The organism is Pseudoalteromonas sp. 3D05 (assembly GCF_002723455.1).
GTDB lineage: Bacteria > Pseudomonadota > Gammaproteobacteria > Enterobacterales > Alteromonadaceae > Pseudoalteromonas.
On sequence record NZ_PDUS01000002.1, the window covers coordinates 144,766 to 260,108 of the forward strand.

At 39.3% G+C, this 115,343-nt stretch carries 102 protein-coding genes, 2 tRNA genes and 1 pseudogene (2 of these 105 only partly in view); 32 read left to right on the forward strand and 73 right to left on the reverse strand.

Features of this window, described 5'->3' with window-relative positions:
- Positions 1–877: the 5' portion of an efflux RND transporter permease subunit gene (locus tag CSC79_RS02995; protein WP_099293865.1), read on the reverse strand. It extends 2,201 nt beyond the left edge of the window; 877 of the gene's 3,078 nt are visible here — the first part of the coding sequence; the start codon lies at positions 875–877; its stop codon lies beyond the left edge, outside the window.
- 2 nt (positions 878–879) lie between these two features.
- Positions 880–1,896, reverse strand: a complete 1,017-nt coding sequence (locus CSC79_RS03000; RefSeq protein WP_237113946.1) for an efflux RND transporter periplasmic adaptor subunit — start codon at positions 1,894–1,896, stop codon at positions 880–882.
- A gap of 219 nt (positions 1,897–2,115) precedes the next feature.
- Between CSC79_RS03000 and CSC79_RS03005 the strand changes: the two genes are divergently transcribed.
- Positions 2,116–2,931, forward strand: a complete 816-nt coding sequence (locus CSC79_RS03005; RefSeq protein ID WP_099293867.1) for a UDP-2,3-diacylglucosamine diphosphatase — start codon at positions 2,116–2,118, stop codon at positions 2,929–2,931.
- Between the two features lie 336 nt (positions 2,932–3,267).
- Here the strand turns inward: CSC79_RS03005 and CSC79_RS03010 are convergent, their stop codons facing one another.
- The 3 genes from CSC79_RS03010 to CSC79_RS03020 are packed head-to-tail and all read right to left on the reverse strand — an operon-like array spanning position 3,268 to position 6,066.
- Positions 3,268–4,476, reverse strand: coding sequence for an ABC transporter permease (locus tag CSC79_RS03010; protein ID WP_099293869.1), 1,209 nt, complete (start codon positions 4,474–4,476; stop codon positions 3,268–3,270).
- Positions 4,469–5,257 (reverse strand): ATP-binding cassette domain-containing protein, encoded by a 789-nt coding sequence (locus CSC79_RS03015; protein ID WP_099293871.1) that lies wholly within the window; start codon positions 5,255–5,257, stop codon positions 4,469–4,471. The genes CSC79_RS03010 and CSC79_RS03015 overlap by 8 nt, the downstream gene beginning before the upstream one ends.
- Positions 5,257–6,066 (reverse strand): DUF3025 domain-containing protein, encoded by an 810-nt coding sequence (locus CSC79_RS03020; protein WP_099293873.1) that lies wholly within the window; start codon positions 6,064–6,066, stop codon positions 5,257–5,259. Before CSC79_RS03020 ends, CSC79_RS03015 begins: the two co-directional genes overlap by 1 nt.
- Positions 6,067–6,173: 107 nt before the next feature.
- On the opposite strand from CSC79_RS03020, the gene CSC79_RS03025 reads away from it, so the two are divergent.
- Entirely contained in the window at positions 6,174–7,802 is a 1,629-nt protein-coding gene (locus CSC79_RS03025) for a M28 family metallopeptidase (RefSeq protein WP_099293875.1), read from the forward strand.
- Between the two features lie 60 nt (positions 7,803–7,862).
- Positions 7,863–9,035, forward strand: coding sequence for a putative manganese transporter (locus tag CSC79_RS03030; protein ID WP_099293877.1), 1,173 nt, complete (start codon positions 7,863–7,865; stop codon positions 9,033–9,035).
- A gap of 36 nt (positions 9,036–9,071) precedes the next feature.
- Here the strand turns inward: CSC79_RS03030 and CSC79_RS03035 are convergent, their stop codons facing one another.
- The 3 genes from CSC79_RS03035 to CSC79_RS03045 are packed head-to-tail and all read right to left on the reverse strand — an operon-like array spanning position 9,072 to position 12,211.
- On the reverse strand, positions 9,072–10,316 hold the full coding sequence (locus CSC79_RS03035) for a lipoprotein-releasing ABC transporter permease subunit (protein ID WP_099293879.1): 1,245 nt from the start codon (positions 10,314–10,316) through the stop codon (positions 9,072–9,074).
- Entirely contained in the window at positions 10,306–11,004 is a 699-nt protein-coding gene (gene lolD, locus CSC79_RS03040; RefSeq protein ID WP_099293881.1) for a lipoprotein-releasing ABC transporter ATP-binding protein LolD, read from the reverse strand. The genes CSC79_RS03035 and lolD overlap by 11 nt, the downstream gene beginning before the upstream one ends.
- A complete protein-coding gene (locus CSC79_RS03045; RefSeq protein ID WP_099293883.1) occupies positions 10,997–12,211 on the reverse strand; it encodes a lipoprotein-releasing ABC transporter permease subunit in 1,215 nt (404 codons plus the stop codon). Before CSC79_RS03045 ends, lolD begins: the two co-directional genes overlap by 8 nt.
- A 155-nt stretch (positions 12,212–12,366) precedes the next feature.
- On the opposite strand from CSC79_RS03045, the gene CSC79_RS03050 reads away from it, so the two are divergent.
- Complete coding sequence (locus CSC79_RS03050; RefSeq protein ID WP_201796676.1) at positions 12,367–14,034, forward strand: SulP family inorganic anion transporter; 1,668 nt, start codon at positions 12,367–12,369, stop codon at positions 14,032–14,034.
- On the opposite strand, the gene CSC79_RS03055 is transcribed toward CSC79_RS03050, so the two are convergent.
- A complete protein-coding gene (locus CSC79_RS03055) occupies positions 14,031–14,900 on the reverse strand; it encodes a LysR substrate-binding domain-containing protein (protein WP_180270380.1) in 870 nt (289 codons plus the stop codon). The two genes, CSC79_RS03050 and CSC79_RS03055, sit on opposite strands and share 4 nt — an antisense overlap.
- 114 nt (positions 14,901–15,014) lie before the next feature.
- On the opposite strand from CSC79_RS03055, the gene CSC79_RS03060 reads away from it, so the two are divergent.
- Together CSC79_RS03060 and fghA are read left to right on the forward strand one after the other, a co-directional pair.
- Positions 15,015–16,136 carry an S-(hydroxymethyl)glutathione dehydrogenase/class III alcohol dehydrogenase gene (locus CSC79_RS03060; RefSeq protein ID WP_099293889.1) on the forward strand — a complete coding sequence of 374 codons (1,122 nt, stop codon included), beginning with the start codon at positions 15,015–15,017 and terminating at the stop codon, positions 16,134–16,136.
- A 56-nt stretch (positions 16,137–16,192) separates the two neighbouring features.
- On the forward strand, positions 16,193–17,035 hold the full coding sequence (fghA, locus tag CSC79_RS03065) for an S-formylglutathione hydrolase (RefSeq protein WP_099293904.1): 843 nt from the start codon (positions 16,193–16,195) through the stop codon (positions 17,033–17,035).
- On the opposite strand, the gene CSC79_RS03070 is transcribed toward fghA, so the two are convergent.
- Entirely contained in the window at positions 16,989–17,369 is a 381-nt protein-coding gene (locus CSC79_RS03070; protein WP_099293906.1) for a hypothetical protein, read from the reverse strand. The genes fghA and CSC79_RS03070 overlap by 47 nt on opposite strands.
- Before the next feature lie 257 nt (positions 17,370–17,626).
- On the opposite strand from CSC79_RS03070, the gene CSC79_RS03075 reads away from it, so the two are divergent.
- A complete protein-coding gene (locus tag CSC79_RS03075; protein ID WP_099293908.1) occupies positions 17,627–18,058 on the forward strand; it encodes an MgtC/SapB family protein in 432 nt (143 codons plus the stop codon).
- Between the two features lie 32 nt (positions 18,059–18,090).
- On the opposite strand, the gene CSC79_RS03080 is transcribed toward CSC79_RS03075, so the two are convergent.
- From CSC79_RS03080 to CSC79_RS03105, 6 genes are all read right to left on the reverse strand, one after another.
- Complete coding sequence (locus CSC79_RS03080; RefSeq protein WP_099293910.1) at positions 18,091–19,689, reverse strand: ABC-F family ATPase; 1,599 nt, start codon at positions 19,687–19,689, stop codon at positions 18,091–18,093.
- Positions 19,690–20,182: 493 nt separating this feature from the next.
- A complete protein-coding gene (locus CSC79_RS03085) occupies positions 20,183–21,739 on the reverse strand; it encodes a SulP family inorganic anion transporter (protein WP_099293912.1) in 1,557 nt (518 codons plus the stop codon).
- Between the two features lie 153 nt (positions 21,740–21,892).
- On the reverse strand, positions 21,893–22,351 hold the full coding sequence (locus tag CSC79_RS03090; protein ID WP_058558840.1) for an Lrp/AsnC family transcriptional regulator: 459 nt from the start codon (positions 22,349–22,351) through the stop codon (positions 21,893–21,895).
- Between the two features lie 89 nt (positions 22,352–22,440).
- Positions 22,441–23,082: an MBL fold metallo-hydrolase gene (locus CSC79_RS03095; RefSeq protein WP_099293914.1), complete on the reverse strand. Its 642-nt coding sequence runs from the start codon at positions 23,080–23,082 to the stop codon at positions 22,441–22,443.
- Positions 23,082–24,887 carry a M14 family metallopeptidase gene (locus CSC79_RS03100; RefSeq protein WP_099293916.1) on the reverse strand — a complete coding sequence of 602 codons (1,806 nt, stop codon included), beginning with the start codon at positions 24,885–24,887 and terminating at the stop codon, positions 23,082–23,084. The genes CSC79_RS03095 and CSC79_RS03100 overlap by 1 nt, the downstream gene beginning before the upstream one ends.
- 170 nt (positions 24,888–25,057) lie before the next feature.
- The gene (locus tag CSC79_RS03105; protein ID WP_099293918.1) at positions 25,058–26,956 is read right to left on the reverse strand and encodes a beta-ketoacyl synthase; all 1,899 of its coding nucleotides are present in this window, start codon (positions 26,954–26,956) and stop codon (positions 25,058–25,060) included.
- Positions 26,957–27,083: 127 nt separating this feature from the next.
- Between CSC79_RS03105 and CSC79_RS03110 the strand changes: the two genes are divergently transcribed.
- On the forward strand, positions 27,084–28,094 hold the full coding sequence (locus tag CSC79_RS03110) for a helix-turn-helix domain-containing protein (protein ID WP_099293920.1): 1,011 nt from the start codon (positions 27,084–27,086) through the stop codon (positions 28,092–28,094).
- 17 nt (positions 28,095–28,111) lie between these two features.
- Positions 28,112–28,882, forward strand: coding sequence for an alpha/beta hydrolase (locus CSC79_RS03115; protein ID WP_099293922.1), 771 nt, complete (start codon positions 28,112–28,114; stop codon positions 28,880–28,882).
- A gap of 7 nt (positions 28,883–28,889) precedes the next feature.
- Here the strand turns inward: CSC79_RS03115 and CSC79_RS03120 are convergent, their stop codons facing one another.
- The 6 genes from CSC79_RS03120 to CSC79_RS03145 all read right to left on the reverse strand — a co-directional run bounded on the left by CSC79_RS03120 (position 28,890) and on the right by CSC79_RS03145 (position 34,153).
- Positions 28,890–29,405 (reverse strand): MgtC/SapB family protein, encoded by a 516-nt coding sequence (locus CSC79_RS03120; protein ID WP_099293924.1) that lies wholly within the window; start codon positions 29,403–29,405, stop codon positions 28,890–28,892.
- Complete coding sequence (locus CSC79_RS03125; protein ID WP_099293926.1) at positions 29,392–30,510, reverse strand: GNAT family N-acetyltransferase/peptidase C39 family protein; 1,119 nt, start codon at positions 30,508–30,510, stop codon at positions 29,392–29,394. The genes CSC79_RS03120 and CSC79_RS03125 overlap by 14 nt, the downstream gene beginning before the upstream one ends.
- Entirely contained in the window at positions 30,510–31,904 is a 1,395-nt protein-coding gene (locus CSC79_RS03130) for a RimK family protein (RefSeq protein ID WP_099293928.1), read from the reverse strand. The genes CSC79_RS03125 and CSC79_RS03130 overlap by 1 nt, the downstream gene beginning before the upstream one ends.
- Positions 31,905–32,097: 193 nt before the next feature.
- Complete coding sequence (locus tag CSC79_RS03135; protein WP_099293930.1) at positions 32,098–32,574, reverse strand: transcription elongation factor GreAB; 477 nt, start codon at positions 32,572–32,574, stop codon at positions 32,098–32,100.
- 114 nt (positions 32,575–32,688) lie between these two features.
- Entirely contained in the window at positions 32,689–33,351 is a 663-nt protein-coding gene (locus CSC79_RS03140) for a DUF2987 domain-containing protein (protein ID WP_099293944.1), read from the reverse strand.
- Positions 33,344–34,153 carry a glucosaminidase domain-containing protein gene (locus CSC79_RS03145; RefSeq protein WP_099293946.1) on the reverse strand — a complete coding sequence of 270 codons (810 nt, stop codon included), beginning with the start codon at positions 34,151–34,153 and terminating at the stop codon, positions 33,344–33,346. Before CSC79_RS03145 ends, CSC79_RS03140 begins: the two co-directional genes overlap by 8 nt.
- Before the next feature lie 206 nt (positions 34,154–34,359).
- On the opposite strand from CSC79_RS03145, the gene CSC79_RS03150 reads away from it, so the two are divergent.
- Positions 34,360–35,649 carry an anti-phage deoxyguanosine triphosphatase gene (locus CSC79_RS03150; RefSeq protein ID WP_099293949.1) on the forward strand — a complete coding sequence of 430 codons (1,290 nt, stop codon included), beginning with the start codon at positions 34,360–34,362 and terminating at the stop codon, positions 35,647–35,649.
- A 101-nt stretch (positions 35,650–35,750) separates the two neighbouring features.
- Here CSC79_RS03150 and CSC79_RS03155 read toward each other — a convergent pair whose 3' ends face one another.
- Positions 35,751–37,907 (reverse strand): prolyl oligopeptidase family serine peptidase, encoded by a 2,157-nt coding sequence (locus CSC79_RS03155; protein WP_099293952.1) that lies wholly within the window; start codon positions 37,905–37,907, stop codon positions 35,751–35,753.
- A gap of 158 nt (positions 37,908–38,065) precedes the next feature.
- On the opposite strand from CSC79_RS03155, the gene CSC79_RS03160 reads away from it, so the two are divergent.
- Complete coding sequence (locus CSC79_RS03160; RefSeq protein WP_099293955.1) at positions 38,066–38,386, forward strand: DUF962 domain-containing protein; 321 nt, start codon at positions 38,066–38,068, stop codon at positions 38,384–38,386.
- A 65-nt stretch (positions 38,387–38,451) separates the two neighbouring features.
- The gene (locus CSC79_RS03165) at positions 38,452–40,299 is read left to right on the forward strand and encodes an ABC transporter ATP-binding protein (RefSeq protein ID WP_099293958.1); all 1,848 of its coding nucleotides are present in this window, start codon (positions 38,452–38,454) and stop codon (positions 40,297–40,299) included.
- A gap of 167 nt (positions 40,300–40,466) precedes the next feature.
- Here the strand turns inward: CSC79_RS03165 and CSC79_RS03170 are convergent, their stop codons facing one another.
- Both CSC79_RS03170 and CSC79_RS03175 read right to left on the reverse strand, forming a co-directional pair.
- Positions 40,467–41,153, reverse strand: coding sequence for a DoxX family protein (locus CSC79_RS03170; RefSeq protein ID WP_099293961.1), 687 nt, complete (start codon positions 41,151–41,153; stop codon positions 40,467–40,469).
- Positions 41,154–41,215: 62 nt separating this feature from the next.
- The gene (locus CSC79_RS03175; RefSeq protein WP_099293964.1) at positions 41,216–43,177 is read right to left on the reverse strand and encodes an NADPH-dependent 2,4-dienoyl-CoA reductase; all 1,962 of its coding nucleotides are present in this window, start codon (positions 43,175–43,177) and stop codon (positions 41,216–41,218) included.
- A 218-nt stretch (positions 43,178–43,395) separates the two neighbouring features.
- Here CSC79_RS03175 and sppA point away from each other — a divergent pair, with 218 nt between their 5' ends.
- Positions 43,396–45,258, forward strand: a complete 1,863-nt coding sequence (sppA, locus tag CSC79_RS03180; protein ID WP_099293967.1) for a signal peptide peptidase SppA — start codon at positions 43,396–43,398, stop codon at positions 45,256–45,258.
- Positions 45,259–45,330: 72 nt separating this feature from the next.
- Positions 45,331–46,341 carry an asparaginase gene (ansA, locus tag CSC79_RS03185; RefSeq protein ID WP_099293969.1) on the forward strand — a complete coding sequence of 337 codons (1,011 nt, stop codon included), beginning with the start codon at positions 45,331–45,333 and terminating at the stop codon, positions 46,339–46,341.
- A 72-nt stretch (positions 46,342–46,413) separates the two neighbouring features.
- On the opposite strand, the gene CSC79_RS03190 is transcribed toward ansA, so the two are convergent.
- From CSC79_RS03190 to CSC79_RS03290, 21 genes are all read right to left on the reverse strand, one after another.
- On the reverse strand, positions 46,414–48,159 hold the full coding sequence (locus CSC79_RS03190) for a DUF3466 family protein (protein WP_099293972.1): 1,746 nt from the start codon (positions 48,157–48,159) through the stop codon (positions 46,414–46,416).
- An 11-nt stretch (positions 48,160–48,170) separates the two neighbouring features.
- Positions 48,171–50,087: an ABC transporter ATP-binding protein gene (locus CSC79_RS03195; RefSeq protein ID WP_099293976.1), complete on the reverse strand. Its 1,917-nt coding sequence runs from the start codon at positions 50,085–50,087 to the stop codon at positions 48,171–48,173.
- A 15-nt stretch (positions 50,088–50,102) separates the two neighbouring features.
- Entirely contained in the window at positions 50,103–50,342 is a 240-nt protein-coding gene (locus tag CSC79_RS03200) for a glutaredoxin family protein (protein ID WP_099293978.1), read from the reverse strand.
- Positions 50,335–52,452 (reverse strand): bifunctional 23S rRNA (guanine(2069)-N(7))-methyltransferase RlmK/23S rRNA (guanine(2445)-N(2))-methyltransferase RlmL, encoded by a 2,118-nt coding sequence (gene rlmKL / locus CSC79_RS03205; RefSeq protein ID WP_099293982.1) that lies wholly within the window; start codon positions 52,450–52,452, stop codon positions 50,335–50,337. Before rlmKL ends, CSC79_RS03200 begins: the two co-directional genes overlap by 8 nt.
- A gap of 89 nt (positions 52,453–52,541) precedes the next feature.
- Positions 52,542–53,072, reverse strand: coding sequence for a cell division protein ZapC domain-containing protein (locus tag CSC79_RS03210; RefSeq protein ID WP_099293984.1), 531 nt, complete (start codon positions 53,070–53,072; stop codon positions 52,542–52,544).
- Positions 53,073–53,187: 115 nt separating this feature from the next.
- Complete coding sequence (gene pyrD / locus CSC79_RS03215; protein ID WP_099293987.1) at positions 53,188–54,198, reverse strand: quinone-dependent dihydroorotate dehydrogenase; 1,011 nt, start codon at positions 54,196–54,198, stop codon at positions 53,188–53,190.
- 103 nt (positions 54,199–54,301) lie between these two features.
- On the reverse strand, positions 54,302–59,143 hold the full coding sequence (locus tag CSC79_RS03220; protein ID WP_099293990.1) for an NAD-glutamate dehydrogenase: 4,842 nt from the start codon (positions 59,141–59,143) through the stop codon (positions 54,302–54,304).
- Between the two features lie 212 nt (positions 59,144–59,355).
- A complete protein-coding gene (locus CSC79_RS03225) occupies positions 59,356–61,677 on the reverse strand; it encodes an MMPL family transporter (protein WP_099293993.1) in 2,322 nt (773 codons plus the stop codon).
- Positions 61,677–62,678, reverse strand: coding sequence for a YCF48-related protein (locus CSC79_RS03230; protein ID WP_099293995.1), 1,002 nt, complete (start codon positions 62,676–62,678; stop codon positions 61,677–61,679). The genes CSC79_RS03225 and CSC79_RS03230 overlap by 1 nt, the downstream gene beginning before the upstream one ends.
- A 128-nt stretch (positions 62,679–62,806) precedes the next feature.
- The gene (locus CSC79_RS03235; RefSeq protein WP_099293997.1) at positions 62,807–64,171 is read right to left on the reverse strand and encodes a DUF1329 domain-containing protein; all 1,365 of its coding nucleotides are present in this window, start codon (positions 64,169–64,171) and stop codon (positions 62,807–62,809) included.
- Between the two features lie 10 nt (positions 64,172–64,181).
- Positions 64,182–66,296, reverse strand: coding sequence for a DUF1302 domain-containing protein (locus CSC79_RS03240; RefSeq protein ID WP_099293999.1), 2,115 nt, complete (start codon positions 66,294–66,296; stop codon positions 64,182–64,184).
- Positions 66,297–66,539: 243 nt separating this feature from the next.
- On the reverse strand, positions 66,540–66,761 hold the full coding sequence (locus tag CSC79_RS03245; protein WP_099294002.1) for a DUF2835 family protein: 222 nt from the start codon (positions 66,759–66,761) through the stop codon (positions 66,540–66,542).
- 3 nt (positions 66,762–66,764) lie between these two features.
- A complete protein-coding gene (gene pepN, locus CSC79_RS03250) occupies positions 66,765–69,359 on the reverse strand; it encodes an aminopeptidase N (protein WP_099294004.1) in 2,595 nt (864 codons plus the stop codon).
- A 45-nt stretch (positions 69,360–69,404) separates the two neighbouring features.
- Entirely contained in the window at positions 69,405–70,868 is a 1,464-nt protein-coding gene (nhaC, locus tag CSC79_RS03255) for a Na+/H+ antiporter NhaC (RefSeq protein ID WP_099294006.1), read from the reverse strand.
- 173 nt (positions 70,869–71,041) lie between these two features.
- On the reverse strand, positions 71,042–73,075 hold the full coding sequence (gene prc, locus CSC79_RS03260) for a carboxy terminal-processing peptidase (protein WP_099294008.1): 2,034 nt from the start codon (positions 73,073–73,075) through the stop codon (positions 71,042–71,044).
- Positions 73,076–73,101: 26 nt separating this feature from the next.
- Positions 73,102–73,752 (reverse strand): RNA chaperone ProQ, encoded by a 651-nt coding sequence (proQ, locus tag CSC79_RS03265; RefSeq protein WP_099294010.1) that lies wholly within the window; start codon positions 73,750–73,752, stop codon positions 73,102–73,104.
- 14 nt (positions 73,753–73,766) lie between these two features.
- The gene (locus CSC79_RS03270) at positions 73,767–74,045 is read right to left on the reverse strand and encodes a hypothetical protein (protein ID WP_099294012.1); all 279 of its coding nucleotides are present in this window, start codon (positions 74,043–74,045) and stop codon (positions 73,767–73,769) included.
- Positions 74,042–74,503 carry a GAF domain-containing protein gene (locus CSC79_RS03275; RefSeq protein WP_099294014.1) on the reverse strand — a complete coding sequence of 154 codons (462 nt, stop codon included), beginning with the start codon at positions 74,501–74,503 and terminating at the stop codon, positions 74,042–74,044. The genes CSC79_RS03270 and CSC79_RS03275 overlap by 4 nt, the downstream gene beginning before the upstream one ends.
- A gap of 125 nt (positions 74,504–74,628) precedes the next feature.
- Positions 74,629–75,024 (reverse strand): hypothetical protein, encoded by a 396-nt coding sequence (locus CSC79_RS03280; protein ID WP_099294016.1) that lies wholly within the window; start codon positions 75,022–75,024, stop codon positions 74,629–74,631.
- A gap of 130 nt (positions 75,025–75,154) precedes the next feature.
- Positions 75,155–75,245 (reverse strand) — tRNA-Ser (locus tag CSC79_RS03285).
- Positions 75,246–75,298: 53 nt separating this feature from the next.
- A tRNA-Ser gene (locus CSC79_RS03290) sits at positions 75,299–75,389 on the reverse strand.
- 252 nt (positions 75,390–75,641) lie between these two features.
- Between CSC79_RS03290 and CSC79_RS03295 the strand changes: the two genes are divergently transcribed.
- The 11 genes from CSC79_RS03295 to CSC79_RS03345 all read left to right on the forward strand — a co-directional run bounded on the left by CSC79_RS03295 (position 75,642) and on the right by CSC79_RS03345 (position 83,391).
- Entirely contained in the window at positions 75,642–76,307 is a 666-nt protein-coding gene (locus CSC79_RS03295) for a Bax inhibitor-1/YccA family protein (RefSeq protein WP_099294018.1), read from the forward strand.
- A gap of 55 nt (positions 76,308–76,362) precedes the next feature.
- Positions 76,363–76,716, forward strand: coding sequence for a sulfurtransferase complex subunit TusD (tusD, locus tag CSC79_RS03300; protein WP_099294020.1), 354 nt, complete (start codon positions 76,363–76,365; stop codon positions 76,714–76,716).
- The gene (gene tusC, locus CSC79_RS03305; protein ID WP_099294022.1) at positions 76,713–77,069 is read left to right on the forward strand and encodes a sulfurtransferase complex subunit TusC; all 357 of its coding nucleotides are present in this window, start codon (positions 76,713–76,715) and stop codon (positions 77,067–77,069) included. The genes tusD and tusC overlap by 4 nt, the downstream gene beginning before the upstream one ends.
- Complete coding sequence (locus tag CSC79_RS03310; protein WP_099294024.1) at positions 77,066–77,332, forward strand: DsrH/TusB family sulfur metabolism protein; 267 nt, start codon at positions 77,066–77,068, stop codon at positions 77,330–77,332. Before tusC ends, CSC79_RS03310 begins: the two co-directional genes overlap by 4 nt.
- A gap of 3 nt (positions 77,333–77,335) precedes the next feature.
- Positions 77,336–77,665, forward strand: a complete 330-nt coding sequence (locus CSC79_RS03315; RefSeq protein ID WP_099294026.1) for a TusE/DsrC/DsvC family sulfur relay protein — start codon at positions 77,336–77,338, stop codon at positions 77,663–77,665.
- The gene (locus CSC79_RS03320) at positions 77,665–78,339 is read left to right on the forward strand and encodes a pseudouridine synthase (RefSeq protein WP_099294028.1); all 675 of its coding nucleotides are present in this window, start codon (positions 77,665–77,667) and stop codon (positions 78,337–78,339) included. The genes CSC79_RS03315 and CSC79_RS03320 overlap by 1 nt, the downstream gene beginning before the upstream one ends.
- A gap of 248 nt (positions 78,340–78,587) precedes the next feature.
- Positions 78,588–79,688 carry a tRNA 2-thiouridine(34) synthase MnmA gene (gene mnmA, locus CSC79_RS03325; protein ID WP_099294030.1) on the forward strand — a complete coding sequence of 367 codons (1,101 nt, stop codon included), beginning with the start codon at positions 78,588–78,590 and terminating at the stop codon, positions 79,686–79,688.
- On the forward strand, positions 79,688–80,290 hold the full coding sequence (gene hflD / locus CSC79_RS03330) for a high frequency lysogenization protein HflD (RefSeq protein WP_099294032.1): 603 nt from the start codon (positions 79,688–79,690) through the stop codon (positions 80,288–80,290). The genes mnmA and hflD overlap by 1 nt, the downstream gene beginning before the upstream one ends.
- Positions 80,291–80,322: 32 nt before the next feature.
- Positions 80,323–81,693: an adenylosuccinate lyase gene (gene purB / locus CSC79_RS03335; RefSeq protein WP_099294034.1), complete on the forward strand. Its 1,371-nt coding sequence runs from the start codon at positions 80,323–80,325 to the stop codon at positions 81,691–81,693.
- 81 nt (positions 81,694–81,774) lie between these two features.
- Positions 81,775–82,920 (forward strand): cupin domain-containing protein, encoded by a 1,146-nt coding sequence (locus CSC79_RS03340; RefSeq protein WP_099294036.1) that lies wholly within the window; start codon positions 81,775–81,777, stop codon positions 82,918–82,920.
- Between the two features lie 12 nt (positions 82,921–82,932).
- Positions 82,933–83,391 carry a GNAT family N-acetyltransferase gene (locus CSC79_RS03345; RefSeq protein ID WP_099294038.1) on the forward strand — a complete coding sequence of 153 codons (459 nt, stop codon included), beginning with the start codon at positions 82,933–82,935 and terminating at the stop codon, positions 83,389–83,391.
- Positions 83,392–83,639: 248 nt separating this feature from the next.
- On the opposite strand, the gene CSC79_RS03350 is transcribed toward CSC79_RS03345, so the two are convergent.
- From CSC79_RS03350 to CSC79_RS03370, 5 genes are all read right to left on the reverse strand, one after another.
- On the reverse strand, positions 83,640–84,101 hold the full coding sequence (locus tag CSC79_RS03350; RefSeq protein ID WP_099294040.1) for a DUF4826 family protein: 462 nt from the start codon (positions 84,099–84,101) through the stop codon (positions 83,640–83,642).
- A gap of 400 nt (positions 84,102–84,501) precedes the next feature.
- Positions 84,502–85,293 carry an SDR family oxidoreductase gene (locus tag CSC79_RS03355; protein WP_099294042.1) on the reverse strand — a complete coding sequence of 264 codons (792 nt, stop codon included), beginning with the start codon at positions 85,291–85,293 and terminating at the stop codon, positions 84,502–84,504.
- An 11-nt stretch (positions 85,294–85,304) separates the two neighbouring features.
- Positions 85,305–85,808, reverse strand: a complete 504-nt coding sequence (locus CSC79_RS03360; protein ID WP_099294044.1) for an Mpo1-like protein — start codon at positions 85,806–85,808, stop codon at positions 85,305–85,307.
- 528 nt (positions 85,809–86,336) lie between these two features.
- Positions 86,337–86,750: a hypothetical protein gene (locus CSC79_RS03365; protein ID WP_099294046.1), complete on the reverse strand. Its 414-nt coding sequence runs from the start codon at positions 86,748–86,750 to the stop codon at positions 86,337–86,339.
- 65 nt (positions 86,751–86,815) lie between these two features.
- Positions 86,816–87,496 (reverse strand): Crp/Fnr family transcriptional regulator, encoded by a 681-nt coding sequence (locus CSC79_RS03370; protein ID WP_237113947.1) that lies wholly within the window; start codon positions 87,494–87,496, stop codon positions 86,816–86,818.
- Positions 87,497–87,544: 48 nt separating this feature from the next.
- On the opposite strand from CSC79_RS03370, the gene CSC79_RS03375 reads away from it, so the two are divergent.
- Complete coding sequence (locus CSC79_RS03375) at positions 87,545–88,834, forward strand: amidohydrolase (RefSeq protein ID WP_099294049.1); 1,290 nt, start codon at positions 87,545–87,547, stop codon at positions 88,832–88,834.
- Between the two features lie 181 nt (positions 88,835–89,015).
- Positions 89,016–89,678, forward strand: a complete 663-nt coding sequence (locus CSC79_RS03380; RefSeq protein WP_099294051.1) for a cupin domain-containing protein — start codon at positions 89,016–89,018, stop codon at positions 89,676–89,678.
- A 91-nt stretch (positions 89,679–89,769) separates the two neighbouring features.
- Here the strand turns inward: CSC79_RS03380 and CSC79_RS03385 are convergent, their stop codons facing one another.
- Entirely contained in the window at positions 89,770–90,579 is an 810-nt protein-coding gene (locus CSC79_RS03385; protein WP_099294053.1) for a sulfite exporter TauE/SafE family protein, read from the reverse strand.
- Positions 90,580–90,960: 381 nt separating this feature from the next.
- On the opposite strand from CSC79_RS03385, the gene CSC79_RS03390 reads away from it, so the two are divergent.
- Together CSC79_RS03390 and CSC79_RS03395 are read left to right on the forward strand one after the other, a co-directional pair.
- A complete protein-coding gene (locus CSC79_RS03390) occupies positions 90,961–91,941 on the forward strand; it encodes a DUF1852 domain-containing protein (protein WP_099294055.1) in 981 nt (326 codons plus the stop codon).
- Positions 91,942–91,983: 42 nt separating this feature from the next.
- Complete coding sequence (locus CSC79_RS03395) at positions 91,984–93,012, forward strand: methionine synthase (protein ID WP_099294057.1); 1,029 nt, start codon at positions 91,984–91,986, stop codon at positions 93,010–93,012.
- Between the two features lie 161 nt (positions 93,013–93,173).
- Here CSC79_RS03395 and CSC79_RS03400 read toward each other — a convergent pair whose 3' ends face one another.
- The 8 genes from CSC79_RS03400 to CSC79_RS03435 form a co-directional block, all read right to left on the reverse strand.
- Positions 93,174–94,418, reverse strand: coding sequence for an erythromycin esterase family protein (locus CSC79_RS03400; RefSeq protein ID WP_099294059.1), 1,245 nt, complete (start codon positions 94,416–94,418; stop codon positions 93,174–93,176).
- Between the two features lie 18 nt (positions 94,419–94,436).
- The gene (locus tag CSC79_RS03405; RefSeq protein ID WP_099294061.1) at positions 94,437–94,979 is read right to left on the reverse strand and encodes a cytochrome b; all 543 of its coding nucleotides are present in this window, start codon (positions 94,977–94,979) and stop codon (positions 94,437–94,439) included.
- Between the two features lie 146 nt (positions 94,980–95,125).
- On the reverse strand, positions 95,126–95,947 hold the full coding sequence (locus CSC79_RS03410; RefSeq protein WP_099294063.1) for a LytTR family DNA-binding domain-containing protein: 822 nt from the start codon (positions 95,945–95,947) through the stop codon (positions 95,126–95,128).
- 262 nt (positions 95,948–96,209) lie between these two features.
- Positions 96,210–96,554, reverse strand: coding sequence for a lactoylglutathione lyase (locus CSC79_RS03415; RefSeq protein WP_099294065.1), 345 nt, complete (start codon positions 96,552–96,554; stop codon positions 96,210–96,212).
- A gap of 39 nt (positions 96,555–96,593) precedes the next feature.
- A complete protein-coding gene (locus CSC79_RS03420) occupies positions 96,594–97,037 on the reverse strand; it encodes a hypothetical protein (RefSeq protein ID WP_099294067.1) in 444 nt (147 codons plus the stop codon).
- A 174-nt stretch (positions 97,038–97,211) separates the two neighbouring features.
- Complete coding sequence (locus CSC79_RS03425; protein WP_180270381.1) at positions 97,212–99,029, reverse strand: GGDEF domain-containing protein; 1,818 nt, start codon at positions 99,027–99,029, stop codon at positions 97,212–97,214.
- A gap of 38 nt (positions 99,030–99,067) precedes the next feature.
- Entirely contained in the window at positions 99,068–99,949 is an 882-nt protein-coding gene (locus tag CSC79_RS03430; RefSeq protein WP_099294071.1) for a hypothetical protein, read from the reverse strand.
- 340 nt (positions 99,950–100,289) lie between these two features.
- Positions 100,290–100,817, reverse strand: coding sequence for an outer membrane beta-barrel protein (locus tag CSC79_RS03435; RefSeq protein ID WP_099294073.1), 528 nt, complete (start codon positions 100,815–100,817; stop codon positions 100,290–100,292).
- Positions 100,818–101,298: 481 nt separating this feature from the next.
- Here CSC79_RS03435 and CSC79_RS03440 point away from each other — a divergent pair, with 481 nt between their 5' ends.
- The gene (locus tag CSC79_RS03440; protein WP_099294075.1) at positions 101,299–104,661 is read left to right on the forward strand and encodes a methyl-accepting chemotaxis protein; all 3,363 of its coding nucleotides are present in this window, start codon (positions 101,299–101,301) and stop codon (positions 104,659–104,661) included.
- A gap of 274 nt (positions 104,662–104,935) precedes the next feature.
- Here CSC79_RS03440 and CSC79_RS03445 read toward each other — a convergent pair whose 3' ends face one another.
- From CSC79_RS03445 to CSC79_RS03455, 3 genes are all read right to left on the reverse strand, one after another.
- Positions 104,936–105,754: an alpha/beta hydrolase gene (locus CSC79_RS03445; protein ID WP_099294077.1), complete on the reverse strand. Its 819-nt coding sequence runs from the start codon at positions 105,752–105,754 to the stop codon at positions 104,936–104,938.
- A 174-nt stretch (positions 105,755–105,928) separates the two neighbouring features.
- Complete coding sequence (locus CSC79_RS03450) at positions 105,929–106,822, reverse strand: amidohydrolase family protein (protein WP_099294079.1); 894 nt, start codon at positions 106,820–106,822, stop codon at positions 105,929–105,931.
- A gap of 214 nt (positions 106,823–107,036) precedes the next feature.
- Positions 107,037–108,011 (reverse strand): transposase, encoded by a 975-nt coding sequence (locus CSC79_RS03455; protein ID WP_099294081.1) that lies wholly within the window; start codon positions 108,009–108,011, stop codon positions 107,037–107,039.
- 111 nt (positions 108,012–108,122) lie between these two features.
- On the opposite strand from CSC79_RS03455, the pseudogene CSC79_RS03460 reads away from it, so the two are divergent.
- Positions 108,123–108,449, forward strand: a pseudogene (locus tag CSC79_RS03460) (transposase); the annotation flags it as partial.
- A 38-nt stretch (positions 108,450–108,487) separates the two neighbouring features.
- On the opposite strand, the gene CSC79_RS03465 reads toward CSC79_RS03460, so the two are convergent.
- The 6 genes from CSC79_RS03465 to CSC79_RS03490 all read right to left on the reverse strand — a co-directional run bounded on the left by CSC79_RS03465 (position 108,488) and on the right by CSC79_RS03490 (position 111,450).
- The gene (locus CSC79_RS03465; protein ID WP_099294083.1) at positions 108,488–109,066 is read right to left on the reverse strand and encodes a hypothetical protein; all 579 of its coding nucleotides are present in this window, start codon (positions 109,064–109,066) and stop codon (positions 108,488–108,490) included.
- Between the two features lie 114 nt (positions 109,067–109,180).
- On the reverse strand, positions 109,181–109,543 hold the full coding sequence (locus CSC79_RS03470) for a hypothetical protein (RefSeq protein ID WP_099294085.1): 363 nt from the start codon (positions 109,541–109,543) through the stop codon (positions 109,181–109,183).
- 108 nt (positions 109,544–109,651) lie between these two features.
- Positions 109,652–109,966 (reverse strand): hypothetical protein, encoded by a 315-nt coding sequence (locus CSC79_RS03475; RefSeq protein ID WP_099294087.1) that lies wholly within the window; start codon positions 109,964–109,966, stop codon positions 109,652–109,654.
- 111 nt (positions 109,967–110,077) lie between these two features.
- Positions 110,078–110,509 carry a hypothetical protein gene (locus tag CSC79_RS03480; protein ID WP_099294089.1) on the reverse strand — a complete coding sequence of 144 codons (432 nt, stop codon included), beginning with the start codon at positions 110,507–110,509 and terminating at the stop codon, positions 110,078–110,080.
- A 129-nt stretch (positions 110,510–110,638) separates the two neighbouring features.
- Positions 110,639–111,124, reverse strand: coding sequence for a signal peptidase I (gene lepB, locus CSC79_RS03485; protein WP_099294091.1), 486 nt, complete (start codon positions 111,122–111,124; stop codon positions 110,639–110,641).
- A gap of 116 nt (positions 111,125–111,240) precedes the next feature.
- Positions 111,241–111,450, reverse strand: a complete 210-nt coding sequence (locus CSC79_RS03490) for a hypothetical protein (protein ID WP_004586969.1) — start codon at positions 111,448–111,450, stop codon at positions 111,241–111,243.
- 268 nt (positions 111,451–111,718) lie between these two features.
- Between CSC79_RS03490 and CSC79_RS03495 the strand changes: the two genes are divergently transcribed.
- The gene (locus CSC79_RS03495; RefSeq protein ID WP_272897218.1) at positions 111,719–111,913 is read left to right on the forward strand and encodes a site-specific integrase; all 195 of its coding nucleotides are present in this window, start codon (positions 111,719–111,721) and stop codon (positions 111,911–111,913) included.
- A 265-nt stretch (positions 111,914–112,178) separates the two neighbouring features.
- On the opposite strand, the gene serS is transcribed toward CSC79_RS03495, so the two are convergent.
- The 4 genes in view from serS to lolA are tightly spaced (at most 9 nt apart) and all read right to left on the reverse strand, a layout consistent with a single transcriptional unit that may run on beyond the window.
- Entirely contained in the window at positions 112,179–113,477 is a 1,299-nt protein-coding gene (gene serS / locus CSC79_RS03500; protein ID WP_099294095.1) for a serine--tRNA ligase, read from the reverse strand.
- 9 nt (positions 113,478–113,486) lie between these two features.
- A complete protein-coding gene (gene crcB / locus CSC79_RS03505) occupies positions 113,487–113,873 on the reverse strand; it encodes a fluoride efflux transporter CrcB (RefSeq protein ID WP_099294097.1) in 387 nt (128 codons plus the stop codon).
- The gene (locus CSC79_RS03510; protein WP_099294099.1) at positions 113,860–115,203 is read right to left on the reverse strand and encodes a replication-associated recombination protein A; all 1,344 of its coding nucleotides are present in this window, start codon (positions 115,201–115,203) and stop codon (positions 113,860–113,862) included. The genes crcB and CSC79_RS03510 overlap by 14 nt, the downstream gene beginning before the upstream one ends.
- 5 nt (positions 115,204–115,208) lie before the next feature.
- A protein-coding gene (gene lolA, locus CSC79_RS03515; RefSeq protein WP_099294101.1) for an outer membrane lipoprotein chaperone LolA crosses the window boundary here: on the reverse strand, positions 115,209–115,343 show its 3' end. Its footprint extends 492 nt past the window's final position; only the last 135 of its 627 coding nucleotides appear in the window; its start codon lies off the right edge, out of view; it ends in the stop codon at positions 115,209–115,211.

Here is a 115,343-nt window from a genome sequence, read left to right on the forward strand (position 1 = left end):
ATTGTGCTTGGCGAATAACTTCCATACCAATCACAGGTTGGCCATTTAAGCGTACCATCGAACGCGGATCTGCAGGACCGAAGTATACTGCAGCAATATCACCTATACGTGTGTTATCACGTATTATCATATCGCTCACTTGCTCCGCTGTAATAGATGTTGCATCAGCACGCACAATAACTTGCTGATCTGTTGACTTTAAACTCCCTGCCGGCACATCAAACGGAGCTTGACGAAGTACTTGTGCAACATCAGGGACTGTTAGGTTAAAGCTGGCTAATTTAAGAGGATCTAATCTTACCCGCAATACACGTTGACGATCACCATTTAAGCGTACATCAGCAACACCTGGAATGGTTAAAAATTGCGGCGCTAAATCAACTTCAACCAGTTCAGTTAATTCCTCAAGTGCAATGCTATTACTTGATACTGTTAACGAGACAACAGCTTCAGCATCATTATCTGCTTTAATGATTGATACTCGTTCAACTTCTTCTGGTAATTCGCGCTGCACACGCGCTACAGATTCACGCGTTTCGTTAGCTGCATCATCTAAATTAATACCGGGTCTAAATTGCACAACTATTCGCGCGTTGCCCTCTTCACTTTGAGCACGAATTGTTTTAACGCCACTTACGCGAGCAACAGCACCTTCTAGTTTACTGGTCACTTCAGTGTCGACAGTTTCTGGTGAACCACCTGGGAAAGACGCTGAAACAGTAATTCGGGGTTGATCCACGTCAGGTAGTTCTCGCACTTCGACACCTGCGATTGCTGCAATACCCGCGATAATGATTAATAGATTCAGAACAACAATAAGGATAGGTCTACGGATTGCCATCGATGGCAAATCTTGCATCAGCGGTTGCTGTTTCATACCTACTCCTTAGAACTAGCTATAGGTGATAAAAAAGTGAGCTCTTGCTGTGGACGGAGTCTTTGCACACCTTCTACAACCAAGGTGTCATTTTCATCCAGACCACCTGACACTAACAACCTACCTGCAAGGCGTTGCTGTATTTTAACATCGACTCGGGTTGCTTTATTGTCCTTACTAACCCATACATAAGGACCGGTCGCGCCCCAGAGTAATGCAGCTTCAGGTACTGCTGCATAATTATTACCTAAAACTTCAATGTAAACTCTAAAACTCATTCCTGGAATGTAAGCATTATTTTCGTTATTTAACTTAGCTTTTACCCGCATGGTACGTGTTTGCGGGTTTATTCTTGAATCTAGGTACGCAATTTCAGCATTGACCTTTTTACTACCTTGCCACGGGATAACCGATACACTGGCGTCATTGCGTAACATTTGAATTGCAGATTCAGGGGCATCAAAATTAATATATAGAGATTGTGTGTCATCAATACTTGCAATAGCGGTTTGTGACGTGATTCTATCTCCCACTTCAATATCAGTCAGTCCCATCACACCGTCAAATGGCGCTCGAACTTGCCGATCTTCATACTCTGTCTCAGCTTGAGTTAAGGTAACTTTAGCAAGCTGTGTCACTGTTTTAGCATCATCTAAATCGCTTTGCGGAACAGCGCCTTTAGCGTGGCTTTGCATTAAGCGCTTTTGAATTCTCTGGCTGTCAGCTAATTTGATTTTAGCCTCTTCAAGTGCCGCTTTTTGTCTGCGAGAATCAAGCTCCAACAATACTTGGCCTGCTGTTACTTTATCACCCGGCTTAAAATGCACCGCAGTCACACGGTCCCCTACGGCCGGGTATAAAATGACAGAGCGGATTGCTTCTGTATTACCCACAGCCTGAACCTGTTCTTTTGCACGTTCCATTTCAACCGCTTTAACGATGACATTGGCAGCTACAGCGTGCTTGCTCAGGCTACTTAAAATACCAATAAGAATGAATAAAAGAACACGATGTTTCAAAGTAATACCTAATTAATAATTATTTTCATTATGGTACGCAGTGTAACAGCTAATTGATCAATAAAAAGGCGAGTACGATTAACTGGCTAAACAATAAGATGAATGTGTTTTGATTTTGAGTAAATTAGTTATTTTATGTCATGCATAGTTATTAAAAGTGTCGTTTTAACGTCATGATATTTATTTAACGTGGTAATTATTACACCGCGAGTAACTGAAATGGATAAAAAAGAAAATACGTCAAATGTGTATTACCCTGCAGTATGGATATCGGATGTACACCTAGGTTATAAAGATTGCCAAGCCAATTACTTATTAGACTTTTTAAACCGAATCGATTGTGGCACGCTTTATTTAGTCGGTGATATTGTTGATTTATGGTCAATGAAACGACAGTTTTATTGGCATCAAAGTCACTATGAAGTATTAGCGTGCATTCAACGTAAAGCCCAATCGGGTACACGCGTGATTTATATACCCGGTAATCATGATGAAACTTTTCGTTATTATGTCAACAACACATTATTTGGTGTAGAAGTTCATCAGCAATTTATTCACACCACAGCGGCAAACAAACGCTTTTTACTGCTCCATGGCGATGATTTTGACTCTGCTACACGGTATAACAAATTTATTAGTCTAGTTGGTGATGCAGGCTATGACTTACTGTTATTTTTAAACCGTTGGACTAATCGAACTCGTCGGCTATTTGGTGGACACTATTGGTCACTCGCCTCATGGATAAAGGCACGTGTCCATAAAGCTAGAGAAGCAATAGAGGCTTTTGAAAAAGCAGCGGTTCATGAAGCTAAGCGCCAAGGAGTGGATGGCATAATTTGTGGTCATATACATCACCCACAACTGAAAGTTGTTGATGGTATTGTCTACTGTAATGATGGTGATTGGATAGAGAACTGCACCGCCCTAGTCGAAAATGATAATGGCCGAATAGAATTAATTCATTGGTCAGAAAAACAAACTGTGCTCGAATCCGCAGACATTACTGATCTACAAGATACTAAATCAGCGGCTTAAGCTCATTGTTTACTCAATTTTAAGTGGTGAGCTTACCCCACCACTTAAAATCAAATTAGAATAGGGTCTGTTTAATCACGGCGCGAGGTTTGTAACCTAATGGACTAAGTCAAAACCGAGCAAAGCTTGTGCGTCCTGCTCACGCCCCTTACCACACCATCCATGTAGGCAACAAAGCGTAAATCGACCTTAGGCAGAACCCGAAGGGCAGCACCTGTTTAAGGGTAATAACCACACCAAACAGACTGCTGCAAATTTAACCTTGAAAAGTAAACAAACCCTAAACTTCACATATCATCTTCGTTAGCACATAGCGATATTCGCGTTCAGCCACGGTTACCTAAACAGTACTTCTTCTTTGTTAAACCACTTAACACAAAAAGCAAGTAGCGCACCTGCCACAATAACGGTTGCTAAGAATATTAAACCCAATAATGTATAATCTATCGTTCCTTTAATTATTTCTTTTATTGCTAGCGCAACGTTAGTCACAGGCACAAATGCTGTTTTTGCTGTAAGTTCTACATTTGGTAACAATGCAATAATAATTGGGAATATGACTCCCATTGTTAATGGTGTCATGTAGTTCTGCGCTTCTTTGAACGATCTGGCATAAATTGAAATTGCTAACGCTAGCGATGAGAAAATAGCGGCGATAGGTAAAAGGAGTATAAATATTAATGCCAAATCAATCACTTTGAGTGAACTAAACGCCGTTTTAATGACAGCCAAATCAATAAAGGTAATTGCGATACTTATCCAAACTCCCATACTAAGTACGGTTATTGTGGTGGTCGCTATAGATGCAGCCAATAAAGTAACAAACTTACCTAGCACAAGCTGAGTACGTGTAATTGGGGTAAGTAACAGAGTTTCTAATGTACCCCGCTCCTTTTCGCCTGCACCTAAATCAATAGCCGGATACGTCGCCCCCATTAATACTAATGGAATGAGTAAATAAGGAATAAATCCGCCTATCTTTTCACCTAGATTCTCACGTTTATCTGCGGTATCAACTTTAACAACTTCAATGGGGTTTAAAACCGCAGCCTGTTGTTCTTCAGTAATACCAAATGATAAAAGCTTTTGTTGTTGAAGCTTATTGCCAAAATCATTTGCCAGTTCTGACACTCTATCAAACAAAAAGTTGATGGCTTTTGCATCATTGTAAACGACTTCCCATTTACTTTGCTTAGCCTCATCCAAGGCTTTCTTAGCGTCAGTGGGAAGGTATATACCCATGTCAATAGTACCCGCTTTTACAGCTGCTGTTAGGTCTTCAACGCTAGTAAATGTTTGTTCGCCTTTATAAAGCTCAAAGCTTTTATGGTAAAACACTTTATCTGTGAATTCTTGTGCGTAATGACCGTTTATAATTGCGTAGGTGTGAACTTTTTGTTCAGCCTCAAGCGCAGCTTGTGAGCTCATAAACGCCATAACACCAAACAAAAGCGGGAAAATAAGCACCGGGAGTGCCACGATAAATATAAGTGTTTTTTTATCGCGTAAAAGCTCTCTAAGTTCCTTTTTAAATACTTCAAACATCTGCTTTCTCCATTAAAATATTCATAAATGCTTGATTAAGTTCATCGCTATTACCTGCCTGCTTGAATTCTTCTAAGCTACCATCAAAGCAACTTACACCTTCATTAATTACAGCGACACGATCACAAAGCAGTGCAACTTCATCTAAGTGGTGAGTAGAGAAAATAACTGGCGTGCCTTGCTCTTTAAGTCCCTTTATAAATTTGATAACCGTTTGGGTTGTCATAATATCAAGACCAGTTGTTGGCTCATCAAGCACCACAACCTCGGGGTGATGAACAACAGCCCGAGCAATATTTGCTTTTTGTTTCATGCCTGTTGATAGGTTTTCAGCGCGCTTATCAATAAAACTGTGCATATCCAGTAAATCAAACAGTTCCTCACAGCGCTCTTTAATATCAGCTTTATTCATGCCATGTAATTTAGCAAAATATTCAATATTTTCTTTAACGGTTAAACGGCCATAAAGACCTGTACTACCAGACAAAAAACCTATTGATTTACGCCCTAGTAAAGGTTTTTTCACTATATCTGCATCCGCAATATGAATACTTCCTTCATCTGGCTTTAGTGCAGTTGAAATCATTCGTAAAGTGGTCGTTTTACCTGCCCCATTGGGACCTAAAAGACCGAGCACTTCACCTTTTGAACAGCTAAAACTAACGTCACGTACAGAATGAAAAAAGTCTTTATCTTCACGCGGGTCGACTTTATCCACTTTATTTTTTTTGTGATCCTTAGTTAGCTTAAATTTTTTCTTAAGCCCTATGACTTCAATCATTAGCGTATCCTTCGTTTAGGTCTAAAGTAGTCAGTGTTACTGTAGAATTCACTGTTTTTATTATCCTCGTGCCAACCTGGCACACCCAGTAATGGTAGAGGTGATAACAGGCTGTTATCTTGGAGACAATCGTTATTTTCAATCATCTCACAAAGCACAGTATCTAGGTACGCATATTGTGCAACTAAATCTTTACAAAATGTGTCACTTGGCACTTTTACGAATAAGGCTTTTCCTGTTAGTCCTATATACGGTTTAGTTAGCATTTCATAATTTGCGTGACCAAACATAAAGGGCGAAATACTTTTACCCCACTCACCTCGTAAATCCACAAATGCTTCATGCCACTGATGATTACGCAAACGTGTAGGCCACATATCATCTGTAACTGCCAGAATAACGCCACATTCATCAAAAAGCGTTAAAGCGTTACGGTGCTTACTTCTTTGTTTTGTACCATGCAAGTTTATCTCTTGCACATGACGTTTATTTAACAATGATTTCGTTTTAGGGAATAAACACCAGATAAAACCACCGAATAAGTCATGCCAATTTTTTTGTCGTGTGGGGACTAAACCGGTGTCAAAAATTATTTGCTCGTAATACCGCTCTTCTGCACTAAAGTAATCATCTTCTTTAAAAACGATCGGTCTATTATTGGCATTTGTTGCATTCAAAAAACCATCAAACCAACTACAACTAGGCCAATCTGATTGTTCATTTAATTTAAACAACTTATTGAGATGATCAAATGCACCTGAGCTTACTAATTCACAATGCCATTGCTCATAAGGGGTAAACCGCTTCATGAGTACCTTTTGCTTTACAACTATGTTTATTCAGTTTACCGCAAAAACTGGTTCTCTTTAATAGTTCTTCATATACTGGTTGTACTTAAAACAAAAAAAGAGTGACTATGAATCGTTATTTTTCTCTTACATTGCTTGCAAGTGCTGTGCTTGCAGGATGTGCAACAACAAGTCTCACTTCTGAAGATGTTGAAAAAGGCTACCAATCAATTAATGCTGAGCAATTAGCTGAGCATGTTAAAGTATTGGCATCAGATGAGTTTGGTGGCAGAGCCCCTTCTTCTAAAGGTGAAGAACTGACGCTTGCTTATTTAACCGACCAATTCAAAAAAGTGGGTTTTGAACCGGGTAACGGCGATAGCTTTTTACAAGAAGTACCGCTAGTTTCACTTGAAGCTGACTCTGACATGGTTTTAACCATTGGTGGGAAAGACTACCAGTATAAGAAAGACATGGTAATGGGCAGTAGCCGTATCAGCGAAAGCGAAGGAATCAAAGATTCTGAACTTGTGTTCGTAGGTTATGGTGTAAATGCACCAGAATACAACTGGAATGACTATGAAGGCCTTGATGTAAAAGGTAAAACAGTTGTAATGCTGGTTAATGATCCTGGTTTTGCTACTAAAGACCCTGCTTTGTTCACCGGTGATGCAATGACCTATTATGGTCGTTGGACATACAAATATGAAGAAGCGAGCCGTCAAGGTGCTGCTGGTGCAATTATAATCCATGAAACTGCGCCAGCCTCTTACCCTTGGTCTGTTGTTGAAAATTCTTGGAGTGGTGAACAGTTTGGGTTCCAAAAAGAAAATAACAACATGGACCGTGTTGCTGTTGAAGGTTGGGTCACGACTGACGTAGCAAAAGAGCTGTTTACAAAGGCCGGCCTTGATTTTGATAGTGCTAAAGCGAATGCAGCTAAAGGGGCTTATCACGTAGACATGGGTGATTTAACAGCTTCTGTTGCGGTTAAAAACACCATTAAAACTTCGATTTCATATAATTTTATCGCTACTTTACCAGGCAGCGAAAAACCGGATGAGCATATTATCTATTCTGCTCACTGGGATCACCTTGGCACAGATAAAAACCGTAAAGGCGATCAAATTTATAACGGCGCTCACGATAATGCAACCGGAACAGGTGGCATGATTGAAGTAGCTGAAGCATTTTCAATGTTACCGCAAAATCCTAGCCGTTCAATTACCTTTTTAGCCGTTACGGCTGAGGAACAAGGTCTTTTAGGCTCAAAGTATTACGCAGCTAACCCTGTAATACCAGCTACAAAAACAGTGGCTAATATCAATATGGATAGCTTAAATTTATTAGGAAAAGTAAAAGATATCAGTGTTGTTGGTATCGGAAAATCTGAAATGGATGTGCTTTTAGAGAACGCAGCTAAAAAACAAGGCCGTGTTGTATCGGGCGATCCTAAACCATCATCTGGTGGATATTACCGTTCTGATCACTTTGCTTTTGCAAACATGGGTGTACCTGCCATGTATGCTGGTGGAGGAAGCGAAGCGTTTGATGAAGAAACAGCAAATTATCGTAAACGTATGAGCTTGGTTTTACGTGGTTGTTACCATCAACCTTGTGATAGGTACCGCGATGAGTGGGATTTATCGGGTGCAGTTCAAGACTTACAATTGTTCTATCAAGTAGGCTTTGATATCTCTGAACAGCCTCAATGGCCTAAATGGAATGAAACGTCTGAGTTCCAAAGAACTAAATGATATTGATTTTTATTTAGATTAATTATAAAGTGCAACCTACAGAATTTTTAGGTTGCACTTATGATTACTTACACATTACCAAAGATTTTTACTTCTCTTAATAGACAGCCTATCTTTTCAAACAAACGTTTTTTACTGCCGATCATTTTATTGATTTGTTTGCTTTACCCTCCTCTGCGCCAGATATCAATGGCGGCAATGAGCGATGCTTTTTTCCAAGTAAGTGTATTTGTTGCGGCAACTTTGTTTATTTATTATTTTGCAATCGAAAAACTACCACAACTGGAACTTGCTTACTTAAACGCAAAATCACCCGTGTTAGAGCTTAGCTTTGCAGCTTTCCTAGGCGCATTACCTGGGTGTGGAGGTGCAATTATAGTGGTGACACAGTTTACTAAAGGACAAGCCAGTTTTGGCTCCGTAGTCGCAGTTTTGACTGCTACTATGGGAGATGCGGCATTTTTATTAATAGCCACACACCCATTGGATGGACTCAAAATGATGTGTATCGGCTTGATTGTTGGTGTAATAAGTGGCTATTTAGTCAACATTATACACAACCGTGATTTTTTAGTGCCGCCAGTAAAAAAGACTCAGCAGACGTGTAATTTACAGTACAACAAGGCAATTGTATTTAGTAAGTCTATCTGGAAAGTTACTTTGCTGCCCAGCATTATTATTGCGCTGCTTATGGCGTTCAATATCGATTTGAATCAATTTGGTATAACAGCTAACGACGCAATAACCGCTTTTGGAGCTGGCATGGCTTTATTTGCAGTAGTCACTTGGGCTTTGTCATCCAAAGGAAAAAGTTATCAACAAATAACCAGCGAAGAAGACTCTCCAAAGCCTCCTTCTAAGCTCTACAAAGTATTGCAAGATACTCACTTTGTCACAGCGTGGGTTGTTGCCTCATTTATGCTATTTGAAATACTGTTAGCGTTTACAGGGATTGAATTAAAAGTATGGTTTTCACACTTTGCCTATTTAGCCCCTTTGATTGCAGTATTCATTGGTTTTTTACCTGGTTGTGGACCGCAAATAATCGTAACGACGTTGTATATACAAGGTATTATTCCCTTTAGTGCACTTGCAGCTAATGCCATATCAAATGATGGGGATGCGCTTTTTCCGGCGATCGCAATGGCCCCCAAGGCTGCATTAATAGCGACACTATACTCGGCAATACCCGCATTACTTGTCGGGTATGGGCTGTATTTTTATGGAACATAACGCCAAAAAACATAAAGGGCGCCCAGTCTCGGTGTATTAATTGCCCAAGACTTTTGCCGGATCAACTCTAGTGGCTTGCCATGCAGGATAAATAGTGGCTAAAACAGCCAACGTGAAGGTCACTATAATTGTAACTATAATATCTTGCCACACTAACTTACTCGGTAAAAACTCTATAAAATACACACCTTGTAATGGATTAGCCCCAGCTAGTTGGCTTAGCCAATTAAATAAGCTGCTAATATTCAGTGCCACCAGTATGCCAATAACACTGCCTAAAACAACCCCAACAAAGGCTTGCGTAAGCCCCTGCATCACAAAGGTAGCTAGAATAGTGCTGTCTTTAGCGCCCATGGTTTTAAGTATCGCTATGTTAGATTGCTTTTCGCGTACTTCCATGACTAAAGAAGACACTATATTGAAGCTGGCCACTGCAATAATAAGAAATACAACAATGTAGACAATGGTACGCACCATTTGAATATCTTGATACAAGCTTCCTTGCGTTCTAAACCAGCTAGAAATATACACATAATCCGGAATGGTTTGCCCTACTCGCAAGGCTATTTGGTGGGCATAAAATACATCATTGACTTGCAGTCTCAATCCAGTGACCTGTTGTTCATCGTAACCTAGTAAAGACTGCGCTTTTTTAAGGTGAATAAATGCTGCCGAGCTGTCAATTGGACCACCCATTTTAACAATACCAACCAGCGTTAAAGTTACACGTTTAGGGGCTAAAATATCATTACTTGTTTGATTTACTTGTGGGATCAACAAAGTGACAGAATCACCACGCTGTAACGCCAGTTGCTCGACAATTTGCGAACCTAGTATGACCTCTTCGGTGTTTATTTGGTCAATTAGTTTACCTTGAATGAACTGGTTTATTGATGAAACGTTTTTTTCAAGCTCAGGACTTACTCCCCGTACCTCGACCGCTTTCAAATCACTTTTGTACTGCGCCATTCCATTCACACTAATGAAAGGAGCGGCGCCGGTAACACTGGCTTGTTTTTGTAAGTTTTCAACTTTACTTGTCCACTGCTCGATAGGTCGACTCGGCGCAACATATTCAACTTGCGGCACTACACTCAATAAGCGGTGCACTAACTGTTGCTCAAAGCCATTTATGACAGACAGCGCAACGATTAACACTGCCACACCTAATAAAATACCAATGGTAGAAGCTTTAGCAATAAATGTGACAAACCCATTTTGTCGTTCGCCAGCACCTGCTTGCGTTCGAAATCGTTTACTCAAATAAGCACTAAGCAACATGGCTGCTCTCTTTTATTGCAATTTTACCTTCGTCTAAATAGGCAATCTTGCCAAGTTTGTCAGCTAGTTCTAAATCGTGTGTGACTACAACAAAGCTTGTATTGAGCGTGCTATTAAGCTCTTTAATTAAATCGTAAATCTTAATCGCATTTTGTTTATCAAGGTTCCCCGTAGGCTCATCGGCTAATACCAGTGCAGGGTTGGTTACAAGAGCACGCGCAATTGCTACGCGTTGTCTTTCTCCGCCTGAAAGCGCGGAAGGTTTGTGTAAACTACGATGAGATAAGCCAACTTTTTCTAACATGGCGAGTGCTTGAGTATTGGCTTTTTTAGCACTATGGCCTTTGATTAACAGCGGCATTGCAACATTTTCTACCGCATTAAATTCCATTAACAGATGATGAAATTGATAAATGAAACCTAAATTTTCGTTTCTAAACTTAGCCTGCTCCTTTCGTGAAAGATCAGCAACGCGTTGTCCTTTAATTTTTGCAATACCATCAGTTTGGCTATCCAAAGTACCAAGGATATGCAGTAAGGTACTTTTCCCGGAGCCTGAGCTACCTACTATTGCAAGCATTTCACCTTGAGTAAGCCTTAGGTTAACGCCTTTTAACACTTCAACTTGGTTCTCACCATCTTGATAAGATTTACTTAATTTTTCACACTCAATAACAAAATCATTCATAACGCAGTACCTCTGCAGGGCTAACTTTGGCGGCCTTTATTGCCGGGTATAAGGTCGCTAAAAAACTCATAACAATACTTCCCAGTGCAATCAATATTAAACTTGAAACATCAAATATCACGGGTAATCGAATACCTGTAAGTACATTTAATCCAATAGCAGATAATACCTCGTTTATATTTGCACTGAGTAATATCCCCAGTACGGCTCCTATGCTGGTCCCTATCAGCCCGTTGTATAATCCTTGAATCATAAATACATGTTGAACTTGGTTCGGTGTTAAACCTAAGGTCTGTAAAATCGCAACTTCACTTTGCTTTTCACTCACCATCATAGTTAAGGCAGAGACGATATTAAACACAGCCACCAACACAATAAGCGCCAACAACATCGACATAATTCGCTTTTCCATTGCAACGGCAGCAAATAGTGTGCCTTGAGATTGACGCCAATCGGTTATTTCAAAGTTTTTAAATAAGTGTGTACTTTCAGTAAAATCATCAATTAAAAAAGGGTCTTTCAATGAAATACTTAAATTAGGAGCAACTGAATTTGCTTGTTTAAGAACACGCTGTAAAGATTCGCCGCTGGTAAATGCAAGGCCCATATCAATTTCAGACCCTGTCTCGTATATGGCAGCCACCGTAAATAGTCGTTGGCTTGGTACACGTCCAAGTGGTGTGTATGTGCTAGCATTAGGCATAATCACACGCAACTTGTTACCTAAAGAAATATTTAATTTTCGAGCTAAATATCGACTAATAGCAATATTGTAGCGAACAGATAAAACTTGTTCCCATTGCCCCTGTACAATTTTGTCGCTGATTTTGTAAAGCGAGGCATTATCGTCGTAAAGACCCTGTAATAAAACACCATGTAAATCTTTGTTGGTTTGCAATATTGCTTCACCGTGGCGATATAAACTGACGTTTTTAACAAATTTAGATGACAAAATGTCAGCCTGTAAGCGTTGCATTTGGTCGTGTGTTTTGTCTTCTGATGACACTTCAACATGAGGTATGAGGCCCAACATATTTGATTTTAAATTATTTTCAAAACCATTCATAACAGAGCTAACGGTATAAAGCGCCATCAAACCAATCGCAATGCCGGCAATAGAAAAAAACGAGATAAATGAGATAAACGCGTTCCCTTTGGAGGAGCGACTATATCTGAGCCCAATAAATAGGCTAACAGGTTGAAACATAAGTTATAGAGACACACGTAATGCTAATAGAGCGGCCATACTAGCAAATTCAATTTTATTTGGGTATGAACAAAAGTGTAAAAAATAATTAAAAATCTGATACTTGATTAAGTCGTTTTGGGTTAAAATGCGCCAAATATCTAGATGAGGGCCCAATTTTGTCTTTACAGCGATTTAAACATGTCAATTTAAAGGGTGATTTATTCGGGGGTGTTACAACCGCGATTATATCATTGCCACTTGCACTTGCGTTTGGCGTTGCATCGGGTGCGGGTGCTGAAGCAGGTATGTGGGGCGCTATTTTAGTTGGTTTGTTTGCCGCATTGTTTGGCGGTTCTACTTCATTAATATCTGAGCCCACAGGGCCTATGACTGTCATCATGACAGCTATTCTCACAACCATGTTAGCAAGCTACCCTGAACAAGGTTTAGCAATGGGCTTTACCGTCGTCATGATGGCGGGCGCGTTTCAAATAATGCTAGGTACTCTTAAGCTAGGCAAATACATCACGTTAATGCCCTATAGCGTTATATCAGGCTTTATGTCTGGTATTGGTGTTATTTTGATCATATTACAACTTGCTCCATTACTTGGTCATTCATCACCTGGCGGCGGCGTAATTGGTACATTATCAGCTTTACCCGAATTAATTACGTCATTACATTTTTCTGAATTATTTTTAGGCATCTGTACATTAGCAATTTTGTTTTACCTGCCACAAAAATACCGACAATATGTACCAGCGCAACTCGTTGCCCTTGTTGCTGTAACACTGGTATCAATAATATTCTTTTCCAGCGACGGTATTCGTCGTATTGGCGAAATCCCAAGCGGTTTACCCAGTTTCATTTTCCCAACCTTTTCTGCAGATTTATTCACTGAAATGGTTATTGATGCATTAGTATTAGGTACTTTAGGCTGCATAGATACGTTGCTTACTGCTGTTATTGGCGACAGTTTGACGCGAACAGAACATGACTCTGATAAAGAGCTACGAGGCCAAGGCATCGCAAATATGATAGCCGGATTGTTTGGCGCATTACCTGGTGCAGGTGCAACAATGGGTACAGTCGTAAACGTACAGGTCGGTGCTCGTTCGCCATTAGCTGGCATTTTGCGGGCATTTATCTTAATGGCTGTCGTATTTGTAGCAGGTAGCCTAACAGAACCCATTCCCATGGCAGTTTTAGCCGGTATTGCTGTGTACGTTGGTATAAATATTCTAGATTGGAGTTTTATACAGCGCGCGCACAAACTCAGTATTTTACAAATGTCGATTATGTATGGCGTGATGATGCTAACTGTCTTCGTCGATTTAATTGTTGCGGTGGGATTAGGTGTTTTTATATCAAACATCATTGTTATAGAACGATTAAGCCGAGAACAAGCAAAGCATGTTAAAGCAATCAGTGATGCTGATGACGATGACGTGCCGCTAACAGATGATGAAAGAGCCCTGTTAGATCAAGCACAGGGCAAGTTATTATTCTTTTATTTATCTGGCCCGATGATTTTCAGTGTCTCTAAAGCGATAGCGCGACAACATCGCCATATTGGTGAATACCAATCAATGCTGCTTGATTTATCTGGGGTGCAAATGCTCGACGTGACAGTATCTTTAGCGATTGAAAATGCAATTACAGATGCACTAGAAGCTAATTGTGACGTGTTTATCTATTCACCAAATAGTGAAACAAGCGATCAATTAAAGCGCCTTAGAATAAAAGATAAGTTGCCTACTGATTCTTTCTGCGAGAGCAGAGTTGAAGCACTTAATAAAGCACTTAAAAGAATGGATGAAAATACCGCTGAAACAATTTAATTGAGAGCATTTACTAAATGATCGAGTAATGCTTTTACATTCGTTGCTACAAATTGCCGAGGTGGGTATACACCCCATACCCCCTCGGGTTTTGGCTGATAATGAGTCAGTATGGGCACTAAACTACCCGCCTCTAGATCTTTCTCAATATAATAGTTAGGTAATTGTACGATACCTAACCCCTTCTTTGCCGCATCAGCAAGTGCCCAGCCACTATTACATTGCAGTCGCCCTGCAATTTTAATATGTTTGTCTCGTCCTTGCTCGCATACTCGCCAGTAACTACTGTTACCTATTAAGCATTGGTGATTATTTAATTCAGTTACTGTATGTGGCTCACCAAAGGTATTTAAGTAATCCGGCGAGCAACAAATAACAAAATGTCGCGCACTTAAACGCCGTGCTTTTAAGCTTGAATCTTTTAGATGACCAAGGCGAATCGCTAAATCAAAACCACCTTCGACTAAATTTTCTTGTTGATTACTCAGGGACATAACAACTTCTACATCGGGGTATTGCTGCATAAATGTATGCACTACAGGCATAATGAATGTTTCACCATACATCACCGGGGCAGTTAATTTAACTTTACCCTTTGGCGTACTTTGCTGCTGTGCCAGTAAAGCGGTTGCATCATCCATAGCATGTTGTAATTGTTTGGTTTGATGTAAAAATGCCTCGCCTTCTTTTGTTAGTACTACACTACGTGTTGTCCGTGTTAATAGTTGCGAATTAAGCCTATGCTCAAGCTGCGTTACTTGGCGGCTTATATGCGCAACTGATACATTTAAACTAACGGCAGCTTTAGTGAAGCTTCCCTCTTCACCCACTGCAATAAATTCATCTATTCCTGCCCAACGATTCATTATTACCATACTGTAAAAGTGTTTTATTAAATTGGAGATTAACATTGTTTGAGAAACAAATAAAATAAAGCTATTGTTTATATCGTTTTGTATTTATCAGGAAGAGAACACACTATGTCAGAATTTATCAAATCAAAAGCCGCGGTTGCCTGGGGCCCTAAACAACCACTCTCTATTGAAGAAGTGGACGTAATGATGCCTAAAAAAGGCGAAGTAATGGTAAAAATAACAGCTACTGGTGTTTGTCACACAGATGCTTTCACTCTATCAGGTGAAGATCCAGAAGGTATTTTCCCCGCTATTTTGGGACACGAAGGCGCAGGTGTTGTTTATGCTGTTGGCGATGACGTTACAAGCGTTGCGGTTGGCGATCATGTTATACCACTTTACACTGCAGAGTGTGGCGTATGTAAAATGTGTACTTCAGGTAAAACAAATTTGTGCTCCGCTGTGCGCGAAACTCAAGGCAAAGGCCTTATGCCTGATGGCACGACTCGCTTCTACAAAGATGGCCAACCAATTTATCATTACATGGGCACATCCACTTTCTCTGAATACACTGTGCTACCAGAAATATCCCTAGCTAAAGTAAATAAAGAAGCACCACTTGAAGAAGTCTGTTTATTAGGCTGTGGCGTAACAACAGGTATGGGAGCCGTTACGAAAACAGCAAAAGTACAAGCTGGAGACACCGTTGCTATATTTGGTTTAGGCGGGATTGGCTTGTCAGCAATTATTGGCGCAAAAATGGCAGGTGCGAGCAGAATTATTGGTATTGATATTAATACCTCAAAATTTGATCTTGCCACTAAACTTGGTGCAACAGATCTAATAAATCCAAAAGACTTTGATAAGCCTATTCAAGAAGTTATTGTAGAGATGACAGACGGCGGTGTTGATTTCTCATTTGAATGTATCGGTAATGTTGATGTTATGCGCTCTGCCCTTGAATGTTGTCATAAGGGCTGGGGTGAATCTGTGATCATTGGTGTTGCAGGCGCTGGTCAAGAAATATCAACTCGTCCGTTCCAATTAGTTACAGGCCGAGTATGGCGCGGTAGCGCATTTGGTGGTGTGAAAGGCCGCTCTGAGTTACCTGAAATTGTTGAGCGTTACATGGCTGGTGAGTTTGCTTTAAATGACTTCATCACGCATACCATGGAACTTGACGGTATCAACGAAGCTTTTGATTTAATGCACGAAGGTAAAAGTATTCGTACAGTAATTCACTACTAATAACTTTATCATAAGATGCCATGAACTTTAGTTCATGGCATCTTAGTGAGGACAACATGCTAGATAATATATCAACAGCTAAAGTCAGTGGTGGCTGGCATAAGCAATACAGCCATGACTCAACTAGTACCCATTGCAAAATGCGTTTCGCAGTATTTTTACCTCCCGGTGCTAGTCAAACGAATAAAGTACCCGTACTTTATTGGTTATCAGGTTTAACCTGTACTGATGAGAACTTTATGCAAAAAGCAGGGGCCTTTAAAAAAGCAGCTGAGCTGGGCATTGCTATTGTAGCACCTGACACCAGTCCTCGAGGGGATAATGTACCTGATGAAGACAGCTATGATTTTGGTCAGGGTGCAGGGTTTTATGTTAATGCAACACAAGCACCCTACAATACTCACTACAACATGTACGATTACATTGTAGAAGAGCTCCCAGCATTAATTGAGCAACACTTCCCTGTATCAGATAAAAAAGCAATCAGTGGCCATTCAATGGGTGGACATGGTGCGTTAATGATTGCACTTCGCAATCCTGATCGTTACATCAGTGCATCTGCATTTAGCCCTATAACTAACCCGATTAATTGCCCTTGGGGCCAGAAAGCATTTAGTCAGTACCTCGGTGATGATAAACGAACATGGGCTAAATATGACACTTGCGAACTAATGAATAACGCAGAATCTGCGCATTTTGTGCCTATGCTAATTGATCAAGGTGAAGCAGATAACTTTTTAGTTGAACAACTAAAAATTGAAGCCTTATTTAAAATTGTGAATGAAAAGGACTACCCTGCTGAAATCAACATGTACCCAGGGTATGATCACAGTTATTACTTTATTAGTAGCTTTATTGACGAACACCTATTATTTCATCAACAGTTTTTTGAACGTTAATGTTTTTATCTTCTGTGGGGAGGTTGGGATCAACTTCCTCGCAGACTTTCAGTGACTTAGAGACTTGCTTACACACGAGTTCTGGTTCATTGTGCTCTATTAGAAGACCAACTAAGTAGCTATCGACTTCAAAGCCTAAATTACTAAACGAAACCGTATCTTCGCCTTTTATTACATGTGAACTTTTTGGAGGTTTACTTGGGTGAGATAATGCTAAATCCGCATCATAGTTTTCATCTGCTTTACTGTAAATGCTGCTATCAAGAACTACACCAGCAAAAGTACAACCAGATAGAATGAAACTAATGAATAATATTATATATAATTTGACCATCACCTATTGTTCCTGTTTTCATACATAAAATCCCAATAGCTAGCATTATATGTGCCCCCTGAATCATTGTAATCAAAAAAACTGTAATAAACTGTAGTCGCTACATTTAGGTATTTACCCCTGTAAAATATTCATACCCCCTAAAAAACCTCTCATCTAAACCAGCTTAAGACATTGAAAATAAAACATATTAATTCTTACTAGTTTGGTTTGATTTTTGCTATTCATAGTTTAAATAATTATTTGGAATCGCTAAGATGGAATTAGATTTACAGTGGAATGAAATAGTAAAAAATTTAATGCACCTGGGGATTGCTTATATTCTCTCGCTCCCGATGGCATTTGATCGTGAAAGCTCCAACCATGGCGCGGGGCTGAGGACATTCCCATTAGTCGCTGTAGCATCTTGTGGTTATGCATTAGTGGGAATGTCTGTGCTGACATCATCTGAAGCTGAATCAAAGGTGTTAGAAGGCATTATTACCGGAATTGGCTTTATTGGGGGTGGCGCAATCTTAAAAAATAAAAGTTCAATTTATGGTACAGCTACGGCAGCAAGTATATGGAATATGGGTTTGATAGGTATTGCAGTTGCATTTAGCCGTTATGAAATTGCAATTTTAATGGCCATAATAAACTTTGTCACTTTACGCTATGTTAAACGTCTAAAACCATCAGGCAATAATTAAAGAACTGGCTGACGCCAGTTCTTATGCTCAGGCTAGTTTACAGCTTCAGCTTGACTGGCCATAAACTCATTAAAGGTTCCGTGAAAATTAACTACTTTTTTATCACGAATATCGATAATACGCGTCGCCAATGATGACACAAACTCACGGTCATGACTGACAAAAATGAGCGTGCCTTCAAAATCTTTTAATGCATTATTTAGCGCTTCAATGGCTTCCATATCCATATGGTTAGTAGGTTCATCCATAACCAGTACATTGACATCTTGCATCATTAACTTACCAAACAATAAACGGTTCTTCTCACCACCTGAGCAATTTTTAGCTTTTTTGTTTGCATCATCTGCGGTAAATAACAAACGCCCTAGCATTCCTCGTACCATCAAATCATTGTGCTTTGCTGTACGCCATTGTGACATCCAATCAAACAAGGTTAAGTCATTGTCAAAGTCCTTGCTGCTATCTTGTGGGCAGTAGCCTACTGATGCATTTTCAGACCATTTAATAACACCATGATTTGGCTCAAGTTGATTGACTAAACAGCGGATAAACGTTGATTTCCCCACCCCGTTTTCACCAATGATAGCCAATTTAGAGCCAGCTTCTAAAATAAGCTCCCCTCCTTCAAACAATACGGCACCATCAAACCCATGACCAAAGTTCTCAAGAATTAATGCTTGGCGATGCATTCTTTTGCCTTCATCAAAATATAATGAAGGAGCCATACGGCTAGACGATTTAACTTCGTCCAAGCTAATTTTATCCATGCGTTTAGCCCGTGAACTTGCCTGTTTTGCTTTTGAGGCATTTGCACCAAAGCGATTCACGAAATCTTGTAACTCATCAATCTCTGATTGTTTTTTTGCATTTCCAGCAAGTAATTGTTCACGAATAAGTGATGAAGCTTCAATGTATTTCTCATAGTTACCTGGATAGATTCGAAGCTCACCATAATCAATGTCAGCCATATGCGTACATACCGCGTTAAGAAAATAGCGGTCATGCGAAATGATAATCATGGTGCACTTACGTTGATTAAGTTCATGCTCTAGCCAATTAATCGTGTGAATGTCCAAGTTATTGGTTGGTTCGTCCAATAGGAGAATATCTGGGTTGGCAAATAATGCCTGTGCAAGAAGAACACGTAACTTCCAACCTGGTGCAACTTGTGACATCAAACCAAAGTGAAATTCTTCTTCAATACCCGCTTTTAACAAAATATCGCCAGCACGGCTTTCTGCACTGTAACCATCCATTTCTGCAAAAATACTCTCAAGTTCAGCAACTTTCATCCCTTCTGCTTCACTCATTTCTGGCAATGAATAGATACGATCACGCTCTTGCTTAATTTCCCAAAGAGCAACATCACCCATGATCACTGTATCAACGACAGAGAATTGCTCAAAAGCAAATTGATCTTGGCTTAAGTTACCTACTTTTAAACCTGGGGTGATTGAAACATTCCCCGATGTAGGTGTTAGCGCACCGCTAAGGATTTTCATAAACGTTGATTTACCGCAGCCGTTAGCCCCTATTAGGCCATAACGATTTCCGTTACCAAATTTAGCAGAAATGTTTTCAAATAAAGGTTCTGCACCAAACTGCATGGTGATGTTAGCGGTAGAGATCAAGATGAATTCCTAAGCAATTAAGAGCACGCAAACTCATCGGCAAGTGAAGAGTAATACAAGCAATATACAATATATAAAGAGGGCGCGAATTATACAGCTGTGGTGAGTAACAGTCGAGCTTTGTCGTAGTTAGTTAAGCATTTAAGATTTAAAATCACTTTGTGCTAAACCCGAACAGATAAGTACTATTGGCAATAACAGTTATTAAAACTGCTGTGGGTGAAGAAACTAATTAACCTGAACTCAGGTTAAGAGATGTACTAATGTATTGATATTAAATCACAAATATATTTATTAGTCTCCAGCCGGAGACTTTTAGCGATAACAAGGCGAATTCACGCGTCAATAGCTAGCCTATTGCAAGTAAATTCAACGCAGTTAGCGTTGAAAGTAGCCGCTGGAGATAGATTTATTATCCAGAGTTCAGGTTAATTAAATACAAATAAAAAAGCGAAGGTTAACCACCTTCGCTTTTTTAGGATAAATACTTAAGTTAAGCTAATTTATCAGATGCAACTTTATACGTTGGATCTTCGATTACATTCACTTCAACTAAATCACGCGCTTTATGTAATAGCTGCGTACAATCTTTACTTAAGTGACGTAAATGCAGTTGTTTACCCGCCTTTGTATATTTATCTGCAAGTGTGTCGATTGCTTCTATAGCACTGTGATCAGCTACGCGGCTGTATTTAAATTCGATAATGACGTCTTTTGGATCATTTTTTACATCAAATAATTCTGCAAAACCTTTAACTGAGCCAAAGAATAATGGACCATGCAATTCATACACTTTAGCACCGGCTTCATCAATATAGTTTGTAGTATAAATCTGTTTAGCGTGTTGCCATGCAAATACCAGAGCAGATACGATAACACCAACACAAACTGCGATTGCAAGATCTGTAATTACAGTAACACCGGATACTAATACAATTACAAATGCATCAGACTTTGGTACGCGTTTCATCATTTTAAATGAGGCCCATTCAAATGTACCTAACACCACCATAAACATCACACCAACAAGCGCAGCAAGTGGAATCATTTCAATCAAGCCAGCGGCAAAGATAATAAAACCAAGCAGCATAAGCGCAGCGGTAATACCTGATAGGCGAGAACGACCACCTGAATTAATATTGATCATAGATTGACCAATCATTGCACAGCCACCCATTGCACCAAAGAAGCCACACGTTACATTTGCAGCACCTTGGCCAATACACTCTTTGTTTGAATGGCCACGTGTTTCAGTAATTTCATCAATTAAGCTTAGTGTTAACAATGATTCAATCAAACCTATCGCAGCCAGAATTAAGGCATATGGAAAGATAATCTGGAAAGTTTCAAGAGTAAACGGCACCATAGGAACATGAAACTCTGGTAATCCACCAGCAATGGTAGCCGCACTATCACCGGTCATATCTTTTAGAAAATCAAGTACTGTACGTGCTTCTAAATCTAATCCAATGACAATTAGCGTCACAGTAACAATAGCAACCAAGGTAGAAGGCACAGCGGTGGTTAACTTTGGTAAAAAATGAATTATGGCCATAGTCAATGCAACTAAGCCAAGCATAATCATCATTGGCTCACCTGTCATCCATTGCATTGTGCCGTCTTCACCAGGTGACTTAAACTGACCAAGTTGTGCGAGAAAGATTACTATGGCTAACCCGTTTACAAAGCCTAGCATAACGGGGTGCGGTACCATTCGTATAAATTTACCAAGCTTGAAAACCCCTGCCAATATCTGCAGTATTCCCATCAACAATACTGTTGCAAACAGGTATTCAACACCGTGGTCAAGTACTAAACTTACCATTACAACAGCAAGTGCACCTGTTGCGCCTGAGATCATGCCAGGGCGACCACCAAATATAGCGGTGATCAAGCCAACAATAAATGCTGCATATAAACCAACTAAAGGCTCTACGTTTGCAACAAAAGCAAAGGCAACAGCTTCAGGTACGAGGGCAAGCGCTACCGTCAAACCTGATAATATATCGTTTTTAGCAGAGCTTGGGGCTTTGCTGAGTAAGTTAAACATTGAGTTCCTCATGGATGTAGGGATCAAAAAAAGCGCTGAATTCTATCAAATTAAGCAAAAGTTAACAATTGGTTATTCTAAATGCACTATTGAGTATAGTGCATTTAATGGGTTTGCAGCGAAACCCTAAATCAAATTTTGGAGGGAGTTAACTCACAAAGGTAATGAGGTGCTACGTTTAACGCATGTCATCGTTACGTTTGAATGAACTTCTTGAACAAACTCTAAGTTCAACAGGTTGTCACGAACAAACTGCTCATAACCTTCAATGCCTTTTGAGATAATACGTAACATAAAGTCCATAGTGCCCGCCATACTGTAGCACTCTGTAACTTCATCATAACTTAGTATTAAGCGCTCAAACTCAGCAAGGTTAGTTCTTCCGTGGTTTGAAAGACGCACATGCGCGTAAACGAGCATATCAAAACCCAGTTTTTTCTCATCGAGTAAAGCGACTTTCCCCTTAATGTAGCCATCTTGTTCTAGTTTGGCTATTCTGCGCCAGCAAGGCGATTGCGAAAGTCCTACTTTGTCTGCGATATCTGCAGTTGAAAGGCTTGCGTCTTGTTGTAATAGTGCCAAAATTTGGCGGTCAACTTGATTTAGAGACATTTTATTTCTTTATTTTTTTACTAAATTGTTTAAATTATACATCGCTTTTATAGCTGCGTCTTGTGTTTTTATGCATCTTTTATGCGTGTTTAGCCAAACTTACCGCTAATAAATGGATTCGATATGCGTTCTTGAGCTACTTTAGTGTCTGGTCCGTGCCCAGATAAAATTAGTGTTTCATCTGGTAAAGTTAATACTTGGCTTTTAATAGAATCAATTAATTGTGCAGCATCACCTTTAGGAAAGTCTGTGCGCCCTACAGAGCCTTTAAAAATAACATCCCCGACCAATACTAATTGGTGTGTTTGTTCATAAAAAATAATATGGCCGGGAGTATGGCCTGGGCAATGACGGACAGCAAAATTCAAATTACCGACTTTGCACACTTCCCCATGCTTAAGCCACACATCCGGATAAAAGGGCTTAATAACCTGTAAACCAAACATTTGAGCCTGCATAGGTAATGCATCAAACCAAAAACGTTCATCTTCATGGGGACCTATAATATTTACCTCAAAGTGCTGTGCTAATTGTTTTGCAGCACCCACATGATCAAGATGACCATGCGTTAGTAATACACTTTTTAATTCTATATTATGGCTTTGTATTTCTACGATTAATTTATCTACATCTCCACCTGGATCAACTATCGCAGCGTGGCGTGTTGCCTGGCAGATTACAATACGGCAATTTTGAGAAAATGCAGTAACGGGTAAAGTAATGATATCCATTATTGTGCACTTTCGACTTTCTGAGTATTAAACGACATTAGAATCGGATACTTTAAATAGGCTTGATCGTAAAATGGAGTGCGTTGATATAACCAATCAAGACGCGCCTGAGCATCATTAGCAAACGCATCGTCTTCTCTAATTTTCTTATCAAATTCAAGCGCTAATGCAGGTTTGTCTTTTAACATTTTTCTAGCGTACGGGGCTAGTGCATAGTTTTCCATATACTCAGTTCGCTGGAATATGGTATTGAATTCACCCCACGCGAAAAAAGAGTCTGGCGCTTCAGGATGAAGTAAATGAGTTGCAAGCTCACCCAGAGATTGCGTTGTTTCAACTTTAGACCAACCGGTCATTAATTGATTATCTAGGTTAAGATATTCAAATTCAGCCGTCACTCTAAACCGTCCTTCAAATGGCGCATTATCAAATTTGTGGTGCTTTACTTTGGCAACATATAAATCAGTCACGGCTTCACTCTGAGCTACTGTATCAACTTCAACACCATGCAACTTCAGCTTTTCGATAATATGCGGATATGCCGGGGGTATATAAAATACAGCTGGAACCTTTACTGTTTTCTCAACGTCTTTTTGCCAAAATATTGGTAATGCATCGTAATATTGTTTTTCACCAATGTATTTAACTTCAGCTTGACCACTAAGCGCACTTTTATTCTTAGTGTACTTTATGCCTTTAAACTTTAACGTATCTGGCTCTTTTGCATAAGCACGTTTCACGATAAGTTGAGTTGGGAGAAATGCGCGTTCCTTATTCACAGCTTCAGAGAGTTGCTGGCTATGCTTTGATAAAGCGGTTATAGCTCCATCTAAAAACACATACGTACCTAAAACACGTTGCTTGTAAGGTTTTAATGAATGATTTTCAACTAGGATTGTAGGCAAAGAGCGTAAATCTCCCCAACCGTTAGAATAACGTGGCGTCGCAACCCAACCAGCTAACCCAGTTTTAAATTCACGTTTATCCATAACAAAGACAAGAGGACCTGGTATGTGTCCTTGATTAGCTAATGTTTCATCAATCACTGGTTTAAAGTAATGGTCGAGTGCTTGTGAAACACTCGGCGATTCACTCGCAAAAACAGGGTTATAGCCATAGGTCACATCATATTGGTAATCTGCACCGTCGGTAACATGCACATCAACATAAAGGTCTGGAGAATATTGATTTATTATCCTCATTACACCTCGCACTTCAGGTGTATCGAGTTTAGTGTAATCACGGTTTAGGTTTAAGTTATTTGCATTAGTTCTAAACCCCATTTCAACTGGGCCACGTTGATTAATGCGGTTAAATTGACTTCGGCGTTCATGACCATCTACATTTAAAATAGGGATAAATAGGATATTTACCTTATTTAAAATGTCACGACGTTTGCCTGTAGCTATGTCCCTGAGCAACATAAATGTTGCATCTTTACCATCGATTTCACCAGCATGAATACCCGCTTGAATAAAAATAGTGGGTTTGGAATTGTTATTTAGCTGCTTAGCTGAAAACGAACCATCCTCGCTTGCAACAAGCATTTTGATTTCTCGACCAGCATTACTTTTAGCAATAGTTTGAACTTGAAACTGAGTAGGATTAGCAGCAACTAAACGATCAACAAAGGCCATTGTTTGTTCGTAATTAGGAGAATTAAACCCTTCACTGAGTTCAAAATCTGTTGTTAAAGGACCATCAGTTTGCATTAATTGGATGCTTTTACCTTGCCATGGCAAAAGCGGTGGAAGATGACTATCTAAGGTAACAGTGGCACTGAGCAATAATAAGCTGGCGATCATAGGATTCTCTAACATTAGCCTTTGTAATAGCGTGAAATTATAACAAGGAAATTGTACCGGTCGCGTAAAGTGCGGTGATTCAACAAAAAAATGCAGCCAACGACAAAGTTCTATTATCTACACGCATTAAAAAAGGCGCTATAAAAGCGCCTTGCCACTCAAGAATGTGCTTAAAACATATCTCGATAAGGATTAGATTTACTGAATGCAATCGCTTTTTCAAAGCCAGGAATTTGCATATCTTCGTCGGTAATAACAATTTCGTTTTCATCGATCATGCCATCACCAAAGCGGTAGATAAGCTCATACTTCCCTAAATCAGCTTGCTGCTGGTACTCTGCTTGAGCACTTTGAACAGACTTATTCGCTTTGGCATAATCACTCATAATTTGCTCACCATGACGTTTTGAGAGCATCTGCATAGTGACTGAGGGCGCAATCACTGTGGCTGTTGCATTATTTCCGCCAAAGCCTTTGGAGTTTATAAATGCAATATCCATGTCATCACATTTATAATGTTCAGTACGAATATCGAGTCGTTCAGCGTGCACATCATCAGCAACTTTATCAATTGTGCTGATCCCTGGCATGATATTATGGCTGAATACACCTAAAGCCATAGCCAGTTGGTCACCACTTGCAGGTGCAATAGTGTGGCCTACATATGCTTTAGGCGCTGCTACCTTCCAATTATCAATAGCGAATGTTTGCGCTAAACGATGGTAAATTAAAGATTCTGTCACCCGATTTTGCGGTGTACTTGAACCATGTGCCAAAATAAAACTGCGTTTTTGTACTGACTCTTGTCCTAATATACTTGACGCAAGTGCGACAGATTTGGCCATCGTAATGTAATTACCCGGGCCAGGCGCAGTAATTGACTTTTTAACACCGTCAGCATTAACAAAAACGTCCGGCACTGCACCCATGATATCAGCGCCAAGTGATAATGCTAATTCGTCATCCATTAAAATGGCGACTTGAGCACCCTCTCCTATTGTAAAACCGCAGTTTTCACCAAACGGGCGGCTTGTGCGGCGATGATCAACAACGTCAGTATTATCTAAGCGCTTTAAACCTTCTTCATTAGCTAATGCACTCATATTACCAAACCCTTCGATTATCTCGGGGGTTAGCGCACACTCAGATGAAGCCACAACAGCAACACGCGTGCGCCCTGCTTGAATATCGTTAACGGCAGCACGTAGGTTATATAAAAATGTGGCACACGCACCAGACGTGGTAAAAGTCGTTCCGACATTTCCTGTGACATATGCATTAATGAAATCTGTCGACATAGTATTTAAGCCCAATGCCAACTGTTTTGTGCTAACTCGTTCACCCTGCTGACGAGATCGAATTAAGCCGCCAAAACCTTCATCATTAACTTGTCCTGCAACAGAAGCTGAGTAGGTACCAATTTGATCGGGTTGCACGCTATTCATAATATGCTGCCAATCAAGCCCTGTTGAACGAATGGCATCAGTAGCTGCAAAGATCGTTGCTTGTAAACCTCGTGGCTGATAACGGCTATTGTACATTGTCGCAGGATCAAAACCTGTTGGTAGTTGACCCGCAGCCTTTATCGGATTGTCACGTGTACTGTTATGTTTAACTTCTAAATCAGCGGCAATAGTTACTTTTACTTTTTTACCTTCAAGCTGCTCTACCTGCCAAGATGCAGGAACAGGCTGTGGTAAATCACGTGCGCGAGTTTCAAATACAATTTTTTCATCATTTGACACACTGAGGGTCATTTTTTGTTGCCAAGGTGTGGCATCTACATCAAAGTGATTTTTCTCAATTTTTCTGATCAATGTACCTGCGATTATTTGCTCGCCAAACGTTGACTCAATCTGGTTTTGTTCAATTACTTGCCCATGTTGATCGACTAGTTGCCCTTGTTCTAATTTAACAAGACACATTAAAGTGGCAAGGCCTAAAAATGTTTCTTGGCGTGCTTTTGCATCTAAACTGTCTAACACGATACGGCGATAACCTTGATGAAATGAGGTGCGGCCTGCGGCATTGATTCCGCCCATACCGACAATAACGGGTAATGCTGTCATATTTTACCTTGAAGAAAACGTGTTAATGGATATGCCTTCAGTTTAGTTGGATACCCACATTAAAATTGTGCTTTAATAGCCAAATATCAGGCTTAAAATGCCAAAACAAACTGGTCGGAGCAATTAAGTGGACAAAAAAATAACAACCACCCCATTAAAAATTAGTTTATTGGTTTATCAGCACTTATTAATCACTAGTTTAACACTGCCAATTGAAATGCTTAGAGCGGGTGAGGCATTTGCAAAGAGCCATTTAAATAAAGGTGAATTTCGACCATTGGAAATTTACTTGGTAGCAGAAGACCCCCAGCCAATTAAAAATCGCACCGGTTTATCAATCGTACCTGATTGTACTTATGACAAAGCCCCTAACAGTGATCTCATTATTGTTCCGGGAATTTGGCGAAACCCACGCCCTGTTGTCAAAAAAAATAATGGTTTAGTAAATTGGCTTGATCAAAGCTGGCAAGACAGCAGTCAAGTTATCGGGGTTGGTACCGGTAACTGCTTGCTAGCACAGGCAGGATTACTTGATGGTCATCCTGCAACCACTCACTGGCACTATGCTGAGCAATTCAAACGAGACTACCCTAAAGTGTTGCTAAAGCCCGATTTCTTCATTACACAGTCTGAGCGCTTATACAGTGTAGCGAGCTTAAATGCGCTTGCAGATGTTATTGTTCATATTATAAATCAATATTACGGACAACAGGCTGCACAACACGTGGAGCGTAACTTTTCTCATGAAATTAGGAAGCCTTATGAAGATCAACGTTACCTTGAAGGGGCTGTTGATAAACACCCTGATGAATTGATTGCGCAAATACAATTTTGGCTAAAAAATAATTTGGCTGGTGAGCATACATTAGCACAAGTGGCAGAATTATTTGGTTTGAGTTACCGTACATTTACTCGCCGTTTTCGAAATGCAACAAATCAAAATCCGGTTGAGTATTGGCAGCAATTACGAGTACAAACGGCTAAAGAGCTGTTGGCTTCATCTAATCTTACAATCCAAGAAGTTGCTTTAGAGGTTGGTTATAACGATCAAGGGCATTTAACTCGAGTTTTTAGGAAATATTTATCGCAAACCCCTACTGACTATCGTGCCATAGTAAGACGTAAGTTATTTGGCTAAATAAATTAAGGATACATATGATAATTCAAGGAACAGGTAAACCAATTGTTTTACTTCATGGGGTCACTTCGTCTTGTTTCGCTTGGCAAGATGTTATTCCTTATTTAAGTACTGATTATAAAGTATACGCGTTCACTGCATTAGGCCACAATGGTGGAAACAAACCCACTGGTAAAATTGAGATTGACGATCTTGTGGATGACATAGAACAATTACTTGATCAGCACAATTTAACATCCCCCTATATTGTTGGTAACTCTATGGGTGGCTGGGTAGCCATTGAACTTGCTAAACGTGGTCGAGCGTGCGGTGTTTGTGCCATATCACCTGCTGGGGTATGGCAAGTACACGGCAGTGAGCAAAGACATGCACTTAAACAAATTAAATACTTATCTCGGTTATCTGCTCTTTGCCTGCCTTTTGTATCCATTTTGTCTAAAAGTGCAATATTACGCCATTTATCGTTAAAGAAAGTAGCCGTAAAAGGTGAAAAACTTACACCAAAACAGTTCAAGCAAGCGGTAAAAGATATGTGTGCATGTAGCGTTAAACACGACTTTCTCACTTCCCAAAAAGCTTTATCTGCAGCAAAACTAGGTTGCCCTATGACATTGCTTTGGCCCGCTCAAGATAAATTATTCCCAATTGATACAACGGCTAAGTCAGCGCAAAAAATGTTCCCAACTGCGAAATTTGTCACTTTGCCAAATTTAGGTCATGTTCCCATGATTGATGACCCTGAACTAGTAGCTCAAGAAATTATTTCAGCCATGGGAGATTATAAATAGATATACGTTATCTTTTCGGCGGCTTCGGTGGTTCAGCGTGTCTGTAATATCGCTTGGTATAAATTTTAACATGACGGTGCACGCCTTTACTCAAGCTTTTAAACTGAGCCTCAAGCACATCAACACCATACAAAATACCAACAACGAGCACAGATAATTTAATAGCAGAACCAGTATGCTCTGTTGCTATCATTACGCCGATAGCAGCAAGTACCCAAATGGTTGCAGCCGAGGTTACGCCAACAACAGCGCCATCTTTCGCTAACATAACACCCGCACCTAAAAAGCCAATTCCTGTAATTATTTGCCCAACAACGCGTGAATGATCAATTACATCACCCTGTAACATAAATGCAGATGCAAGAAACAAATAGGTGCCTAAAATAATCAGTACGGAAGTACGTATACCAACAGGCTTACCCCGAAGCTGACGTTCAGCACCAATAAGAGCACCACAAAAAGCAGCTGTGCCGATTGCAGTCCATGAATAAGGAGTTATATCTACAAGTTCATAAATTGTCATTATAGCTAATTGCCAATGCTGTTTTTAATCTACTTACACCAAATGCTGCCATTTTACTGAAGTCGGCTCTTGAAACTGGAACATGCTGACAATCAATGGCAAATTGTTTCTGTGTTTCGCAATACGGGTCATGAACATATAAACAGTGTTCATCGAGATGGGTTACACAGACCCAGTGTGGTGACTTTTTACCATCAAAACGATAAGTACTGATCAAAAGTAACACGGCCATCCCCTGACTAAGCCACAGTTCAATATCAGTAAGCTCAACATCTTGATAGCTAACATCAATATTTTGCTGTGCTATTTGCTGCGAAAATTGATTGTGGACAGTGTGCAAAATAGCTTTTTTACTTTCACTTCGTACTCCATCAACGAACAAAGCGTTTTGGGTATTTAACATTACAGATACAGTATATCCGCGCTTATTAGCAGCTAATGCCAACCCCAATGGGTGGCATCCACCATGCCCAGAGGTCATAAAAATGGTGGTCGCCTCTCGCCATAAATCTAGTTCTAACTGCTGAGATTGCTGTTGTGTCTGATTAACGCGTGCCATAGCCATTAATAATGCCGCCGGACCACACGTAAATTCAGTGGTTTGCTGATACCAAGGTGTTGGCGCCAACAACACTTGCGACCGAGTATCTCTAATATTTTTTTGCATTCGCAGTGCATCACTATGATCATCATAGTAATCGCTGTATTGGCCAAATACTCGGTAACCTTCACATTCATATAGAGCAATTGCTGCTTTATTATTAACAGCAACTTCTAGGCGCATATATATCCGTCCACGCATAGCTGCACTTTTCTCAAGTTCAGTTAGAAGATGCTTAGCAACGCCTTTACCTCGGGCACTAGGTTTAACCGCCAGTGAGTACAAACGAGCCAAGCGCGTGCCTTTATGGCACCAAACCAAGCCATAACCTATTATTTCTTTGTTGTGCTCAACCACCAGCATTATGCCATGCTTTGCTATAATCCAACGTTTTAAGCTTCTCGCACTCAGTCTATCTAAATAAAAACACTGTTGCTCTATATTAATTAATTCAGCCAAATCACTCTCAATTGCTACTCGCGCTGACATTGAAATATCGGCCATTAACCGCGACCTCTTGACTCTAAGCGTTGTCTAAATTCATCCATAATGATCATATAAAGCTCATCACCGAGGTAAGCATCTTCTACTTTGTGATCAATGCTTGGGTTGTCGTTTACCTCAAGAACATAAGCACGTCCTTGTTGTTCTTTAACATCAACACCGTAGAGGCCTTTACCCACGGTTTTACAAGCTTTCAATGCAGCATCTAAAACCACTTTAGGTAATTCAAATGTTGGTAATGTTTCAAAACCACCAGAGAAAAAGCGCTTAGCATCATGATTGTAAATTTGCCAATGATTACGAGCCATTAAGTAACGGCATGCATAAATTGCACGTCCATTTAACACGCCTACTCGCCAATCATATTCGGTATACATGTATTCCTGTGCCAAAACTAATGCACTAAATGCAAATAACTCAGACAATTTGGACTCAAGCTCTAGCCTATTACTTACTTTATAAACACCCTTTGAAAATGATCCTTCAGGCATTTTTAAGACCAACGGATAAGTAAAGTTTTGCTCAAGTTGTTCAATCGTCTCTTTAGTTTGTTCTGCCACTACAAGAGTTTTCAAGCTCGGTACTTTTTGATAGTTAAAGGCATCATGTAAATATACTTTGTTACAACAGCGTAAAATTGAATCAGCATCATCCATTACAACTAAACCTAAGGTTTGTGCTTTGGAGGCTAGCCGATAGGTAGGGTGATCTATAGCTGTTGTTTGACGGATAAATAACGCGTCAAATTGAGCGATGTTGCTAATTTCTTCAAGGCTTAATGCCTGTGCATAAATACCATGTTTTGCGGCTGCTTTTATAAAGCGGGCAATCGCATCTTTATCACTTGGCGGTACCTTTTCATTATGATCAACCAAGATGGCCATATCCCACCTGTAACGACGTTTAGAACCACTCATTCGCCATTGAGTTTGGGTAAATTGAGTTAGCTTGTTAACAAATACAGTTTGTTGTTCTGTCGTTAATGATGAGAGCGCTCCCTGATTGAGCTTACCCAATTCGTTAATGAATAGAATAGGCACAGGAAACAAATTAAATAGTGCTTTTACAGATTTTGCTTGATACTCATCATCCGTTTGACCGAAATATATAACGTCTTTTACATTTCTATGTTCAATAGGTGCAGAATGTCCATTGCGCAATGCATTTATCGTTTTTACACTTGGCAATACTTGATGTTTGCGTGCTTCTGCTAGCAAAGAACAATAATAGCCTTTGCTTAAATATTGGCTCGAATCACACAAGTTGATGATACGTGTTTTGGGTTCGTTATGTTTTGGGTATTCACGTAAATATGTATTAAAAGAGATGACATTTTCAAATGAGTGAGCTAAAAATTGCTCATTGTTATCAACCACAATTAAGGTTTTAAACACGACTTTTCCTAAAAGTAAGTCAAAATAATAAGTTATAAATAGAAACACCCATCATGTTAAGTTTAGGTTAGATAACACTATCACTTAACAAGATGGGTGCTTTAGCTGTTGCTATTGGCTATTTATAAATGGTTTTAAATCAACTGACCAGCAAGATATTTTTCACGTTAGGATAAGTAAAATTAATCGACGACTACAGTATTTCATCAATCACTAATAGCTGAGACTCATCTGCCATAGTGAAACTAACCTCATCGTATTTTTGTTTATTTATCAGAACATTACCTAGGGGAGATTGCGGTGTCAGAACATAGACTAACTCCCCTTTAACAGTAACCGATAAACCACCAGACATCGGGCCTAAGAAATACCATTTTCGATGCTCATTTTCATCACACACAGCCACAAGCGAGCCTAGAGACACTTTATCTTTGATAGGTTCTTTAAATACCTTTTCAAACTCAACAAGGCTTAAATGACAATCATTCACTCGCTGAGCTTGACCTTCTGCCAAATAAGCTGCTTCAAGTCCTAGCGTATCGTACTTGTTCTCGGCAATGTTCTCTTCATGAGTAGCTGCATCATGAGCCGTTTTGGCTGCAACTTGGGCAGTTGTAAGCTGCGCCTGAAGGGCAAAACGCAAATGCTCAATAATATGTGATTTATTCATTAATATTAGTAATTCGATATGTTTAATGTGGGAGTAAATTAGACAATGCTAGTAAATTGACTATTTTTAAAAGTAATGCATTGATAATCAATGCATTACTTGTCAGCTCATTTTTTACTTAGTGATCCAGGGAGTCACTTTCAGCAAAGGAGATGTCGTAGTAAACGCAGTACTATCATCCTCCCAGTCATCTGGTATAGCAACATGGCAAACAGCGTCTTTACAATTAAATGCTTTGTCATCTATGTTTACTGTTTGTGCAAAAGTGAGAACAAGACCCTTTTGATCTGGTAATAAAAAGCTCATTAATTTACTAATAAAAAAACCTGACAAATCTGATAGTAAATCATCAAACTCTGCATTTAATTGAAACATTTGGTGCTTATTCAAGTCGCCATTAGCAAACTCTCGTGCCTCTATTTGTAGTTTCAATTGACAGTCATGTTGTTCATTAATTGGTTCAATAACAATAACAGCTTTATCTTTATCTAATTGTTGATCGTAAGGTAACAACAACTGTGCTTGATCTGTATAATTAAGTGCAAATTCCTGTCGCTCCGTAATAATTCGCCCTGTTTTGATCAAACACGCATCGCCAGTTGCAATATCAGTGATATAAAAATTCACTTGGGCAAATTGGAAATCTCCTTTGTTAACCACTTTTAATCGATCATAAAATCCGTCGTATGAAACAACAAACTCCTTAGAGTGAGCGCCAGTGCTAAGCAGCGTGAAAATAACAGTGAAGGCGAAAAATATTGCCTTAAAATTATTCATTAAAATATGCCTTATTATGTTTAATCATTTGGTTTAATTCTTTTATATACTCTTCGCCTCGCTCTGAATAAGACATCAAACCATAGGTTAGTTTATTAGCGTCGAGCGGCTTTTGCTGACGACGTAAATCAGCACGTATAGTACGAAGACCTTTGTAGGCTGCATGTGTATTGAGGTTTTTAAAATATGAAGCAACACCTTGACGCACAGACTGAAAAGCAGCAACTTCATGAGCAGCGCCTGTGTTGCGCCTACTCGGTACCATGCCACAACCTTTTTTATAGCACCACTGGCCAAAAAAGTTTAAACCTATACGTGCAAAACGCGATGTTCCCCACGCAGATTCATTCGCAGCTTGCATTAGTGCCATTTCTTTTGGAATGATATCAACCCGTCTTAGTGCCTGTGTTAATGAAATTGTATTAATTAGGTCGGGTAACTTATATTGATTAAGAATTGCTTTGACTTGCTTAGTCTGCTTTTTATTAATCGGTTCATCATACTGTAGCATCATCAAAGCAATTTCCAGCGTTGCGCGTTGCTGTAATATTTTCTTATTTTCCGCTTCTACATGTGGACGAATGAAATCAAAGAAGGCTTGCTTCTTTTCTTTTACATCAGTAAAAGCACTAAATATTGGTAAATCGACGTTGTGCAGAGGTTTTTCTTTTTTCTTCACTGAAGGTTTGGTTTGTGCTTCTACCTCGGGCTCAGAAACTGGCCCCGTTGTCTGAATAAATGGGTAAAGTAACGCCCAAATAAAAAACAAACATAGTAAAAAACTAATTATGTGCTTTAGCATGTATTCTCCAAGAGATCTGACTCCGATGCATGGTTTATCCCCATGCATGCATTCTCTCTATTATACCTAAGGCACTAAATAAAGGCTAATTTGTAAAATTTGTTTTTCTTTCTATATGAAAAATATAACCTACAGGGGGATTTTTAATTTGAATAAATCCGCTACAATCGATATATAAAAACCAACGCGGTAAGTGGAATGTATTAATGGAATTAGAGTGGCAAAGCAGGATCATTAATCAGAATAAATCGAGACCAAATGACAACCGTTCACCTTGGCAAGTTGACCGCTCCCGTATAATACATGCCGCAGCATTTAGACGCCTACAAGCTAAAACCCAAATAATGGGGATAGGGCTAAATGACTTTCATCGTACACGTTTAACTCACTCCTTAGAAGTATCGCAAATTGGCAGTGGTTTGTTACGCCATTTAGAAAAACAGCACCCTGATTTTAAATACTTTCCTGATCAAAGCTTACTCGAAACATTATGTTTGGCACATGATATTGGCCATCCGCCTTATGGTCATGGCGGTGAAATAGCACTTAATTATATGATGAGAGAGCATGGTGGGTTTGAAGGTAACGCACAAACGCTTCGGATTGTATCGCGCTTAGAGCCATATAGTGACGGTCATGGCATGAATTTAACACGGCGAACATTATTGGGCTTTATTAAATACCCTGCGTTTATCGACGATTTATGGCACACCATACCAGAGCATAATCCTAATAGAGCGTTTATAAAGGCGGATGATTGGCGCCCAGCTAAAGGGCTATATCAAGATGACAAAGAAACATTTGATTGGATAGTTGCCCCATTGTCAGCAAAAGATAAAAGCAACTTAAGCCAATTTAGTAAGCTTGACTCGTTTAGATCAAAAACACGCTTTAAATCACTTGATGCTGCTATTATGGAATTAGCTGATGATATTGCTTATGCCGTACATGATTTAGAAGATGCGATTGCAACAGAACAAATTACATTAAAAGAATGGGAAAGTTATGCATTGCCTGCTCTTAAAGAAGTAAATTGCCCATGGCTAGAAACCAGTCAATTAACCGAGCGATTATTTTTAAACTCTGAAGCACAACGAAAAGATGTAATTGGTGAGTTAGTTAATTTATTTATTACACAATCATGTATTACCCCAACAGAGATTACATTCGACTGCCCTATTCTAAATTTTACTGTTGAGTTATCAAGTGAATATCAAAGCCTATTAAACACACTAAAATCATTTATTTACCAGCGTTTAATACGTGCTTCTCACATGCAACAGATAGAGTTCAAAGGGCAGAAATTGATTATTGAGTTATTTGAAGCTTTCTCATGTGATCCTCTTCGGTTATTACCAGAGACAACAGCAAATGCCTATCAGCATGCCCTTGATCATGGAATGAATACACACCGAGTTATTTGTGATTACCTAAGTGGCATGACGGATGAATATGCATTTAAAACACATCAACGTCTTTTTTCAAGCAGTAACTAAGGGAATAAGGTATGAGCGCCGTTTATTCGGTGTTATCGAATCTAAAACAGGCTTAAAATAGTTTAATAAACGCCGAAGGTATTACTCCGGCGTTTGATAACTTACAGTGACTTTATACCCATGTTATATAAGGTAAAGCCATAAATATCAGCATACTGATCAATGATCTTGCTTGTTGGTGTTCCAGCGCCATGACCCGCATTTGTTTCAATACGAATAAGGTAAGGATTACTACCCGCTCCTTTGGTTTGTAACTCTGCAGCAAACTTATATGAATGCGCAGGAACAACTCGGTCATCATGATCACCTGTTGTTACTAATGTTGCAGGGTAAGATACACCTTCTTTTACATTGTGTACTGGTGAATAACCCTTAAGATAGTTGAACATCTCTTGGCTTTGTTCACTGGTACCATAATCATACGCCCAGCCTGCACCAGCAGTAAACGTATGATAACGTAGCATATCAAGGACTCCTACCGCAGGAAGCGCGACTTTGAATAGCTCTGGGCGTTGTGTCATCACAGCGCCAACCAATAAACCACCGTTTGAGCCACCACGCAGTGCTAAGTAGTCACTAGATGTATACTTTTTCTCATTTAAGTATTCAGCTGCAGCGATGAAGTCATCAAATACGTTTTGTTTTTTCAGCTGTGTACCAGCATCATGCCACGCTTTACCGTATTCACCACCGCCACGTATATTTGCCACTGCATAGACACCACCTTGTTCAAGCCATGCAGCAATCGCAGAGCTAAACCCAGGTGTCATGCTGGCGTTAAAACCACCGTAGCCATATAAAATTGTCGGATTTTTACCGTTGAGTTTAGTGTCTTTTTTATACGAGATAATCATCGGTACTTTGGTACCGTCTTTTGATGTATAAAATACTTGCTCAGATGTATAAGCATCAGATTCAAATTTAGCACCTGATTTGCGATACACGTCAGACTCACCTGTGTTTACATCAAAAGCAAAGGTGGTGCCAGGAGTGATATAATTTGCAAACGAATAATACAGCGTTTCACTTTCTTTTTTACCACTAAAACCACGTGCAGTGCCTACGCCTGGCAAGCTAATCTCACGCACTAACTTACCGGACTTATCAAATTGCTGAACTTTAGAAATTGCATCAACCATATATTTAGCAAAGAAATAGTTGCCACCTTTTGACATGCTTAACACATTATCAGTTTGTGCAATTAAATCTTGCCATTGGTCCGGTGTTGGATTTGCTGCATCAACAGTGACCACTTTTTTGTTTGGTGCGTTTAAATTGGTAACAAGGAATAATTTACTTCCTTCATTATCAAGCAAGTAGGTATCTGACTCAGTGTGTCCTACAATTGTTTTAAGCTCACTATCAGGTTTAGTGAGGTCTTTTATAAACAGTTTATTTCCTGAAGTAGACACGCTAGCTGAAATAATTAAATAACGATTGTCAGAGGTTACAGATGCACCAATGTAGCGATGTTTCTCAGCGTCAGAGCCACCAAAGACTAACTCATCCTCACTCTGCGCTGTGCCCAGTTTATGGAAGTAAACCTTGTGCTGATCTGTTTTAGCGGATAACTCGCTGCCTTTAGGTTTGTCATAACTAGAGTAGTAAAACCCTTCATTTGCAAGCCATGAAATGCCACTGAATTTAACATCCACGAGATCTTCTTCGATTGGTTGTTTGGTTTCTGTATCAATAATAATGATTTTACGCCAATCACTTCCACCTTCTGAAATTTGATACGCAGCTAACGAACCATCTTCAGAAAATGTAAGGCCTGACATTGAAGTGGTACCATCTTCACTAAACGTATTTGGGTCTAAGAAAACCTCAGCCTCAGCGTCGCCTAACTTACGATACAGCACATATTGATTTTGCAAACCATCGTTTTTGTAAAAGTACGTGTATTTACCTTCGACGAAAGGTGCAGTGACCTTTTCATAATTCATTAATTTTTCAAGGCTTGCTTTCAATTTGTCACGATAAGGGATGTTTTCAAGGTATGAAAAAGTCAGCTCGTTTTGAGTTTTAACCCATTGAGCGGTTTCTTCACTCATATCATCTTCTAACCAGCGATATGGATCAGCTACTTTCTCATCAAAATAAACGTCTACAACGCTCCCTTTTTTAGTTTCAGGGTATTTTAATGACTGTTCAGCAGGTGTTTCAGTTTTGGCATTATTTTCAGTTGAAGTAGTAGGTGCATCAGTACACCCTCCAAGCGCTACAATGACTGCGCAAGCTAAGACGTTTTTTAACATGGTATCTTCTTTTTTGATTATTAACTTAATCATGCACGTTATTTAGTAACCGAGGTGTTGTCTAGTCTAATGCGACAAGTGCACCTGTATACTGTAAAAATATGTAAACCTTTACAAATAAAACGTTACACTGTTATTTTAAAAATTAAGGAATAAATATGGATAACAACAATAAGTCCACTTCTTTTACTTCATTTAAAGAGTTTTATCCTTATTACTTATCTGAACATACAAATAAAACATGTAAGCGACTTCATTTTATTGGCAGTGTACTTGTTCTGTGTTTACTTGGTTATTCAATTTTAACTGAGCAGTTTTATTTACTCTGGTTCATCCCTGTTATTGGTTATGGTTTTGCGTGGATTGGCCACCTTTTCTTTGAAAAAAACCGACCTGCTACATTTAAACACCCCTTTTATAGTTTATTGGGTGACTGGGTTATGTTTAAAGATATACTTGTCGGAAGAATCCCATGGTAGAGTTCCTTTAATTAATTACCCACAGTGCTATAGTAGCGGTAATTTTTGCTATTTAAGATATTAAAATGTATCGATTATTTGAGCGGATGACCAAGCCGTTTCCAGATCATAAGCCGACTCAACCTCCTGCAAGCTTATTTGCATTTTGCCGACATTACACGAAAGGGATGGAGATATCCCTTTTCTTCATGTCCATCAGTGCAGCAATGCTCGCTATTTTAGAAGTTTCATTATTTAGCTATATGGGCCAACTTGTTGATTGGCTAGCTATATACACGCCACAAACATTATTTACAGAACAAAAGCCTGAACTCATTAAAATGGCCCTGGTGCTACTAGTGGTTCTACCTTTGGTCGTATTTTTTCACTCCGCTATTTTACACCAAGCACTTTTGGGGAATTACCCGATGTCGATACGTTGGCTTGCCCATCGTTATTTACTTCGCCAAAGCGTTAGTTTTTACCAAAATGAATTCGCTGGACGCATAGCAACCAAAGTAATGCAAACGTCTCTTGCTGTTCGAGAGTCAGTAATGAAACTACTAGATGTGTTAATGTACATAGTGGTTTACTTTGGTGCGATGGTATTTTTAGTAGCCGAAGCTGACTGGCGATTGATGATACCGCTGCTTACGTGGCTTGCACTTTATAGTGCTATTCAGTGGTACTTTGTTCCTAAATTAAAACGTATTGCCAGCTCTCAAGCTGATGCTCGCTCAGAGATGACAGGCAGAATAGTCGACAGTTACACAAACATTTCTACGATTAAGCTTTTCTCATATACGCAGCGCGAAGAGCACTATGCCAAAGAAAGTATGGATGTATTCTTGCAGCCTGTATATAAGCAGATGCGATTGGTTACCAGTTTGAATTTATGCATCAATAGCCTGAATTACCTTTTAGTTTTCAGTGTGGCTGCGCTTTCTCTGTATTTGTGGTCTTTGAGCGCAATCAGTGCTGGTGCGATAGCAATCGCAGTCAGCTTATCTTTACGTTTAAACGGTATGGCACAATGGATCATGTGGGAGATAAGTAGCCTGTTTGAAAATATTGGCACTGTCAGTGATGGCATGAAAACACTCTCAACGCCTATTGATGTTGATGATAAACCTGATGCCACATCTCTAAAAATAAATACAGGTCAAATTTGTTTCACGGATGTCCATTTTAATTATGGTAAAGCAGCTAACGAGACCAACCGTGGGCCTGTAATCAATGGTCTTAATTTAACAATTAAACCGGGTGAAAAAATAGGTTTAGTTGGTCGTTCTGGTGCGGGTAAATCAACATTAGTTAATCTTTTATTACGGTTCTATGATGTTGATAAAGGAGCAATTCATATTGACGGACAAGATATCTCCACGGTGACACAAGAAAGCTTGCGACAGCATATAGCCATGGTTACGCAAGACACCTCTTTGTTACATCGCTCTGTTAAAGAAAATATTCTGTATGGTCGACCAGATGCAACCGATGAAGAAATGCTTAACGTAACAAAGCAAGCCAAAGCGCTCGAGTTTATTGAGGATTTAGAAGACAGTAAAGGCAATAAAGGCTTTGCCGCTCAAGTTGGCGAACGTGGTGTAAAACTCTCAGGTGGCCAACGACAACGTATTGCTATTGCTCGTGTGTTATTAAAAAATGCCCCAATTCTCATCTTAGATGAAGCAACGAGTGCACTTGATTCGGAAGTTGAAGCGGCAATACAGGCCAGTTTAGATGATTTAATGACGGGGAAAACCGTTATCGCCATTGCTCATAGGCTTTCTACAATTGCGCAAATGGACAGATTAATTGTTCTAGATGAAGGCGGCATTGTTGAGCAAGGTAGTCATCAGGAATTATTATCTCAAAATGGTATTTATGCTGCACTTTGGGCACATCAAACGGGTGGCTTTATCGGTGTTGAGTGATTTATCCAAATCACCTCAAAATGCTAAAAGGGTTGGTTTAAAAGTGATGTTCCTGCATTATTGATTTTAATAATAGAACCACTTAACACAACCTATATTTATTGAACTAACATGCTCTTACAATTGCAATTCTGCTGTAAGAGCATGTGAAATAGTTTAATCCTGCACTATTTTAACTTTATCCGCTTTTTTAACCAATAATCTGTACTCACTACACGCCCGCCACCGCTGAAAAATAAACTGAGTAACATTGCAAAATATATCGCTGAAAACTCGACACCATTGTTTAAAATAACTGGTTTGCCTTTTTCGTATAAGTAATCGGGGTATCCATGGTTTTCTACCAGTTCACGTATTGTATCAATACGCACTTTGGTCTCAACTGAGTTCTCTAAGCTTGCATTTGCACCCGGTATAGCTAACCAATCTAGCACTTTTGCAGCACTAGTACTGGGGTCTGTTGGTGTAATCGCGAACCAGCCATTATCCCAATGCACCGTAGTAGCAGCCACAACCATGGTAAACATTAATGGGATTGTAACTAGCCTTGTTAACAACCCAATAAGTAATAACCAACCGCCTATAAACTCCGTCCAACCCGCTAAAAAGGCGAGTAAATCAGGAAACGGTAAGCCTAGACCCCACTGTGCATTGCCAAACCAATTGACAACATCGCTTGATGCTAAAAAAAACTCAGGGAAATTTGACACCTCTTGGCTAATATTAAGCTTGTTATACCCTGCAATGATCATAACTGGGGCAAGTATTAACCTAAAGATAAGCGCGGGTATACCATCAGCAATTGATAGGCGTTTTATAATGAGAGAGTAAGTATTAAAAAGAGATGAAATCATAGCAGTCCTGTAATTTTGCTGTTCTAAATTACAAGACCGCTTTTGCTAGGAACTTATTTCAGTTAAATTTTACGTGCAACTTGCAAAGCTTCAAAAATAGCACGTTTAGCATCTATTGCTGCAGCTAATTTTGCGCCGCCTATTACATGCACTTTAGGGTTTTGTTCTAATGTACTAATTACTTCATTATTTGACACTTGCCCGATACATGCAATTACCGTATCAACAGGTAAAACTTGCTCCTCTCCTGCCACATTGATTGTTAGGCCTTGATTATCAAACTTTATATATTCACAACCTGCAACTTGTTTTACGCCATGTTGTTTTGCTACTTGACGATGGATCCAACCTGTTGTTTTGCCTAAATCACTGCCAAAACGTCCAGCACTTCGCTTAAGCATATACAACTGACGACTATCTTTGTGTGGTGTGGCATCACACTCAATTCCCCACTGGGATTTAAAATCCTTTATTGATTGTTTTGGACTTTCACTTAAAAAAGCAACCATATCAAAACCAATGCCACCTGCACCTAAAATTGCAATTGAGTTGCCAAGCTCAACTTCGCCTCTTATTACTTCATCATAAGCAAATACACGTTTTCCATCTTCACACTTGAAGGACGCCTCTCTTGGTCTAACGCCTGTCGCAAATACAATATCATCATAGCTATCAAGCATAGATTCAACATAACTTTTGCCAAGCTCTATTGTTACATTTAATCGGGCTAGTTCGTTGATAAAATACGTTAGTGTGTAGTTAAAATCTTCTTTGCCGGGTATCCGCATTGCCAAATTAAATTGCCCACCCATATCTTGCTTTTTGTCAATTAGAGTAACCTTATGGCCTTTCTGTGCTAAATAACAACTGGCAGAAAGCCCAGCAGGGCCTGCTCCAACAACCAATACATTTTTAGCCTTTTGTGCTTGCGCTAAGGGATAATCTAATTCAAAACCGGCCTGAGGATTCACCAAACATGTAGCACGCTTACCTTTGAACACGTGATCTAAACATCCTTGGTTACAGCCAATACACACATTGATATGTTTACTTTGCTCTGCTTGATATTTATTAAATAACTCAGGGTCAGCCAATAAAGGTCGAGCCATTGATATAAGGTCCGCTTCGCCAGCATTTAAAATATCGTTGGCAATTTGCGGTGTATTGATTCGGTTTACAGCGATTACAGGTACTGATACTACGTCTTTTAATCGTTTTGATGCTTCTTTAAATGCACCAGGTGGAACCATACTTGCAATCGTAGGCACTCTTGCTTCGTGCCAACCTATGCCTGTATTGAAAATATCCACTCCCGCTTTTTCAAGTGCTTTGGCTTGAATCGTCACTTCATCGGGCGTAGAACCATTTGGAATTAAATCCATCACAGACAATCTAAAAATAATGATAAAGCTGTCACTGACATTCGCACGCACAGCTTCAACAATTTCAATCGCTAAACGCATTCGATTTTCTGTGCTACCACCGTACTGATCATCACGTTTATTCGTGTGCTCAGCCATAAATTCATTAATAAGATAACCCTCAGAACCCATTATTTCAACGCCATCATAACCCGCTTTTTGAGCAAGTTTTGCTGAGTGGGCAAAATCTTTAATGGTCTTTTTAATCGAGCCAATTGACATTGATTTAGGTTTGTAAGGATTGATAGGTGCTTGAATAGCGCTCGGGGCTTGATTGAATGGATGATAAGCATAGCGGCCAGCATGCAACAATTGTAAGCAAATTTTACCGCCATTTTCATGCACGACATCAGTGTAAGCTCGGTGTTTTATCACATCATAAAAATTATTAAACGATGATGAAATAGGTGTTAACTTACCACGTATATTTGGGCTGTAACCTCCTGTAATAATCATACCCGTGCCGCCTTTGGCACGCGCTTGATAAAATGCTTTTAAGCGCTTTCTATTATGCCAGCCCTCTTCAAGCCCGGTATGCATTGATCCCATTACTAAGCGGTTACGTAAATGTGTGTGTTTTAGTTGTAATTGTTGTTCTAACATTTTGTGCCCCATTCAACTGGTCTAACCTCTAACATTAGCTAATTCTGCTGGATTGGCAAGCATTAAGCAATAAGTGAATAACAAAAACATAAAATAAGCCAGTTAAGCTAAGGATTTATTTAAATATAAACACTTAGTTACGATTTAACAGTTAAGTTTATTTTCGTTCTGGGCTACTATAAGCTGAGTAATAAGGTGTACCAAATTAAGGATTTATTTTGATAGCAAAGATATTTAAAGGTCTTTGGGCAGGGTTAAATTTCTCTCGCCGCTTAGTTCTAAACTTTTTATTCGTGTTACTTGTAATTGTATTTTTTCTTTCAATTACCAGTGACGAAGATGAAATAACGGTGGCTGACAAATCTGTGCTTAGGCTTAACCTTAACGGTCCAATAGTTGAGGAAAAAACCTACGTAGACCCTGTTGAGGCTGCGATAAATGACGCAACTATGGGTAATGAGGTTCCAGCTGAAATTTTGCTTGATGATATCATCACCGTCATTGATGAAGCCTCTAATGACGAGCGTATCAGCATTATCTTACTCGATCTTCAAAAAATGCCTAACGCGCATCTTAATAAGCTTAAACAAATAACACAGGCTATTGAGCGTTTTAAAGCTACCGGCAAAAAAGTAATCTCAACGGGTTATTACTATACCCAAGCTCAATACTACATTGCTGCACATGCTGATGAAGTCACAATGCACCCATATGGTGGTGTAGCAATCGAAGGCTATGGCATGTTCCCATTGTACTTTAAAGATGCCTTAGAGAAACTCGCCGTTACACAGCATATCTTTAGAGTGGGCACATTCAAGTCAGCCGTTGAGCCTTTTATTCGTAATGACATGTCTGATGCAGCGAAAGAAGCAAACAGAGTATGGTTAGGTGCTTTATGGCAAGAATATAAACAAGATGTGGCTGCTGTTCGCCCATTTGATGAGTCAAATTTTGATGAAACGATGGATGAATTATTAGTTAAAATGCAAGCCGTCAATGGTGACTCTGGTAAGTACTCTTTAGAAAATCAATGGGTAGATTCACTCAAATCTAATCAACAAATAAGACAGCAGTTAATTGATTTAGTTGGCGCTGAAGAAACAGGGAAAACATTTAATCAAGTTTCTTTTTACGATTATCTGACTCTTGTTAAGCCCCCTGTTCAATTTGATAACCCAATCACTGAAAAAGTGGCGGTGGTTGTGGCAAGAGGTACTATTGTTGATGGCGAACGACGTGCTGGAGAGATCGGTGGTGATTCAACCGCTGCGTTATTACGTAAAGCTCGTTTAGATGACAAAGTAAAAGCGGTTGTATTACGCATCGACTCAGGTGGCGGCAGTATGTTCGCATCAGAAGTAATTCGTGCCGAAGTACTTGCAATTAAAGCCGCTGGTAAACCTGTTATTGCATCAATGAGTTCGGTTGCAGCATCTGGTGGTTATTGGATTGCCTCTGCCGCTAATGAAATATGGGCTGCACCTAGTACAATTACAGGTTCTATTGGTGTATTTGGTAGTTTTATGACTTTTGAAAACACCATGGCTAAGCTAGGTATATACTCTGACGGCATTGCTACCACTGAAATGGCTGGCTTATCAATCACGCGTCCACTTAATGAAAAGATGGCGCAGGTGATCCAACTGAGTGTTGAAGATGCATACAGACGCTTTTTATATGTTGTTGCTGATGCCCGTGATATGACACCAGAGCAAGTAGACAAAATCGCACAAGGGCGTGTTTGGATAGCTTCACAAGCACTTGAACTGGGTTTAGTAGATAAGCTAGGCAACAAACAAGATGCAATTGAAGCAGCAGCTGCTTTAGCTAAATTAGACTTTTACGAGGTTAAAACAGTTAAACAAAGCCTTTCTCCTCAAGAGCAAATGCTGCAAGATATCTTTGGCAGCGCGATGGTTAAATCGTTTATCGGTAATAGCACTACCGGCAGTCTTATTGCAGATAAGGTAGGCGTTAACTCACTTATCAATCAATTTAACACTGAGGTAAATAACCTTAAAGATTACAATGACCCACAGAATATATATTCTCGTTGTATTGTGTGTGATGTGATCAAGTAATTTAACCAACAACACCTGTATTCTTTAACCTCACAGGTTATACTAAGCCCAGTTTTTTTACTGGGCTTTTTTATGAAACGCAAACGCATATACATCGCATATACTGGTGGTACCATCGGTATGAAAAAATCAAGTCGCGGCTATATCCCTGCGGAAGGTTTTTTAACTCAAACAGTGGTCAACAACGCAGAATTTAACCGTGATGAAATGCCGCTATTTGATATTCACGAATATTCTCCACTAATCGATTCGTCAGATATGTCACCTACCCATTGGCAGCTAATCGCAGATGATATTAAAACTAAATACCACGATTACGATGGCTTTGTTGTCCTTCATGGCACAGATACAATGGCTTATACAGCGTCTGCACTTTCTTTTATGTTTGAAAACCTTACCAAGCCAGTAATAGTAACGGGATCACAAATTCCTTTATCGCAATTACGTTCTGACGGCCAAGTAAACTTATTGAATGCTATGTACCTAGCTGCAAACTACCCAATCGCAGAAGTTAGTTTATTTTTTAATAATCAATTATTCAGAGGTAATCGAGCGACAAAAGCGCATGCAGATGGTTTCGATGCATTTGCTTCACCAAACCTTGATCCACTGGCTCTCTCAGGGATCAATATTCAATTATTGAAAGGCCAACTAAGTCCATATGTTGAACACGCGCTACAAGTGACTAATATTACACCACAACCTATCGGTGTCCTTTATTTATACCCAGGAATTAGCCACGCAGTGGTAAAGAGTCTGGTTAACGACAACATAAAAGCATTAGTTTTGTTAAGCTTTGGGGTGGGCAATGCACCTCAAGATCCCGTATTTTTAGAAATCTTATCAACCGCGAGTAAACGCGGTATTATCATTGTTAATCTCACACAGTGCTTAAAAGGCCATGTAAACATGGGTGGGTATGCAACGGGCAATGCGCTATTAAACAGTGGTGTCATTAGTGGTTATGATATGACACTTGAAGCCTGTCTAACCAAGTTACATTATTTATTAAGTCAGAGTCTTGAAGTGGAAACTATTCGCCATCTTATGCAAGACAACCTGCGTGGTGAGCTAAGTCGTTAAACAGATACAGTACTCAATATAAATAAAAAAGGCACGCTTTCATGCGTGCCTTTAATTTATTTAACGTGTTTACTACTTTAATAAGCGGCGTAAACCAACAAGTGGTAATAATAATAAGCTGTACCATGGGAAGCTGGCAGATTGACGCTCATACGTTTCAGTCTCTTCGTCCGAACATTTGTCAATCTCACCTTCAATTGGGGTTAGCTTAACTGCAACCACAACGCTTTCATACTCAATATCACCATTAGTGTCTGTAACGACTCCACCTAGGCTATCTGTTTTTTCAACTGTTTTAGTTGCAACACCAAATATTTCATTATCGTTATTAATGGCTTTGGCTTCAGACATTAGGTATTTGTAACGCGTTTCACCATCACTTTCATAACATGGCAGTAAATCGTTGATATTTGTTATCTTATCATCACCAACTTGGTACATAAACGCTTCACGGCGGCGAGAACCAACATTAAATACGTCTGTTTCACCTTCACCAACAATAATACCATTATCATTTATATCGTTTGCATATGAACTTGAGCTGCCAAAAAAATCAGTTGGAAAAACCGTAGAGCCAGTAGCAATATCGTGATAGAAAAACTTATAGCGATTAGCCCCTTCAATTGGTCTAAGTGCATAACCCGTGACTATATTATTATTGTTAATAGCCGTTGACTTGCCATCAAACCAATCATCATCTTGATCCACTATTTCTTCAACTTTACCGTCTTTATAGTACACCGGAAGTGATCTAATTGTGCTAGAGCGGCTATTGTCACGGATGTCTGATGTGCCTGCAGCAATACCGTTACTATTAATAGCTAATGCATTACTTACGAAAGCAAAGTTTTCATCGTCTTCTGGTGTAACACCAACACCTAATTTCTCAGTACTTGTAATGTTAAAGCTTGTGTCTAACGTCCATTTTACAGCTCGAAGGTCGAAAAGGCGTGTGGATGAAGAGCGATATAAGTTTTCAATACACGCGCTGACAGGTATATTTAAACCATCACAGTCATCATCGATATCTTCTTGCCTATCACTAGGAATACCCACTGAGGTTTGTCCAACAACAACGTATCCATCATCCGTTTTAACAATATCATTAGCTGCGCTGATACCACCAAACTCATCAAATTCAGGGGGGATTTCAAATACGACACCTGAGTCAGATATGATTGCCGCACGATTTATAAAATCACGAACAAAGTGAGTTTCCTCTTCTGTTTCATCATCTGGTGTAAATTTCAGTTTATCAAAGGGTGCACTTCCCCAACCTACAGAGGTGCCGTCTTCAGCAATGCCATTATAAAATGCATTTACAGAGCGGGTGACTCCATCATAATCAACGGATGCAATATCAAAAAATAATTGTTCCTGAGCAGGTTGTTGATTACCTGGGTATCTAAGTGCTGCTAAATTGCCGACATTTTGGTATTGGCTGTTATTAACTACCCTTTCGCTTCTCAAAAACGAATGCATAAACGCATGCGCATCTGGGTTTGTAGCTACTGCGTTATTGTTTTCGATATCATCTAATGTAAATGTAATTTCTTTATCAATGAGCTCAAAGTTGGCTTCCGCTGCATCATAGAAATCTGTAATTATACTATCTGTGAAATCTATATAACTGATATCAATTGGAAGATTGTATAAACCATTTGCTAGTCCAATTACATGACCACTTTCACTTACATCTGTCACGTAGGTATGTTTAGCTTCGTCAAATGAACCCAGCTCAGTCAACTTATAGGTAGCACTTAATGCTGTCGTGCTCATCGTCGCTAATATACTAGCAGCGAGTAATTTATATTTCATTTTAGTCCTTACTACTGATTCTTTAAATCTTCTAATTCTTCCCAGCGCTCTAACGCAGCTTCAAGGTCTGACTCTAGTTGCGCTAAATGGTTCAATGCTTGTGAAGTGATTGCAGCATCTTGTTTGAAAAAATCAGCGTCGTTTACAAGTACTTGCTGATCTTCAATTGCATTTTCAATTTGCTCAAGCTTACTGGGTAATTGTTCTAATTCAAGTTTTAATTTGTAAGAGAGTTTATTCGCTTTGCTCTCTGTTTTACTTTGTGATTTTGTAACTTGTTTTTCAACTGCTTTTACAGGGGCAGCAGTTTGTTTTTTTTGTTCATCAGCAAGGTAGCGTATATAAGCTTCATAATCACTATAACCGCCTACAATATCGGTGATTTTGCCATTACCTTCAAATGCCCAAACACTGGTACACGTATTATCAATAAACTCACGGTCATGGCTTACAATTAGCACTGTGCCCTGGTATTGATTAATTATATCTTCCAGTAATTCAAGTGTTTCGATATCCAAGTCATTCGTCGGCTCATCCAGTACTAAAATGTTTGATGGTTTTAAGAATAACTTAGCAAGCAACAACCGATTTTTTTCACCACCTGACAATGCTTTAACGGGGGTACGAGCACGTGCAGGTGGGAATAAAAAGTCTTGCAGGTAGCCAAGTACATGACGTGAACGGCCACCCATCATCACTTCTTGCTTACCTTCAGCAACGTTATCTTGCACGGTTGCTTCTTCATCAAGCTTTTGACGGTACTGGTCAAAATAGGCAAACTCTAAGTTTACGCCTTGTTTAATATCACCACTATCCGCAGCTAAATCACCAAACAATAATTTGAGCAATGTAGTTTTACCAATACCATTTGGACCAACCAGTCCAATTCTATCCCCACGCATTACTAATGTAGAAAAGTCATCAGCAATTACTTTATCTTTAAAGGCATGGTGAATATGTTTTGCTTCAAATACAAGCTTGCCTGATCTATCAGCAGTTTCGATGTTAAAGTCAGTCTTGCCTACCTGCTCTACTCGCTGCTTACGCTCAACGCGAAGTTGTTTGAGTTCACGCACTCGTCCTTCATTACGTGTACGACGTGCTTTTACCCCTTGGCGGATCCACGCCTCTTCTTCAGCTAACCGCTTATCAAAAAGGGCATTTTGTGTTTCTTCAACTTTTAAATCATGCGCTTTTTGTTCTAAATATGTCGCATAATCACCAGGGTATGAGATTAATTTACCACGATCTAAATCTAGGATGCGTGTCGCAACAGCGCGAATAAATGCACGGTCATGAGAAATGAAAACAATGCCGCCTTTAAACTCTTTTAAAAATTGCTCTAACCACATAACACTGTCCATGTCTAAGTGGTTGGTAGGCTCATCAAGTAATAATAAGTCAGGCTCACTAACAAGCGCACGCGCTAACGCAACTTTACGTAACCAACCGCCAGAAAGCGATTCAAGTTTTGCTTCAGGAGAAAGCTCTAGACGAGTGAGAACAAGCTGAATGCGGCTATCAAAACGCCAACCATCCGCCGCCTCTAATTGATTTGATAAACGCTCTAGTTGATTGAGTAGTTTATCAGTGCAATCAGTTTGCAGTTGCGTGCTTACATGGTGATAATCAATCAGTAAGTTTGCAATATCTGGCATACCTTGAGCAACATAATCGAAAACAGTGCCACTCGCACCCTTTGGCGGATCTTGCTCTAAACGAGAAATCTTGATGCCACCAAGCTGGTTAATTTCGCCATCATCTAAAATGACTTGACCATCAAGTACCTTTAAAAGTGTTGATTTACCCGCGCCATTTCGACCAACGATACACACTCGCTCACCCGTTTCGATGACTGCATCTGCATCATCTAGTAAAGGGTGTGTGCCGTAAGCTAACTGCGCTTTTGAAATTCTAATTAAATCCATGTTGTCTCTTTACTCTTATTCTGATTGCGAAAAACACTGCTGCACTTGTAACGCAGTAAACGGCCAATTTAACTGTTGACCGCGTTCGCTTTTTAAAACGGGGATTGTTAGTTGGAATTCAGCAATAAGCTGTTCACTACTCATAATGTCAACACGTTGCAATGAGACTGAATCGGTTGTCAGTGGCTCAATAAGTTCAAACGCTTCTTCGCACAAGTGACAGCCATCGGTATGGTAGAGCGTCCAATTAACCATGGGTTATTAACCAACTATTATGGATTTGTTTGTTACGTTTGAAATCTGGCGATAGTGTCTTCTCAGATATATTAACCGCTTTTAAGCCAAGGCCAATTAAACCAACTTCATCCATTGCAAAACCACGTTTGTTGTTAGAAAAGATGAGAGTACCAGAAGGACTTAAGATCTTTTTAACCCACGTTAATAATTTAATATGGTCACGTTGCACATCAAACGCGTCTTTCATACGCTTTGAGTTTGAAAAAGTCGGTGGATCTAAAAATATCAAATCATATTGGCTTGTTGCATATTCTAACCATTTTAAACAATCAGCTTGCTCAAAACGGTAGCGCGTATTACTAATATTGTTAAGTTCAAAATTATCCTGGCCCCACTTTAAGTAGGTTTTAGATAAATCAACAGTCGTAATTGCTTTAGCTCCACCTAGGGCTGCATGCACGGATGCCGTGCCAGTATAGGCAAATAAATTTAAAAAGCGTTTGTCTTTTGCATTTTGTTGAATGTAGCGACGAGCTAAGCGGTGATCTAAAAACAAACCCGTATCTAAGTAATCAAACAGATTCACTTTAAATTTTGCACCAAACTCTTCGATCACTTGAGTCCGATTTTGCTTAGCCATTGGGGTATATTGCTCTTCCCCTTTTTGCTTTTTACGTACTTTTACGGCTATATTTTCTGGTGCAATTTTAAGCTGTTGTGCAGTTAAAGTGATCACATCTTGTAGACGTTTATGTGCTGTTGCATCATCTATTTCTTTTGGTGCTGCATACTCAAAAATAACCGCTGAGTCACCATATACATCAACAGCCACGTTATATTCTGGGATATCTGCATCATAAACTCGATATGCTTGCACATCATTTTGCTTGAGCCAATTTTTTAAACCTTGCTTGTTCTTTTTAACACGGTTTGCAAAAGACATTGAACCTTCAAAATTAAGAGCAGGCTTATCTTCTGTGGTTTGGCTTACTTGTTTGTCATCTAGCTGATATAAATTTAATACCACATCAAGCGGGCCATTTTTAAATTTATAGCGTTTAAGCTTAACGAGCTTTAACAGCTTAAATAAGCTTTCATCCATGCCAAGCAGCGCAAGCTTCCAATTATTAAAATGCTTTTTAAAACCCGTGCCTAAACTACGATGTAAATCAACTAGCTCTGCCATTGAACCTATACGTTCACCGTACGGTAAGTTCGATATAACTACCCCTGGCAGTTTCGCAACGGATGTCAGCTTTGTGGCATCATTTTGCTTAAATTTAATAATATCGCCCAGTTCTGCACGCTTCGCGTTATCAACCGCTTTACTTAACACTTGAGCGTCATAATCATGACCAATTAGCCACAATTTAGGGTCTGTTATTTGAGCAATAAGCTCTTCTCTTAATGCGTTGAATTTCGCAACACGAAAGCTTGGTAACCTTTCAAAAGCGAACCCTTCTCGGAATAAACCAGGCGCTTCATTACGTGCCATACCAGCCGCTTCAATTAAAATGGTACCAGCACCACAACATGGGTCAAATAAAGGCTGTTGTACGTTCTCGAGCCAACCACTGCGCTTAATAAGTGCCGCGGCTAAATGCTCTTTAATAGGTGCTTTACCTTGCCCTTCACGGTAACCGCGTTCAGACAAGCGAGGTCCTGAGTAATCTATATACATGGCAACACCTTGGCGAGATAAACGCGCGACAACACGTACGTTAGCATCTTGCTTGTCTACGTTAGGCCGTTGCTCATATAAATCATTGAAATAATCAACAATCGCATCCTTGATCACAAGACCAGAGAATTGTGTGTTTTTTAATGAATCATTAGTCCCGTTAAAATCAACAGCAAATGTTTGAGTTGGACCGAACCACTCTTGCCAAGGTTGGAAGCGGGCAAATTTATAAAGGCTATCTTTGTCGTTCACGCCTTCTTTTTCTTCAATCAACATCATGACACGAGTGGCAAAACGACTCATTAAGCACACTTTTTGTGCTAGTGTTGTATCCGCGTCAAAACGCACAGAACCCACTGTTTGTTTGGTGACTGTAGCCCCAATCTCAGTAAGTTCATCAACCAATAAATTTTCGATTCCGATAGAAGTAAGCGCGATAAATTGCAAAGTAAAAACCCTTAGTAGCTAATTGCGCGGGATTATAACATAGGTTGGCAGACAAACACGTGATTATGGGTTGAAGGCGTAAAATTTACTTAAGCAGTTATACTGCTTTGGGCTTGTGTGTAAATAGGGTGGACACGATTGTTGAGCACCTTGATCACCTCAAATTGATTCAAACTAAGGTTTTCATCTAATTGGAAGTGCTCAGATAAACAAATACACAAAGAGGCATCTTTATTATGTTCAATAATTAAAAACTCACCGCATTGTTGGCGAGACTGTAACTTAATTATTGCCTCTACGCTTGGTTCACTGCCTGTGTATGTATCAAAAAACCAACTTTTGGCTAGTATTGGCTTTAAATGGTATTTTGCTGCAGTTGCATTAAGCGCTATTTGACAGATTTCTGCGGGTTGCCACAGATTAAAAGAGTCAAGATATTGGTAAACTTGTTGATAAAAGGCAGCATCTTCAAGGCTAAATTCTGAATGCTGTAAAATAGAATCTGTTAGTTGACGGAGTTTATAAGGCGTGCACAATTGCATCTCTTGGTTTAAGTCAACCAACAAACGATTTCGTTTCGGACAAGCTATCCATTTCCATTGTTTTGATGCTTGTAACATGCGCTCCTAATGACTCCTTTTATGCTTTAGCCATTAATTATAGTTGCTTTTGACCATTTAATCCAAATTCTATTAGAACATTTATCGAATGATCAAAAGCTTACATAACTGATCCTTATAAGCCTGAAAGGATCGTTTTTACCAATGGTGGACCTTTGTATATAAAACCAGTGTATACTTGAATTAAATCTGCACCACTTTCTAACTTTTCTTTGGCACTTGCTGCATCATCAATACCACCCACACCAATGATTGGCAATTTACCTTGCGTAAGGCGTTTAAGCTCTTTGACAACATGAGTTGAACGCTCTCGTACAGGAAGCCCTGATAACCCCCCTGCTTCATCCGCATATTGCTGACCTTGAACAGCAGCACGCTCTAACGTAGTGTTCGTTGCGATAACACCATCAATATTATTGTTAATTAATGACTCACTCACCTGAGCAATTTGAACCTCATCCAAATCTGGTGCAATTTTAACTAGCATGGGGACTTGCTTGTTGTGTTTAGCAATTAGATCTAGCTGCTCGTTTTTTAGACTTTGCAAAAGATCGTCCAATGCTTCGCCATATTGTAAATCTCGAAGCCCTGGTGTGTTAGGAGATGAAATATTAACTGTTATGTAAGATGCATGTTCGAACACTTTGCGCATACAATGAATGTAATCGTCTTTACCTTGCTCATTTGGGGTATCTTTATTCTTACCGATATTAATCCCCAAAATGCCATCGTACTTTGCTGCTTTTACATTATTAACTAAATTATCAACGCCTTTGTTGTTAAAGCCCATGCGATTAATTATTGCATTCGATTCAGGTAAACGAAATATACGAGGCTTGTCGTTACCTGCTTGCGGCCTAGGTGTAACAGTTCCCACCTCGATAAAGCCAAAGCCCATTTGAGCAAAAGCGTCTATACACTCAGCATTTTTATCTAAACCAGCTGCTAAACCGACTGGATTTTTAAATTTTAAACCTAAGAACTCTACAGGGTGATCTGCCACTGATTGTGACCATGCTGCACTAAATGGTGTGTTTGAAAAGCGACGCAAATTATGTAATGCAAATTCATGGGCCCATTCCGCATCACGGGTGAACATAAAACGGCGAGCAAGATCATAAAACATTAAAAAATCCTCTATATAAAAAAATACCCCAGACTAGGCTGGGGTATTGTAAGCTATTAACTTATTATTTTCACGCTAGAAACTACTAAGCGTGCAAAAAGGGTTATTTAGCTGACGTATCACAGTTATGGCTAAGTAGCATTAACTCACGTAAAGCCACAGAGAACTTAGCAAAGTCATGACTCTGCGATGTTTTAAACTCTGCAAGCATATGCTTCCAACGTTGAAGTAGTAATTCTTGACTATCCATCCATTGGTCAATTTGACTATCAACATTTTTATCATCGCCTTCAAAGCAGTTAAGCACAACTTCCGATAATGTACGTTGTTGCCAATCAAGCTCTTCGCGATAAGAAGCTCTTGCAAGAGCTTGCCAATGATTAGCAACAGGTTGATTAGTAATTTGGTCAAGGAACCAATGAAGACCCATGCGAGCACCAAGCTTAAAGTACGTATTAGATACCATGTCGATACTGCGGCCAGAATTATTAGCCACTTCAGCTAAGTCCATTACTGAGAATAGACTTGAAAGAGCAACAATTCGTTTAGCCAAGTCAGCCGGCGCGCCGCTTTCAATCAGCTTGTCTGCCGCTTTAACTAAACGCTCGCCTTCTTTCTCAACCATGTAGCCATTTAAATTAGTACTGAGGTCACTAAATGTAGGCGCGAAGAACGCAATTGTTTGTTCAATGTTTTGTGACTTATTACGATGGCGTAAGAACCATCGCGTTGCACGACGAACAGTCCTGCGAAGTTGATACAACATTTCTGTTTGTACTGCCGCAGGGATCTTATTATCAAGCGCAACGATTGCTTCCCACGTCTCATCCATTTCAAACACTTCGTTTGCAACAGAATAACAAAGTGCAACTTCTGCTTCATTGGCACCTGTTTCTTCTTGCATACGAATCATAAAGTTCAAGCCCATATCATTAACAATATTATTCGCTAATTTAGTGGCAATAATTTCTTTACGCAGTGGATGATTATCCATTGCATCGTTAAACTTCTCGCGTAATGGAACTGGGAATGAGTTAACTAACAATTGACGGTAGTAAGGGTTCTCAGTAATTTCTTCTGATACTAATGATTCCTTAAGAACCATTTTTGAATAAGACACTAAAACTGAAAGTTCAGGACGCGTCAAATCTTTACCCGCAGCTGCACGCTCTGCTAGCTCTTCGTCTGTTGGGATAAATTCGATAGCACGATTAAGCTTGCCTTCTTTTTCGAGTGCATGAATAAAACGTACTTTTTCTTTCAGTGTCGAAGAACCCTTAGACTGAGTGATAGAGAGTGTATGTGTTTGGCGATAACAGTCATCAAGAACTAATTCAGATACTTCATCCGTCATTGAATATAATAGCTCATCGCGTTGTTTGCGCGTCAAATCACCCGCAGTTACTAAGCCATTTAATAGAATCTTGATATTTACTTCGTTATCAGAACACGCAACACCACCTACGTTATCGATAAAGTCAGTATTTACACGACCGCCTTTAGCAGCAAACTCGATACGACCTAATTGAGTTGCACCTAAATTACCACCTTCACCTAATACTTTAGCGCCTAAGTCAGCACCATTGATGCGTAATGCGTCGTTCGCGCGGTCACCAACATCAGCATCGCTCTCATCACTACTCTTAATGTATGTGCCGATACCACCATTCCAAAGTAAATCAAATTCCATCATTAGTGATGCTTTGATCAATTCATTTGGCGTCATGCTCGCTTTTTTAGTACCCAACATTTTCTTCATTTCAGGGCTTAAGCTAATTGATTTAGCTGCGCGAGAGAAAATGCCACCACCGGCAGAAATTAAGTCTTTGTTATAATCTTCCCATGATGAGCGAGGTAAATTAAATAAACGCTCGCGCTCTGGGTATGAAGTAGCAGAATCTGGTGTAGGGTCAACAAATATGTGCATATGGTTAAAAGCTACTTGTAAACGAATATGCTTTGATAAAAGCATACCATTACCAAATACATCACCTGCCATATCACCTACAGCAACCACTGTGAAATCGGTTGATTGACAATCTATGTCCATTTCACGGAAGTGACGTTTAACTGACTCCCATGCACCCTTTGCGGTGATACCCATTTTCTTATGGTCATAACCGACTGAACCACCTGATGCAAACGCATCTCCTAACCAGAAGTTATACTCATTGGCAATGCCATTGGCGATATCTGAGAAGGTTGCAGTTCCTTTATCGGCAGCTACAACAAGGTAGGCATCATCTTCGTCATGACGAGTAACATCTTTAGGAGGAACAATCTCACCCTGAATAATGTTATCTGTAATATCTAATAAACCGCGAATGAAAATTTTGTAACACTCTTGGCCTTCTTTAAAGAACGCATCGCGCTCAGTCGGTAGTTGTTTACAAACAAAACCACCTTTAGAACCAACCGGCACAATAACAGTATTTTTTACTTGTTGTGCTTTAACTAAACCCAGTACTTCAGTACGGAAATCTTCACGACGGTCAGACCAACGTAAACCACCACGCGCTACTTTACCACCACGTAAATGAACACCTTCTACACGTGGCGAGTAAACAAATATTTCGAATGCCGGTAGAGGTAAAGGCATATCTGGAATTAAGCTTGGCTGTACTTTAAATGATACGTAAGACTTAAACGTGCCAGTATCATCTTTTTGGAAGTAGTTAGTACGAAGCGTTGCAATTATCATGTCAACGTATAGTCGAATGATACGGTCATCATCCAAATTAGCAACGTTTTCAAGTTCAAGATAAATTTGCGAGATTAGTTTATCCAGTGTCTTGCTACTTGCAGGGCTTTTAACTGAGAATTTTTTCGCAAACAAATTAACGATCTGCGTTGCTATGTGTGGGTAATTCGAAAAAGTGCTTTCGATATAAGTTTGTGAGAATGTTACACCGATTTGGCGCATATACTTAGCATAAGCACGTAAAATTGATGCTTCACGGCCTGTCAGCCCACCCATTAGAACCAAGCGGTTGAAACCATCGTTTTCAAGGCGGTTAGCCCATACATTAGTTAATGCTGCACGAAAACGCGCCGACACCTTGTCAAAATCAGCAACGCCTTGGCTATCAAGGAGCATTGAGAAGTCCATGATCCAATTGATACGACCATCGTTAGTCTTAACAGAATAAGGAGTTTCACCAATAACGCGTAAGCCAAAGTTCTCAAGCATTGGCATAACATCTGATAAATGAATTGGCTCGTCTTTATGGAATAAACTCAGGCGTACAATATTTGTGTTAGCTTCTTCTTGAGGACGGTAAAACAACATTTCGAGCTTGTTTTCGTCATTAAGCATTTCAAGCTTTTCAATATCAACAACCGCTGCGCTTGGTAAAACTTCATCTTTGTATGAACGGGCAAAAGAGTTGCTGTATTTACGGTTAAGGTCATTACCTCGAGACTCACCTGCTGACTCAAGAAGAGCAGACTGGAGTTTGTCTTCCCATGTGCGGGCCGCTTCGATTAAATTATTTTCTATGTCTTTCACTTTAAATTCGATATCGTTGTTATTTACACGCACAGTGTAATGAGTACGGGCTAAGGTAGACTCTGAGAAGAAAGTAGTAAATTCAACTTTTTCATCAGAATTAAATGCATTAGCTAAGATAGTTTGTGTTTCACGGCGAAGTGCGGTGTTATATCGTTCACGAGGAACATAAACCATGCATGAGAAAAAGCGGCCATAGGCATCTTTACGCACAAAAAGGCGACACATATCGCGCTCTTGTACTTGAAGTACACCCATTGCGACTTCAAGAAGTTCACTCTCGCGTGCTTGTACTAATTCATCACGTGGATAAGTTTCTAAAATATTTAATACTGCTTTATATGCATGAGTGCCTTGGGCAAAATCACACATTTCCATTATGCGGTTTATTTTACTTTTTAAAACAGGAACATCAGCGGCACTGTTATTATAAAAACTAGATGAGAATAATCCGATAAAACGGTCTTCACCTATTACATTACCTTCGTCGTCAAAACGCTTCACACCCACATAGTCAATATAGGCTGGGCGGTGTACACGAGAAAGAGAATTCGTTTTAGTTAGAATCAGTAAATTACTACTACGTGCTTCTTGGCGTGCAACTTCAGGTAACTCTGACAATAAACGAGTGTGATCGTCTGTTACGTTTTTCATCAAGCCTAGGCTTGTTTCCATTTTACCTTTTAACTGGTAATCACCTTGAACGGGTTGTAAGTCGTATTGACGGTATCCCATTAAAGTAAAGTTATCTTTTACCAGCCAATCTAAAAACTCAACAGTTTCTGCAACTTCAATTTCGTTGGTGTGCTGTTTTCTGTCTGGTAACTCTTTACTTACAGCAATAAGTTTCTCGCGTATTGGTTGCCAATCTTCTACAGCGGTAGACACATCAACCAAAACTGATTCTAGCTCTCGTTTGAACGAATCAATAACATCAGAGTCTGTTTGGCGGTCAATCTCAATAAAGAAAACAGTTTTTGTAGAAGTTGATTCTTGATCTGCTTTTAGGTTTGAGATTGCAGCAATTTGACCTTCATTATTGCGTTTAACTTTTAATGGAGAATGCAGAAGTAAGTGAGATGCAATGTTTGCGCGGCTCATAGCCATACGAACAGAATCAACTAAAAACGGCATGTCTTTAGCAATAATTTCAACGATTGTATGCGATGACTGCCAACCATCTTTAGCTACTTCAGGATTGAAAACACGGATGACCGCATTATCAGAGGTATTTTTTTCTAGCGAATTCCATAGGCTTAGTGCAGCGCCATATAAGTCACTATCATTGCGATTTGCCAAATCCTCTTTAGACATATTGCTGTACAAGGCTTTGGCGAATTTCTCAACGAGTAACACATTATCAGCGTGAACTTTTTTCTGGATCAGCTTGCAGACATTATCTAAGATAACCGAGGCTTGCCCTTCATTTCGTGTCATTGTATGTTCCTTAATCTATTACTACCCTTACTGGATAGAATATGTGTACAGCAATTTAATTGTGTGGAGTCAGGTAAATTCTAACCCTTTTACAGCTAATAAACAGCCCTTTCGATGAAAACATTTTAAGCATTTCAGCTATTTGGTCATCTATTCACAAAATATAGATATAAATGGCCTATTACGGCCATTTAGGAGCAAAAATATTCACATTATTTTTTCTGGTCGGTCCAGAGCAGGCTGCCTATCGCTGGTAATAACAGCACAGCACCGAGCATATTCACCAAGAACATAAAGGTTAGAAGAATACCCATATCAACTTGGAACTTAAGATCAGAGAAAATCCATGTACTTACACCAATCGCTAAGGTAATACCTGTGAACAATACGGCACTGCCCCTTTCTACCAATGCATTACGGTAAGCTGTAGGTAGAGAAACACCTTGCTTAAGTTGCCCCATCATTGATGACAAAATATAAATTCCATAATCGACACCTATACCCACACCTAACGCTATTACCGGTAATGTAGATACCGTTAACCCAATTTGCAGTTGTACCATTAAGGCCTGTGCAAGAGTAGATACGATATAAAGCGGTAACACAACAGCAATAGTCGCTTTAACACTTTTAAAACTAATCAGACATAAAATAATTACAGCACCATATACATATATCATCATAGGTAATTGCGCAGCTGCGACTGATTCATTGGTTGCCGCCATAACACCCACAGGACCTGATGCTAACTTAAACTGTAGTTTATCGGTTTGCTCTTGCACAGCAAACTCCTTCACCCTGCTAATAACATTGTCGATAGTTTCAGCTTTATGATCATCTAAGAATATAATCACAGGCATCACCGAACAGTCACCATTGAGCAGGCCAGTGCTTGTTTCAACTCGTGCACTTGCTTGAACCAAACTTGCCGTATTACGCGGTAATGTTTGCCACTTCAAATTACCCTCGTTGTATCCGGCATTAACAGACTGCGCGACTGAACTTAAGCTAACCGCAGATTGTACGCCTGCTAAATTTTCAACCTTATATTGAAAACGACTGATCCGTTGCATCACATCATGATCTGTACATGCGGCAGGATAAGCTTCAACCAACACCTTCAAAATATCTGAAGAAATTGTGTATTTGTCCGATATCAAAAAGGTATCTTGGTTATAGCGAGCATCTTGGTGCAATGAAGGTGCACCTGCATGTAAATCACCAATTCGCATTTTATCTGCTTGCCAGTAACCCAATGCAAAAAGTACTAAAGTAAATGCTATGATGATTTTAGCAATTTTAGGATCTGTTGCCTTAACCAGTAACTCACGTAGTTTATCTAACGTATTGGGTTTATCAGTGTTGCCTGATTGAATGTGCACTGTGTTTTCAAAGCGCATGTATGACGCCCACACAGGAAGCAATATTAAATTTGTAAAAATGATAACCGCGACACCTAAGCTAGCAGTAATCGCAAGCTCTCGGATGATACCAATATCAATCGTCAACAAGGTTAGGAAACCGACTGTATCTGAAAGTAATGCAATACCTCCAGGTACAAGTAATGCCCTGAAGCTTGACTGACAGCAAACGCGCGTTGCTTTACCCTGCGCCACTTTCTTGCCAATTGCATTAATCATTTGCACACCATGACTCACGCCAATGGCAAAGACTAAGAACGGCACCAGAATTGACATTGGGTCCAGACCAAAACCAAGACTTGACAATAACCCTAACTGCCAAACAACCGCAATGATCGAGCAAGCAATAGGTAATACAGTCAGTTTAAGGCTGCCACAAAATAACCAAACCATGATAAAAGTAAAGGCAATAGCGATTGCGAAAAACAGCACAACCCCTTTGGCACCTTCAGCAATATCACCTGCCATTTTAGCAAAGCCAATAATATGTATACTGACATTCTCAGTGCTTAGTGGCTCACGAATTTGAGACTCAAGCTTTTCAGCGAAAGCTAAAGTGTCTAGCTTCTCTTGTGTTTGAGGATCTGTTTCTAATAACTGCGCACTTACCATAGCGCACGAATAATCAGACGCGATCATTCGACCAACAACTTTCGCTTTCTCAATATTTTGCTTAACTACCGCTAAGCCTTGTTGATCTGCTTTAAAGTTTGCGGGAAGAATTGGGCCACCAGCAAAACCATCTTCAACAACTTCAACAAAACGCGCACTTGGCGAGAATATAGAGTTCACAAGAGGTCGATTAACACCTGGTATAAAATAAAGCTGATCGTGGACTGCTTTCAACTGCGTGAAAAAGTCAGGGTTAAATATGTTGCCACTATCATCACAAACAGAAATCAAAATGCTATTTGCACCACCGAATTGCTTCTCATGTTTCAAATACACTTTCATGTAGTCATGATTCAATGGTATGTTTTTATTAAAAGAAGCATCTAGTTGAATATGAGTTGCTTTAAAGGCAAGTATGCATGTCAACAATACAAAACTGATGAGCATGATTAATCGATGACGAAACACCGCTTTTTCTAAGAAATCTAATATCCCTTGCATTACGGAGTAATCCCCTTCACTTTAATCCCATCTTCAGATGCCATAATAAGTTGATCCTTAAAAATAACTGCATCTAGTATTGATTTACCATTTGGTAATTGTTCAACTTGTAGCTTGTTATTTTTTAAGTGAAAAATAACACCACTATTGGCAAGTAGTAACCAACCTTGTTGACCCATGTCTAAAATACTGTTCACTGTAGCTGTTTTATTGTTTTTTAAGTGCACCCACGGCTCTGTCGCTGTTCGGGTAAAGATGTTACCTCTTAAGCCTGCGACTAATGCCTGTTCTTGATCATTTTTTGCATAGGCGAAAAATGAACCTGCATAGATTTCGTCGTCGCGATGCCAAGTTTTTCCATTATCTGAACTACGCGCCATCAAGCCCATTTCACCAACAATAATAAGTTCATTTTCAGTAGCTACTATTCTATTGAAATGCGGTAAAATAGAGCTTGTTTCAATCTCATAACCTTCTGGATCAGTTTCTTTAAGATCAGCAAGATAATCTCTATCATCTTCATGCAATAGTGACGCTAAAAATCGTTTGTTCCACTGTTTACCGCCATCTGATGTTTCATAAAACATGCCATAGGCGCCAACTGCATACCCATTTAAATTGTCAGTAAACATAATATCTAAACACGGTTTATCTAATTGCTCATTGACTTGTTGTAATTGCCAGTTAGCCCCTCCATCCAGTGAATGAATAATGGTGGCATCATGACCACAAGCCCAGCCAACTTGACCGTCAATAAAATCAACAGCAGTGAGTAATACTTGGGTAGGTACGAAAGCTTGGTCCCATTTAATTGCATCTTTACTGGTAACAATTGTGCCGTGCTTACCAACTGCGACGATTTTTTCGCCATTGAATTCAATATCAGTTAAAAGCGTTTCTTGTGCTTTAGCTGCACTAATAGCAGGACGTGGCGTTGCTGCCGAAACAATAAATGTAAGAAAGGCCAAGGTGGTTAACCCCGCATAAAGCAAATACTTCATATATTAAAATCGCCTTGAGGAGAGTAAGTTTGTCATCAATCGTGCAAATGGAAAAACCAGTGTGTGTCAGAAAGACAAACGTGAATTGATAAAAGGCACCTAATAAACATTAGGTGCCTGTCTTTTATTTAACGACCAGCGCGGCGTAATGCGTTAGACGTAAACTCGTTATCGTTGAATGATTTTGAGAAATCATACATTTTTTCTTGGTTGTCTAAACCAATTGCAAGGTAACGACGAGAGTTAAGATCGTGATAAACATCTAGCGTGCTCCAGTTTGTAAGCGCATCATAATAATTTAAACCATGCGCCATACCAACTCGATACATTTGGTCACGATTATCATAAATATCGGTTACGTGTATTTGCCAGCTGTCTTCATCAATATAAAAAACACGCTTTTTATAAATATGTCGAGTGTCTTCTTTTAAGTTTGCTTCAACAACCCAAACACGGTGTTTTTCATAACGAACGTGTTCAGGATTAATATGACCGGCCATCAGAATATCATCGTACTCTAGCTTATCACTGTGCAGCTTGTAACTGTTGTACGGAATATAAAGTTCTTGCTTACCTTTTAGCGTCCACGTGTAACGGTTTGGAGAACCGTTAAACATATCAAAGTCATCCGTTGTACGAAGGCTATCAGCAGCTGTACCCGGCGCATCATAAGCAACATTCGGTGCGCGACGAACACGGCGTTGTCCTGAGTTGTATGTCCATGCCTGGCGAGGAGTTAATATTTGGTCCATAGTTTCATGTACAAGTAATGCAGTACCTGCTAAACGTGCAGGCTGTGTTACTTTTTGTTTAAACTTGAACAAAATATTAGATTCTTGCAATTCTGCTGGGGTCGCTTCTGGATCTGAGTACTTAACAAGTAACTGCTCATCGAAGCCAACCATGTTGTATGAACCTGAAGCAGTCGGTGCAGCTTGACCACCAAAACGTTCAATCGATAATCCGCGATAACGAAGTAAGTGATTCCAAATAGCTTCTAAACCATCTTTTGGAATTGGAAACGGAATACCAATTGCCGTATTCTTAATACCATTACCGCCTTCAATTAACTCGGCTGTAGGTGCATATTCTTTGGTAGCATCATACACAAATTGTGGGTTTGAAGCGCTACGGTGTGTTTTATATATATTCATTTTGAAGGTATCTGGATACGCTTCGAATAATGCAACTTGGCCTGGGCTAAGATGTTCTTTGTACTTAGCAAGATTTGATTTATCGATTGTAAATAATACTTTATCGTCTGCAAACGGATCAATGTGGTGCATACCCGGCGAATAACCTGCTGGGGCCTTTGTTATTCCGCCAGTCCATGCTGGAATAGAACCATCAGCATTACCTGCCTTTTCTGCGCCAACTGGCGTCAAATCATTGCCTAAACGAGCAACTTCTTCACTTGTCATTTTAGCAAAAGAAGCGTTTGTAGCAAACAAGCCACACACTGCTAGTGCGATGAGGGTAGGTTTTTTTATCATGATGATACCCTTATATTGAATATTTAATATTGAAAGAAACATAATCACGGTCAGAGAAAGTATTTGTTTGACCGCCACCCCAGAACGTATTGTAACTAAAGTCAAATGACCACGCATTTTGATAGTTAAAGTTCATAGTCATACCCAATGATTTACGATCTTCAATAAATAAAAACATAGGATCAGGGGTAATACCATTTACGTCATGAGAAAATACAAAACGTGGTGAAAAATTCACACCTTTGAAAAAGTTATAATAATCACCTTTTGCGATTAAACGATAACCCCAAGCAGAGGCTGTTGGGAATGGGTTTGTTTCAGGCCCATTCGAAAGGCCTAGGTGCAAAGTAGAATAATCAACAGACCCTGGGCCTGTAATTACACCGCTTCGTCCAGTACCTGATACATTCAGACGTAGCTCATCGTACTCTGGCATGTCATTAATTCTAACACCGCCGACTTCACCCACCACAGCCCAGCTGTCAGCACCCAGTGACGGGCCAAACAAGTGTGTTGCGGTAAATTGTAATTGAGCAGTATTTCGTAAAATATACCCAGCAGCTACATCACCAGGCGCAACAGCACTACTAACAACAGTTCCATCTGGAAGTGTTGTCTTTGCATCACCCGGTACCTGTGATATGCGCTCTAAATCTAGTCTTAAGCCAGCAGCAGCTAATTGTTCTGGCATACCGGCATAAAGCAATTCTACATCATCAATTTGTAAAGGTTCATCCTGGCGAAATGCAAATTCACCCGCGAACGCAGTCTCACCAAGTGAAGTATTAAAGCTTAAGCCATACAGTTTGATATCTTCAGGGTATTCTAAAACCCCCTGAGTAAATGCGTTTAGTTGAGTAATATTGTCTTCTGTAATCTCTGAGGACAATATCATTCCAATGTCTTGACCAATTGCTTGTGCTGAAAAGTTAGATACCTTACCAGAAATTAAGGGGCGGCGACTGTGGTAATTAATATGATAAAGAGCTATTTCTGTGTCATTTAATTCAGGTAAAAACATTCCTAAACGTAAACCATATTGACCACCGTCATCTGGCTCAACTTTACCCGCATTTCCTTTCCCTTTTAGAGCCACCTTAGTTGGGTAAGCCATATACATTTGACTCATCATAGCCTGGCCCTGTGGGCTAGTGGGATCAACACCTTGTGAGCTAACTATATCATCAAGGTTATTTAAACTTTTAGTTAAAAAGGCCAAGTCAATATCAGGATTAGCTGTGAAGCCTAATTGAATATTCTGCTGGTAACCATTTTCAGAAGCAAAATCATTGGTCGAAAAATAACTACCTGCTGCAGGAAGTCGAGTCTCATGCCACTCATATTGGTAAAACGCTTCAAGGTTTATATTTTCAGTTATACCTAAAGAGGCCCATACCATACCAACAGGAATAAATGCTTCTTTGACTTCAGAACCAGGCGCTTTTAAGCGGTCAATATCAACTGGGTTTACATTGATACCGTGAGATATCAGGGTGCTTTCACCCCAGTTAACTACTTGCTGGCCTATACGAATTGAAAGTGGGTTATTACCATCATTCAAGTCAAAATTAGCCCAAACGTAGGCATCTAATAACCTAAGATCAGCACAAACTTGCTCTTTTGTATCGTCATCATCACATGGATCAACGCCTCCACCTGATGTTGGATTGACGTAAGCACGATCGCCATCCATTAATTCAAAATCATAGAAATACATGAAACGGCTAAATAAACCGAAATTGTCTTTGCTGATTGATAAATCATGGGTCCCTTTTAATAATTTAGAGAACGACTCACCGCTATCAAAATTTAGGTCCCCTGCATCGCCATTGTTCGAATAAGCGCCTGCTTGCGCCCAAACGTCTTGACTTGAATAAACAGTGTTACCAATAGACGGATTGTACCCTGCCCAATTAAATGCAGGGTTATTACTTTTACCTATATGAGAAAAGTCACGGTCTTCGACACGTATACTTTGCCCATATGAAAAATTTGAATCAAACGTTACGTCAAAGCCACCAACATCAAAATTAGCAGCATTAACTGAACCGGCAGATAAACCAAGCGTTGCAGCAGCTAGGCCTAAAACTATTTTGTTTTTAACAAAAAGCGATCTTCTTATCATTGTGTGTTCCCCTTGTCGCGGGCATTTTGTGATCAAGTTGTTGTTTTTAGTGTAGTAGTAACGATAGAACCGAAACATAAAAATTACAAACAGAACGCGTTCAAACGACTATAAATTTACAATTTAATTAGCGTTTACGTAATGGTAAGACGTCCTACCAGATAATTTATACACGTAAATTAACAATAGGACAAATTGAATTAACAAAAATACAATATAAATATTAATTTTTTTAGAAAATACTTAGCTAACCCGCTCTAAGCGAATAAACTTATTATCTAATGTTAACAATAAACGAAAGCGCCCTCTCACTCCTAAAGAAGAAATAAAAGGACGTAAATGGTGGGCATCAAAGCGAACTTTTTTACCCCCATCCTCAATAACCTGGACTGATCTATATTTACCATCGTAGTAATCTAAGCACTGGTTGTAAGTCAGGTTTAAAAAAAAGTAATACTCACGCATAAGTCATTTTAAAGCTTTTTCTACTTTTTCAAATAAGTCATCACTTAAATTTTCTAAGGTCGCTAATCGCATTAATTGAGCTTTCATTCCTTGGGCCCGATTAGTGTCATAGCGTCTCCACGACATAAATGGTGTTAACATACGAGATGCATTTTGAGGATTGATTGAATTGAGCTTAATAAGTAAATCACCCAAAAGCGCATACCCTGTGCCATCTTCACGGTGGAACTGTGCAGTATTAAAATGGCTAAAGCTACCCACAAGTGCACGAACTCGATTTGGATTGGAAAAATCAAAGCATGGGTGATCATATAAGCGTTTTATATGCTCAATTGCCCCTTCTTTGGATTGCATCGCTTGTAAAGCAAACCATTTATCCATTACAAGCACATCATGTCGCCATTGGCTGTCAAAGCTAGCAAGTAACTCATCACACAACGGATGTTGAGCCTTAACAACGGCGCTCAGACTCGCTAGCACATTCGTCATGTTAGTTGATTTTGCACCAAGGGCTAAGCATGCTGCTACATCATTAGTTTCAAGCTTAGCTAGATAATGTAAGCATTGTCCTTTTAAAGCACGTATTGCAACTGCACTGGCATTAAGCGAACCATCATCAACGAGGCTGTTATAGCATGACAAAATTGGATGGTAGAGTTGTTGTGCAATTTGTTGTTCAAAACATGCGATAACATCAACTATCTCATCTACGGGTATAACTTCAAATTCAGCTGCGAGTGTATCGAACGTTGGAAGTTTCAATAGCTCTGCGGTCAGTGCAAGATCGCCAGTTCTATCTGATACAAGCTCAGACAGAGTATTTATTACAGCGTCACTAAGTACAGCATTTTCAGATTCTATAATAGCATTTTTCACAGCATTTATGAACAAGGTTTGCTGAGCATCCCAACGAGAAAAATCACTGCGAGCATAGCGCATAATATGCAAAAGTTGGCTTTCGTTAATTTCATGATCAAGAATGCATGGTGCTGAGAAGTCTTCTAGTAGCACAGCAACAGGCTGTTTTGTAAGGCCATCAAAGTTAAATTCCTGATATGTTTCTGTCACATTCAATACTGAATCAATGCAGACATTCTGATATTTTAAATCCAGACTCCTACCATTCTCATCGAGCAGTTCTATTGCAAACGGAATATGCAGAGGTTTATGCGCAGGATAATTACTTGGAGGATGCTGCTCAATCGCTACTTTTAATGTTCCGCTGTTTTCGTCAAACGATTGCTTAACAGACAACCTTGGTGTGCCTGGTTGGCTATACCAATATTTAAACTGAGTAAGATCAATACCTGATGCATCACTCATTGCGCAGACAAAGTCATCACAGGTCACAGCTTGACCATCATGACGCTCAAAATAAAGTGTCATACCTTGTTGAAATTTCTGCTCACCCAAAAGGGTATGCATCATACGAATAACTTCTGCACCCTTGTCATACACAGTTACAGTATAAAAGTTATTCATTTCAATGACTTTTTCTGGCCTAATTGCATGTGACATTGGGCCTGCATCTTCACTAAATTGATGTGTACGCATCACTTTTACCGCATCAATACGGTTGAGCGCTCGCGAACCTAAGTCACTGCTAAACTCCTGATCACGAAACACAGTCAGCCCCTCTTTTAATGAGAGCTGAAACCAGTCACGGCAAGTAACACGATTACCAGTCCAATTATGGAAGTATTCATGTCCTACAATCGATTCAATCGTGTGGTAGTCTTTATCTGTTGCAGTTTCTTGATTTGCTAAAACACATTTAGAGTTAAAAATATTTAACCCTTTATTTTCCATTGCACCCATATTGAAAAAATCAACAGCAACAATCATATATATATCAAGGTCATATTCAAGATTGAAGCGTTCTTCATCCCACTGCATTGATTTCTTTAAAGAGGCTATAGCATGCGGTGTTTTAGATAAATTTCCTTTATCAACAAATAATGCCAGATCCACACTGCGACCACTTTTAGTAATGTACTTATCTGTTAGTACATCAAAACTGCCTGCTACAAGTGCAAATAGGTAACTCGGTTTTTTAAATGGATCCTGCCATTTAGCAAAATGAAGCCCATTATCCAATTGACCTTCAGCGATCTTATTACCGTTTGATAATAAGTGCTCATATTTTTGCTCTGCTATTATTGTTACATCAAAGCTCGCAAGAACATCGGGTCTATCTAAAAAGTAGGTAATCTTTCTAAAACCTTGTGCTTCGCACTGGGTACAATAGGCTCCACCTGAAAGGTATAGACCCTCTAATGAAGAGTTGGTATCAGGAGACGTCTCAGTAACAATACGTAGCTGGCAGCTAAGAGGTAAGTTCTTTACAATTAATTGTTCTTTTTCTACTTGATAATCAGCATACTTTGAGCCGTTTAACTCTACTGAGATAAGTGTTAAATCCACCCCATCCAAGATTAAGTCTGCATCTGATTTATCTGTTCTTTCTAATTGTAAAACAGCACTAACACGCGTGTTTAATGGTTTTAATTCAAAGGTTAAATCAACATGTTCAATTTTAAATTCAGGGGCTTTATAGTCTTTAAGATATTGCGCTTTAGGCTTTTTAATTGCAGTCATAGGGTAACTCCAAATTTGCTCCTCCTCTTTGGAGGAGCATTTATTTTATGCGTGTTGCTTTGGCTTTATGCGTAAAATTTTAATGCCTAGATAAGCATAAACTACGGCCAAAAATGGATTTATTAAATTGAAGAAAGCATAGAAAAGGTAATCTAACGGGTTTACGTGTAAAACACTTTGCATATATGCACCACACGTATTCCAAGGGATTAGTGGGCTGGTAATAGTACCGCCATCTTCTAACGTTCTTGATAAGTTAACAGGCTTCAAACCGCGCTTTTCGTATTCGTCTTTGTACATACGACCAGGTACAACAATAGCAATATATTGATCAGCAGCAATCACATTAGTACCTATACAAGTAGCAATCGTCGCTGTAATTAATGAACCCGTGCTTTTAGCTATTTTTAAGATACTTTTAACAAATATATCTAATAAACCTGTTTTTTCCATAATCGCGCCAAACATCAAAGCAGTCATGATCAACCAAGTTGTAGTTAACATACCTGCCATGCCACCACCACTTAGTAGTGAATCCATTTTTTCATCACCAGTGATTATATTAAACCCGTCGAAAAAAGTGGCCCAGATAAGTTTAAAATAACCAACTAACTGCCCTTGAGAAACGTCAATTTGGCTCGCTATTAAGTCCGATTGAAATAGCATTGCCCAAACAGCACCAATAACGGCGCCTATCGAGATTGCAGGGAATGCCGGCATTTTCTTAATGGCTAAAACAAGTAGCACAATCAAAGGGACCAGCATTTCTAAACCAATATTAAAATTCTGTTCTAGAATAAGCGTAATTTCATCAATACGCCCAGCTTCATTTGCTGCACTAGCATTAAATCCCATTACAATAAAAATAATCAAAGCAATAATAAAGCTCGGAACAGTTGTCCAAAGCATATGATGTATATGTTCAAACAAATCAGCCCCAACAACAGCTGGAGCTAAGTTAGTGGTTTCTGAAAGAGGACTTAACTTATCACCAAAATAAGCTCCTGATATAACAGCGCCCGCAGTAACCACCGAGTCTAGGCCTAAACCTGTAGCAACACCAAGAAGTGCAGTACCGATGGTCGCAGCTGTAGTCCATGAACTACCAATACTCATAGCAACTATGCCACATATTAAGCAACTTGCTGCATAGAACCAACTAGGATCAATAACCTGCAATCCGTAATAAATCAAAGTTGGCACGGTGCCTGAAAGCAACCATGTACCGATTAAAGAGCCAACCATGAGTAATATTAAAATCGCACCTAACGACAAAGTAATCCCTTCGATCATGGCATCTTCTAACTTCTTCCATGTATAACCATTTTTTAGCCCAATCAAAGCCGCTGTAAACGTTGCAAATAGCAGTGCAATTTGATTTGGGCCTGATGATGAACTATCACCGAATAAATAAACGGCAGCACCTAATAAACAGATGAGCACAGAAATAGGTATTAGCGCGTCAAAAAAACTCGCTTTGTTGATTGGTTTTTCTTCTACTGGATTCAAAATTGAAACTCCCACGTGTTGTTGTCTACACGCTTAATTATTATTTTTTAGCACAGAAACGATACTATAATACATCATCTCGTTCTGGGTTTAATCTTCGATTATATCAATTTCATATGCTTTAGGCAGCAAAAAAGGCGCTTAAGCGCCTTTTTTGTAGTTTTAAATCGTTACTATTTCTTAGCAATACGTCCAAACTTTATGTAATCTTGTGTGATTAATGCCGCTTCTTCAAGAAATGGGTCTAAATCATCAAGAACGTCAGGAACATCTTCTAAGTCTTTCACTGGCTGTTCACCAAGACGAACTAAGCGCTCATTTGTACGCTTAAGTGCTAGTGCATCATTCTGCTCTTTTTCTTTAATGCGGTTTGCTTCAACTAAAGAAATTGTTTTACGATCTTTTTCTTCGTTATACCTAGCAATGTCTTCAAACACATAACCAAATTCAGGCTCTTTCTTGATTCTATCAATGTGTTGCTGCGATACATGGTTAATAGCAGATTTTAAATTATCAACAGAATTATATTTTGCTCTGATAATACTATCCCACGGTAATGCATTATCTTCTTGGCTTTCACCCCACTCTGCCGGGTCTATTGCTGACGGGAATGAAATATCCGGGATCACACCTTTATGCTGAGTGCTGCCACCATTGATGCGGTAAAATTTAGCAATGGTATATTGTACGCTGCCTAAAGGGTTATCATATAAATCATAAGCGCGGCCTAAACCTTTATGCTGCTGAACAGTCCCTTTACCAAAGGTTTGCTCACCTATCACAATCGCTCGACCATAATCTTGCATAGCAGCGGCAAAAATTTCAGAGGCTGACGCGCTGTAACGGTCAACTAAAACAGTTAATGGGCCATCGTAAAACGTTATGCCATCCCTGTCTTTTTGTTCTTCAATTCGGTTGTTAAGTGTGTGAATTTGTACCACAGGACCTTGATCAAAGAACAGCCCGGAAAGTTGCGTTGCTTCGTATAACGAACCGCCGCCATTTTGTCTAAGGTCTATAATAATGCCGTCAACTTTAGCTTCTTTTAATTTCGCGAGCTCAACTTTGACATCTTTCGATAAATTATTATAAAAACCAGGAATTTCAATTACACCAATTTTACTGGTTAGATCAGAGTATTTAGCTTCGAATACTTCGGATTTGGCAGCGCGATCTTCTAACCTAATTTTATCACGAATGATCTCAACGACTTTAGGTGTACCGTGTGTATCAGCGCCTTTAAGATATTGTAAGCGAACTTTGGTGCCTTTAGGGCCTTTGATTAGGTCAACTACATCATCTAAACGCCAACCGATAATATCAACAAACTCTTCACCATCTTGCGCTACACCAATGATACGGTCATCCGACTTAATTTGTTCTGATTTGTCCGCTGGACCACCAGGTACTAAACTACGGATCACAGTATAATCTTCATCGTAGCCTAAAACAGCACCGATCCCTTCTAATTCGAGATCCATGTCCATTTTAAACTGTTCAGCTCGACGTGGTGAAAGGTAAGAAGTGTGAGCCTCGATACTTCTAGCGAATGAATTCATAACAATTTGGAACGCATCTTCGCTTTTAGTTTGTACTAAACGTTTTTGTGCGTTTTGGTATCGCTTGGTAAGTACTTTTTTAATACCGGGCCAATCTTTACCTGTCATTTTTAATCGTAACGCATCATATTTAACACGCTCTCGCCACAGCTCATCAAGCTCGGCTTGAGATGATGCCCATTGTGCATCTTCACGATCAAAATAATATTCATCGTCTTTATCAAACGTCATTTCAGTTTCTAGCAATTTTAATGAATAATCATATCGCTCGAACCGTCTTTTCATACTCAAATTGAATATATCAAACGTAAAATCAAGCTTGCCAGTCGTCAATGCATTATCAAATTGGTTGCGGTATTGCTCAAAGGACGCAACATCCGCAGCCAAAAAGACGCTTTTATTAAAATCAAGGGATTCGATATAACGATCAAATACTTTACCAGAAAGCACGTCATTAAAACGAATAGGTTTGTAGTGTGCACGAGTAAATAAGTTCGCCACCCGTTTGCTAGCCGTACTATGCTGACTTTCTTGCTCCAATACAGGCAAGTCTTTTACTGTCAAAACATCAACAACGTCTGTCGATGCAAATAAAGACCCTGAATATAGGGCCGCGACTAACGGAATGAGCGTAAACTTTTGACTCATACACAACTCCTTAATTTATATACAGCTTAAACTATGTAAAGGCTGTCTGCTTTTGTTTTAACTTGCATGCCTGTTACTAACTCAACATGAACATCATCTTTGTTCACTTCAGTGATAGTCGCATTTACAAGTGCTTGGCCAAGTTTAACTTTAACCTTGTTATTAACCTTGACCTCACTTGATGGTAAAGGTTCAATTTTACCTGAACGCTTAGCAGGTGCTGCTTTGGCATTAGTATTGTTAACCTTAGCGTTTTTCTCACCATTTTTGGCGAACTGACCCGGTTTCTTTTTGTAAGATTTTGTGTCTGAATCATTACGAGGACGCTGTGCTTTTTTGCGTTTTGCCATTTTAGCACGGCTTTCTTCAAGCGCTTTTTGAGCATGATCAATGTGCTCTTGCTCTACTTTTTCACCCTGATTCCCATCTAAATCAATACGAAATTCAGACTTAGTAACGGCTTCTAAATAACGCCAGTTCGATGTGTATTTTCTTAAAGCTTGACGTACCTGAGTTTTACTTACTTTCTCAGATCCTTCAATACGCTCAGCAATATCTTTAAAGATACCTACTTTAAGCGGTTTGATGCCGTCTTTTTGTTTAAAACATTCTGGAAATTCTTGATATAAAAAATCCAGTACTTCATTGATATCTTTTAGCTTGTTTGTGGTTTCCATTTTAGAACCTTTTGTTACATCTTTTCGTCAATTGACGAATCGACATAGTGTGTTACCCAGTCGGTCAACTCTTCGAACTCAGCCTCAACCAGCGCCATATCGCCACGAAGGTGTTCCCAAATACCATTAATAATTTCATCGATTAATTCACATTCAAGGTCATCTGGAAGACGTTCCCAAGCAATATGAATCAAATCGTTTAGCGTTTCCGCTACGTGTTCTTCATCCCCTTCCCAATCACCAACATCAGCAATGGCAAACAGATAATCCTGTACATTTAATAAGTCTTTCATGCAAGCGTTGCCTCAAAACAGGCAGCTAATGCTTCAAGACCTTTTTGATCGTCGCTACTGAAGCGAGCAATACTCGGGCTGTCAATATCTAAAACAGCAAACACTTTACCGTTTTTAAGGATCGGTATTACTATTTCAGAGTTTGAAGCAGCATCACAGGCTATATGACCTGCAAATGCATGCACATCTTCAACAAGTTGAGTTTTTGCAGTCGCAGCAGCTGTTCCACAGACCCCTTTTCCTACAGGAATACGTATACACGCTGGATTGCCTTGGAACGGACCGAGTACTAATTCTGATGGAGAATCCATTAGATAAAAGCCCGCCCAATTTACATCGTCTAATGATGTAAAAAGTAACGCACTAATGTTAGCCATATTAGCTATAATGTTTGTCTCACCAGTAATTAGCGACTCAGTTTGTTTAACTAATGACTGGTAAAATTCTTGCTTTTGCATACCAAACTACTTCTTATCAAACATACAGTAGTTAAAGGTACTCTTTGTGGCCAATAATTGAAACCTTTTCAAGTCAAAAAAAGATAATTTACGCTAATTTTCAGCAGGCTTGGTTATTATTTCCACTATTGGCGCTCAGTCTTTTTTAAACTTGCTTTTCTTAATCCATATAAAAATAAACCAGCGGCAACAGCAGACATTGAGGTATTTACTAAAAAGACCATTCCTTGCGTTGCACTAAGCAAATAACTAAAAATAGCGCCACCGAGTAACCCGAGTGTAAGCACACCCGAATAATTCACTTTGGCGTATTTAAACATCAACAAATATCCAGGTACAACAAATGCTGCCATCGTTAAGCCGACGATATGGGCATTGGCAATTGCACTCATGAGCAAATTAAAAAAGATTGTGATCGAATCACCATTTAAGGTTAGTGCGTAATAAGCACCTAACAAACTACCGATGATAATGGGAGAAAGTAGCGACAATGCAACGCTCTTTGCAAGCCTATGTTTCATTAAGCGTCCTAGATATAAAAAGTATTTAAGTTAATCATGCATGATGTTTTGCTACTTCGAAACAGAGACTATGGTCGTAATTATTTTTCACAAGACATAAAAAAACCCGCTGATAGCGGGTTTTTATATATGGTGGAGAGATAGGGATTTGAACCCTAGAGGGGCTACAAACCCCTGCCGGTTTTCAAGACCGGTGCATTCGGCCACTCTGCCATCTCTCCGAAACTGCTATAAGTCACGAGTAAGAGTGTACTCATAACTATTTTTAATTAGGTGGTGGAGAGATAGGGATTTGAACCCTAGAGGGGCTACAAACCCCTGCCGGTTTTCAAGACCGGTGCATTCGACCACTCTGCCATCTCTCCGACGGCGTGCATAATAGATAAACCCGTGCTCTTTGTGAAGCTTTTTTTGCAAAAAACTTTTCAAGTGCTTAAAAAACAATTAATTTGCACACTCTTCACACAAACCAGTCGAATTATCAGACAAATGGGAACTTTTATATTTATTTAATGGTCTATTGAAGTACAAACATTTGCCCAAATATATAACTCTTGATAATCTAACTCTAGTTAATTATCGGAACTACAACAAGTTTCACTTAAAGGAGCTCTACAATGGCATTTAATCAATCGTACAATACCGCTAAACCGGTTATGTCGACCATTGAAACAAACAAGGTACTTAAAAACACCTATTTCTTACTGGCCATGACATTAGCATTTAGTGCAGTGACGGCTGGTATCTCAATGGCATTACAACTACCTTACTTTATGGGGTTAGTTTTCACACTTATTTCGTTTGGCTTACTCTTTGTCGTCAACAAAAAAGCAGATAGCGCATCAGGCGTAGCTTGGGTATTTGCTTTTACAGGTTTAATGGGTGCCGGTTTAGGCCCACTTTTAAACCACTATGCAGCAATGCCTAATGGCCCTATGCTTATCATGCAAGCGCTAGGTTCTACAGCATTAATTTTCCTAGGTCTTTCAGCCTATGCTCTGAATACCAAAAAAGATTTTTCTTTTATGGGCGGGTTTTTAACTGTTGGCTTAATCGTTGTTATAGTTGCAAGTATTGTTAATATTTTTATTGGCAGTTCTTTAATGTTTATGGTGCTTAATGCAGCTGTAGTATTAATTATGTCTGGACTTATTTTGTTTGATACTAGCCGTATTATTAACGGCGGCGAAACAAATTATATCCGCGCAACTGTTTCTTTATACCTGAGCGTATATAACTTATTTACTTCATTACTTGCTCTACTTGGCGCAAATAATGACTAATTAAAAAGTTCTGTTAAAATAGCCCCTCTTTAGGGGCTTTTTTATTGGATATGTTTTGGCACGATTTGTACTTTCATTACACTGCGCACCGTCAGATCACGACACCACTCAACGACTATTCAAATTTGCAACCACTTGTCTAGAACAAGGGCATAGCGTTGATACTATTTTTTTATATCAACAAGGCGTATACCATGCCAGCGAAGACATTAATTTAGCAACAGATGAGCTTGCTATTGCAAACCTTTGGCAAACGCTACATCAACGCGGTATTAAACTTATGCTGTGTATTACTGCGGCTGAAAAGCGTGGTCTTAATATTGCAGCCACGAACTTATTTACCGTTGCAGGCCTTGCCGAATTTGCGATGCTCGCCAGTGAAGCTGATAAATGGGTGCAATTTAAATGATTAACGTCCTTGTATTAAGTCAACATAGCCCTTTTGATGATATGCATATTCGAGATGCTCTAGACATGACACTCATATTTGCTGCTATTGAACAAAATATAAGCTGGTTATTTACTGGCCCTGCTGTTCTTGCATTAAAAGAAAATCAAAACCCTGAATCTTTAGGGCTAAAAAATTATTTTAAAAGTATAAAAACATTAGAAATTTATGACGTTGAAAACATCTATGTATGTGAGAAGTCTTTACTTGACTATAATCTGAGTAAAAATGATCTGATAATCAATGCAAAACCTTTAAACTTTAAAGCTCAAAGTCAATTAATTAGTGCGCAACAACAGGTTGTTAATTTATGAGCACATTACACATTTTTTCTAAACCAATTAGTTATTACGATAACGAACGTCTAGTAAACTTAATACAACAAAACGACACTGTTTTATTGGTCGGGGATGCTTGTTACTCACAGAAGCTGTATTTCCAGCTTTGTGACAAGCTTTTACTTTTATCCGACGATGCTAAAGCCCGTAACATTGAAATTATGCAACAAAATACCGCAATCGATTATGAAATATTCGTAGCAAAAACCCTATCTTCCTCTCAGTCTATAACTTGGTAACTCATGCTAGAATTTAAAAATCAACAAATCGAAACAGATAAACAAGGCTATCTTCTTGATCATCAACTTTGGACACCTGAGCTTGCACCAATATTAGCCGAACAAGAAAGTATTGCTCTTACTGAACAGCATTGGGAAGTTATAAACTTTGTCCGCGATTTTTATCTTGAATACAATACCAGTCCCGCCATCAGAATGTTAGTTAAAGCCATGGCTAAAGCGCTTGGAGAAGACAAAGGCAACAGTATTTACCTTTATAAGCTTTTCCCAAAAGGCCCGGCTAAGCAAGCAACTAAAATTGCAGGACTGCCAAAACCAGCACGGTGTATTTAATGATGACAACAAATAAACCCAAGAACAGACGCAGCAGCGGGCGAAGTTTTAACAGAGATTTGTCTTCTCCCAGCAAACAGCCAATAAATACAAAGAACAAAAGAGAAATAAAAGCGCAGATCCCTTTAAGTGAGCGAAAAATTGTTTTGTTTAACAAACCATTTGATGTGTTATGTCAATTTACTGATGACAGTAATCGCCAAACACTTGCTAACTTTATTGATATTAAACACGTCTATGCCGCAGGACGCTTAGATAGAGACAGTGAGGGCCTTTTACTTTTGACTAACTGCGGTAAATTGCAAAACGCGCTCACTTCCCCGAATAAAAAAACCAGCAAAACTTATTGGGTACAAGTTGAAGGTGAACCGTCAGACGAAGTCATTAATATGTTGCGAAAAGGCATTATGTTAAAAGACGGGATGACACTACCTGCAAAAGTTGAACGTCTTCAGCCACCGCATTTATGGACACGCACACCTCCTGTTAGAGAGCGCAAAAACATTCCTACAAGCTGGTTGAGCATCAGCTTAACTGAAGGCAGAAACCGTCAAGTGCGACGTATGACAGCCCACATTGGTCACCCAACATTGCGGTTAATTCGATATCAGATTGGTCAGTACACCTTAGATAATATTAAAAATGGCGAATATAAGTTACTCCAAGGCGAGTAATTACCGTTTGTGAGAATACTATTGCCCTGGTCAATACAACTCCATTTTTGAGCCCTCCTCATATCACTCACTGGTGTTTTTTAGGCAAGACAAAACTGATATTTTGGGTGGCTTGCCTTCTATTTTACATGCTATAATCGCGGCCTTTCATACGCCATAAGCTATATGAGTGTTTATAATTCGCACTCTAACTCTCTCTTGTGGTTAGTAGTATAAAATGACAGCAACCTGTATAAGCGAAAATATCCATGAGCGAAAATAGTCACATTAAAGTCATTGTTGGCATGTCCGGCGGTGTTGATTCTTCTGTATCAGCTTATTTATTAAAACAACAAGGCTATCAAGTTGAAGGCTTGTTTATGAAAAACTGGGAAGAAGACGATAATGATGAATATTGCGCTGCTGCTGAAGACTTAAAAGACGCACAAGCGGTCTGCGATAAGCTTGATATAGAACTACACACTGTTAATTTTGCAGCCGAGTATTGGGATAATGTTTTTGAGTATTTTTTAGCAGAATACAAAGCCGGCCGTACGCCGAACCCTGATATCATGTGTAACAAAGAAATAAAATTTAAAGCATTTCTTGAATTTGCAGCAGGTGCACTTGGTGCTAATTATATCGCTACAGGCCATTATGTGCGTCGAGAATTACGTGATGATAAATATGTAATGTGCCGTGGCCTTGATGATAATAAAGATCAAAGCTACTTTTTGTATACCTTAAGCCATGAGCACATTGGACAAACACTTTTTCCTGTAGGTGATATTGCTAAACCTGAAGTTCGCCGTATTGCTGAAGAACAAGACCTCATTACTCACGATAAAAAAGACAGCACAGGTATCTGCTTTATCGGTGAACGTAAATTTAAAGACTTTTTACAAAAATTCTTACCCGCACAACCTGGTGTGATTGAAGACACCGAGGGTCATAATGTCGGTGAGCATGAAGGATTAATGTACCATACACTTGGCCAACGTAAAGGTTTACTAATTGGCGGCATGAAAGAAGGCTCTGGTGAGCCATGGTACGTTGTTGATAAAGATATAGAGCGCAATGTGCTTGTTGTAGGCCAAGGCAAAGATCACCCTCGCCTTTATAGTAATGGTTTAAATGCAAACCAATTACATTGGGTTGATAGAGTCGGCCCTAAAGGCACAACACGCTGCACAGTTAAAACACGTTACAGGCAAGAAGATATTAGTTGCACCCTTCTTGTAGGCGATGATGGTTTGGCACGTGTACTTTTTGATGAGCCGCAAAAAGCCGTAACGCCAGGCCAATCAGCTGTCTTTTATGCAAACGAAGTATGCCTTGGTGGCGGAATCATCGACTCGGTGATCAAATAATGACAGAAAACCAAGTAATGGCTTTGGCAGCAATGTGTCAAATTGCCAAGCAAGTACAAAAAATTGCCCAGTATGGCAGTAGCAATGATTATGACCTTGAAAAATTACTTTCAAGTATTGTCGTAACTAACCCTGATTCACCAGAAGACGTGTATCAAGGGACTGAAAATCTTAGAGCTGGTTATCAATGTTTACTGGATCAGCTCAGTGCTGGCGAGAAGAAAGATGTTGAAATCGTCAAGTATGTCGGCGGCCTAATGCAGCTTGAGCGCGCACTAAGTGCAAAATCAAGTAGCTTAGCTGATCTTGGCAAAGGTATTGATGATATAAAGCGTCGTTTAGACCATTTTGCAATTACTGATGCAACATTAATCGCAGCCCTTGCAGATATATATTCAAAGGTGCTTAGCCCCCTTGGGCACCGCATTCAGGTTTATGGCAAACCTGATTTATTAAAACAGCAATTAGTACAACACAAGATACGCGCATTATTATTAGCGGGCATTCGAAGTGCAGTACTTTGGCGACAAATGGGCGGTAAGCGCCGCCATTTTTTCTTTGCAAAAAGAAAAATAATCGCCATTGCTAAAAACCACATATAATTATCGTTCAAAACTAAAATTTAGGAGTTATTATGGAGCTTTCAGCGTTAACAGCTATCTCTCCGGTGGATGGTCGCTATGGCAGCAAAACCACTGAACTACGCAGTATTTTCAGCGAATTTGGCTTGATAAAATACCGTGTAACAGTCGAAGTTCGTTGGTTACAAGCCCTTGCTGCTGCTGATGCCATCAAAGAAGTACCGGCATTTAGCGACGAAGCAAATGCTTTACTTAACGCGATTGTTGATAACTTCAGCGAAGCCGATGCACAACGTGTAAAGGATATCGAGCGTACTACAAACCATGATGTAAAAGCGGTAGAGTACTTACTTAAAGAAAAAGTAGCTGATAACGCCGAGTTACATGCAATTAATGAATTTATTCACTTTGCATGTACGTCAGAAGACATCAATAACCTGTCTCATGGTTTAATGCTCACTGAAGCACGTGATGAAGTATTACTTCCTTACTGTGATCAACTACTGAATGCAATCAAAGAAAAAGCGATTGAGTACAAAGCTGTACCCATGATGACCCGTACTCACGGTCAACCAGCAACACCTTCTACTATGGGTAAAGAGTTTGCTAACGTATACATGCGATTAAAGCGTCAACGTGACCAAATTGCGCAAGTACAAATGCTAGGTAAAATTAATGGCGCTGTTGGTAACTACAACGCCCACCTGAGTGCTTACCCTGATTACGATTGGCATAACCATGCAGAGCAATTTGTAACTAGCCTTGGCTTAACATTCAATCCATTTACGACTCAGATTGAACCGCATGATTACATTGCAGAGCTGTTTGATGCGATTGCGCGTTTTAATACCGTATTACTTGATTTTGACCGTGATGCATGGGGCTATATTGCCCTTAACCACTTTAAGCAAAAAACCATTGCAGGTGAAATTGGTTCATCTACAATGCCGCACAAAGTTAATCCTATTGATTTTGAAAATTCAGAAGGTAACTTAGGTCTTGCTAATGCAATTTTTGGTCACTTGGCTCAAAAATTGCCAGTTTCACGCTGGCAGCGTGACCTTACTGACTCAACAGTACTTCGTAACTTAGGTGTAGGCATGGGTTATGCGTTAATTGCATACCAATCTACACTTAAAGGTGTTAGCAAGTTAGAAGTAAACGAGCAGCGTTTACTTGAAGAGCTTGACCAAAACTGGGAGCTTCTTGCTGAGCCTATTCAAACCGTTATGCGTAAATACGGCATTGAAAAACCTTATGAAAAGCTTAAAGATTTAACTCGTGGTAAACGTGTTAATCAAGAAATTATGGCTGAGTTTATAGATGGTTTAGATTTACCAGAAGAAGCTAAAGTAGAAATGAAAAAGCTGACGCCAGCCAACTATATCGGCCGCGCAGTAGAGTTCATCGACAATTTAGCGTAAACAAAAAGCTAAAACATTTAAAAAGCGAAAGGCTCCCCTTTCGCTTTTTTTATCTCTATTCGTTTGTAAATGGTGAAAAACATGTATCAATTAACGATTAACTCCCTGTCAGAACAAGAATTTTTAAATCAATATTGGCAGAAAAAACCTTTGCTAATTAAACAAGGCTTTCGCGATTTTGAAGACCCTCTTGATGCAAATGAGCTTGCAGGCCTTGCCATGGAAGAAAGTATTGAATCTCGTATTATCACCAACCAAAATAACGACTGGCAAGCTCACCATGGTCCTTTTGAAGATTTCGAGTTATTAACAGAGCAACATTCTACTTTACTCGTACAAGCCGTAGATCATTGGCATCCAGATGCAGCACAAATACTTGAACCTTTTAGATTTATTCCTAATTGGCGGATTGATGACTTAATGATCAGCTATTCCACGCCCGGTGGTGGTGTAGGCCCACATTTAGACCAATATGATGTTTTTATTATACAAGGTGAAGGCAAAAGGCATTGGCGTGTAGGTATGCCAGACAGTAATTTAAAACAGTTTGCACAAAATAAATCACTATTACAGGTAGAACAATTCCCTGCTGTTATTGATTGTATTTTAGAACCAGGTGATATTTTATATATCCCACCAGGTTGTCCCCATGAAGGTTATGCGGTTGAAAATGCAATTAACTATTCTGTTGGATTTAGAGCCCCGAATCAGCAGGATTTATTATCGAGCTTTGCCGATTATGTGATTGATAAAGAAGCTGGCAGCACCCGCTACTCTGATCCGCTCCTTGAAACCAGAGAGTCAAAGGGACTTCTTAGCACTACAGAAGCGACTGAGGTTAAGCAATTACTCAGCGCATTATTACAGGACGATAGTTTATTTAAGTCATGGTTAGGTCAAACAACCAGTGAACCTAAGCATGAAATGGATTTAATGCCACCAGAAGATCTTTATACAACTGAACAAGTCGCTCAATTGATAGGTGATTCTGACGAGATTTTTGAACGTTTAGGCGGCACCAGAGCAATATACCAAAGTACTGATAATGAAATTATTTTAAGTGTAAACGGCCAAAACTTTTTACTGCCAAAAACAGACCTAGCAGTAGTAAAATTATTAACTGATGACGTTAGCGTGACCGCTGAACAAATTAAAAGTTCAAAAAATAGTTTAAAATTTACTCAATCCTTTACTACACTACTAAATGAAGGTATTTGGTTTTGTTAGAGGTAAGATGCAATGAGTTATCATATCGACAAGGTAGAATGGGATACGCGAAAGGATTTATTACAACATATTAGAGAGCGTGTTTTTGTATGTGAACTACATATACCAAAACATATAGAGTTCGACAACTTAGACAATAACGCATTACACGTACTCGTAACAGATGACACTGAATCGCCAGTCGCGACAGGTAGATTATGCAACGACGGTTTAATTGGTAGGATTGCAGTATTACCTGAACATCGTAACCGGTCTGTATATAAGTCACTATTAAACTATATGGTTAATTTAGCTCAACAACAGGGCTTTAACAATATTAGTATAAATTGTATTTTAAACGAGGTTGAACGTTTTAGACGCAATGGTTTCACACAACAAGGTATCGTATTTATGGAAGCTGGTATTGCGCGCCAACGCATGCAATGCCCTATAAATCAGTTTGATACCAAACCATTCACGTTAGTGCATTAAAAAGCGAGCTACAAAGCTCGCTTTATTTTTGTCTGTTCCTAGTATCGATTTAATCGCGGCACCAGGTTTGTAAAATAGTGGGCTAACGCAATACCCTAAGGACAGCGCATGTTTAGCATTGATGCTGCGTTATCGCCTATTTATAAGGCGTACACCAACCTACATAGCCGACGCCTTGCCTAAATACAAATCAGACTGCTTTGAATTTCACCTTGAAAGTTCAACAGTTCTTAATAAGCTGAACTTATCTAGCTTGCTTCGTTAACCCAAAGGTGGTCTCTTTCATACATTTCATATAAACCGTGAGCACGATTAACTAATAAGTTTGCAAAATCCACCTGGGTTTTATCCAGATTTCCAGACTGCATGATTTGGTCTGCTTTTAATTGCCATTGCAGAGAAAAATAGCGCAGCGCATCACGCGGGTTTTCAGCTGCTGTATCTTGGGCATGATCTGTAGGTAAACGTCCTGTTATCACCCAGTAGTTTTTACCCGTTTGTGCTTTAAATTTCCACAGTGCACATAAAGGAGCAATAAAACGGCTCTCTTTTTCAATTAATGTTTTCGGAAGAATACCTTTTTCAGCTAAATGCTTTTGCGCATTTTGAAAACACTCACGCTGCCACATTGCACTTTCTTGTTGTGCTTTAGCATGTTCTTCGGGTGTTAATTCTTTAGATTGATCAGGTTGAGTTTGTTTTTGTGTCATTTTTAATTACTCTTTTACAACTTGTAGACACTTTAAGTGCTATAACCCCAGCGTGCAAGCACAAATACAGGATTATAACCAAACCACCTCAAGATGCAGAATTCAGCGTTTCACAGGGGCTTAATATCAAAGCGTTAGTTTGCAAGAATGACCATCCCTTTAAGAAGGAATAACACTGAGAAAAAGTGCCGGTGGAGCGCCCAAAGGGTTGGTTTAAAAGCAATTTATTTTGCCTTATCAATTTTACCAATAGAACCACTATTACTTGCAATCAATCCCTGACCTAAATCGCTTTTATTTCCAACGACGCTCACATCTTAAGGTGGCTTGGGTGTATCCACTGCATTTACTGTAAACGCAGCAATACAAAACTCGTTACGTAAAACAGTATATAGAAACGTTACCTGTAATTTGTTTTAGCTGTTATACGATTAAATAAACCAGGGAAAAATCGTTTAATTGTTGGTGCAAGCCCGCTTAATCCTTGACCCACGATGACTTCGTCTTTTTGTTTAGCTATCGCATCTATCATTTGTTTAACGGCAACCGACACATCCATACCATTTTCAATCGAGTGCTCCGGCTTATTTTGCGCAACGCCATGCTCATTAAGTGAATTATGCGCAATTGCTGTTTTTATTGAACCTGGACAAATAGTTAAACAATGTATATTTTTATCAGCTACTTCCGCCCTTAAGCAATCCATAAAGCCAACCACTGCGTACTTACTGCCTGAGTATCCGGTACGAAATTTAGACCCAACTTTACCCGCAACGCTGCTTATAGAAACGACAGAGCCACAACCACGTTCAACCATAGAGGGTAACACCGCTTTAGTCAGTGCAATTAATCCAAAATAATTGACTTCCATTAACTGTCGATAAACCGAAAAGTCATTCTCTAAAAACAAACTTCTTTGCGATACACCGCCATTATTAATTAAGATATCAACACGGCCTATTTCATCCATTATTGATTTAACGTATTCAAAAACATGTTCAGGTTGAGATAAGTCTAATGGGATAACAGAGTGATTATCACCATCTAAAGCCGCTTTAATTTCTTCCAATTTATCAGTGTTTCTCGCAGATAAAATAATATTTGCACCTAAATGTGCCAACTGAACCGCTAATTCTTGCCCGATACCTGATGATGCACCGGTGATCCATACTGTTTTATTTTTAAAATTCATAATGACGCTTATTAAGGTTTAGTTGGGCCCGAGATAGTTTCAATTTTTTGTTCTAAATCACGATATAAGCCTAGCAAAAAAAGCGCTTCAGCAAGGACATATAATGGACCAATAATTAAACCTACTATATCATCAACAAAAACGGGCTTTTTACCTTCAAAATAATGACCTACAAACTGCAGTATCCAACCTATTGCAAATAAGCTGATGCTAATAATTAGCCATTCATGAAAGCTTAATTCAGAGATTACGGTTGCAGCTAAGCCCATTACAACTAAAATTGCTGTCATTATTAAACCTAACGAAAGGCTCAAAACTAAGTAGTAAACTCCGCAGGCCAAAATAAATACATGAGCACCATTGATTTCATATCCTGTAAAAGTAAGTTCAATTCGGGCGAGTAAACAGAGCACAGCAAACACAATCATTGGTATACCAAAAAAGTGAGTCAGTACATTTCTTTTTGAGCGATGATAAAGCCCATAATTACCTAATTGCTGCTCAAGTGTTTTCATGATTTTTCTCTTGTTATTATGCATGAATCCAGAGTAACAAATTAAATTAGGTATGAATGTCGGCTACACGACATTCTAGGGTCTGTTGACCTTTCAAGGTTAAATTTGCAGCAGTCTGTTTGGTATTTAGTCAAGGCAGCGCCTGTGTGGTGTGGTTATTCCCCATAAATAGGTGATAACACAGCATCAATGCCAAACAGGCGCTGCCCTTCGGGTTCTGCTTAGGGGCGATTTACTCTTTGTTGCTCGGTTTTGACTTAGCCCACTAGGTTACAAACCTCGCGCCGCGATTAAACCGCCCCTAGTTTGAACAAATTTTAATCCGCAAAGGTCAACAGACCCTAGCTTAGCTTGAAATCTGCTAAAGAGTAATAAATAACAGATTATTTATCCGTCTCCAGTCGGAGACTTTTTGGAATCACAGGTAAATTTAAGAGCCAATAGCAGCTCTATTGTAAGTAAATTCAACGCAGGTAGCGTTAAAAGTAGCCGCTTGAGATAGTTTCATTATCCAGGCTTTAGGTTAATTTAAACCAATGCACTAATTATTTTTCCCTTTTCATGCTCAGGTAATGAGTCCATGCGCTCCCTTCCTTTTTGAAACTCCTGCTCTAACATTTTTTGCAACGCATCCATCTGCGCGCTCAAGTCTGTGTCATCATTGGATTGCATTTTTTTGGCAAGATCTTCTATTGCCGCTTTTAACTCATCAATTTTTTCTTTATCAACGCCCAAACGTTGATAAACCAAGGCTTCTTTAGCTTCTTCTAAAAAACTCTTATCATAATGGGGAGACTTTAACTGTGCGGCAATATCAGGCTGGCTATTTTTGGCCGCTTCAGTGATTACTGCGACGGGTCTTGGTGGTACTTGAATCTCTGCAGCACTTGGTGCTGTATAAGGCTTTACTCGGTATTGATTATTAAATAAATGCCCCATCATCGCAAAACTTCCCTTTCGTATTTTTTAAGATAAGAATACGCAGCAAGTTTTACACCAAGTTTCATTTATAGGTTCAGATTTGATATTGCTAATAAGCCAGGTTTATCAATAATGTCGATTCGTTGATAATGTAACGCAATCACCTTTTGCTGGCGTAAATGTTGTAATATTTGATTAACCGTTTGCCTGGTAAGATAAGTCATATCTGCAAGTTGTTGTTGCGACATCACTATCGAATACGATTGTTTATCGTATGACGCGACCAATAGCAGGCGTTTACATATCTTCTGTAGTGCAGACAATAGTGCATGATCTTCTAATGAAGAAAAAACTAACCGCATTTTTTGTGATAAGAGAACGCCAAAGTCTCGCCAATAGATTGGAGATTGCTCTACAAGCCGCGATAAACAACGCACTGTAATATGCACGAGTCGAAGTGGTGTTTGGGCATAAACATCATGCGTACGGGTACCGCCATCAAAAAGAGCCACTTCACCAAACCAAACACCTTGAGGAATAAAACTCAATACAGCCTCTTTGCCTTCACCATTAACGCCACTGACGCGCGCGACCCCCTTTAAAACACAATACAGACCACAGTTACTATCACCGCGCAAAAACAGAGCCTCTCCTGCATTTTTAGTAACAATTTTTGCGTTTTCTAATAGTGCGGCTTGTAACTCTACAGCGCAGTTATTAAACCATTCACCTTGGTTAATTATCGCCTTATCCTGTTCATTCAGCATAAGTTACTCTACATTGACTTTGATAAATCAATAATAAAAGGGAATCTCATGTTACACAAAATTATTTATACCAGTGTATTTTTTGCTGCAATGACAGCGCCTAGTTATGCAAATAACATTGATAATGCATTAAAGCAGGCTAATTTGAGTGTCAGTGAAAAAGTCATCACATGGCGAAGACATTTGCACCAATACCCAGAATTAAGTAATCGTGAATTTAAAACCGCGCAATACGTTACTAAACATTTAAAGATGTTAGGTCTAGAAGTGCAAACAGGCATTGCACATACCGGGGTTGTGGCACGATTAAAAGGCGGTAAAAAAGGGCCACTTGTTGCCTTACGCGCTGATATGGATGCCCTTCCAGTAACCGAACAAGTTGATCTTCCATTCGCTTCAACACAAACTTCAACATACCGTGGCAATGAGGTCGGCGTCATGCATGCTTGTGGGCATGATACCCATGTAGCTATTTTAATGGCTGTTGCTGAATCGCTCGTACAAATAAAAGAAGATTTAGCTGGCGATATTTTATTCGTTTTTCAACCTGCTGAAGAAGGTGCCCCCGACGGTGAGGAAGGAGGTGCAGAGCTAATGTTAAAAGAAGGCCTGTTTAAAGAAAAGCCCGCTGCAGTGTTTGGTTTACATGTCACCAGTTCACTCAACACTGGTCAAATAGGATTTCGTGCTGGCCCTTTAATGGCAAGTGAAGATTCTTTTACGATTAACGTAAAAGGCCGTCAAACGCATGGCTCAAGACCATGGAATGGTGTAGATCCAATTGTAGCATCATCACAAATTGTCATGGCAACACAAACAATTTCATCTCGTCAGGTAGATGTGACTAAAGCCCCGTCTGTTATCTCTTACGGGGCTATCAATGGCGGGGTTCGATCTAATATTATTCCTGATAATGTGGAATTAATAGGCACTATTCGTACATTTGATCAAGCTATGCGCGCCGATATAAAAACGCGTCTAACCAAAACCGCCGAGCTTGTGGCGGAATCTGCAGGCGCACAAGCAGATGTTCATATCGATCATGGTTACCCTGTCACTATAAACAATGTAGAACTCACTGAAAAAATGACGCCTTCATTAGCAAGCGTTGCAGGGGCTGAAAATATTATAACCACTGATTTAATCACAGGCGCTGAAGATTTTAGTTATTATGCATTAGAAGTACCGGGGTTATTCTACTTTCTAGGTGTCACTCCTCGAGATCAAAACGCCAAAACAGCACCTAGTAACCATTCTCCACAGTTTTTTGTAGATGAAGAAGCATTGCAACTCGGTGTTGAATCAATGACGCAACTCGTTGTTGACTACCTAAAATAAAATACATAAAAAGTTAGTCAAGGCCACCTAAAATATTGAGCTTACATAAATAGAAATCTCAGCTCAGTGTAACTATGCTTACATTGAGTTCTATTCTAAATTATATGAGGTGAACTTGGCTAAAGCTTGATGCGTATAAAAAATTTTTTTATATACACTAGAATCTGTTGATAAGGCACCCATGCAACATATTAATTTAGATTTCAGCCAACAGGTTGTAATAAACAGCGAACACCAAACATGGCAGCCTAGCCCATTAAAGGGAGTAACACGTAAAATTCTCGCCCGAGAAGAAGCTGAAAGCGGTCATGCCACCAGCATTGTGCGATATGATCCGGGGTCACACTTTAAAAGCCACAATCACCCTCTCGGCGAAGAGATTTTTGTCCTTGAAGGTGTATTTAGTGATGAACATGGTGATTATCCTGCTGGAACATATATTCGTAACCCCCCAGGCAGCACCCATCAACCTTTCAGTGAATCAGGATGTACCCTGTTTGTTAAGCTGAACCAGTTTCTACCTGATGACGGCGTTACTGTAAGAATTAATACGCTTGAGACACCTTGGCAACAAGGCCAAGGTGGGTTACAGGTTATGCCACTACATCAGCATGATGTTGAACACACTGCTTTAGTTAAATGGCCCGCAGGAGAAATTTTTGTCCTGCATAGGCACTTTGGTGGTGAAGAGATTTTGGTCTTAAGTGGTATATTTTGCGATGAACATGGACAATATCCAAAAGGCACATGGATACGCAGTCCACATATGAGCGAGCACCATCCCTTTGTAGAACAAGATACGGTTATATTAGTGAAAGTGGGTCACCTAGGTACTCGTAGCTAACATGTAAAGTCAACAGAACCACTTTTCCCTTTATTAACACAATTACAAGCAGCGTATTTATCTACATGATGTTTATACGCTGCAACTGCTTTTAATTAATCAGCATATTTGCTGCCATAACAAATAACAGTAATGAGAATATCTTTTTGATTGTTTTGACTGGTAGATAGTGTGTTGCACGAGCACCAAGGGGTGCCGTAAACCATGAAGTACAAATAATGCCTATTAAAGCCGGTATATAGACAAAGCCTGCAAACCCATCATTCAATGACAAATAAGACCTCCCTGTACTAATATACCCAAGCGAGCCAAATAAGGCGATGACGATACCGCATGCAGAAGCGCAACCGATCGCTTTTTTCATATCGATTGAGAAAAAAGTCAGTAAAGGCACAAGTACAGCTCCCCCACCTATCCCTATCATCGCCGACAGTCCACCTGTAAGCATTGTATAAACGCTAAGAAGCCATTTATTGGGTATTCTGTGCGAACTTGATGAATCTGCATTACCGCCAAACAACATTTTCAGTCCAATTAATACAACACTGACAGCAAATACCCAGCGCACAATCTGTTCAGGCAGCAGTGCAGCCATAAAGCCACTAAGTAGTGCACCAAGCGCAACTCCTGACATGATCCAGGGTGCTATATCCCATGGCACATTCCCATTTTTGTGATGTGCAATAGCTGAAGATGTTGACGTAAATAAAATAGACGCAAGTGACGTCGCGATCGCAACCAATACGACTTGTTCAGTTGGTAGTACTTGCCAGTAAAGCAAGATGCTACTCAGAATAGGCACAATAACTAACCCCCCGCCAATTCCTAATAACCCAGCTAAAAACCCAACACCACTGCCTAATAAAGCACAAGCAACAACTATCGATACTAATTCACTCATTCCATTCGTCTCTTTTATTATTGGTAACTATACCCACGCTAAAGTATACCAATACAGCCTGGCTTATCTGGCAAAAATAGTGACGATGACAGACGAATAATCTTCATATTTGAAATGAAATTAATGCATGTAACTCACGCCACCTATAAACGTCTAGCCATCTAAAAGCATTTAATACATATAATCCTTTTGAAAAAGCATAAATACCATTAAAGCCATCTCCTACAATAAAAAGTCATGAATATGACTCATGTTTGATGTGAAATTATACCGTTTTTATTCATGTACCGATCCACGTATAAATAATGCAACTTTCAACGCCACACAGTGGCGGTTGAACCATTACATTCGTAGAAATACACAATATTGGATACACACATTATGAGTACAGATTTTTCATTTACATTAAAGCGTATCAATCTAGATGAGCATTATGAACCTTCAGACAATACACGCATTACCACCAACTTTGCTAACTTAGCCCGTGGCCACCATCGTCAAGCAAATTTACGCAACGCCTTAAAAATGATAAATAATCGTTTTAATGCATTAGCTAATTGGGATAACAGCACAGGAGAGCGGTATTCAGTTGAGCTTGAAATTATTTCGGTCAACATTGATGTGGCAGGCAGCGGCCAAACTTTTCCATCAATTGAAGTTTTAAAGACTTATATTATCGACCATACAACCAATAAACGTATTGAAGGCATTGTTGGCAATAATTTTTCGTCTTATGTACGAGATTATGATTTTAGTATTTTATTGCAAAATTATAATAAAGATCAGCCAACTTTTAGCATCCCAGATAATTTTGGTGAACTGCATGGCAAGCTGTTTCAATATTTTGTAGATTCATCCGTTTATAAGCAAAATTTCTCGAAGCCGCCAGTTATTTGCTTAAGCGTGTCTGATAATAAAACCTATCATCGCACTGAAAATCAGCACCCTGTATTGGGCGTTGAGTATCAACCTAACGACACCTCATTAACTGAACAATACTTTAAAAAAATGGGCTTGAATGTGCGTTACTTCATGCCCCCAAATACCGTCGCACCGCTGGCATTTTATTTTGTTGGTGACTTACTCAATGACTACACCAGTCTTGAGCTTATAAGCACTATCAGTACTATGGAGACATTTCAAAAGATTTATCGTCCAGAGATATATAACGCCAATGCTGCTGCAGGTAAAGCATATCGCCCAAGTTTAAAAAACCAAGATCATTCGCTAACACAAATAGTGTATGACCGACAAGAGCGCAGTCAATTAGCAACAGAGCAAGGTAAGTTTGCCCATGAGCACTTTATTAAGCCCTATCAAAATGTGCTTGAGCAGTGGTCTGCTAATTTTTCACAGCCATAGTCGGCCAATACCTTCGGGTTAATCTATTTTTGAGAAACAAGTATGAATACACTATTACCTACTTCAACTGCTGGCAGCTTACCAAAACCATTGTGGCTAGGTGAGCCTGAGACTCTGTGGTCACCATGGAAATTACATGATGACGAATTAGCTCAAGGAAAGCTCGATGCATTACGCTTGTCGCTTCTCGATCAGAAGCAAGCAGGGATTGATATTGTCAGCGATGGCGAACAAACACGACAGCATTTTGTTACCACATTTATTGAACACCTTAATGGTGTTGACTTTGAAAAACGCCAAACCGTAAAAATTCGTGACCGCTATGATGCCAATGTACCAACGGTTGTAGGTCCCGTTAGCCGGCAAAAACCGGTGTTTGTTGAAGACGCGAAATTTTTGCGTAAACACACAAATCAACCAATTAAATGGGCGCTACCAGGCCCAATGACCATGATTGACACCCTCTATGACGCGCATTATAAAAGCCGTGAAAAACTTGCATGGGAATTTGCCAAAATTCTAAACCAAGAAGCCAAAGAGCTTGAAGCTGCAGGTGTCGATATCATCCAATTTGATGAACCCGCATTTAATGTATTTTTTGATGAGGTAAATGCGTGGGGCATTGCCTGTTTGGAAAGAGCTATTGAAGGACTAAAATGCGAAACCGCAGTGCACATTTGCTATGGCTATGGTATTAAAGCCAATACAGATTGGAAAAAAACGCTGGGCTCTGAATGGCGACAATACGAAGAAGCATTCCCTAAACTACAACAGTCAAGTATTGATATCATTTCGCTTGAGTGCCACAACTCACACGTGCCGATGGAATTACTCGAACTCATTCGTGGCAAAAAAGTAATGGTCGGTGCCATTGATGTTGCAACGCACCACATTGAAACACCTGAAGAAGTAGCTAATACCCTTCGTAAAGCATTGCAATATGTTGATGCAGATAAACTCTACCCTTGTACCAATTGTGGCATGACTCCCCTGCCCCAGCAGATTGCTAACGCGAAACTCAATGCTCTAAGTGCAGGCGCGGCAATTGTAAGAAGTGAGCTTTCAGCTTAGCTATTAGCCTCTTACTTTAATTATTCATTAAGGTAAGAGGCTAATAGCGCGCAGACACCTGATCTTAAAATGAGATTAATTTATACTCAAGCCAATGCAAAATGCAGCATTCAGCGTTTTACAGGGGCTAAATATCAAGGGGTTTGGTTTAAAATAGCCTATCAATTGCTTGCTGATACCTTGTTTAGTAAAAACACACCGTCAAAATGGTTGCGCCACAAGTTAACAGGAATCGAACTTGCAGGTATATATTCATGACCAGACAAAAGAAGCCCATGTTGCTTTGCGGTAGTAAACTGTTTGGGTTGTATAAAAATAGCCTGAGGCACATCTGAAAATGTATCGTTAAATGTATAAGCCAGATGTTGATCATTAATTGGCGGTATTTTCTTTATTGTGCCATCTCTAAATTCACGATACTCCCCTGACATGGCTGCAAAATTCACAATGTAACTTTCCTGACCATAGGCTTTATCCAAAGCAGTGGTCACATTATTCGATCGCGAGTCTAAATAGCCTTGGCGATTAACATGCACATAGTGACCCCATATTATGACTTTTTGATTTTTATAAATATTTTGTAGTAACCAATGTATGTTATTTGCCATGACCAGATCGTGTTCATCAAAACGACGAACAGAATAATGAACTTCAAATAGACGAATTACTCCCTCTAGCAATCGTGCGTAATAACTGGGTGAATCAAACTCATGGGCTTTATCCGCACCATTAAGTGCATCCATATAGTCATAACCGGTTTGTATGTGTTGTTTAATTTGCATTTCATTCAGTGATACAAAGTTGCGTGATAGTGTTGCTTGTAATTGCTTTGAAAATATAGGCCACTCAGCCAAGAGAGAGTCTGAAACGGGTATCGATTTTACTTGTTTCTCAAGCTGCCTTACAAAACGTGTTAGCGAAAATTCACCGCTTAATCGTCCATCAAAACCTGACAGCGCTAGTGGATTATGCGTTATAAGTTGCGAATCTATGTAGTCCATTAAATCTAAAAAAGCAGGATCTTTAGCGTATGAAAAAAATATATTTCCAGCAGCCATATTCGTAATTCGTTTATCCTTTGTGTTACGAGAGGCCTTGTCCATTTCATTGACATCAAACAAGCCACTTTCTAAAATTAAAGCATCAAAATCATGGTGTTGATGCAAATACTTTACTAACCGAGATTTCAGTGCAAAGACCTCATGTTCGCCATGGGTCAGCTCATCTAAATAAACAATCCGTTTATCTGCTATTGCATCGCCAAAATGTGTTAAATCACTGAAATCATCAGTGTCAGTTAAATCGATTTTAACATGCGCTTTCCCATTGACTGTGCAAGTGAAAAGCAATCCACACCAGAGCAATACTCTAAAAATCCAACTAATTTTACTGTCATCGTACATCATAAAAATTCCTTGTTATTTTTAATGGGTGTTTTTAGCTTTTATCATAGCGCTAAGCGTATTATCTTTATCAATAAAGTGATGCTTCAAAGCGGCAAATACATGAACAATGACAAGCGCTGTCATTAAATACCCTAAGTAATAATGGACTGCTTTGCCTAGATCGCTGCCAGCTTGATTGTACGCGAGCACTTCAGCCTTTTCGTTATAGCGAGATGGAATAACTTCAATACCAAAAACATCAACGCCGAAGCCACCTAATCCAGAGTAAATAAGCCCAGATACTGGCATTAAAACACAGGCTATTAATAGAAACTGATGCATATACTGAACATATTTTTCGTGTGACGTTCCCTTTGCTGAGGATGGCCATGGATTATCTTTTCGGTGATAAAGACGAATGATAACGAGTAAAAATGCAATAACACCAAATGCTTTATGCCAGTCATACAAGGCATAGTCATTACCATCAGCCATATATATACCTGATCCGAGTAAACCAATAATAAAAAATGCACTTAACCAGTGCAAAACACGTGTAACCTGCTGAGTTTGATATGCCATAATTTGTACCTGTGAGTTTTAATTCGAAGTGCAGTGTATGCGCTGCAGCCCTTAAAAACAGTGACTTTGGTACGAATGAACATTTTAAGGGGCCAATAAACTAAGTTGATAGACAAAGTGATCAATACTCGTTTACAGCGGTTGGGTTAACGCGCTTTTATTGGGTAGTCAATTAACTGCTCTTTAATGCTATTTTTATAGCGTTTGCTTATATTAATCTCAGAGCCATTACTTAATGTTGCTATCGCGTGTCCAGAGGCTTGATTATTGAGAGCACAAATATATTTTAAGTTTACAAGGGTACTTCGGTGGCATTGGCAAAAGTACGAAGGTGCATCAAGCTGTATTTTTTTCAAGCTACTTCTTTTTAAAAACTGCCCATGTATACTTTCTATTTCAATATAATTACCTGCGGATTTTATAAACCAGATAGACTCCATATCAAGTTTATAAGGGCGGCCTTTATGTTCTAGGTTAATGTATTCGCTTTTAGTGGTAGGTTCATCACATACATTAATTGCAGTATTTTTATCGTCCATTACAAATAAATACCAATACAAACAGGTAATCATAAAAATCCCTATTTGCTTAGGCAAGTACAGCACAAAGTAACCAAAAAGATCAGCTTTTAAATAGCTATAATCAAAGCTAATTTGCAAAATAACAGAGCTCAAAACCATAGGAAAACCTACAGTCAAAAAGCATTTGATGAGTGATTGACGCCCTGAGTAATAAGAAAAATACACCAAGCATATTGGCGCAAAAAGATACCACACTCCGGTGTTTTTTAGCCACCATAGAACATGATCTATAAAATCAGTGCTGAGTTTGGAAACAAACTGCCAATAAAATACGCTATAAACAAAAATAAAGACCAAGTAAATAACACCAAATATACCGAGGTATTTTAATCCATTTGTGAGTTTTGGCTGGGCTGAAAAATTGAAGGTGGGTGCAGTTCGATCCATGTGTAACTCTTTATCTATGCGCTGTTTAAATTAAAACTCGCCTAACATCTTCGTTTAATAACCTTATTCATTAAAATAGTATCGACAAGACAAACGATACACAACCCAGCTTTAAATTTATCAACAAATTATTATGGATGAATTTAGTCCGTTTAGTTATAAAAGCTCGTCAGTATCACTACAGATTCTTATGCATAAACGCGGCCTAATATGTAACACCTGACACCATGACATTTTATACATTACAAGCTAATTGTCATCACTAGCTGAACTCAGTAATATGCCAGAGCTCACCTGCTGGTCCCCACAGATAGATTACTTTTCCCCAAGGCTCTGTTTTAATAGGTTCAAATTTAATATTAAACTCATGTAGCTTTTTCACCTCTTCAAACACCACGTTAATATCAGTAACTGATAATTGCAGCATTAAGTTTTTTGCAAATTGTTCATTGTAAAATCGCTGTAGAAAAAAGGCACATCCGCCGTTTTCAAACAACGATAAATCATCTGTCACATAATCCATTTTAAAGCCGAGTGCCTGATAAAAAGACTGCGACACTGCATAATCTTTACAGGGTATAAACACGCGAATATCATCTACATCCATAACAGTTCCCTCGTTATTGTTGCTTAAAAAATCTAGCGCTTAGAGATTGTTTGGCCACTGAGATTTTGATATACACTTAAAAATCCACAACCAAAAAAAAGGCAAAACAAGTATTTCTAAAAACACACCAATTGAACCAATATCACCGTAAAATAGAGACACATGTAAAAACCGATAAATTCCTATAGGGTCTAAAATAAAAGCGTTTATATTCCCCTGAAACAACATCGAAAATAATACGATACAGCAACTAACCATCCACATCCGCGTACGCTCATAGCAGAAAATAAGATAAGCAGGTAAAAGCGCAGCTAACCCAATTCCAAAAAAGTTTTGCGCTATATGATAAAAGTGAAAGTTGTCCTGCCAATCAAACCACCAAAAAAATTTTCTAGCGCTTGCGATACCAATCATACTAATTGTTATCAGGAAATACAGATAACCAAGCACTCCAGTAAAAATAATACTTTTGATAAATGCCATACGAACCTATTCATTAAATCAATATAAATTAGCAGCCTAGCAACTATTTAAAATCTTATAACACATTCCGATTTATACTGGGCGACTTGGCATACCATTAGCTCCAAGCACATCGTTACTCAATAACAATGAACCAACTAAGGCCCGTCTTGTTCACCGTAAATTACATTGGACTTAATAGTTTAATGTTCTTTCAATGTTGGTCGAAGCGTGAAGTGTCTGTTGCGCTAAGTGAGCACGATAATGTTTTACTACATCTTTACTTTGGTGGTGCAAAATTGAATTACCAGCTTTAATACCCACCCAGGCATCTCTTTGATTTTCTTTTGCTAAATATAAACCACCATCTGCCAATTCGATAATTTGTTCCCAATTGTATAAATCTGGTTCTGTTGCTAACAATGGGTAACAAGCAAACCCAATTGAGCACGTTACGTTTAGGCTTTCGTCGTTATTTAACTTGAAAATGTGGCTGGCAACTACACTGCGCAACGTCTCTGCTATTTGCTCGGCTGCACAATAACTGACATTTTTAATTACAAGCAGAAACTCTTCTCCTCCCCAGCGAATGAGTAAATCTTCGCTGCGAATTTGTTGCCTTAAAATATTAGAAAATTGCTCCAATACTTGATCACCAACATTATGACCAAAGGTATCATTTATGTTTTTAAATTTATCAATATCAATTAAGGCAAATACTAAACGCTGGCGCTCTGTGTTAATTGGTGGAGAATTAAAATCGATTAGCAATTCATCTATAACACTAAAAAAGTAATGACGATTGTGTAAATCAGTTAAACTATCAGTAAAACTCATTGCCTTTAATCGCTCATTACTTTTTGCTAATTCTTGTGTTCGCTCGTTAACGCGCTGTTTTAATACCACTAAATAACGCTGGTTTTGCCACCGCCAATACACAAAACCAACTATACTTAGCAATAGTATGGCACCTAAGACCCAACGCTGTTGTTGCAGTCGATGGTTAGTAAAGGCTTGTTCTTGTTGTGCTAAACGTTGCTCTTTTAACGTATTATCTTTACCGAGCAGTTCAAGCTTCTGGTTTTGTAAATCAAACTTATAATGCGATTCAAGTTGAAGTACCTTATTATTTCGACGTTGCAAACTAAGTGCATCATTACTTAAAGAATAACGTTTTAAATATTTATAGGCTAATTTGTGCTCCCCCAGCTGGCTATATCCTACAGCGATTAAATATTGTAATTGCGCTTGTTCATCTAAAAAGCGAAGACTAGTTGGTTTTTCCAATTGTATCAGTGCAATTTCTATTGCTTGGTTAAATTCACCTGTTTGTAAATGACTATTTGCCGAAGCTAAATAATATTGCAGTTTGAGGCGCGCCTTCGAACCATTTAATTTTTCCATGTTAACCAAACCTAATGCTGTTTTTGCATCCTTTGTATTACCAAGCTTAAGTTCAATTTGAGCTAGATTTACAGCTAAATCTAAATGAATATCCATGGAAGGTGATATAATCTGCAGAGCGTCTTTATTTGCTTTGAGAGCTTGATAATAACTCCCCATTGTTAAATATATTTTGCTCTGCCAAAGGTACATTAAAGCAGCACGCTCCGCATTTTTATTTACATAAAAATTAATTGGGTGCTGGATATAATCGAGTGCCAGTGTGTAACGTTCTAACTCAAGCTCTAAATGGGCTAAATGGTAGTATGCCCATGCAATATATTCCTCATTGCCAACTGATTTAGCCAATTCAAGTGCATAATGGTTTAGTTTTACACCGTCTGCGTAAGCACCATACCGGCGCTTGATCATAGCTTCTATAAAGTAGCTTTCTATTTCAACCTCTTTGGCATTTTGGCTTATAGCGAGTGCTCGTAGCTCTGTTAAATAGCCCATAGTTTGAAGCGTATTACCAAGATTTACATCCGTTTTAAGCTTCGCAAAATACAAATCTAATTGTTTTTTTTCTTCCGAGCCAACCGCAGCAATCAACACACTTGTTTGCAACATAAAAAACAAGCCAAAACTAAAAAAATACACTGTTTTTATCATCGCTCAGACACTACCATTTGTTGGTTAATTGCCTGCCAATCACTCGTTAGATGGTTAATAAAACCAGATTGTTGCAATGCCTTTTTGATTACCCCTCGCTCAGATAACACGGCTAAGCCGCGCTGTAATGCTTGAGCAACTTGCTTACCTTGAGGGTGCGCTTTACTTACTGCAAAATGACGTGTGTCAGGTAGGATTACTTTCAACTTTTTAAGAGGTGTGAATAGTTTACCTTCAAAATTAAGATCTAAATGATCGCTAACACTAAAGTTAATCATCATAGCATCAACAACTTGGGTCTCAACCATGGCTAACATATCTTCCCAAGGTCCGATGTAGCTAATGACGCTTACAGGTGTGTTAACCAATGCACGCCAATCAACATGCCAACGAGGATTAACCACAACTGTCAATCGATTTAACTGTGAAGGTTTCAACGCCTGAGCTTTTTGATTATCAACTGACACATATAAACCAGCTTCATACTGACCAAACTCTATAACCGCATCACTGACGTAAAGAGATCCTCGATAGTCCAGCAAGTCTTCATGCCACATAGTTCGCGCAAGCATTAGACTGCTCCCGTCGATTAAAGAGTCAAATTCAGTTGTATTTACCCAATTTCGCGGGCGAAACTCGACTTTTTTGGTTTCCCCCCCTAAATATAGCGCTTGCTGAAGAAGTATCATCTCAATAATTTCTAGGTGTGACCCATCAGTACTAGGACTAAAATCAGTGATGTCCATAATATCGCGGCCATTAACAAAAGCTGAGTAGCGTTCACTAAAATTTTCACTGCTGATAATATCAATAATTAGTGGTTGATGTGCCTTCATATCACTACTGATAAGCAAAAATAAGAGTAGAAAACGCTTCATTAACAAAAACCTTAGTTAAAAACTATTAGAGATGAATACCCAATGTAGTTTTATTATACAGTAACAACCAAGTAATGTTAACGAAGCTTAAAATTTGCAATTAAATAGTATTGATGCTGTTAAATTTTATAAGGCTAAACACTTATTTTTAACTCTCTGAGGGGGCTTGTTTGAAAGGTTTTACTTAATTACGGCACGCTAAAAATTCATTCGCTTTTTAGCGTGCTATGTCATTTGCAAAATAGAGTAAAAGCTAATACGAGTACAAAGCTTTAATTTTATTGCTGGTTGCTAAAGCCTAAACTTGAGTCTGAAAGTAACTTAGTTTAAAAATGATGTATTAAAAAGCAAAATCTAAACCCAGTGATAAAGGGTTTGCAGCCTGACTATTTACCTTACTTTCAAGGTATTCAACCTTAATACTAAAGCTTTGGGTAATGTTGTAACTCATACCAACACCATAGATTAAATCACTTCCTGTGTTTTTGATTTGTACTGTAGGCGCTGCTTCTTTCCACCAGTGTGTTCTCTCTCCTTTTTCAGTCCACCACATATTGCCTAATTTTGCATAAATTGAAAAATCATTCACAGGGTATTTGGCTAGCACTTCCGCTGAAAAAGCGTCAGCTTGTAACGTGCCAGAGCCATCAAATGGAGAGCTTTCACCTAAATTAAGGTAATTAAGCTCAAAAGAAAAGTTTCTATTTATTATATAACCTGAATTAACCTTATACGTGTTGCTGTTTGCATCGTCATACCCAACAATACTTTTTGAAGCACCTACATAAATCGTTTTATTATCTGTTGCGTTAACATTACAAGAAATGAGCAAAGCACTCATTAAAACTATACCCGTTCGAACAATCATTCGTATCCCTGATTTTTGAAATCAATTAAAAAACATTAAAAAGCCTGTTACACAAATTAATGAAATAAACGCATTATTATAACCATGAAATAGAGTGTAAGTAATAGTTGTCTTAGCTCTGTAAGCTATTAATTTAAATACTGACCGCCATTCATCCACCTAATGGATTTATGAACAAAACAATCCAGGCGTTTTAAAACCGGAGACTACCTCTTAGCGTCACTTTTGTTAAGAAATAGCTATAAGATATTCGTACAAATGCCCTTTACCACATTCCAACTGGCGTCAGTTAATAGGTGCGCTTAATGTATCGTGAAACACATCCACTAATAATAGTTGCAAGCCTCACTTTGAATACAGTGGTATTTTTATAAAAAACCCCATTGCGAAGATAAAAGAACAATTAAGCTCTTTGATTTTATCGAAATACTAAGCTATCTCTTAATACTGCATCTTTATCGGTACAATCAGGAAGCTCAGCATGGATACTGACATTCATTCAATGAATATTTTCAAATCACTTAAGGCTAAACTCACCTCAGCCTTCACAATTATCTTACTCATTCTAGCTGGAATAGGATTGACGGCTTATCTTGCGTTAACATCGGCGGATGAAGGTTTCAAAGGCTATCGAGAGTTAGCTAGAGATTCTAACCTCGCAAGCACGTTACAGTCCAACATGCTGATGGTACGTATGAATGTAAAAGACTTTCTACTTACTGGCAGTGATAAAGATATTAATGAATATAATCAGTATTTCAATAAAGTAGAGATATTACTGAGTAAAGCTAAAAGCGAAATAAACAAACCTGAACGCGCACAAATGATAGCTCTGCTCATTCAGGAGATTGATCAATATAATACTGCCTTTGAGGCAATAAAAGCATACCGAGTACAACGTAATGAACTGGTCTTAAATAGACTAAACATTATCGGCCCGAAAATGGAAAATAAGTTAACGCAGATCATGCAAAATGCAGAAAAATCAAACAATAGCCAAATTGCTTATTTTGCGGGTGAAGCAATGCGTAATCTATTATTAGGCCGTCTTTATGTAATTAAATATCTAGAAAATAATGATCTTTCTGCCTTTGATAGAGTTATTCAGGAGTTTTCGTTATTTGATGACAAACTTGTCTCGTTGAACACTTCCAATCTTAGCAAATCCAATCAAGCCCTATTAGATAATATAAAAAGTTTGCAAGCTGATTACGTACAAGCCTTTAATAAAGTTCAAGATATAATCGTTGATAGAAACAATAAAGTAACAAATGTGCTAGATGTCATTGGGCCTCGTTTTGCATCCATTGTTAGAGATTTAAGTAATTCCGTAAAAACTGACCAAGATACCCTAGGACCACAATTAAAAGCGTCCAATGAAAAAGCAGTTTCGAACATATTTTTGCTGTTTATTACTGCACTTCTTATTAGCGTCGCGATTGTCTTTTTCTTACTTAGAGTAGTAATGAAGCAATTGGGTAAAGACCCTAGCGAATTAGATAATATTGCTACGGCCATTTCTGAGGGAAATCTGGATCAAGAATATGATGAACAAGCACCTCAAGGTGTATTTAAATCTATGCTTGAAATGCGGGAGAACCTTAAACTGATTAGAGAGAAAGAACAGCAAGAAAGGCGTGTCGCACGTGTCAATGCTCGGATAAAAAGCGCTCTTGATAACGCCAATTCAAATGTCATGATCGTAGACAATAGCCACAAAGTCATTTACTTAAATGATGCAATTAAAACCATGTTCCACCAGGTTGAATCTCAACTTCAAAATGAACTACCCAGTTTTAGTGCAGCGCATATTATTGACTCAAAAATTACCACCCTAATGCCATACTTTGAGCAAAAAGCTACTCAAATTGAAAACTTAACTGATACCATTGCAGAACAATTTATTATAGCTGATAGAACCTTCTATTTAGTAGCCAGTCCTGTAATTGTAGATAAGCAGCGAGTAGGTACAGTATTTGAGTGGCAAGATAAAACAGCAGAACTCGCTGAAGCGGCAGAAAAAGCCCACGTCGCATCAGAAAATGCGCGAGTAAAATATGCTTTAGATGGTTCTTCTGGCCAGGTTATGATTGCTGATACTGATTTAAATGTTATTTACCTCAACAATTCTCTCATCAACATGTTTTCAATTGCTAGTGAAGACATCAAACAAGTAAACCCTCACTTTAATCAAAATGAAATTGTTAATAACAAAGTCGATACGTTCTTTACACACTTCACAAATCAACTAAACAAGTTCAAGTCTCTTATATCCAGTGTTGAAACAGAATTTGAACTCGCAGGAAGAACTTTTGCTGTGATCATCAGCCCCGTCAGTGTGGACGGTGAACGTGTAGGCACAGTTTTAGAATGGCAAGATAAAACTGAATGGCTTGCCCAAGAAAGAGATAAATCACGTATTGCAGCTGAAAATGCGCGTGTCCGATATGCATTAGATAGCGTCTCTGGCAATGTAATGATTGCAAATAAAGAACTTGAGGTCATTTATGCAAACCAAGCTCTAGAAAATACCATACGTAATGTCGAACAGGATATACAAGCGCGTACTAAACAATTTACTGCAGATAAACTCATCGGCTTTCCTGTTGATCAATTCTACCTTGAACCAGAGCAGCAACGCGATCTATTTAATAACTTAGCTCATGCTGACAATAGCACCGAATTTATGGGTGAACGAGTCTTCTCAGTCACCTCAAACCCTATATTCGTTGATGATGTAAGAATTGGAACAGTACTAGAATGGACAGATAGAACTGCTGAAGTAACTATCGAAAAAGAAATCGATAACCTGGTGCAATCAGCAGCACAAGGCGATTTAAGCCAAAAGCTATCACTACAAGGAAAGTCAGGATTCTTTGAAAAACTAAGTCATGGATTGAACGGCCTAGTGTCTACTGTTGAAGTTGCCCTTGATGATGTGACTAAAGTTCTAAGTGCATTAGCTAAAGGTGATTTAAGCAAACGTATTACAAATGATTATGCTGGCTCATTTGGTCAATTGAAGCAAAATACTAACAGTACCGCCGATAAATTGACCGAAGTTATTAACAACATTACTCATGCTTCTGGAAGTATTTCACAAGGTGCAAATGAAATTGCTCAAGGTAATGCTGATTTGAGTCAACGAACAGAAGAACAAGCCAGTAGCCTAGAGGAAACCTCAGCCAGCATGGATGAGGTAACCGAAATTGTTAAGCAAAGTTCAACAAAAGCAGAACAGGCAAATAAACTATCAATGACCGCTGAAGATAAAGCAAGTCATGGTGGTGAAGTCGTCGAGCTGGCTGTTGAAGCAATGCGTGAAATAAATGAGTCCAGTAAGCAAGTCACCGAGATCATCAGTGTGATTGACGAGATAGCTTTTCAAACTAACTTATTAGCATTAAACGCGGCTGTAGAAGCCGCCAGAGCCGGTGAGCAAGGCCGTGGTTTTGCAGTTGTAGCCGGAGAGGTTAGAAATCTAGCTCAGCGCTCCTCAAATGCTGCGCGTCAAATTAAAGACCTTATAAGAGATAGCCAAACTAAAGTAGAAGAAGGGACGAACTTAGTGAATCGCTCGGGTAATACGCTTAGTGAAATAATAGAAGCCACTAGTAAAGTACGACTCATGATGGCTGAAATTGCGCAATCTGCACGAGATCAATCAGAAAGCATTATGCAAATTAACACTGCAATAACGCAAATGGACCAGATGACACAACAAAATGCGGCATTGGTTGAAGAAGCCGCCGCCGCAGGCGAAGCGATGGCTGAGCAAGCACAAATGATGAACCGGACTGTCGAGTTTTTCTCATCATCAGCCTCTGTTGATCATAATCAATAGCACCACCCCACCCGCTAAGTCATGGTTGCGAAGTTTAGATTAATACTCCCCTCTAAACAGGCTGTATTTACAGCCTGTTTAACCGGGAAAAAATTATAGATACATACTCTGTTTGACGAAAGAGGCATTACTCAAGCACAAATCATCAGCGCGATAGCGTAACAATGCTAATAAACGCCGAATGTAGAGCTGCTGTCAGGTTTTCTTGTTTCAGAAATACTATTGCTTGGACTTCCCAGCTTGATAAAGAGGAATCCACGTAGCCTTGTTATAATCAACTTTCGAAGAACTCTCGGATCTCCTTAACCAATGCTTCTGGTTTTTCTTCGATGACCAAATGTCCCGACTCAGGCACTATAGTTAACTTAGAGCCTTTAATTTTACTAAGAAGTACATGAGCTTGTTCAACAGGGATCCATTGGTCTTCTTCACCCCACAGAATTAATGTAGGTACATCAAAGTTAGATAGTTTATCTTGAAATTCATCCGTATACGTTGAATTAGCTTGAGCTATTTGCCTATAAAAAGCTTTCTTACCTTCATCTCCAGACCAAGGGCGGAGAATACCGTCAATTGTTTCCTGAGATAATGGCTGGTATGACGCTGTTTTTATATATGCTTCAACGATTGCTGAATGAATGAAATCAGGAACTCCTGCAAAGGCTGCTTCATGCTCTTCAATATGTTTAAAAAATGGAGAGCCCCAAGGAGATAATGCAACAGGATCAATTACGACTATCTTTTTGTACTTTCGTTGATTCAGCAAGTAATTTCTCAGTACTGTCGTACCCCCGAAATCATGACCCACAATATAAGGTAGCTCAAGCTGCCAATGATTTATTAATGAGTCTAATAGCTGATTTTGTATTTTTAAAGATACATCCGCATCACTCTTATCTGATTCACCATAACCAAGTAAATCAAAGTAGTAGACTGTATAGTCGCTTGAAAGTGCCTGAATCAAGTGCCTAAGGTTGAAAGATGACCAAGGCGTACCATGAACTAAAACAAGAGGCTCTCCTTTTCCTTCAATCCCATATTTCACTTTTCGACCTTCATACTCGAAAGTATAAGGTAAACTCCAAATATCCATCGTATCTCCTTGAATATGACGCCGCAATATACGGCTAATTTTGCTGGGCTGATTTTTGCCCGCGCAGCGGATTAGCAAAAACGGTAGGGGAAAATTTGTCCGCTGTAATTACTTTGCTAAACAGCACATTTCTATGCACACGAGAATATTAACTTTCCGTGATTTCTATGAAAACTACGACTTGTCATCGTTAAAACTATTTTGTACCACTATGTTTCCATTTTTAATCACAAGAGAAATACTCTGTGTATTCATAATATCATTGATCGGTGAGGCATTTAAGATAATAAAATTGGCCTTATCGCCTTCATTAAAACCACTTTGAATCCCCAGAAAGTTAGCAGAGTAAGTTGTTGCAGAAGCAATTGCTTGGTGAGGTGTCATACCCGCTTCCGTTAAAAGCTTCATTTCTCTATGCACAGAATAGCCTTGAATAGTGTTCCAATTTCCTGAGTCAGTACCTACAAGAATCCTAACACCTGCATTAATCATTGCATTAACTGAAAAAAAAGTGACAGCATTTCGTTCTCTGAATTTAGCTTGCTTATCCTTATATTTAGTAATTAGATCAACGTGGCGATAGGCTGAAATTAAGGCTTCTGAAGCAAGTTCCTTAGTTAAAGGTGCATCTAACACCGTTGGATCATATAAAAAGTTAACGAAATCTGTATGAACTGTTAATGTTGGTATCATCACAATTCCTGCTTTCGCCATAAGGGCTGGTATGTCCTTTGGAATTTCACCTCGTGGTACATGGGTGACAGCTGAAGCACCGACGTCTATTGCATCTCTAATATCTTGCCAAGTTTTAATGTGAACTATAGATTTGACACCAAACTGTTCAGCTGTTTTAACTAATTGCGCAAATACTTCTTTTGAAATCGAAGGTTGATCATCAGAAGGTTGATAAACAATTTTTATCACATCTGGATCCAGTGTAACTAACTCGGTCATCTCTCTTACTGCGTCCGCAACAGATGTCACCGTTCTTGTAGCAATACCATATTCCGAGCAATGACCTTCGGGTGCTGTAAAACAAGTCAGGCTGGTATATATATCTGCACCCACGAATTCTCCATTTCAATAAACTGGACAGCCACTTTAATTGAGCAGATAAAACAGTGCTATTATGTTTACTCTTTTGGCTAAAACTCATCTCTTTTTCTATTATCACTCGCTCATCGTTCATTAAGTGAGCGTTTATCACTGTTAAACCTAGATTACACGCACGAAAACAACTGCATGAATGCAGTTTTAATTCTTTATCGAAGACTTTTAAACTTTATGCCAGTAGCTTTTCGCTGTTGCTAACGTTGCTACGCCGTTTTCTGTTCAAGTTTTCACAGTAACTCTCTTGTGAGGTCCTCCTACCTACTGCGCCATGAAATACGCGCGTAAATTGCGTGGTCAGTTTTAACCAGTTTTCTGGGGATATATTCACTCTTTCTAGTAAAGGTAAATGTGTGCTTTCAATATACCCGCGTTTGCCTTCTCGTATACAACGCCCTGTTAACTCAACTAGTTCAAGGTAGGATTTAAGTTCAAATGGTAACCCTTTTGGCATGATTTGACGTGACATGCCTGCAAAGCGTAATAGTTGTTTTGGTTGCTTGCCTTCTGTTGCGCTTTCAATGCGTTTTTGAACACTCGTATGTGATGACTCTTCTGGCGTGTTTGCCATTTTGGCCCTGATAGGGTTTAAATCAACGTATGCCATACAGGCGGCGAGTGCGGCTTCATCAAGCAAGGCTTGTGATTTAAAACGGCCCTCCCAAAACCTGCCTGTGCAGTTATCTTCTTTATTTGTTTTACGCGCTATATCTTCATTTAACAACCGCATAAACCAGCTAATACTTGATAAGCGTTCGCGATACTGTTTTACCGTTTGATTAAAAAAGAGGAGCTCTGCTTCACTTAGCTTTTCACCTTGCACGTATTTCTGCGTTAGCAAGGTGCCTTTACATAGTTTGTGCCAGCGAATAACAATCGCTTTATCATTAAGTCTGTTGGCTTTTTTATCATCAACATACAGCACTAAATGAGTGTGGTTACTCATGACGGCATAAGCGCACACATCAATACAAAATACCTTGCCTAACTCTAACAGTTTATCTTCAACCCAAGCTCTACGGTGCTCGTATGATTGGCCTGTAAAATGGTCTTCGCCACATAAAAATGCACGACGAACGCAACGTGAAATACAGTGATAGTATTTTGTATCTGTCAAACTTATTTGACGTTTTCTTGCAGTAGCCATATTTCACCCAGTTTAATTTTTATACTAATTAAACGTTAGTAAAAAATTGGCGAAATACAAACTTTATGATGGGTGTCTTTATTATTCCCTTGTGATGGGTGTCTTTATTATTCCCTTCTTAGCGACATGCCTGAGCTTGGTTATGTAAATAACAAAGAAGCTGCATCTTAAGTTGGCGTAGCGCCATTCAATCGAGAAAGTGGCGCTTACCAAGGCAAGCGAATGATACGCGGTGGGCGGCCAAAAATTAGAACCGCAATGTATATGGCAATGATGTCAGCGATTCAATGCAACCCAAAATTCAAAGACATTTATCAACGAATGATTGCAGCAGGAAAGCCTAAAAAAGTAGCCATCATTGCCTGTATACGAAAGCTTGTAGTGATCATAAATTCTATGGTGAGAGATGGTGTCATGTGGGATCCTAAAATGGTTTAAAATTAGGATTTGACACCATAGTCACTTGTTAGCTGTATTTAAAGCCAAAACTGCCACCATTTTTTACTTTCTTGTACTTTATAACCAGTAGGCACTTTTTCTTCTACGCTACGGTTATCTTCATACTCTATACCCTGATATTCGCCACTGTGGCCAGTGATGACAATTTTGCCATTATCTAACCACTCGAGAACTTTCTCAACTTCACCTAGTATCTGGGGGTAATAATCATCTACCTTTTCATTATAATAATCAGGACAGGTTAAACCTAGACCGTATCCCATACCTAGATTATCCATGAAGTCGAAACCTTCACAATATAGGTCATAACACTGTTCAATATACTTTTGAACATCATTAGGCCTATCAGTTATTTTTTGAAGTATATTTCGAATGTTCCATTCGTAATATTTACCCATTGAAAAGTAATTGGAAAGTACTTTCTCTGCTTCATAAAGGCCAGATGGTGTTTTGTAATTTATGGAGATTAGTTCTAGATAATCATCAGAGCTTAATATTTCTTCGAGCTGAGACTCTGAGTACACCCATCTCTCAAATTCTGATAATTCGATCTCATGAGAAACTAACTTAAAAAAAACTAACTCTACAGGATTCAATGAACTCTCTTATACAGCTAACGCCTAGCTCATTTGCCGTATGGCGCGGATTTTTGTTTGTGCGATCTTTGCACAAACAGAAATGCGCAGAATACGGTCAAATGGAGCGTTTTGTTATGTGCGGGACTCAAGATAATCAATGTATTCATCTTGAACCACACCTGAATTTATAAATTGCTGATTTGTGATACCTAGTTCTTTCATTGCGGCAGTTAAGTCAGGTGACTCAACTACTTTAACTGGTTCATTGTAATCACCAGCTGGAGAATCGAAGCTGTATATATCAGCGTAATCCTTCGACCCTTGGTCTAATGCTTCCCAGAGGTTACCAACTACACATCCTGATGAATTGCTAAATGACACCCAGCGTATAGTATTTACTGAACTATACTTGTAACCACCCAGAAAAACTTCTACGGCCCTGCCCCTTCGAAGGGCTGCTTCAGCTTCTTGAGCCGATAAATACCTACGACTCATAATTCATCCTGAGCACATAACACTTTGCTAAACGGCGAGCATTAGCGAGTCAAGTGGAGGCGCGTCTTTTTGCGCCGGAACGATGTTTGAGCAACTTGTTAAAATGCTTTACTTCCATAGCTGCCACCACTTCTTCCGGCTAACGATATTGAGTTGTTTGGCGCGATCGTAGCATGCACCGCATATTAGCTTTACGCCCGCAAACTCTTCTGATTCATCATTCCATTCCCCGCCAGTTTTGTTAACCATTTCCTCGCAGGCACTACACCATGAATCCGGTCGTTCATCGCCCACTTCTGGCTCTGCTGACCAAAACCCTCTTGCCACTCCATCGCTAAGACTTAGGACTGTATGCTGGCAAACATAAGTAGCTTGCTGCTTTCCATGCTCGCAACACTCAATATATTTTCCAGCTTCACTCATTAATCTGATTGCCTTTTAACGCCGCAATAAACGGCTAAGTAACAGTTGGCTAAAATGTGAAGCGAAGCGGAACCGAGCCAACTGTTACGTGTCCGTTATTTAATTGCCTTGTTAGCAGTGCATTACGCAAGTGCTAGAATTTTCGTTTATATAACCATAACCATCAATGTTCACTGATTTTGATTCCAAACCATAAGCAGAAATTGATGTTGCTACGATTGGAAAGTTAAGCTTAATTAAATCGGCTTTACTTGGTTTAGATATACCGAACCAAAAACTAACAACTTCATCTTTTACAAACATACATGGTTGAGAGTATTCAATTTCAGTTAAACCATGATTTATAAAACCTACAAACTCAGTACCAATAGCATCAATAAATTTAGCTTTGACGATAATGTTTGAATTAGGGTTTAACGCATCATTTTCACTTGCAGGGGCAATAATTGTGTCATCACAACTATCATCTTTCCACATAGGAAATTGCCAAACAGAATGTTCTGATAAGTCATGAATTGTGATATCCCAAATATGCTTACTCATAACTTCCTTGCACTGCTAACGCCGTTGTAAATTGCAGTTTTGGAGGAGCCCGTTTGTGCTATTAAGCACAAAAAGGAGCGACGGAAAAACTGTCAATTTGACAACCTTGTTAACTTTTGAAACCAACGACTATTTTTCAATTTTTACAACCTTACCATTGATATCAGTTTTTGAAACAGCCCCAAATCGCCTACTATCAAAGCTATTGTATCGATTATCACCCAGAACATAATACATTTCAGGTTGAATGCGGGTTGGCATAACGTCGTTAACTACTGCATTACGCGAGTTATTGTAATAAGCGTAATTCTCAACCAACTCCTCACCATTTATAAATACGCTCTCACCTTTTATTTCGATCGTTTCTCCCGGCAACCCTACGATTCTCGTAATTATGAAAGATGACTTATTGTGCGATGGCGAGAGAAGGACAATATCTCCTCGACTAATTTCACCTTCAGTGTACGCTTTGCTATCAATTACTACTTTCGATCCAACTGGAATCGCAGGTAACATATTTTCAGTCAATGCCTCTAACTTACCTCCTGACGCTGCGTCACAAGATGTAGTGAAGAGTGTAATTGAAAATATTAATAAGATTATTCTAAATTTCATGACTTACTCTATATGAGAGTTAACGCCGCAAATAAACGGCAAAAATTAGTTGGCTATAGTTTGTGAGGCACGAACAAAGCCAACTGGTTTTTGTCCGCCCTTTTTAATTTGCCTTGTTATGTGTACTTTAGCTCTATAATTTCCAGAGCTTCAACTTTAAGGCTAACAGCTTTATTTTTTGCATCTGTTACTTGAGCACAAGATTCAGGATCATCAGAGTCAAACCATTCGAGGTGAGTCATAACCTCCATTGCGTTAGCTAACACAACATTTTCTGTTTCGTCCTCATAAACGATGCAAATAGGATATTCTGGAGTGTTTTCCAATGCTCAATTGTCCTTGTACACATAACAACTTATTGAACACCATTTTGGTGGTTTATAACACACCAAAACGGCGTATATTACATTGCTCCATAATTCCACTAAACTAATCCAATGTAAACAGACAATTACGTAGGTTAAAAAAATCACCGCTGCTAAGATACACCAAAACGACTTTTAATAATGTTATTGGACAAAACACAAACAACTGTCTATACATACAGTGCCATTTGAAAATTAAATATTATTTATGAAATCTCTTTTTTTAAGCATGATTAAGGATCATATGTATAACAAGCGGTATGCAAAGAGCACTATTGAAGCTTATCTGTTTTGGATAGCTGCCTATATCCGTTTTAATAATATGCAACACCCAAGCACTATGGGAGACACTCAAGTGGAATTATATTTAAACCATTTAGTAAACTCGCAAAATGTAGCGCAAGGCACACAATTTAAAGCATAAGTTTCCTATATAAATTTAAGCACTAAAGCACGCCTACAGATGAGCTTGATCCATCATGGCAAACATAATCTCCATATCAGCGTCGGCAAATCATGGCTAAAGCCGATTCCTACGCGGTGAGTTTCACACCGAGTTAATCTCACAGCTCGGTAACTTTACTCTTACTAAATTACTAACGAAACCCCAAATAAAAAAAGCCGCTGTTTGTAACAAACAGCGGCTTATCTTAAAGCTTACGACTTACAGCTCTATAGCTTTAACGAACTTATTTAATCACTTCAAGTCCACCCATGTATGGGCGTAGTACTTCTGGCACTACAACTGAGCCGTCGGCTTGTTGGTAGTTTTCAAGTATTGCGACCAATGTACGGCCAACAGCTAAACCTGAGCCATTTAGTGTATGTAATAACTCTGGCTTTTTCTCACCTTCGCGGCGAAAACGTGCTTGCATACGGCGCGCTTGGAAATCATGCATGTTTGAACATGATGAGATTTCGCGGTATGTATCTTGTGCCGGTAACCATACCTCTAAATCGTAGGTTTTTGCTGAACCAAAGCCCATATCACCCATACATAAAATCACTTTACGGTACGGCAGCTCTAAAGCTTGTAATATTTGCTCAGCATGACCTGTTAATTCCTCGAGTGCTTGCATTGAATCTTCTGGTTTTACTAGTTGTACAAGCTCTACTTTATCAAACTGATGCTGACGGATAAGGCCTCGGGTATCACGGCCGTAACTGCCCGCTTCACTTCTAAAGCACGGCGTGTGCGCAGTTAAACGAATTGGTAAGTCTTTTTCGTCATAGATTTCATCACGGGCACTATTAGTCAGGGGTACTTCTGCTGTAGGAATTAAGCTAAAGCCTTCTTGCTCTTCGCCGTCATCGTTTACTAAACCTTTGGTATGGAATAAGTCTTCAGCGAATTTAGGTAACTGACCTGTGCCGTATAGGCTATCGCGGTTAACTAAATACGGCACATACATTTCTGTGTAGCCGTTTTTATCCGTGTGGGTGTCTAGCATAAATTGTACTAGCGCGCGGTGCATGCGTGCCGTTGCGCCGCGCATAACAGTAAAGCGAGAGCCGGTGATTTTAACACCCATTTCAAAATCAAGGCCGTTTAAATCTTGGCCTAAATCAACGTGATCTTTAACTTCGAAATCGTACTTTTTAGGCTCGCCCCATGTTGAAATTTCAACATTTTCAGACTCGTCTGCACCCGCTGGTACTGACTCGTCGGGTAAATTAGGAATAGCTAAAGAAATTTGTTTTAGCTCTTCTAAAATAGCGTCTTGCTCAGCTTTAACGCTATCGAGCTCAGCACCTAGGCTGCTTACTGCATCAAGCAATGGTTGTGCGTCTTCGCCTTTGGCTTTTGCTTGGCCAATCGCTTTGGAGCGGCTGTTACGCTCACTTTGTAGTTCTTGTGTTTTTACTTGCAGTGTTTTGCGTTTTTCTTCAAGTGCGCTGACAGTCGCTGTATCAAGTTCGTAGCCACGTGCTGCTAGGCGCGCTGCTGTTTGTTCGATATCTTGACGTAATAATTTAGAATCTAACATGTTAGTTTTTTAACCTTTTTGCATTACCAGCTGAAGGCCCAGCCAAGCCATAAAAATACACACCGTCACATTTAAGACGATATTGAGGGCCATTTTTAAAAAGTGGCCTTGTTGCAAAAGCAACAACGAATCCATTGAGAATGTCGAAAAGGTGGTCAAAGCACCTAAAAAGCCAATTCCGATAAGAGATTTGGCGGGGCTGACGGTGATAATTTCGCGCTCTATCAAACCGTATAATACGCCCATCAACAATGAACCCAGAATATTAACCGCCAACGTGCCAAAAGGGAATCCCCTTCCTAGCAGTTTTAACATGGTTTCGCTAATAAAAAAGCGCAAACAGGCACCAGACGCCCCACCCGCTGCAATCATGAGGTAGAGCTTAAGTGTTGTCATAGCGCTTTATATCACTTTGCTGATCTCGCTCTTTGAGGTAATCAAGCTTTTGCTTAATTTTTTGCTCAAGTCCGCGCTCGGTTGGAAAATAATATTGAGTGTCGGCAATTTGCTCAGGAAAGTATTTCTCTCCGGCAGCAAACGCGCCTTCTTCGTTATGCGCATAACGATATTCTGCGCCGTAGCCTAAGTCTTTCATTAAATTAGTAGGTGCATTACGTAAATGCTCAGGCACAGGGTAACTTGGTTCATTTTGCGCATCCGCTTTGGCTTTATTAAACGCCATGTAAACAGCATTACTTTTTGGTGCACTGGCTAAATATATCGTTGCTTGAGCAATTGCTCGTTCACCTTCGCTTGGCCCGACACGCTGAAAAATATCCCACGCATTAAGGGCCACTTCCATAGCACGTGGATCGGCGTTACCTATGTCTTCTGTCGCGATGGCTAATAAACGTCTTGCCACATAAAGCGGGTCGCCACCGCCAGCGAGTATCCTGCAATACCAATACAGAGCGCCATCAGGGGAGCTGCCACGCACTGATTTATGAAAGGCAGAGATCAAATCGTAAAACTCATCGCCGCCTTTATCGTATTTGGCTAAATGTGTGGGCAATACTTGGCTCAATACGTGTTCATCCACTAAATATTGGCCGTTGCTCTGTGTAGTTAAATCAATCGCTTGTTCGAGTAAGTTAAGCACTTTACGGGCATCGCCATCACTGGCTTGGCACAGTGCTTTTTTAGCGTTATCGGCCAGGGTAATGGTTTTTGTGCTCAGCTCGTCATCGTTGGCAAGCGCGCGCTCAATAACTAAATGTAAATCGGCTTCTTGTAAGGATTTAAGCACATATACGCGGGCACGAGATAAAATCGCATTATTTAACGCAAACGACGGGTTCTCTGTGGTTGCGCCAACAAATATAAAGGTGCCATCTTCAATATGCGGTAAAAAAGCATCTTGCTGAGATTTATTAAAGCGGTGTACTTCATCAACAAACAACAATGTGCGTTGCCCACGACCTTCAAGGTTATTGCGCGCCTCACTAACTGCATCGCGAATATCTTTAATACCAGCCGTTACCGCCGACATTTGTATCAGCGCGGCATCTGCGTGGTTCGCTATAATTTGTGCAAGGGTGGTTTTACCCACGCCCGGTGGACCCCATAAAATAAGGCTATGGCAGCGCCCTGCTAAGATTGCTTGGTATAATGGTTTGTCTTGGCTTAATAGATGCTGCTGCCCTATATATTGCTCAAGATTTGTTGGCCGCATACGCGCCGCAAGAGGGCGCACATCAGGAGAAAAATTAAAGCCTAAATTACTCACTGTAATTATTCGCCTTGGCTTTGGTCGTCTATTTCAACGTTTTCAGGAATGGTAAATTCAAACGTTTCGTTGGCTAGTTGTTCATTTACTTTAGTATCACTAAAGGTAAAGGTAGATGATTGCCCTGAGCTGTCTTTAAC

Excerpts from the sequence above, each read along its gene's own strand:
- CSC79_RS03005 (WP_099293867.1), top strand. The coding sequence starts at position 2,116 with ATGGATAAAAAAGAAAATACGTCAAATGTGTATTACCCTGCAGTATGG.
- CSC79_RS03010 (WP_099293869.1), bottom strand. The coding sequence starts at position 4,476 with ATGTTTGAAGTATTTAAAAAGGAACTTAGAGAGCTTTTACGCGATAAA.
- CSC79_RS03015 (WP_099293871.1), bottom strand. The coding sequence starts at position 5,257 with ATGATTGAAGTCATAGGGCTTAAGAAAAAATTTAAGCTAACTAAGGAT.
- CSC79_RS03020 (WP_099293873.1), bottom strand. The coding sequence starts at position 6,066 with ATGAAGCGGTTTACCCCTTATGAGCAATGGCATTGTGAATTAGTAAGC.
- CSC79_RS03025 (WP_099293875.1), top strand. The coding sequence starts at position 6,174 with ATGAATCGTTATTTTTCTCTTACATTGCTTGCAAGTGCTGTGCTTGCA.
- CSC79_RS03030 (WP_099293877.1), top strand. The coding sequence starts at position 7,863 with ATGATTACTTACACATTACCAAAGATTTTTACTTCTCTTAATAGACAG.
- CSC79_RS03035 (WP_099293879.1), bottom strand. The coding sequence starts at position 10,316 with ATGTTGCTTAGTGCTTATTTGAGTAAACGATTTCGAACGCAAGCAGGT.
- lolD (WP_099293881.1), bottom strand. The coding sequence starts at position 11,004 with ATGAATGATTTTGTTATTGAGTGTGAAAAATTAAGTAAATCTTATCAA.
- CSC79_RS03045 (WP_099293883.1), bottom strand. The coding sequence starts at position 12,211 with ATGTTTCAACCTGTTAGCCTATTTATTGGGCTCAGATATAGTCGCTCC.
- CSC79_RS03055 (WP_180270380.1), bottom strand. The coding sequence starts at position 14,900 with ATGAATCGTTGGGCAGGAATAGATGAATTTATTGCAGTGGGTGAAGAG.
- CSC79_RS03060 (WP_099293889.1), top strand. The coding sequence starts at position 15,015 with ATGTCAGAATTTATCAAATCAAAAGCCGCGGTTGCCTGGGGCCCTAAA.
- fghA (WP_099293904.1), top strand. The coding sequence starts at position 16,193 with ATGCTAGATAATATATCAACAGCTAAAGTCAGTGGTGGCTGGCATAAG.
- CSC79_RS03070 (WP_099293906.1), bottom strand. The coding sequence starts at position 17,369 with ATGGTCAAATTATATATAATATTATTCATTAGTTTCATTCTATCTGGT.
- CSC79_RS03075 (WP_099293908.1), top strand. The coding sequence starts at position 17,627 with ATGGAATTAGATTTACAGTGGAATGAAATAGTAAAAAATTTAATGCAC.
- CSC79_RS03085 (WP_099293912.1), bottom strand. The coding sequence starts at position 21,739 with ATGTTTAACTTACTCAGCAAAGCCCCAAGCTCTGCTAAAAACGATATA.
- CSC79_RS03090 (WP_058558840.1), bottom strand. The coding sequence starts at position 22,351 with ATGTCTCTAAATCAAGTTGACCGCCAAATTTTGGCACTATTACAACAA.
- CSC79_RS03095 (WP_099293914.1), bottom strand. The coding sequence starts at position 23,082 with ATGGATATCATTACTTTACCCGTTACTGCATTTTCTCAAAATTGCCGT.
- CSC79_RS03100 (WP_099293916.1), bottom strand. The coding sequence starts at position 24,887 with ATGATCGCCAGCTTATTATTGCTCAGTGCCACTGTTACCTTAGATAGT.
- CSC79_RS03105 (WP_099293918.1), bottom strand. The coding sequence starts at position 26,956 with ATGACAGCATTACCCGTTATTGTCGGTATGGGCGGAATCAATGCCGCA.
- CSC79_RS03115 (WP_099293922.1), top strand. The coding sequence starts at position 28,112 with ATGATAATTCAAGGAACAGGTAAACCAATTGTTTTACTTCATGGGGTC.
- CSC79_RS03120 (WP_099293924.1), bottom strand. The coding sequence starts at position 29,405 with ATGACAATTTATGAACTTGTAGATATAACTCCTTATTCATGGACTGCA.
- CSC79_RS03125 (WP_099293926.1), bottom strand. The coding sequence starts at position 30,510 with ATGGCCGATATTTCAATGTCAGCGCGAGTAGCAATTGAGAGTGATTTG.
- CSC79_RS03135 (WP_099293930.1), bottom strand. The coding sequence starts at position 32,574 with ATGAATAAATCACATATTATTGAGCATTTGCGTTTTGCCCTTCAGGCG.
- CSC79_RS03140 (WP_099293944.1), bottom strand. The coding sequence starts at position 33,351 with ATGAATAATTTTAAGGCAATATTTTTCGCCTTCACTGTTATTTTCACG.
- CSC79_RS03145 (WP_099293946.1), bottom strand. The coding sequence starts at position 34,153 with ATGCTAAAGCACATAATTAGTTTTTTACTATGTTTGTTTTTTATTTGG.
- CSC79_RS03150 (WP_099293949.1), top strand. The coding sequence starts at position 34,360 with ATGGAATTAGAGTGGCAAAGCAGGATCATTAATCAGAATAAATCGAGA.
- CSC79_RS03155 (WP_099293952.1), bottom strand. The coding sequence starts at position 37,907 with ATGTTAAAAAACGTCTTAGCTTGCGCAGTCATTGTAGCGCTTGGAGGG.
- CSC79_RS03160 (WP_099293955.1), top strand. The coding sequence starts at position 38,066 with ATGGATAACAACAATAAGTCCACTTCTTTTACTTCATTTAAAGAGTTT.
- CSC79_RS03165 (WP_099293958.1), top strand. The coding sequence starts at position 38,452 with ATGTATCGATTATTTGAGCGGATGACCAAGCCGTTTCCAGATCATAAG.
- CSC79_RS03170 (WP_099293961.1), bottom strand. The coding sequence starts at position 41,153 with ATGATTTCATCTCTTTTTAATACTTACTCTCTCATTATAAAACGCCTA.
- CSC79_RS03175 (WP_099293964.1), bottom strand. The coding sequence starts at position 43,177 with ATGTTAGAACAACAATTACAACTAAAACACACACATTTACGTAACCGC.
- ansA (WP_099293969.1), top strand. The coding sequence starts at position 45,331 with ATGAAACGCAAACGCATATACATCGCATATACTGGTGGTACCATCGGT.
- CSC79_RS03190 (WP_099293972.1), bottom strand. The coding sequence starts at position 48,159 with ATGAAATATAAATTACTCGCTGCTAGTATATTAGCGACGATGAGCACG.
- CSC79_RS03195 (WP_099293976.1), bottom strand. The coding sequence starts at position 50,087 with ATGGATTTAATTAGAATTTCAAAAGCGCAGTTAGCTTACGGCACACAC.
- CSC79_RS03200 (WP_099293978.1), bottom strand. The coding sequence starts at position 50,342 with ATGGTTAATTGGACGCTCTACCATACCGATGGCTGTCACTTGTGCGAA.
- CSC79_RS03210 (WP_099293984.1), bottom strand. The coding sequence starts at position 53,072 with ATGTTACAAGCATCAAAACAATGGAAATGGATAGCTTGTCCGAAACGA.
- pyrD (WP_099293987.1), bottom strand. The coding sequence starts at position 54,198 with ATGTTTTATGATCTTGCTCGCCGTTTTATGTTCACCCGTGATGCGGAA.
- CSC79_RS03220 (WP_099293990.1), bottom strand. The coding sequence starts at position 59,143 with ATGACACGAAATGAAGGGCAAGCCTCGGTTATCTTAGATAATGTCTGC.
- CSC79_RS03225 (WP_099293993.1), bottom strand. The coding sequence starts at position 61,677 with ATGCAAGGGATATTAGATTTCTTAGAAAAAGCGGTGTTTCGTCATCGA.
- CSC79_RS03230 (WP_099293995.1), bottom strand. The coding sequence starts at position 62,678 with ATGAAGTATTTGCTTTATGCGGGGTTAACCACCTTGGCCTTTCTTACA.
- CSC79_RS03235 (WP_099293997.1), bottom strand. The coding sequence starts at position 64,171 with ATGATAAAAAAACCTACCCTCATCGCACTAGCAGTGTGTGGCTTGTTT.
- CSC79_RS03240 (WP_099293999.1), bottom strand. The coding sequence starts at position 66,296 with ATGATAAGAAGATCGCTTTTTGTTAAAAACAAAATAGTTTTAGGCCTA.
- CSC79_RS03245 (WP_099294002.1), bottom strand. The coding sequence starts at position 66,761 with ATGCGTGAGTATTACTTTTTTTTAAACCTGACTTACAACCAGTGCTTA.
- pepN (WP_099294004.1), bottom strand. The coding sequence starts at position 69,359 with ATGACTGCAATTAAAAAGCCTAAAGCGCAATATCTTAAAGACTATAAA.
- prc (WP_099294008.1), bottom strand. The coding sequence starts at position 73,075 with ATGAGTCAAAAGTTTACGCTCATTCCGTTAGTCGCGGCCCTATATTCA.
- proQ (WP_099294010.1), bottom strand. The coding sequence starts at position 73,752 with ATGGAAACCACAAACAAGCTAAAAGATATCAATGAAGTACTGGATTTT.
- CSC79_RS03270 (WP_099294012.1), bottom strand. The coding sequence starts at position 74,045 with ATGAAAGACTTATTAAATGTACAGGATTATCTGTTTGCCATTGCTGAT.
- CSC79_RS03275 (WP_099294014.1), bottom strand. The coding sequence starts at position 74,503 with ATGCAAAAGCAAGAATTTTACCAGTCATTAGTTAAACAAACTGAGTCG.
- CSC79_RS03280 (WP_099294016.1), bottom strand. The coding sequence starts at position 75,024 with ATGAAACATAGGCTTGCAAAGAGCGTTGCATTGTCGCTACTTTCTCCC.
- CSC79_RS03295 (WP_099294018.1), top strand. The coding sequence starts at position 75,642 with ATGGCATTTAATCAATCGTACAATACCGCTAAACCGGTTATGTCGACC.
- tusC (WP_099294022.1), top strand. The coding sequence starts at position 76,713 with ATGATTAACGTCCTTGTATTAAGTCAACATAGCCCTTTTGATGATATG.
- CSC79_RS03310 (WP_099294024.1), top strand. The coding sequence starts at position 77,066 with ATGAGCACATTACACATTTTTTCTAAACCAATTAGTTATTACGATAAC.
- CSC79_RS03315 (WP_099294026.1), top strand. The coding sequence starts at position 77,336 with ATGCTAGAATTTAAAAATCAACAAATCGAAACAGATAAACAAGGCTAT.
- CSC79_RS03320 (WP_099294028.1), top strand. The coding sequence starts at position 77,665 with ATGATGACAACAAATAAACCCAAGAACAGACGCAGCAGCGGGCGAAGT.
- mnmA (WP_099294030.1), top strand. The coding sequence starts at position 78,588 with ATGAGCGAAAATAGTCACATTAAAGTCATTGTTGGCATGTCCGGCGGT.
- hflD (WP_099294032.1), top strand. The coding sequence starts at position 79,688 with ATGACAGAAAACCAAGTAATGGCTTTGGCAGCAATGTGTCAAATTGCC.
- purB (WP_099294034.1), top strand. The coding sequence starts at position 80,323 with ATGGAGCTTTCAGCGTTAACAGCTATCTCTCCGGTGGATGGTCGCTAT.
- CSC79_RS03340 (WP_099294036.1), top strand. The coding sequence starts at position 81,775 with ATGTATCAATTAACGATTAACTCCCTGTCAGAACAAGAATTTTTAAAT.
- CSC79_RS03345 (WP_099294038.1), top strand. The coding sequence starts at position 82,933 with ATGAGTTATCATATCGACAAGGTAGAATGGGATACGCGAAAGGATTTA.
- CSC79_RS03350 (WP_099294040.1), bottom strand. The coding sequence starts at position 84,101 with ATGACACAAAAACAAACTCAACCTGATCAATCTAAAGAATTAACACCC.
- CSC79_RS03355 (WP_099294042.1), bottom strand. The coding sequence starts at position 85,293 with ATGAATTTTAAAAATAAAACAGTATGGATCACCGGTGCATCATCAGGT.
- CSC79_RS03360 (WP_099294044.1), bottom strand. The coding sequence starts at position 85,808 with ATGAAAACACTTGAGCAGCAATTAGGTAATTATGGGCTTTATCATCGC.
- CSC79_RS03365 (WP_099294046.1), bottom strand. The coding sequence starts at position 86,750 with ATGATGGGGCATTTATTTAATAATCAATACCGAGTAAAGCCTTATACA.
- CSC79_RS03370 (WP_237113947.1), bottom strand. The coding sequence starts at position 87,496 with ATGCTGAATGAACAGGATAAGGCGATAATTAACCAAGGTGAATGGTTT.
- CSC79_RS03375 (WP_099294049.1), top strand. The coding sequence starts at position 87,545 with ATGTTACACAAAATTATTTATACCAGTGTATTTTTTGCTGCAATGACA.
- CSC79_RS03380 (WP_099294051.1), top strand. The coding sequence starts at position 89,016 with ATGCAACATATTAATTTAGATTTCAGCCAACAGGTTGTAATAAACAGC.
- CSC79_RS03385 (WP_099294053.1), bottom strand. The coding sequence starts at position 90,579 with ATGAGTGAATTAGTATCGATAGTTGTTGCTTGTGCTTTATTAGGCAGT.
- CSC79_RS03390 (WP_099294055.1), top strand. The coding sequence starts at position 90,961 with ATGAGTACAGATTTTTCATTTACATTAAAGCGTATCAATCTAGATGAG.
- CSC79_RS03395 (WP_099294057.1), top strand. The coding sequence starts at position 91,984 with ATGAATACACTATTACCTACTTCAACTGCTGGCAGCTTACCAAAACCA.
- CSC79_RS03400 (WP_099294059.1), bottom strand. The coding sequence starts at position 94,418 with ATGATGTACGATGACAGTAAAATTAGTTGGATTTTTAGAGTATTGCTC.
- CSC79_RS03405 (WP_099294061.1), bottom strand. The coding sequence starts at position 94,979 with ATGGCATATCAAACTCAGCAGGTTACACGTGTTTTGCACTGGTTAAGT.
- CSC79_RS03410 (WP_099294063.1), bottom strand. The coding sequence starts at position 95,947 with ATGGATCGAACTGCACCCACCTTCAATTTTTCAGCCCAGCCAAAACTC.
- CSC79_RS03415 (WP_099294065.1), bottom strand. The coding sequence starts at position 96,554 with ATGGATGTAGATGATATTCGCGTGTTTATACCCTGTAAAGATTATGCA.
- CSC79_RS03420 (WP_099294067.1), bottom strand. The coding sequence starts at position 97,037 with ATGGCATTTATCAAAAGTATTATTTTTACTGGAGTGCTTGGTTATCTG.
- CSC79_RS03425 (WP_180270381.1), bottom strand. The coding sequence starts at position 99,029 with ATGTTGCAAACAAGTGTGTTGATTGCTGCGGTTGGCTCGGAAGAAAAA.
- CSC79_RS03430 (WP_099294071.1), bottom strand. The coding sequence starts at position 99,949 with ATGAAGCGTTTTCTACTCTTATTTTTGCTTATCAGTAGTGATATGAAG.
- CSC79_RS03435 (WP_099294073.1), bottom strand. The coding sequence starts at position 100,817 with ATGATTGTTCGAACGGGTATAGTTTTAATGAGTGCTTTGCTCATTTCT.
- CSC79_RS03440 (WP_099294075.1), top strand. The coding sequence starts at position 101,299 with ATGGATACTGACATTCATTCAATGAATATTTTCAAATCACTTAAGGCT.
- CSC79_RS03445 (WP_099294077.1), bottom strand. The coding sequence starts at position 105,754 with ATGGATATTTGGAGTTTACCTTATACTTTCGAGTATGAAGGTCGAAAA.
- CSC79_RS03455 (WP_099294081.1), bottom strand. The coding sequence starts at position 108,011 with ATGGCTACTGCAAGAAAACGTCAAATAAGTTTGACAGATACAAAATAC.
- CSC79_RS03470 (WP_099294085.1), bottom strand. The coding sequence starts at position 109,543 with ATGAGTCGTAGGTATTTATCGGCTCAAGAAGCTGAAGCAGCCCTTCGA.
- CSC79_RS03475 (WP_099294087.1), bottom strand. The coding sequence starts at position 109,966 with ATGAGTGAAGCTGGAAAATATATTGAGTGTTGCGAGCATGGAAAGCAG.
- CSC79_RS03480 (WP_099294089.1), bottom strand. The coding sequence starts at position 110,509 with ATGAGTAAGCATATTTGGGATATCACAATTCATGACTTATCAGAACAT.
- lepB (WP_099294091.1), bottom strand. The coding sequence starts at position 111,124 with ATGAAATTTAGAATAATCTTATTAATATTTTCAATTACACTCTTCACT.
- CSC79_RS03495 (WP_272897218.1), top strand. The coding sequence starts at position 111,719 with ATGATTAAGGATCATATGTATAACAAGCGGTATGCAAAGAGCACTATT.
- serS (WP_099294095.1), bottom strand. The coding sequence starts at position 113,477 with ATGTTAGATTCTAAATTATTACGTCAAGATATCGAACAAACAGCAGCG.
- crcB (WP_099294097.1), bottom strand. The coding sequence starts at position 113,873 with ATGACAACACTTAAGCTCTACCTCATGATTGCAGCGGGTGGGGCGTCT.